Source organism: Citrobacter sp. wls716 (assembly GCF_005280975.1).
Lineage (GTDB): Bacteria > Pseudomonadota > Gammaproteobacteria > Enterobacterales > Enterobacteriaceae > Citrobacter > Citrobacter youngae.
This window is the reverse complement of sequence record NZ_SZWX01000025.1, coordinates 346030-443126: the sequence shown is the minus strand read 5'-3', so window position 1 is coordinate 443126 and position 97097 is coordinate 346030. Positions and strand designations below refer to the sequence as shown.

The window sequence follows — 97097 nt, the reverse complement described above, 5'->3', positions numbered from 1 at the left end:
TTTCAGGCTGACAAGGGGAAATTTAAAATAACTTTCCGAATGCGTGTTTTTTCACCAAAACCACCATTAACATGCCATAAAATAAGCAATTTGCCGTTTTTGCAGCCGCAATCACACTCCCTGATGGCATACTAATGAATAAGAAAAAGCGTAAGGAAGAACATTCATGCCTTTAAATGCCCAACAGATAGCTGCCCAAAAGAACCTTTCCTATGTTCTGGCAGAAAAGCTGGCTCAGAGAATATTAAAAGGTGAATACGCACCCGGCGCTATCCTGCCAGGTGAAATTGAGCTGGGCGATCAGTTTGGCGTAAGCCGAACTGCGGTAAGAGAGGCAGTTAAGACATTAACGGCTAAAGGTATGGTATTACCGCGCCCACGTATTGGTACACGCGTTATGCCGCAGGCAAACTGGAACTTCCTCGATCAGGAGCTGCTCACCTGGTGGATGACGGAAGATAATTTTCCACAGGTCATTAAACACTTTCTGGTGATGCGTATTAGCCTGGAGCCTCAAGCCTGTTCACTGGCGGCGACGATTGGTACGGCAGAGCAGAAAGCCCATCTCAATACATTAATGGAAGAGATGGTCGAGCTGAAAAGAAACTTCAGACGCGAACGTTGGATTGAAGTTGATATTGCCTGGCATGAGCACATTTATGAAATGAGCGCGAATCCATTCCTGATATCCTTCGCATCATTGTTCCATTCCGTTTATCAGACCTACTTTACGTCGATTACCTATAACGATGTGGTCAAGCTGGATTTGCACCAGGCCATTGTCGATGCAATAGAAGATAGCGATGGCGAACGCGCTTTTGCCGCCTGTCAGGCATTACTGATAGCACCGAACGAGCTCCCGGATAAATAATCTATGTCAGAAAAGAAATCGCGCAGTATGGCTGGATTGCCATGGATAGCCGCCATGGCCTTTTTTATGCAGGCATTAGATGCCACTATCCTCAACACGGCCTTACCCGCAATAGCACATAGTCTTAACCGCTCCCCGCTTGCTATGCAATCAGCCATTATCAGCTATACCCTGACAGTCGCTATGCTGATCCCGGTGAGTGGATGGTTGGCTGACAGATTCGGGACCCGGCGTGTATTTATGATTGCCGTTAGCCTGTTTACGTTGGGATCGTTGGCTTGTGCACTTTCCAGCTCATTAAGTGAACTGGTGGTTTTCCGCGTGATACAGGGTATCGGTGGCGCAATGATGATGCCTGTTGCCCGTCTGGCATTATTGCGTGCTTACCCGCGTAGCGAACTGCTCCCCGTACTTAATTTCGTGACCATGCCCGGTCTTGTTGGACCGATTTTAGGTCCGGTACTGGGTGGCGTGCTGGTAACGTGGGCCAGTTGGCACTGGATCTTCCTGATTAATATTCCCATCGGCATAGCCGGTATCTTCTATGCCCGCAAATATATGCCGAACTTCACCACACCACGCCGCGGCTTCGATATGACCGGTTTCTTTCTCTTTGGTCTAAGCCTGGTACTGTTTTCCAGCGGTGTTGAGTTGTTTGGCGAGAAACTTGTTGCCAGTTGGGTCGCACTTGGCATTATTCTCGCCAGCATTGTGCTACTGCTCGCCTACATTCGTCATGCGCGTCTCCATCCGACACCGTTGATTGCGCTTCCTATTTTTAAAACGCGAACCTTTTCTGTTGGCATCGCCGGAAACCTTGCTACTCGCCTGGGAACGGGATGCGTACCTTTCTTAATGCCACTGATGCTGCAGGTAGGCTTTGGATACCCGGCACTCATTGCCGGTTGCATGATGGCTCCGACAGCGCTGGGCTCAATTCTGGCGAAATCGATGGTGACGCAGGTACTGCGCCGGCTCGGCTACCGGACCACGCTGGTCGGTATTACAGTGTTTATCGGCCTGATGATTGCACAGTTTTCTTTGCAGTCTCCCGCCATGCCGGTCTGGATGCTAATTCTGCCACTGTTCATTTTAGGTATGGCGATGTCCACCCAGTTTACCTCAATGAATACCATTACTCTGGCCGATTTAACTGATGAGAATGCCAGCAGCGGCAACAGTGTTTTAGCCGTTACGCAGCAGCTGTCTATTAGTTTAGGGGTTGCCATTAGTGCCGCGGTTCTGCGTATCTACGAAGGTATGGAAGGAACCAATACGGTTGAACAGTTCCACTATACCTTTATTACAATGGGCGCGATCACCGTCGTATCGGCGCTGATGTTTATGCTGTTAAGAGCCAAAGATGGGCGCAATCTGATCAAAGATCGACATAAGCCTAAACCGACCCCCGCTCCATCAGAACAGGAGTAAGCTGCAAGCGCTGTTGCTGCAATGCGGGCTGTGCCATACGGTGGATTAACACATCAATGGCCAGTTCACCCAACTCATCTTTCGGTTGGTGAATAGTTGTCAGCGGCGGCGTCATATAACGCGCCAGTTCTATATCATCATAACCGACTACCGCCATATCCTGCGGGATACGCAATCCAGACTGATATAAAGCCTGATATGCTCCAACCGCCATCGCGTCATTGCCGGTAAAAACAGCCTGTGGGCGGTCTTTATGCGACAACAGCGTTTGCATAGCTTCAAACCCACCGCCAAACTCGAAGTCACCGGTGATCTCGTAACCGTCCGGGATAGCCAGCCCTGCACGCTTCATTGCCGCGCGATACCCTTCCAGGCGCAGACGCGCCGGTGTTTTATCCAGAGGGCCCGTGATGCAGGCAATGCGCGTAAACCCTTTTTCGATCAGATGTTGAGTGGCTAAATCCCCACCTAACAGGGAGTTATCCTGAATCAGATCGCTTTCACCATCAAAAGGCGACCAGTCCATCATCACGGTCGGTATAGAAGGGTAACGCTGCATGATTTCTCTGGAAGGCTGATGTGTTTCCGTGCAGAGCAGCAGCAAGCCGTCTACCCGCTTTTGCATCAACGTTTCCAGATTACGGTTCATACGCTGCTCGTCACCTTCGGTGTTGCACAGCACCAGGCTGTAACCGCGCTCAAAGCAGCTACGTTCAACACCACGAACCAGCTCAGAGTAAAAGGGATTAGTACTGGCTGTAATTAACATGCCAATAGTGCGGGTCTGATTCAGTTTGAGACTACGCGCCAACGCGGAAGGCGCATAGTTAAGCTCTTTGATTGCCGCATCAACTTTGTCAGTGATAGCCTCACTGACAAAGCGATCTTTATTAATGACGTGAGAAACCGTCGACGTGGAAACACCCGCCAGGCGGGCAACGTCCTTCATTGTAGCCAAGCGTTACCTCTGTTGACTTAAAAACGCTTCGATTTCTTCACGCCATGGAACGGAAGGCTGTGCACCTTTACGTGTGACCGCAATCGCGGCGGCAGCATGTGCAAAACGGATGGCTTCCGATAGCGGAGTCTCTTCCAGTAACGCTGTGATTAACGCACCGTTAAAGGTATCTCCGGCAGCGATAGTATCAACCGCGTCAACTTTAAAACCCGGTACTCGCTGACCTTCACCGTTTACACTGGCCCACACACCGCGACTCCCTATGGTAATCAGTACAGTATGGATCCCTTTCGCGTGCAATGCCTGCGCCGCTTTAGCTGCATCTTCATCGTTTTCTACCCGGATCCCCGTCAGCTTTTCAGCCTCGGTTTCATTCGGGGTAATAATATCCACCAGCGCCAGCAGCTCATCGGATAGTTCACGTGCCGGAGCTGGGTTAAGGGCGACCAGAGTCTTATTCTGATGCGCAATCTTTGCCGCAGCCAGAACGCTTTCGATCGGTGATTCTAATTGCATCAGTAACGCAGACGCCTGAGCAATACGGTCACGCTGTGCTTCTACCAACGCCGGAGAAAGAGCAGCATTCGCGCCGGCATGAATACCGATAACGTTCTCACCTTCGGCATTCACAAAAATCAGCGCCACACCGGTCGATTCACCCGAAATAACGCTAATCGGGGCAATATCAATATTATCGCGAGCTAACTGTTTACGAACACTTTCGCCAATATCGTCATCACCCGTACAGGCAATGAACGCGATATTCGCGCCACTACGCCCTGCAGCAACCGCCTGATTCGCGCCTTTACCGCCAAACGCCACCTGATATTGACTACCGGTTACGGTTTCACCCGGTGTCGGGAAAGAGTTAAGGTTGAGGATGTGATCGGCATTAATGCTGCCAAGAACAACGAGGTTGCCTGCGGTTTTCATGTTAGGTATTCCAAGTCAAAGTGCGCCACCGGGTTAGGGTGGCGCGTGCCCTGCTTTTCTTTTTACGCTTTCATCCTCAGAACAAGATCCAGGGATGGCGTATTTATGTCTCCATCAGGTCGCGAGCGGCCTGAATCGGTATTACTGCTTGATAACCAGCTTCAGGTCAACCGGATATTTAGCCTGAACCTTCTCGCCTTTCAGGACTTTATCCGCAGTCTCAACGCCTTTCGCGCCGATCTGATCCGGCAACTGAGCAATGGTCGCAGCCAGTTTGCCATCATTTACTGCTTTTTCGCCATCTGGAGTGCCGTCAAATCCAACCACCATCACATCAGATTTACCCGCCGTTTGCAGCGCACGCAGCGCACCCAGCGCCATTTCATCGTTCTGGGCAAATACGGCCTGCACGTCAGGATGCGCGGTCAGCAGGTTCTGCATAACGTTCAGACCTTTAGTGCGGTCGAAGTCTGCCGGCTGGCTGGCCAGTACGTTAAATTTGTGTGCCGCAACGGCCTGCTGGAAACCTTCGCCACGCTCACGCGCCGCAGACGTTCCGGCAATGCCCTGCAGTTCGATAACTTTCGCGCCTTCACCGGCTTTTTTCGCGATGTAATCACCCGCAATTTTTCCGCCCAGCACGTTATCAGACGCAATATGGCTTACCACTTCACCTTTAGACGCTACGCGGTCAAGGGTGATAACCGGAATCTTCGCCTGGTTAGCCATCTTCACGGCGTTACCCACGGCATCGGAGTCAGTTGGGTTGATCAGCAGGATTTTAGTCCCGCGAACCGTTAAGTCCTGAACGTTAGCCAGCTCTTTCGCCGGGTTGTTCTGCGAGTCCAGAATCACCAGGTTGTAACCCAGCTTATCTGCCTCTTTTTGCGCCCCATCCTTCAGGGAGACAAAGAACGGGTTATTAAGCGTGGAGACCACCAGCGCAATGGTATCTTTCGCCATCGCATTCGCGCTCACGGTGGCGCTCAGCGCAACAGCAGAAACCAGGGTAGCCAGTTTTTTCATGTTCATATTTAAGATGTCCTGTAATCGTTGTTACTGCTTTTTGTTGTCTACCAGTACCGCCAGCAAAATCACCACCGCTTTGACGATCATCTGGTAATAGGAGGATACACCTAACAAATTCAAACCATTATTGAGGAAACCAAGAATCAATGCGCCGATCAGCGTCCCAACAATGCGTCCTTTACCACCCGACAGGCTGGTACCACCTAATACCACCGCGGCGATAGCATCCAGCTCATAGCCTGTACCTGCCGTCGGTTGCGCAGAGGAAAGACGCGCCACTTCAATGATGCCCGCCAGCGAAGCCAGCAGCCCACAGAGTGAATAGACGATAATTTTGATTTTACTGACGCTGATTCCGGACAGACGCGTTGCCGCTTCGTTACCGCCCAGCGCATAGATATAACGACCCAGACGCGTGTGGTGCAGCATGTACCACGCCGCGAGGAAAACAATCCCCATAATCCACACCGGCGTAGGGATGCCTAATGGACGACCAATCCCGAACCAGCCAAACAGATCGGCATTATCAGTAAAACCGGTGTTTACCGGACTGCCGTTGGTGTAGACCATGGTCACACCGCGCAGCAGCAACATCATCACCAGGGTCGCGATAAACGCCTGTACGCGACCTTTCGCGACAATCACCCCGGTTACCGCGCCAATGGCTGCGCCGAGCGCCAGAGCCGCAGCAACAGCCACCAGCGCATTGACTTCAATCCCTACAATCGAAGCCGCAACCGCACCGGTCAGCGCCAGCAAGGAACCGACGGACAGATCGATACCCGACGTCAGGATAACCAGCGTCATGCCAACGGCCATGATGGCGTTCACCGACGTTTGCTGAAGAATGTTGAACAGGTTATTAACGGTAAAAAAGTTAGGGCTCATGGTGGAAACAATCGCGATCAGCACTAACAGAGCGATAAGCGACTTTTGCTCCAGAAGCCATGCTTTAGTGAAATAACGGCGACCAGAAACAGCCTGGGTAGTCATCTTTTTTACTCCTGATTCACGCGATTAAGCTTGCCCACAGCGGCAGCCATTAATACTTCCTGAGTGGCCTGCTCGCGAGTGAATTCACCGCCGAGATGCCCTTCATGCATAACGATAATTCGATCGCTCATGCCCAATACTTCTGGCATCTCAGAAGAGACCAGAATGATACTCAGCCCATCAGCCTTAAACTGGTTGATAAGCTGATAGATTTCTTTTTTCGCCCCAACGTCAACGCCGCGCGTCGGCTCATCGAGGATCAGGACTTTTGGACGGGTCATCAGACCGCGCGCAATCGCTACTTTCTGCTGGTTACCGCCGGAGAGCAGGCCGATAGCCTGTTCCATCGATGGCGTTTTAACATTGAACAGGCGAATAAAATCTCCCACCGCCTGCTGCTCATCTTTATGTTTAAGGCTTCCGCCTGCACGGCTGAAATAGCGCAGCGCGGTCAGTGACATGTTCTCTTTCACCGACATACCGAGCACTAAACCATCGCGTTTACGGTCTTCAGAAATATAGACGATGCCATTAGCCAGTCCATCCTGCGGCGAACGGGTGACAACTTCATGGCCATCAAGCGTGACGTAGCCGCTGGTGCGCGGCAATGCGCCGTACAAAACCTTCATCAGCTCGGTACGCCCAGCCCCCATCAACCCCGATACGCCAAGGATTTCGCCTTTACGCAGCGTGAATGACACATCGTTTACGCCAGGGCCGCACAAATTATCGACTTTCAGGCGAATATCACCCGGCGCTTTTTCCAGACGCGGGTACTGATCTTCCAGTTTACGTCCCACCATCATTTCAATCAGCGAGTCTTCGGTAAGCGATGCGACTTCACGCTCGGCAATAAACTGCCCGTCGCGAAAGACGGTTACGTCATCGCAAATCTCGAAGATCTCTTTCATACGGTGAGAAATATAGACAATGCCGCGTCCCTGGGATTTCAGTTCGCGAATGACGCGGAACAGGGATTCGGTTTCAGTATCGGTGAGGGCATCCGTCGGTTCATCCATAATGATGACCTTCGATTCAAAGCTCAGCACTTTGGCGATTTCAACCATCTGCTGATCGCCAATCGACAGCTCGCCGACCAGCCTGTCGCTTTTAAAGCGCAGATTGAGTTTGGCGAGCAGCAGATCGGCTTCGGCGTACATCTTCTTCCAGTCTATTTTGCCAAAGCGATTCACAAACTCGCGACCGAGAAAAATGTTCTCGGCAATAGTGAGTTGCGGGATCAGGTTCAGCTCCTGGTGGATGATACCGATTCCGGCTTCCTGGGAGGATTTCGGGCCGTTAAAGGTGGTCTCTTTACCCAGCCACAATAAGGAACCGGCATCACGGGTGTAGATTCCGGTCAGCACCTTCATCATGGTGGATTTGCCCGCGCCGTTTTCGCCCACCAGCGCCATTACGCGGCCTGGGTAGACATTCAGCGCGGCGCCGGATAGCGCTTTTACGCCCGGGAACGCTTTATCGATCCCTTTGAGTTGCAGTAATGCGTTCATGATGGCCTCAGAACGTGACGCCAGCACAGAGAATGATATTCGCATACGGAGAACATTCTCCGCTGCGAATTACCGCCTGACTGTCTGCGGTTTGTTTTTTGAATTGTTCATGCGTGGTGTAACGAATTTCTATGGTGTTTCCCTGGTGTTGTTGCAGTTGCTCAATGTGACTGAGCAACGTTTCGTGGAGTTGCGGATTATGTTGTTTAATTTCCGACGCGAGAATGGCCGCCTCGACCTGCATTTCACGTGTAACCACATCCAATACCTGCATAAAAGAAGGTACGCCCTGGGTTAATGCCATATCGATACGCGTTGTGCTGTTCGGGATGGGTAAACCTGCATCACACACCACCAGCGTATCGGTATGCCCCAGACGGGAGATCACCGATGAAATTTCAGAGTTGAGTACCGTGCCTTTCTTCATTTTCTTTCCCCACTAGCGAAACGTTTCGCTGAAGATAAGTGTAGTTCGAAGAGTGGACAGAAAACCACCGCGACGTTACGAAAATGTGATCACCATCGAAACGTTTCGCAAGGATTATCATGAGATGAAAAGAAAACTGAGAGGGGTCAAACAAAACGCCCCCTTTCACGATGAAAGAGGGCGTTAACAACATTAAATCTCGACCTGCGTACCGAGTTCAATAACCCGGTTCGGTGGGATTTCAAACTGGTCCGGCGCGCGCAGCGCATTGCGCTGTAGCAGCAGATACAGCTTGCCGCGCAGGCGCAGATACCATGGTCGTTTGCCGACAATCAACGACTCGTGCGACATGAAGAAGGAGGTTTCCATCATCCGACAGCTTAAGCCTTCCAGACCGCAGCGGTGGAACACTTCTTCAACGTTTGGCGTTTCACGCCAACCGTAGCTGGCCACCACGCGCCAGAAGGTAGGCGACAATTGCTCAATCTGCACTCTACGTACATTGTGTACATAGGGCGCGTCTTCCGTACGCAGCGTCAGCAGAATAACGCGTTCATGCAGCACCTTGTTATGTTTCAGGTTATGCAGCAGCGCAAACGGGATGACGTTCAACGCACGGGACATATACACCGCCGTTCCTGGCACGCGCACCGGTGGGGATTTCTCCAGCGACGCAATCATCGCCTCCAGAGAGTTACCGTGCTCATGCATGCGACGCAACAGACGGAAGCGTTCGCTTTTCCAGGTCGTCATAATAGTGAACATCACCAGACCCAGCGAGAGCGGCAACCAGCCGCCTGAAACGAGCTTATCGAGGTTTGCAGAGAACAACGGAACATCGATGCACAGGAACGCAACCAGGATCAGGAAGACAAAGTATTTATTCCAGTGCCAGTTTTGCCGCGCCACGGTCGTCGACAGAATGGACGTCAGTACCATCGTTCCCGTTACCGCAATACCGTACGCAGCAGCCAGATTACTGGAGTGCTCAAAGCTCACAATCACGATAACCACGGCGAAATAAAGCATCCAGTTTACGAAAGGAATATAGATCTGACCCGATTCCATTTCTGAAGTATGGATAATCCGCATCGGCGATAAATACCCCAGACGCACAGCCTGGCGCGTCAGTGAGAATACGCCGGAAATAACCGCCTGCGAAGCGATTACCGTCGCCAGCGCGGCAAGGATCAGCAGCGGAATCAGCGCCCAGTCCGGTGCCAGCAGGAAGAACGGGTTTTTGATCGCTTCGGGATGCTTTAACAGCAATGCACCCTGACCAAAATAGTTCAAAACCAGCGAAGGCAATACGACGGAGAACCATGCAAGGCGAATCGGTAACTTACCGAAGTGGCCCATATCCGCATACAGCGCTTCAACACCGGTAATCGACAGCACCACCGCGCCCAGCGCAATAAAGGACAGCGTTTTGAATTCCAGGAAGAAATGAACAGCCCAATACGGATTTAGGGCATGCAACACTTCCGGATTTGCAATAATGCTGCGTACACCCAGCACGGCAAGTACCAGGAACCATATCAGCATAATCGGCGCAAACAGCTTACCGACCATGCCGGTACCGTGTTTTTGAATCAAAAACAGCAGGGTAAGTACGATAATAGAGAGAGGAACAATCCAGGTGTCCAGTTGTGGAGCAATAATCTCCAGACCTTCAATCGCCGACATCACCGAAATGGCTGGCGTAATCACCACCTCGCCATAGAAAAAGCTGCCGCCAATCAATCCCATAATCACCAGCATCGAGGTCGTTCGCGCCGACGTATTACGCCCGGCCAACGACATCAGCGTCAGGATCCCGCCTTCCCCGGCGTTATCAGCACGCATAACAAATGACAGATATTTAACGGAAACAACCAGGATCAGCAGCCAGAAAATCAGCGAGAGAAAACCAAACACGGCATCACGTTCAACGCCAAAACCAAACTGCCCGGACAAACATTCACGAAGCGTATAAAGTGGGCTGGTACCAATATCACCGTAGACAACCCCAATGGCCGCGAGGGTAATCGCAGACAATGATTGCTTATTATCAGTGCTCATAGACTCGTCTTTCGTTTATACACATCATCGTTCAGGCTACCTCCGCGTTGGCTGCATTCGTTATTCCGCCCATCCCAGGGAATAACTCCATTGCCGCCTTGGTGCAGCTTGATTGATATGGTGTATATATAAGAAATGTGTGCGTCGTCCCTTGGCCCACAAAAAGGCGCACAGTATGCACGATTAATCGCAAAATCGTACCCCTAAATGAGACCAGATTAATCTGGCTCAAAGAAAAATAAACGCGCCTTCAGTCTATTACAGCCCAGGGGCTAAACATCTATACTCGCTGTTTAACGCGGTACATTTGGCGAAAGGACGCCACTTCATTATGGCTCACCCACATTTATTAGCGGAAAGAATTTCCCGTCTGAGCAATGCGCTGGAAAAGGGACTTTATGAACGTAGTCACGCCATTCGCCTTTGTCTGCTGGCCGCGCTCAGCGGCGAGAGCGTCTTCTTATTAGGCCCTCCAGGGATAGCGAAAAGCTTAATCGCTCGCCGACTGAAGTTTGCCTTTAAAAATGCCCGTGCTTTCGAATATCTGATGACGCGCTTCTCGACACCTGAAGAGGTCTTTGGCCCGCTATCCATTCAGGCGCTTAAAGACGAAGGTCGCTATGAGCGCTTAACAGCAGGCTATCTTCCTGAAGCCGAAATTGTTTTTCTCGATGAAATCTGGAAAGCAGGCCCGGCCATTCTCAACACCCTGCTAACCGCTATTAACGAACGCCACTTCCGCAACGGCGCACACGAGGAGAAAATCCCGATGCGCCTGCTGGTCGCGGCCTCCAACGAACTACCTGAAGCAGACAGCAGCCTGGAAGCATTGTACGACCGTATGCTGATTCGCCTGTGGCTGGATAAAGTACAGGACAAGGCCAACTTCCGGTCCATGCTGTTAAGCCAGCAGGATGAAAGTGACAACCCCGTTCCAACAACGTTACAAGTGACCGATGAAGAGTACTACCAGTGGCAAAAAGACATTGGCAAAATCACGCTTCCCGATCGTGTATTTGAATTGATTTTCACCCTGCGCCAGCAACTGGATGCGCTACCGAACGCCCCCTACGTGTCCGATCGTCGCTGGAAAAAAGCAATCCGCTTACTCCAGGCCAGCGCCTTCTTTAGCGGGCGCGATGCCGTTGCGCCTATCGACCTTATTCTGCTGAAAGATTGCCTGTGGTATGACGCGCAAAGCCTGAATCTGATGCAGCAACAAATCGAAATATTGATGACCGGGCACGCCTGGCAGCAGCAGGCAATGTTGACTCGCCTTGGGGCAATAATGCAGCGCCGCATCCAGCTACAGCAGCAGCAAAGTGATAAAACGGCCTTCACGGTAATTCGTCAGGGTGGAATGTTCAGCCGCCGTCCTCATTATGATTTACCGCCGGAAGCCAACACTTCCGTACTGACGCTGCTACTGCAAAAACCCCTAAAACTGCACGATATGGAGGTTATCCATATTGCCTTTGAACGCGGCGCTCTGGAGCAGTGGCTGACTAAAGGCGGTGAGATCCGCGGAAAATTAAACGGGATCGGATTTGCCCAGACGCTGAATATGGAAGTCGACAGCGCTCAGCACCTGGTCGTGCGCGACGTCAGTTTGCAAGGTTCTCGCCTGGCACTACCCGGCGCATCAGAAGAAAGCATGCCCAGTGAGATAAAGCAGCAACTTGAAGCGCTCGACAACGAATGGCACCAGCAGCACAGCGAATTTAGTGAACAGCAAAAATGTCTGTTTATTCATAGTGACTGGTTAGGCCGCATTGAAGCCAGCCTGCAGGACGTCGGTACACAGATCCGACAGGCACAACAATGCTGACCCTTGATACGCTAAATATCATGCTGGCGGTCGGCGAAGAGGGGATGATTGAAGAGATGATCATCGCACTGCTGGCTTCCCCGCAGATGGCGGTCTTTTTCAAAAAATTTCCCCGGCTAAAAAAAGCGATTACTGACGATGTTCCCCGCTGGCGCGAAGCGTTACGTAACCGCCTCAAAGATACCCACGTACCGCCGGAGCTCACAGAAGAGGTCATGTGCTATCAGCAAAGTCAGCTCCTCTCCACTCCGCAGTTTATCGTCCAGCTACCGCAAATCTTAGCGCTCCTGCACCGACTCCACTCGCCATGGGCTGGGCAAGCGCAGCAACTGGTTGATGACAACAGTACTTTTACGCCCGCACTGCATACACTCTTTCTCCAGCGCTGGCGCCTGAGCCTGGTGGTGCAAACCACCACGCTTAATCAGCAGCTACTGGAAGAAGAACGCGAACAGTTGCTCAGTGAAGTGCAGGAACGGATGACGCTCAGTGGCCAACTGGAACCTGTGCTGGCGGAAAATGACAACGCAGCGGGTCGTTTGTGGGATATGAGCGCGGGCCAAATCAAGCGCGGTGATTATCAGTTGATGGTGAAATACGGTGAATTTCTGACGCAACAACCCGAACTCCAGCGCCTGGCCGAGCAGTTAGGTCGTTCCAGAGAGGCGAAATCCGTGCCGCGTAAAGATGCGCCAATGGAAACCTTCCGTACCCTGGTGCGCGAACCGGCAACAGTCCCGGAGCAGGTGGATGGCATCCAGCAAAGTGACGATATCCTGCGCCTGCTACCGCCAGAACTGGCCACGTTGGGCATTACCGAACTGGAATACGAGTTCTACCGCCGGCTGGTGGAAAAGCAGCTCCTGACATACCGCCTGCATGGAGAAGCCTGGCGCGAGAAAGTCACGGAGCGGCCGGTTATCCACCAGGATTTTGACGAGCAGCCTCGTGGGCCCTTTATTGTCTGTGTCGATACCTCGGGTTCGATGGGCGGATTTAACGAACAGTGTGCGAAAGCCTTTTGCCTGGCGCTAATGCGCGTCGCCCTTGCCGATAACCGGCGCTGTTTCATTATGCTGTTTTCAACAGAAGTCGTGCGCTATGAGCTATCCGGTCCGGAGGGTATCGAACAGGCGATCCGTTTTTTAAGTCAGCGCTTTCGCGGCGGTACAGATATCGCCAGCTGTTTTCGCGCCATTATTGAACGCATGCAGGGTCGGGAATGGTTTGATGCCGATGCGGTGGTGATCTCAGATTTTATCGCTCAGCGATTACCTGATGAAGTTGTCAATAAAGTGGGGGAATTGCAGCGAGTGCACCAGCATCGTTTTCATGCTGTGGCGATGTCAGCACATGGCAAACCCGGCATCATGCGCATTTTCGATCATATCTGGCGCTTTGATACCGGGATGCGAAGCCGCCTGCTCAGACGCTGGCGGCGTTAATTTTTACAGCAGAGATGCGACGCTTTCACGGACCTGTGCAGGCCACACACCGCACTGAACCTGGCCAATGTGCGGCAACTGCAGCAGCAGCATCGTCAGGCGTGACTGCCCAATACCGCCACCAATGGTCTGCGGCATTTCACCGCGCAGCAGTGCCTGGTGCCACTCCAGACTCAGGCGATCTTCATCTCCGGTCAGAGCAAGCTGGTGTTTCAGCGCATCGGCATCCACGCGGATCCCCATAGAAGACAGTTCAAACGCATCTTCCAGTACCGGGTTCCAGACCAGAATATCACCGTTCAAACCGGCATGACCCAGTTCGGACGCTGAACTCCAGTCATCATAATCCGGAGCACGAACGTCATGACGGTGGCCGTCACTAAGTTTGCCGCCGATCCCGACCAGGAACACCGCGCCCAGCTCTTTTGCAATCGCACGTTCACGACCTTTTGCGTCAAGATCCGGATAACGAGATAACAGCTCCTGGCTATGCACAAAGTGGATCTGCTCTGGCAGGAACGGTGCCAGACCAAATTCTTTGCTTACCGCAGCTTCGGTGGCCTTAATTCCCGCCCAGATAGCCTCTACCGTGCTTTTCAGAGTGGAAAATTGACGCTCACCGTCGCCCATCACGCGCTCCCAGTCCCACTGATCAACATACACTGAGTGCAGCGGGGAGAGGCGATCTTCATCGGGACGCAGGGCCTTCATGTGCGTGTACAGCCCTTCGCCTGCGCTAAAGTCGTGTTGTCCTAACGTTTGACGCTTCCACTTCGCCAGGGAATGAACCACTTCGAATTGAGCGTCCGGCAATGCTTTAACCTTCACCTGCACCGCTTTTTCACAGCCCGACAAGTTATCCTGCGTGCCATCTCCTACGCGGCTGAGGATCGGTGCCTGAACTTCGATCAGACCTAAACGCTCTTCCAGCTGGCGAGAAAAATGAGATTTTACGAAGCTAATTTGACGTTGTTTGGCAATGTAAGCGGTTTTCATTATGTGTACTCCTGTGTCCTGTTGCCTATGATTAAGCAACAGAATGGAGGTAATATTCAATAATCCACAAACAAAAAGCCGACTTCAATTTTGATTCGTTAAAAATAACGTCTAAAATAGAGTGAATCATTAATCTACATAAGAAAAACCTATGGAAAATTATCAGATCGACAATCTGGACCGCGGCATTCTTGACGCCCTGATGGAAAATGCCCGTACCGCCTACGCTGAATTAGCTAAACAGTTCGGCGTCAGCCCGGGGACAATTCACGTTCGTGTAGAAAAGATGAAGCAGGCTGGGATTATTACCGGCGCGCGAATTGATGTCAGTCCAAAACAACTGGGTTATGACGTCGGCTGCTTTATCGGCATTATCCTGAAAAGTGCAAAAGACTATCCGTCAGCGCTGGCCAGACTGGAAAGTCTCGATGAAGTGACCGAGGCGTATTACACCACCGGGCACTACAGCATCTTTATTAAGGTAATGTGTAAATCTATCGATGCCCTGCAACAGGTACTTATCAACAAGATCCAAACAATTGATGAAATTCAGTCCACTGAAACCTTGATCGTCTTGCAGAACCCGATCATGCGTACCATCAAGCCATGATCGCTTTTTTTAATCCCCTATTTTTCCACAGGTAGATCCCAACTCGCTCACAGCGTACAATGCTGCCTCTTCATCGAGGTAGCGATCAATGGCAGATATCACTCTTATCAGCGGCAGCACGCTTGGCAGTGCGGAATATGTAGCAGAACATCTGGCAGAAAAGCTGGATGACGCCGGTTTTTCCAGCGAAATACTGCATGGACCGATGCTCGACGAGGTTCCGACTCAAGGGGTTTGGCTGGTTATCAGCTCAACGCACGGTGCGGGAGACATTCCGGATAACCTGCAACCTTTATATGACGCATTGCGTGAGCAGAAACCGGATCTTTCGCAGGTACGCTTTGGTGCCATCGGCATTGGTAGCCGCGAATATGACACGTTCTGCGGTGCGATTGACAAGCTGGAAGCTGAACTGAAGGCCTGCGGGGCGAAACAGATCGGTGAAACGCTCAGGATCAACGTACTGGAACATGAGATTCCGGAAGATCCGGCAGAGATTTGGCTGGGATCCTGGCATCCATTGCTCAGAGATTTGTAAAGATCGTACTTTTTTATGTGGATAACTCTGGTTAAAAGCTTGGATCAACCGGTAGTTATCCAAAGAATAACTGTTGTTCAGTTTTTGAGTTGTGTATAACCCTTCATTCTGATCCCAGCTTATACGGACCAGGATCACCGATCATTCACAGCTAATGATCCTCAACAACCCGTTGATCTTATTCAAAGGATCGCCCTTATCCACAGATAGTTGCGATCCTAATAAGAGATCACAATAAAACAGATCTCTAAATAAAAAGATCTTCTTTTTAATACCCAGGATCCGAGGTCTTTCTCCATCGACTAAAGTTGAGTAGAATCCACGGCCCGGGCTTCAATCCATTTTCACACCGCGTTATGCGAGGCAATTACCATGTTTTATCAGGATCCTTTTGACGTCATCATCATTGGCGGGGGTCATGCAGGCACCGAGGCTGCAATGGCCGCGGCGCGAATGGGTCAACAGACCCTGCTGTTGACACACAATATCGACACTCTGGGACAGATGAGCTGTAACCCGGCGATTGGCGGCATTGGGAAGGGACACCTGGTAAAAGAAGTGGATGCACTTGGCGGCCTGATGGCAACCGCAATTGACCATGCTGGTATCCAGTTTAGAATACTAAACGCCAGCAAAGGCCCGGCAGTTCGCGCCACCCGTGCTCAGGCGGATCGCGTGCTCTATCGTCAGGCTGTACGTACTGCGTTGGAGAACCAGCCGAATCTGATGATCTTCCAGCAAGCGGTTGAAGATCTGATTGTTGAAAACGATCGTGTTGTCGGTGCAGTGACTCAGATGGGTCTGAAGTTCCGTGCCAAAGCGGTTGTATTAACCGTAGGGACTTTCCTCGACGGGAAAATTCACATTGGTCTGGACAACTACAGCGGTGGCCGTGCTGGCGATCCGCCGTCTATCCCACTGTCACGTCGCCTGCGTGAGCTACCGCTGCGCGTTAGCCGTCTGAAAACCGGCACACCGCCGCGTATAGATGCGCGTACCATCGATTTCAGCGTACTTGGCCAGCAAAACAGCGATAACCCAATGCCGGTCTTTTCGTTCCTTGGCGATGTTTCTCAACATCCGCGCCAGATGCCGTGCTACATCACGCATACTAACGAGAAAACCCATGATGTGATCCGTAATAACCTCGATCGTAGCCCGATGTATGCTGGCGTGATCGAAGGTATCGGCCCACGTTACTGCCCGTCGATCGAAGACAAAGTGATGCGCTTTGCCGATCGTAACCAGCACCAGATCTTCCTTGAACCGGAAGGACTGACGTCTAACGAAATTTACCCGAACGGTATTTCCACCAGCCTGCCGTTTGACGTGCAGATGCAAATTGTCCGCTCCATGCAGGGGATGGAAAATGCCAAAATTGTCCGTCCTGGCTATGCTATTGAGTATGATTTCTTCGATCCACGCGATCTGAAGCCAACCCTGGAAAGTAAGTTCATTCAAGGTCTGTTCTTTGCTGGTCAGATTAACGGTACAACCGGTTACGAAGAAGCCGCTGCGCAAGGTTTGCTGGCGGGTCTGAACGCCGCACGCTTGTCCGCTGACAAAGAGGGGTGGGCACCTGCGCGTTCTCAGGCCTATCTTGGTGTGCTGGTGGATGACCTGTGTACGCTGGGCACCAAAGAACCGTACCGCATGTTTACTTCGCGTGCAGAATACCGTTTGATGCTGCGCGAAGATAACGCCGATCTCCGTCTGACCGAAATTGGTCGTGAACTGGGTCTGGTGGGGGATGAACGCTGGGCGCGCTTCAATGAAAAACTGGAACGCATCGAACAAGAACGCCAGCGTCTGAAATCTACCTGGGTGAACCCGCTTGCCGAATCTGCAGCAGAAGTGAATGCTCACCTGGCTACGCCTCTGTCACGCGAGGCCAGTGGTGAAGATCTGCTGCGTCGTCCGGACATGACCTATGCACAGCTGACGTCATTGTCTGTATTTGCCCCCGCGCTTGATGATCCTCAGGCGGCTGAACAGGTTGAGATTCAGGTTAAGTACGAAGGTTATATTGCCCGTCAGCAGGATGAAATCGAAAGACAACAGCGTAACGAGAATACGTTGCTGCCTGCGACTCTGGATTATCGTCAGGTTTCCGGTTTGTCGAATGAAGTTATTGCCAAGCTGAACGATCACAAACCGGTGTCAATCGGCCAGGCATCGCGCATTTCAGGTGTCACGCCTGCCGCCATCTCCATTCTGCTGGTTTGGCTGAAAAAACAAGGTATGCTGCGCCGTAGCGCTTAATCACACTATTTGGGCGGGGGCGTTTCGCTTGCCCGCCCTGCAAATTTGTCGACCCGATACGCTATAGCTTATCGGGTCATTGATTATTAACAGGTAACGACCGTGCTCAACAAACTCTCTCGTCTGCTGGCTGATGCTGGTATTTCTCTTACCGATCACCAGAAAAATCAGCTGATTGCGTATGTCGATATGCTGCACAAATGGAATAAAGCGTACAACCTGACATCGGTGCGGGATCCCAACGAAATGCTGGTGCGCCATATTCTGGACAGCATTGTTGTCGCCCCCCATCTGCAAGGCGAGCGTTTTATTGATGTCGGCACGGGACCGGGCTTACCAGGAATTCCTCTTTCTATCGTGCGTCCTGAGGCGCATTTTACTCTGCTGGATAGTCTGGGAAAACGCGTACGTTTTCTGCGTCAGGTACAACATGAACTTAAACTGGATAACATCACTCCAGTGCAAAGCAGGGTAGAAGAATTCCCTTCCGAGCCGCCTTTTGATGGCGTGATAAGTCGTGCTTTTGCGTCTCTTAACGACATGCTGAGCTGGTGCCACCATTTACCTGGTCAAAACGGGCGTTTTTATGCTTTAAAAGGGCAATTACCGGAAGATGAGATCGCCACATTGCCTGCGGCGTTCAGCGTCGAATCAGTTGTAAAATTACGGGTTCCACAACTGGATGGTGAGCGTCATTTGGTGGTTATTAAGCCAAACAAAATTTAATTTTTATCAAAAAAAATAGAAAAAAAACGGCTCTTCAGGTGTTAAAAGTCATAGGGAATAGTGTGGTTAAATGTCGTTACATTTCACTAATGTCTTACGGTTTTGCATCATAACTATAACGTACCGTTTTTTGTTAAAAGTGAAACAAGTCAACTGTGAAAATATCAGCCTGCTAAAAATAGAATCAAAGAATCACCGCTTGTGTTAATTTTTTATTATAAATGTCAATGGGTGGTTTTTTTGTTGTTATTCGCTATTTTTAAAACAGTAACGGATTTTAGGCTTAAATATCAAAAAGTTGAAATGGCATCATTTGCCAAGTAAATAAATAGTGCAGGGGCGAATATGCTTAATATGTGATCTGGTGCACGCTTTGCAGCCAGTGTTTACGCGGCTTTTGCAGTTTTGCATGATCGTTCACAGTTTGCCGAAAAGTAATAAATGTGGCCTGGAGAAAAATATTTAAACATTTATTCACTTTTTAGCTACTTATTGTTTGAAATCACGAAGCCGCACCGTATAATTTGACCGCTTTTTGATGCTTGACTCTAAGCCATAAAGAACGTTTTATACGACACGCGGCATACCTCGAAGGGAGCAGGAGTAAAAACGTGATGTCTATGTCGCTCTTGAGTCGAAACGTTGCTCGTAAGCTTTTGCTCACACAGCTTCTGGCGGTAATAGCAAGTGGATTGCTGTTTAGCCTCAAAGACCCTTTCTGGGGCATCTCCGCATTGTGCGGGGGATTGGCAGTGTTACTGCCTAATATGTTGTTTATGATATTTGCCTGGCGTCACCAGGCACATACACCAGCAAAGGGCCGAGTGGCCTGGACGTTCGCTTTCGGCGAAGCCTTCAAGGTGTTAGCTATGCTGGTTTTGCTTGTGGTGGCGTTGGCGGTTTTGAAGGCGGTGTTCTTACCGCTGATCGTTACGTGGGTTTTGGTGCTGGTGGTTCAGATACTGGCACCGGCTGTAATTAACAACAAAGGGTAAAAGGCATCATGGCTTCTGAAAATATGACGCCGCAGGAATACATAGGGCACCATCTGAATAACCTTCAGTTGGACCTGCGTACTTTCTCGCTGGTAGATCCGCATAACCCCCCAGCCACCTTCTGGACGCTCAATATTGACTCCATGTTCTTCTCGGTGGTGCTGGGTCTGTTGTTCCTGCTTATGTTCCGTAGCGTTGCTAAAAAGGCAACCAGCGGCGTACCAGGGAAATTTCAGACCGCGATTGAGCTGGTAATCGGCTTTGTTCATGGCAGTGTCAAAGACATGTACCATGGCAAAAGCAAGGTTATCGCACCGCTTGCCCTGACGATCTTCGTTTGGGTCTTCCTGATGAACCTGATGGATTTACTGCCAATCGACCTGCTGCCGTATATTGCTGAGCATATACTGGGCCTGCCGGCGCTGCGCGTGGTTCCGTCTGCGGACGTAAACATCACCCTGTCGATGGCGCTGGGCGTGTTTATCCTGATTCTGTTCTACAGCATCAAAATGAAAGGCATCGGCGGCTTCGCGAAAGAGTTGACGCTGCAGCCGTTCAATCACTGGGCGTTCATTCCTGTCAACTTAATCCTTGAAGGGGTAAGCCTGCTGTCCAAACCAGTTTCTCTTGGTCTGCGACTGTTCGGCAACATGTACGCTGGTGAGCTGATTTTCATTCTGATTGCTGGTCTGTTGCCGTGGTGGTCACAGTGGATTCTGAATGTGCCGTGGGCCATTTTCCACATACTGATTATCACGCTGCAAGCCTTCATCTTCATGGTTCTGACGATTGTCTATCTGTCGATGGCGTCTGAAGAGCATTAATTTACCAACACTACTACGTTTTAACTGAAACAAACTGGAGACTGTCATGGAAAACCTGAATATGGATCTGCTGTACATGGCTGCCGCTGTGATGATGGGTCTGGCGGCAATCGGTGCTGCGATCGGTATCGGCATCCTCGGGGGTAAATTCCTGGAAGGCGCAGCGCGTCAACCTGATCTGATTCCTCTGCTGCGTACTCAGTTCTTTATCGTTATGGGTCTGGTGGATGCTATCCCGATGATCGCTGTAGGTCTGGGTCTGTACGTGATGTTCGCTGTCGCGTAGTAAGCGTTGCTTGAATTAAGAGCAATATCAGAACGTTAACTAGATAGAGGCATTGTGCTGTGAATCTTAACGCAACAATCCTCGGCCAGGCCATCGCGTTTGTCCTGTTCGTTCTGTTCTGCATGAAGTACGTATGGCCGCCATTAATGGCAGCCATCGAAAAACGTCAAAAAGAAATTGCTGACGGTCTTGCTTCTGCTGAACGAGCACATAAGGATCTTGACCTTGCAAAGGCCAGCGCGACTGACCAGCTGAAAAAAGCGAAGGCGGAAGCTCAGGTAATTATCGAGCAGGCAAACAAACGCCGCGCTCAGATCCTGGACGAAGCTAAAACTGAAGCAGAGCAGGAACGTACTAAAATCGTGGCACAAGCGCAGGCGGAAATTGACGCCGAGCGTAAACGTGCTCGCGAAGAGCTGCGTAAGCAAGTTGCTGTCCTGGCTGTTGCTGGCGCCGAGAAGATCATCGAACGTTCCGTGGATGAAGCTGCTAACAGCGACATCGTGGACAAACTTGTCGCTGAACTGTAAGGAGGGAGGGGCTGATGTCTGAATTTATTACGGTAGCTCGCCCCTACGCCAAAGCAGCTTTTGACTTTGCCGTTGAGCACCAAAGCGTTGACCGTTGGCAGGATATGCTGACGTTTGCCGCTGAGGTGACGAAGAACGAACAAATGGCAGAGCTTCTCTCTGGCGCGCTGGCGCCGGAAACGCTCGCTGAGTCGTTTATCGCAATCTGCGGTGAGCAGTTGGACGAAAATGGCCAGAACCTGATTAAGGTAATGGCTGAAAATAACCGTCTTAATGCGCTCCCGGATGTTCTTGAGCAGTTTATTCACCTGCGTGCAGCCAGTGAGGCTATCTCTGAGGTAGAAGTCACTTCTGCCAATGCACTGAGTGATGAACAGCTTACGAAGATTAGTGCAGCGATGGAAAAACGTCTGTCACGCAAAGTTAAGCTGAATTGCAAAATCGATAAGTCTGTAATGGCAGGCGTAATCATCCGTGCGGGTGATATGGTCATTGATGGCAGCGTACGCGGCCGTCTTGAGCGCCTTGCAGACGTCTTGCAGTCTTAAGGGGACTGGAGCATGCAACTGAATTCCACCGAAATCAGCGAACTGATCAAGCAGCGCATTGCTCAGTTCAGTGTTGTGAGTGAAGCTCACAACGAAGGTACTATTGTTTCTGTAAGTGACGGTGTTATCCGCATCCACGGTCTTGCTGACTGTATGCAGGGGGAAATGATCTCTCTGCCGGGTAACCGTTATGCTATCGCACTGAACCTGGAGCGCGACTCCGTAGGTGCAGTTGTGATGGGTCCATACGCTGACCTCGCCGAAGGCATGAAGGTTAAGTGTACGGGTCGTATTCTGGAAGTTCCGGTTGGCCGTGGCCTGCTGGGTCGTGTGGTGAACACTCTGGGTTCCCCGATTGACGGTAAAGGTCCGGTTGATAACGATGGCTTCTCGCCAATCGAAGTTATCGCACCAGGCGTAATCGAACGTCAGTCCGTAGATCAGCCGGTACAGACCGGTTATAAATCCGTTGATGCCATGATCCCAATCGGTCGTGGTCAGCGTGAGTTGATCATCGGTGACCGTCAGACCGGTAAAACCGCGATGGCAATCGATGCCATCATCAACCAGCGTGACTCCGGCATCAAATGTGTGTACGTGGCTATCGGCCAGAAAGCGTCCACCATTTCTAACGTGGTTCGTAAACTGGAAGAACACGGCGCACTGTCCAACACCATCGTTGTTGTGGCGACCGCGTCTGAATCTGCTGCACTGCAATATCTGGCACCTTATGCTGGTTGCGCAATGGGCGAATACTTCCGTGACCGCGGTGAAGATGCACTGATCGTTTATGATGACCTGTCCAAACAGGCTGTTGCTTACCGTCAGGTTTCCCTGCTGCTCCGTCGTCCACCAGGACGTGAAGCATTCCCGGGCGACGTATTTTACCTCCACTCCCGTCTGCTTGAACGTGCTTCCCGCGTTAACGCGGAATACGTTGAGAAATTCACCAATGGTGAAGTTAAAGGTAAAACTGGCTCCCTGACCGCTCTGCCGATTATCGAAACCCAGGCGGGTGACGTTTCCGCGTTCGTTCCGACCAACGTAATTTCCATTACCGATGGTCAGATCTTCCTGGAAACCAACCTGTTCAACTCCGGTATTCGTCCGGCAGTTAACCCGGGTATCTCCGTATCCCGTGTAGGTGGCGCAGCGCAGACCAAGATCATCAAGAAACTGTCCGGTGGTATCCGTACCGCGCTGGCACAGTATCGTGAACTGGCAGCGTTTTCTCAGTTCGCTTCCGACCTTGACGAAGCTACGCGTAAGCAGCTGAGCCACGGTCAGAAAGTAACTGAACTGCTGAAGCAGAAACAGTATGCCCCAATGTCTGTTGCACAGCAGGGCGTGGTGCTGTTTGCGGCTGAACGCGGTTACCTCGAAGATGTGGAACTGGCGAAAATCGGTAGCTTCGAAGCCGCTCTGCTGGCTTACGTTGACCGTGATCACGCTCCGCTGATGCAAGAGATTAACCAGTCCGGTGGCTATAACGATGAAATCGAAGGCAAGCTGAAAGCTATCCTCGATTCCTTCAAAGCAACCCAGTCCTGGTAACGTCTGGCGGTCTGTCTTAGGGCGGACCGCAAGGCATTGAGGAGAAGCTCATGGCCGGCGCAAAAGAGATACGTAGTAAGATCGCAAGCGTCCAGAACACGCAGAAGATCACTAAAGCGATGGAGATGGTCGCCGCTTCCAAAATGCGTAAATCGCAGGATCGCATGGCGGCCAGCCGTCCTTATGCAGAGACCATGCGCAAAGTGATTGGTCACCTTGCGAATGGTAATCTGGAATATAAGCACCCTTACCTGGAAGAACGCGACGTTAAGCGCGTGGGCTACCTGGTGGTGTCGACCGACCGTGGTCTGTGCGGTGGCTTGAACATTAACCTGTTCAAAAAGCTGCTGGCGGATATGAAAACATGGTCCGATAAAGGCGTTCAGTGCGACATCGCAATGATCGGCTCTAAGGGCGTGTCTTTCTTTAATTCCGTAGGCGGTAACGTGGTTGCTCAGGTAACCGGTATGGGGGATAACCCTTCCCTGTCCGAACTGATCGGCCCGGTTAAAGTGATGCTGCAGGCCTATGATGAAGGTCGTCTGGACAGACTGTACGTTGTCAGCAACAAATTTATTAACACCATGTCTCAGGTTCCTACTCTCACTCAACTGCTGCCTTTACCGGCTTCAGAAGATGAAGAGTTAAAACAAAAAGCCTGGGATTACCTGTATGAACCAGACCCGAAACCGCTGCTGGATACCCTGCTGCGTCGTTACGTTGAATCTCAGGTTTATCAGGGCGTGGTAGAAAACCTGGCCAGCGAGCAGGCCGCACGTATGGTGGCGATGAAAGCCGCGACCGACAATGGCGGCAGCCTGATTAAAGAGCTGCAGTTGGTATACAACAAAGCTCGTCAGGCCAGCATTACTCAGGAACTCACCGAAATCGTCGGTGGTGCATCCGCGGTATAACCAGGTTAATTCGTAGAGGATTCAAGATGGCTACTGGAAAAATTGTCCAGGTAATCGGCGCCGTGGTTGACGTCGAATTCCCTCAGGATGCCGTACCGCGCGTGTACGATGCTCTTGAGGTTATGAATGGTAAAGAGAGCCTGGTGCTGGAAGTTCAGCAGCAGCTCGGCGGCGGTATCGTACGTACCATCGCCATGGGTTCTTCCGACGGTCTGCGTCGTGGTCTGGAAGTTAAAGACCTCGAGCACCCGATCGAAGTCCCGGTAGGTAAAGCAACGCTGGGTCGTATCATGAACGTTCTGGGTCACCCGATCGACATGAAAGGCGATATCGGAGAAGAAGAGCGTTGGGCTATTCACCGCGCAGCACCTTCCTATGAAGAGCTGTCCAGCTCTCAGGAACTGCTGGAAACCGGCATCAAAGTTATCGACCTGATGTGTCCGTTCGCTAAGGGCGGTAAAGTTGGTCTGTTCGGTGGTGCGGGTGTAGGTAAAACCGTAAACATGATGGAGCTTATTCGTAACATCGCGATCGAGCACTCCGGTTACTCTGTGTTTGCGGGTGTAGGTGAACGTACTCGTGAGGGTAACGACTTCTACCACGAAATGACCGACTCCAACGTTCTGGATAAAGTATCCCTGGTTTATGGCCAGATGAACGAGCCGCCGGGAAACCGTCTGCGCGTTGCGCTGACCGGCCTGACCATGGCTGAGAAATTCCGTGACGAAGGTCGTGACGTACTGCTGTTCGTCGATAACATCTATCGTTATACCCTGGCCGGTACGGAAGTATCCGCACTGCTGGGTCGTATGCCATCAGCGGTAGGTTACCAGCCGACCCTGGCGGAAGAGATGGGTGTTCTGCAGGAACGTATCACTTCTACCAAAACCGGTTCTATCACCTCCGTTCAGGCGGTATACGTACCTGCGGATGACTTGACTGACCCATCCCCAGCAACCACCTTTGCTCACTTAGATGCAACCGTGGTACTGAGCCGTCAGATCGCATCTCTGGGTATCTACCCGGCAGTTGACCCGCTGGACTCCACCAGCCGTCAGCTGGATCCGCTGGTTGTTGGTCAGGAACACTACGACACCGCGCGTGGCGTACAGTCCCTGCTGCAGCGTTATCAGGAACTGAAAGACATCATCGCCATCCTGGGTATGGATGAACTGTCTGAAGAAGATAAACTGGTGGTAGCACGTGCGCGTAAAATTCAGCGCTTCCTGTCCCAGCCGTTCTTCGTTGCGGAAGTATTCACCGGTTCTCCGGGTAAATACGTTTCCCTGAAAGACACCATCCGTGGCTTTAAAGGCATCATGGAAGGCGAATACGACCACCTGCCAGAGCAGGCGTTCTACATGGTTGGTTCTATCGACGAAGCCGTAGAAAAAGCCAAAAAACTTTAACGCCTTAATCGGAGGGTGATATGGCAATGACTTACCACCTGGACGTCGTCAGCGCAGAGCAACAAATGTTCTCTGGTCTGGTCGAAAAAATCCAGGTAACGGGTAGTGAAGGTGAACTGGGTATTTTCCCGGGTCACGCACCGCTACTCACCGCCATTAAGCCTGGTATGATCCGCATCGTTAAACAGTTCGGTCATGAAGAGTTTATCTATCTGTCCGGCGGCATTCTTGAAGTGCAGCCTGGCAACGTGACCGTACTGGCTGATACCGCGATTCGCGGGCAGGATCTCGATGAAGCGAGAGCCCTGGAAGCGAAACGTAAGGCTGAAGAGCATATTAAGAGCTCTCATGGTGACGTGGATTACGCTCAGGCATCTGCGGAACTGGCCAAAGCGATCGCGAAACTGCGCGTTATCGAGTTGACCAAAAAAGCGATGTAACACCGGCTTGAAAAGCACAAAAGCCAGTCTGGTTTCCAGGCTGGCTTTTTTTGTTTTGTTGCATAAACATTTAAAGTGAAATCTGTTTTGTGATTTAGATCAAAAAAAGTTGATTGGTTAAAAAATGCGGCGTAGACTCTTTTTATGTGATGAATATCACATAATTAACTCAAATAAAAAGAGATGCCAACATGAAATTACTCAATAAAATCATCGCCATGTTCAGCAATATGAGCTTTTAGCTTTTACCTGCCCGTCCTGTGGCGCGATGCTTGATACGGTTTATCAGTCAGCGCCACTTGTTGTTATAGATCCCCTCTTCCTCCTCTTCTCCCTCAACTTTTTATTTTCGCGTACGCATTTTCGGTTTCTTACTGAATCACATAAATAAAATCGGACTTTGCATGTGTAACTCTTTATTCATGCGGTAAAAAAATAGCAAAAACATTAACCTAAGGCTTTAATAAGAGCATGCTCCTGGTTTTTGGGAGACAAAAGGCGCCGATATAGTCGAAAATAGTGAGTTAATAGTTAGGGATTTTCCCCTATTGAACGTTTTATCTTCGGCCCATTTCATGATGAAAAAAATGTAGTATTTTCAATATGAAAGGGTATAAATTCGTTCTCAAATGACAGTCAGGATGTGTATGTTGAATAATGCTATGAGCGTCGTGATCCTTGCCGCAGGCAAAGGTACACGTATGTATTCCGATCTTCCTAAAGTGCTGCACACTCTCGCAGGAAAAGCGATGGTGCAGCATGTTATTGATGCCGCTAATGAATTAGGCGCAACTCATGTACACCTGGTCTACGGGCACGGTGGTGATTTGCTCAAGCAGACGCTGAAAGATGGCAATCTGAACTGGGTTCTGCAGGCGGAACAGTTGGGTACCGGCCATGCAATGCAGCAGGCGGCGCCATTCTTTGGTGATGATGAAGACATTTTAATGCTCTATGGCGATGTGCCGCTGATCTCTACCGATACCTTACGTCGCCTGCGTGAAGCCAAACCGCAGGGCGGCATTGGCTTGCTAACGGTAAAACTTGATGACCCAACCGGTTATGGCCGAATTACCCGCGATAACGGCAATGTCACGGGTATCGTTGAGCATAAAGATGCCACCGACGAGCAGCGTCAAATCCAGGAAATAAACACTGGTATCCTGATTGCCAACGGCGCTGACATGAAGCGTTGGCTGTCTAAACTGACCAACAACAACGTGCAGGGTGAATACTACATCACCGATATCATCGCGATGGCGTATCAGGAAGGACGTGAAATTGCTGCAGTACATCCGGCACGTATTAGCGAAACCGAAGGGGTGAACAACCGCCTTCAGTTATCCCGTCTTGAACGTGTCTATCAGTCCGAACAAGCAGAGAAACTGCTGTTAGCTGGCGTTATGTTACGCGATCCAGCACGTTTTGATCTTCGCGGTTCGCTTATTCACGGGCGCGATGTTGAAATTGATACTAACGTTATCATTGAAGGTAACGTAACCCTTGGCGATCGCGTCAAGATTGGTACTGGCTGCATTATCAAAAATAGCGTAATTGGCGATGGCTGTGAGCTTAGCCCGTACAGCGTGGTGGAAGATGCCCATCTGGAAGCGGCCTGTACTATCGGGCCTTTTGCGCGTCTGCGTCCGGGTGCTGAGCTGCAGGAAGGCGCACACGTGGGCAACTTCGTCGAAATGAAAAAAGCGCGTCTGGGTAAAGGTTCTAAAGCCGGTCATCTGACCTATCTGGGCGATGCTGAAATTGGCGATAACGTGAACATCGGCGCGGGTACGATTACCTGCAATTACGATGGTGCTAATAAATTTAAAACCATTATTGGTGATGATGTGTTTGTGGGTTCGGATACTCAACTGGTGGCGCCTGTCACCGTGGGTAAAGGCGCGACGATCGCCGCTGGAACCACAGTGACGCGTAATATCGCTGATAACGAACTGGTATTAAGCCGTGTACCGCAGGTCCATAAACAAGGTTGGCAGCGCCCGGTGAAGAAAAAGTAAGTGATTTTTGCCGGATGGCGGCCTACGTGCGATGACGTTCTGTAGGCCTGATAAGCGTGAGTGCCATCAGGCAGACAAGAGATGAGGGGATAACATAATCCTCCGCTCAACAAGCAGTACCTATAAAAATAACCCCACTCTCTACAAGGCTCGGGGCGCCCGGAAAGGGCAAATACAGGTCAGCGACAACGACAGGCATAATGCCTAAATTCGGAATCAAAAAATATGTGTGGAATTGTTGGCGCTATCGCGCAGCGTGATGTAGCTGAAATCCTTCTCGAAGGTTTACGTCGTCTGGAATATCGTGGTTATGACTCAGCCGGTCTGGCCGTCGTCGATGCTGAAGGTAACATGACCCGTCTGCGTCGTCTGGGTAAAGTGCAGATGCTGACTGCTGCTGCGGAAGAACATCCGTTGCATGGTGGTACAGGTATCGCTCATACCCGTTGGGCGACACACGGTGAACCTTCAGAAGCGAACGCGCATCCGCATGTTTCTGAGCACATTGTGGTGGTTCATAACGGCATCATCGAAAACCATGAACCGCTGCGTGAAATGTTGAAAGCGCGTGGTTACATCTTTGTGTCTGAAACGGACACCGAAGTGATTGCTCACCTGGTACATTGGGAGCTGGAACAGGGCGGTACACTGCGTGAGGCGGTATTGCGTACTATTCCGCAGCTGCGCGGTGCCTACGGCACAGTGATCATGGATACCCGTAATCCAGAAACTCTGCTGGCGGCGCGTTCTGGTAGCCCGCTGGTTATCGGTCTGGGCATGGGTGAAAACTTTATCGCTTCCGACCAGCTGGCTCTGCTGCCGGTAACCCGTCGCTTTATCTTCCTGGAAGAGGGCGATATCGCCGAGGTAACGCGTCGTTCAGTCTCTATTTTTGACAAGACTGGCGCAGAAGTAAAACGTCAGGATATTGAATCTAATCTGCAATACGACGCGGGCGAAAAAGGTATCTATCGCCACTACATGCAGAAAGAGATCTATGAGCAACCGAACGCGATAAAAAATACGCTGACCGGGCGTATTAGTCATGGCGAAGTGGATTTAAGTGAGCTTGGCCCTAATGCCAACGCGTTGCTGTCTCAGGTCGAGCATATCCAGATTATTGCCTGCGGCACGTCATACAACTCAGGCATGGTATCCCGCTACTGGTTTGAGTCGCTGGCCGGCATTCCTTGTGATGTGGAAATTGCTTCTGAGTTCCGTTATCGCAAATCCGCTGTGCGTCGTAACAGTTTGATGATTACCCTGTCTCAGTCCGGTGAAACGGCGGATACCCTGGCGGGTCTGCGCTTATCTAAAGAGCTGGGCTATCTGGGGTCGCTGGCAATCTGTAACGTTCCAGGCTCTTCTCTGGTACGTGAATCTGACCTGGCGATGATGACCAATGCCGGGACCGAAATCGGCGTGGCCTCCACGAAAGCATTTACCACCCAACTGACTGTTCTGCTAATGCTGGTGGCGAAGCTGGCTCGTCTGAAAGGTCTGGATGCGACTATTGAACAAGAGATTGTTCACGGGTTACAGGCGCTGCCGAGCCGTATTGAGCAGATGCTGTCACAGGACAAGCGTATTGCCGCACTGGCGGAAGACTTCTCTGACAAACACCATGCACTGTTCCTTGGTCGTGGCGATCAGTACCCCATTGCGCTGGAAGGCGCCCTGAAGCTGAAAGAGATTTCTTATATTCACGCAGAAGCGTATGCCGCTGGTGAGCTGAAGCACGGTCCGCTGGCGCTGATTGACGCGGATATGCCGGTTATCGTGGTTGCACCGAACAACGAGTTGCTGGAAAAACTGAAATCCAACATTGAAGAAGTGCGTGCCCGTGGCGGCCAGTTGTACGTCTTCGCCGATCAGGATGCAGGATTTATCAGTAATGAAAATATGCATATCATCGAGATGCCGCATGTGGAAGAGGTGATTGCACCGATCTTCTATACCGTTCCGCTGCAACTGCTGGCGTATCATGTGGCGCTGATTAAAGGTACTGACGTGGACCAGCCGCGTAACCTGGCGAAGTCGGTTACCGTGGAATAAGCGATACCTCGCTGAACTGAAAATGCCCTGCTCAAAGCGGGGCATTTTTTTAAATGCGTTCTGTTTTTAATCAATTACCCCGCCTGTTTTATGTGACAAACCGTCATCTTCAGCTACTGTTTTCAGTGTCATAAAAAGAAAATTTTGCCGAAATATGATTGTCATATAATCTATTAACTTGCTGTTTTTATACAATTTTTAATTGTTCTTGGTGCGTTATTTTTCATTGTCATAAAACTGTCATATTTCGTACATTTAACTGTCACCTGTTTGTCCTATTTTGCTCACAGTAGCAACTCAAACAACAATTTACGAAAACCGTGCAGGAGACATTATGAAAGTTATGCGTACCACTGTCGCAACTGTTGTCGCCGCGACCTTATCTATGAGCGCGTTCTCTGCCTTTGCTGCAGCGAGCCTGACAGGTGCTGGTGCAACTTTTCCTGCGCCAGTGTATGCCAAATGGGCTGATACTTATCAGAAAGAGACCGGTAGCAAAGTAAACTACCAGGGTATCGGCTCCTCCGGTGGTGTAAAACAAATTACCGCAAATACCGTTGATTTCGGTGCATCTGATGCGCCGTTATCTGACGAGAAGCTGGCTCAGGAAGGTCTGTTCCAGTTCCCGACAGTGATCGGCGGTGTGGTGCTGGCGGTGAATATCCCTGGCCTGAAGTCCGGAGAGCTGGTGCTTGACGGTAAAACCCTGGGCGATATCTACCTCGGCAAAATTAAGAAGTGGGATGATGAAGCCATCACCAAACTGAACCCGGGTCTGAAGCTGCCTTCTCAGAACATTGCCGTTGTGCGTCGTGCAGATGGTTCCGGTACCTCCTTCGTCTTCACCAGCTACCTGGCGAAAGTGAACGAAGAGTGGAAATCTAAAATTGGCGCAGGCTCTACTGTGAACTGGCCGACCGGTCTGGGCGGTAAAGGTAACGACGGTATCGCTGCGTTCGTCCAGCGTCTGCCAGGCTCTATCGGCTACGTTGAGTACGCTTATGCTAAGCAGAACAACCTGGCATACACCAAACTGGTTACTGCTGATGGTAAGCCGGTAAGCCCGACAGAAGAAAACTTTGCTAATGCAGCTAAAGGCGCTGACTGGAGCAAAACCTTCGCTCAGGATCTGACTAACCAGAAAGGTGACAATGCGTGGCCAATCACTTCCACCACCTTCATCCTGGTTCACAAAGAGCAGAAGAAGCCTGAGCAGGGCGTTGAAGTGCTGAAGTTCTTTGACTGGGCGTACAAAAATGGCGGCAAACAGGCCAACGACCTGGATTACGCCAGCCTGCCGGACAGCGTGGTTGAGCAGATTCGTGCTGCATGGAAGACCAACGTGAAAGACAGCAGCGGTAAAGCGCTGTACTAAATACCCGTCATACTTCGAGCCGCAGCTGTGTTGGCTGCGCTTGTTCACTCCAGTTACATAGTAAATCTATGCTCCTGGGGATGAATGAGGGACATCCTTGTCCCTCACCGAAGGCAGCCTCCGGCTGTTCAAATTCGTTCCTGACGAATTTGTCACAAGCTTGCCGCCTTGCTGCAACTCGAATTATTTAGGGTATGGCATTACGTTAGCTGGGAAGCACGATAAAATGCGCGCTTCCTGGCCCAAACTTAAAGAGTGATTTATGGCTGCAACCAAGCCTGCTTTTAACCCACCGGGTAAAAAGGGTGACATGATCTTCAGCGCGCTGGTAAAACTGGCTGCGCTGATTGTGCTATTGATGTTGGGTGGCATTATTGTCTCTCTGATCATCTCCTCCTGGCCAAGCATCCAGAAATTTGGTTTCTCATTCCTTTGGACCAAAGACTGGGATGCGCCAAATGATATCTACGGCGCACTGGTACCGATTTACGGTACGCTGGTCACCTCACTTATCGCACTGCTGATCGCCGTTCCGGTGAGTTTCGGCATTGCTTTGTTCCTGACGGAACTTGCACCTGGCTGGCTGAGACGTCCGCTGGGTATCGCTATTGAACTGCTGGCGGCGATCCCGAGTATCGTTTACGGCATGTGGGGGCTGTTTATCTTTGCCCCGCTGTTTGCGACGTATTTCCAGGAGCCGGTCGGTAATATTCTTTCCAACATTCCGTTTGTTGGCGCACTGTTTGCTGGCCCGGCATTTGGTATCGGTATTCTGGCGGCTGGCGTGATCCTCGCCATCATGATCATCCCGTACATTGCGGCAGTTATGCGTGATGTGTTCGAACAAACGCCGGTGCTGATGAAAGAGTCAGCCTACGGTATTGGCTGTACTACCTGGGAAGTTATCTGGCGTATCGTTCTGCCGTTCACTAAAAATGGTGTCATTGGCGGCGTAATGCTGGGTCTGGGTCGCGCGCTGGGTGAAACCATGGCGGTGACCTTTATCATCGGTAACACCTACCAACTCGACAGCGCATCGCTGTATATGCCGGGCAACAGTATCACCTCTGCGCTGGCGAACGAATTTGCTGAAGCGGAATCGGGTTTGCATGTTGCTGCACTGATGGAACTGGGTCTGATTCTGTTTGTGATCACCTTCATCGTACTGGCTGCGTCTAAGTTCATGATCATGCGCCTTGCGAAAAATGAGGGGGCACGCTAATGGCTACGCTGGAAATGCAAAACACCACCGCACTGGCAGAATCACGCCGTAAAATGCAGGCGCGTCGCCGTCTGAAGAACCGCATCGCGCTGACGCTCTCAATGGCGACCATGGCATTTGGTCTGTTCTGGCTTATCTGGATCCTGATGTCCACGATTACCCGCGGTATTGACGGTATGTCGCTGGCGCTGTTCACCGAAATGACGCCGCCGCCGAATACGGCAGGTGGTGGTCTGGCGAACGCCCTGGCCGGTAGCGGTCTGTTGATTCTGTGGGCGACCGTGTTTGGTACCCCGCTCGGCATTATGGCGGGTATCTACCTGGCTGAGTATGGGCGTAAGTCCTGGCTGGCTGAGGTCATCCGCTTTATCAACGACATTCTGCTTTCTGCACCATCCATCGTGGTCGGTCTGTTCGTTTACACCATCGTGGTAGCAAAAATGGAACATTTCTCCGGCTGGGCGGGCGTGATTGCGCTGGCGTTGCTGCAGGTACCTATCGTTATTCGTACCACTGAGAACATGCTCAAACTGGTTCCGGATAGCCTGCGTGAAGCCGCCTATGCGCTGGGTACGCCGAAGTGGAAGATGATTTCTGCAATCACCCTGAAGGCGTCTGTATCGGGCATTATTACCGGTATTCTGCTGGCAATTGCCCGTATTGCAGGTGAAACGGCTCCGCTGCTGTTTACGTCGCTCTCCAACCAGTTCTGGAGCACTGACATGATGCAGCCTATCGCCAACCTGCCGGTCACGATCTTTAAGTTTGCGATGAGCCCATTTGCTGAATGGCAACAACTGGCCTGGGCTGGGGTACTGATTATTACCCTGTGCGTACTGCTGCTGAACATTCTGGCGCGCGTCATTTTCGCGAAGAAGAAACACGGTTAAGTTTATTGCCTTGCCGGATGGCGGCGTAAACGCCTTATCCGGCCTACGAATGACATAGATGTAGGCCTGAAAGCTGCGCGCCATCAGGCATGATGAGGAAGAGATTGAAATGAGTATGGTTGATACTGCCCCGGGTAAAATTCAGGTTCGTGATTTGAACTTCTACTATGGCAAATTCCATGCCCTGAAGAACATCAACCTGGATATCGCGAAAAACCAGGTCACGGCGTTTATCGGGCCGTCAGGCTGTGGTAAATCGACGCTGCTGCGTACCTTCAACAAAATGTTTGAACTGTACCCGGAGCAGCGTGCGGAAGGTGAAATCCTGCTGGATGGTGACAATATTCTCACCAACACCCAGGACATCGCGCTGCTGCGTGCCAAAGTCGGCATGGTGTTCCAGAAGCCAACGCCGTTCCCAATGTCTATCTACGACAACATCGCGTTTGGCGTACGTTTGTTTGAGAAACTCTCGCGTGCGGATATGGACGAACGTGTGCAGTGGGCATTGACCAAGGCCGCACTGTGGAATGAAACCAAAGATAAATTACACCAGAGCGGGTACTCTCTCTCCGGTGGTCAGCAGCAGCGTCTGTGTATTGCGCGTGGTATCGCCATTCGCCCGGAAGTGCTACTGCTTGATGAGCCATGTTCAGCGCTCGACCCGATTTCTACCGGGCGTATTGAAGAGCTGATCACTGAGCTGAAAGAAGATTACACCGTTGTTATCGTTACCCACAACATGCAACAGGCAGCGCGTTGTTCCGATCACACGGCATTTATGTACCTGGGCGAGTTGATTGAGTTCAGCAACACGGACGATCTGTTCACCAAGCCCGCGAAGAAACAAACTGAAGACTACATCACCGGTCGTTACGGCTGATTCAGGAGCTTGTTGTGGATAACCTTAATCTTAATAAACATATTTCCGGCCAGTTCAATGCAGAGCTGGAAAGCATCCGTACCCAGGTGATGACCATGGGTGGCATGGTAGAGCAGCAGCTTTCTGATGCGATTACCGCCATGCACAATCAGGACAGCGAACTGGCGAAGCGCGTCATTGAAGGCGATAAAAACGTCAACATGATGGAAGTAGCGATCGATGAAGCCTGCGTGCGTATCATCGCCAAGCGTCAACCTACCGCCAGCGACCTGCGTCTGGTGATGGCGATTATCAAAACTATCGCTGAGCTGGAGCGTATTGGTGATGTGGCGGACAAAATTTGCCGCACCGCGCTGGAGAAGTTCTCGCAACAGCACCAGCCGCTGCTGGTAAGTCTGGAGTCGCTGGGTCGTCACACCGTGCAGATGCTGCACGACGTGTTGGATGCGTTTGCGCGTATGGATCTCGACGAAGCGGTACGTATTTATCGCGAAGATAAGAAAGTCGACCAGGAGTATGAAGGCATCGTGCGTCAGCTGATGACTTATATGATGGAAGACCCACGTACCATTCCAAGCGTGCTGACCGCGCTGTTCTGCGCACGTTCAATCGAGCGTATTGGTGACCGCTGCCAGAATATCTGCGAATACATCTTCTATTTCGTGAAGGGACAGGACTTCCGTCACGTGGGCGGCGATGAACTGGATAAGCTGCTGGCGGGCAAAGATCCTAAAGAGTGAAAAAACGTAGAAAGTAGGCCGCAATTGCCCGGTGGCGCAAGCTTACCGGGCCTACAAAAAATTACCGGGTAATATCCCAACCCCGCGCCTTCCACAATTCCGGCAACTGTGCCAGATCGGTAAAGGTCGTGACTTTTGGATGATCGATCGGTTTGTTATGCGGATCGGCGCAGAAGTAGAACACTTCCATCCCGGCGGCAATTCCCGCCTGCGCGCCCGCGCTGGAATCATCAACCAGAATGCAGTTCTCAACGTTAACGTCCATTGCTTTTGCCGCATGGAACATCAGGGCAGGATCGGGCTTCCAGCGTTGGATATCGTAGCCGCTGAACAGTAAATCAGGAAAATGGTGCAACATGCCCAGCTTGCCCAGCGAATGCTGCATTTTGCTGACCGGACCGTTTGAGACCACGCACATTGGCACTGTCATGCTGTCCAGCAGAGCATTTGCCCCAGCGATAACCTCCAGTTCCGAGTCGAACAGGCGTGCGACCTCTGCGCGGTAAACGGGCTCTAAATCGGCTTTCGCCAGCGTAACGCCGTGCTCTTCGTTGATGATATCGATGATTTCGTAGAGTTTTACGCCTTTAAAGCGTTTAAACACCTCTTCGAGATCGAGTTTGATACCAAACTCCTGGAACATGGCGACATACGCCCGGGAACAGATCACTTCACTATCGACCAGCGTACCGTCGCAGTCAAAAAATACCGCTTCTATCTGGGACATGCCTTCCTCTTATCGCTAGTTTAACGTTTACGTCATGCTTATTTACGCCACGCAATCGTTGCCGTATAAGCAAAATCAATGAAAAAAGTTGCTCATAACCCAACCCTATTGTCGCATTTTGGTATAGGATAGCGACGAATTTTCCCTCCTTGTTCGGAAATTGATAATGAGTCAACAACACACAACCCAGGCTTCTGGCCAGGGGATGCTGGAACGCGTGTTCAAACTGCGCGAGCATGGCACAACGGCACGGACCGAAGTGATCGCCGGTTTAACCACCTTCCTGACGATGGTGTATATCGTTTTTGTTAACCCGCAAATTCTTGGCGTGGCTGGCATGGATACCAGCGCTGTCTTTGTTACCACCTGCCTTATTGCTGCCTTTGGTAGCATCCTGATGGGGCTATTTGCTAACCTGCCGGTCGCACTTGCGCCTGCTATGGGCCTGAACGCATTCTTTGCCTTCGTGGTCGTTGGCGCGATGGGCCTGTCATGGCAGATAGGTATGGGCGCAATCTTCTGGGGTGCGATAGGTCTGCTGCTGCTGACCATTTTCCGCGTACGTTACTGGATGATTGCCAATATCCCGGTGAGCCTGCGCGTGGGGATCACCAGCGGTATCGGTCTGTTCATCGGTATGATGGGGCTGAAAAACGCCGGCGTTATCGTCGCCAACAAAGACACGCTGGTATCTATCGGCAACCTGACGTCCCACAGCGTACTGCTCGGCATTCTGGGCTTCTTTATCATCGCGATTCTGGCGTCACGTAACATTCATGCGGCGGTGCTGATCTCTATCATCGTGACCACGCTGCTGGGTTGGATGCTGGGTGATGTCCATTACAGCGGGATCGTCTCCGCGCCGCCGAGCGTGATGTCGGTTATCGGGCATGTTGACCTGGCCGGTTCGTTTAACATTGGCCTTGCGGGCGTGATTTTCTCGTTCATGCTGGTGAACCTGTTTGACTCCTCCGGTACCCTGATTGGCGTGACGGATAAAGCCGGTCTGGCAGACGCGAAGGGCAAGTTCCCACGCATGAAGCAGGCGCTGTTTGTCGATAGCGTGTCGTCTGTTACCGGCGCGTTTATCGGTACCTCTTCCGTTACCGCCTATATTGAGTCTTCTTCCGGGGTTTCTGTTGGTGGGCGTACCGGCCTGACCGCGGTCGTTGTCGGTCTGTTGTTCCTGCTGGTTATCTTCCTGTCGCCGTTGGCGGGAATGGTGCCGGGATATGCCGCCGCAGGTGCGCTGATTTACGTTGGCGTCCTGATGACATCAAGCCTGTCGCGCGTGAAGTGGGATGACCTGACTGAAGCGGTTCCAGCGTTTATTACCGCCGTGATGATGCCGTTTAGCTTCTCGATCACCGAAGGTATTGCGCTGGGCTTTATCTCTTACTGCTTGATGAAAATCGGTACCGGACGTTTCCGCGATCTCAGCCCGTGCGTCATCGTTGTCGCGCTGCTGTTTGTACTGAAGATTGTGTTTATCGACGCGCACTAAAATATCGGTCTGGACAACGGCCCGCCAGGCATCGTTGCTGGCGGGCTTTTTCTTTAGGCTTTTACACGTTGAATATAGTCGCCAAATGCGGTCAGCTGACCGGTCAGATGGTCCAGCGTGCTTTGGTCGATCACTTCACCCGCCTGCGGGTCCACTTTATTCTGAATCACGCCGCCCATAAATTCCGGCTTGTTCATTACCATCGCGTCGAGGAACACCAGGATTTGACGCAGATGATACTGGCAGCGCGCGCCGCCAATGGCACCCATGGAGCTGGTCTGGATCAGCACCGGTTTGCCGGATAATGGTTGATCGGGCAGGCGGGATAGCCAGTCGATGGCATTTTTCAGCCCGCCAGGAACAGAATAGTTGTATTCCGGTGTGACGATAACGACGCCGTCAGCCTTCCTGATTTGTTTCGCCAGCGCTTCTACACTTGCCGGAAAACCCTCTTCCTGCTGGAGGTCGGCATCGTACAGAGGAATATCCCCAATCGACGGTAATGCATTCACTTCCATCCCCGCGGGGGCAATTTTTGGCAGCGTACGGGCAACCATTCCATTAAACGAACCCTTGCGCAGGCTCCCCAGTAACGTAACAACATTCAATGTTTCAGACATGGTTACTCCTGTTTCATCATGAAGGTTAAATCAAAGCGTATGGCTCTTCGCTGCGCATAATTGCGAGAACCGGATCAGGCGACCCGTTGGCTCATTGGCGCGTGTCTGGATATCAGGCAAGCTTTTCCAGTCCTGTTTACCATCAAACTCCCAAACGTTGAGTTTTTCAATGGTTGGCGTGACCGCGACCGACCACACCAGCACATCTTCGGCATCGCAAATGGCTTCTATCTGCGTAACGTGAGCACATCTCAGACGGCCCGCACCCGGTAACAGCTGGAGTTCACGTGGATCGTCATTGCACACGTCGCCAGTGAGCTTGAGAACGCTCTGGCGTAACGTTATGAGCTGCGCACGCGCTTCATTGGGGTCGTTTTGATTATTGATCCACAGGTTTTCGTTACTGGAAAAGCGGTAGGAATCTGTGGCATTCGGGGTATGGAACCCGCGAGTTGCCCGCTGAAGCTCCATATCCAGACCGCATGAACCTTCTGTGGTAAGCGCGACGCCGACAATATTCCCGGCATAGGAAATCGAAAAGCCAGGCAGGTTTTTATCGCGAAAAACGGGCTTACCTTTCGCCTCGGTAACAATCTCGGGCAATGTGCTGGTGCCGTAAAGCATAAACATCAGTTCAGCGAGAAGACTTCGGGAGGCCAGAAAGCGTGTTCGGCGGTGAGTGGGTAGATTTCTTACTTCAAAATGACATGGAGTAGGGAGACGAACTGAAACCAGGTGTCCCTCCGTAAGAATCCCTCTGGCAAAATGTGTCGCCATTTTTCGCTCCGTGATTAATGGTCCGTGATTATTATCAGAGTAACATTTACGCGGCTTCCAGGCAGGCTTTACTGCCCAAAAAGTAAACGGAATCGGGATATATTACGCGACATTTACATTTCCAGCGCCAGGGAGGTTAATAAAACAACAATATAGCAAAGGATCTTCATGACATCTCGCGATAGAGTGCCTTGATCGTCTCTTTCAGCCATACGATCTTAGGATTGTGGCTGTTGCGTTTATGCCAAAGTAGGGTGAACGGGACGCGCATTTTTTCCAGTTGCGCTGCATCAAAAGGCATTGGACGTGCCACGAGCGGAAGCTGGTGGAGTTGATTGTAACGCTGACAATAGACCGGGGCGGTGGCTATCAATGCGTGATCGGGCTGCGCGGCCATAAACAGCGACTGCTCAAAGCCTGGCAGACACAATGCGATGTTACGCGCACGCCCCATCTCCTGAAGCACATCGTCCAGCGCCCAGGTGTCGCTCTGCTCCCAGCTAATGCTGATATGGGGATAGCGCAGGAATGTTTCCAGATTCCACTCTTCCTGCAATGCCGGGTGGTCTTCACGCAACCAGACGCAGGGGAGATCGGAAAACAGGACCTCGTGGTCGATCGATAACGGTAGCAGACTCAGCAATTCACGCGAGCGCGGGTGACTTTCACGTCCGGTAAAGCCGATATCCACCTCGCCACGGATAATGGCATCCAGCGAATCGTAATCCCAGTTGTGCACTTTGATCGTTGCCTGTGGATAACGTTGGTAGATCTGTTGGGAGAGCGCGTTAAACATGATCATCACCAGCGGCGTTTCAGCCACTAAATCAAACTTCAGCCCACGTGGTGCTTCATGGTGTGGCTTATCGAGCAATTGATTGCCCATCTGCATCCACTCCGCCAGGCTCTGTTCCATGTTGAGCATCAGCGGCGTTGGCGTTAGCCCCAGCGGGGTGTTAACAAACAAGGGATCGTCAAACCAGGCTCTCAGCTTCGACAGCGATTTGCTGACCGCCGACGGCGTGACGTTCATCCGTTTGGCGGTTTTAGTGACGCTGCGTTCCTGCATCAGGAGTTGCAGGCAGAGCAGTAAATTAAGATCGAGACTGCTGAGGGATTTCTTCATGAGTTGGTGTGGGCCGGTTTGGTGCAACAGTGATAATCAGCATGATACTCACTATGCTACAGCCAATCAGAATCCCGATCAGCATATTCAGTGCGTCGAGACCGAGGATGGCAGCCAACCAAATCCATAGAGATGAACCGCAAACCTGGGCAATGCCTAATGCCGAGCTGGCGACGCCTGCGCGCAGCGAGAACGGCCCCAGCGCCTGGCTCATGGCAACGCCGAAACCGACCGAGAATCCGGCGCAGATTAAGGTTAACCCGAACAACGTTACCGCGTGCGTACTGGCAAGGATTAACACGATGCCCGCAGCCAGGAACAAGACCTGTGAAGTCAGCATCAGGATGCGGGGTTTAAAAATACTCAGTGCGAATGGCGTAGAGAAAGAGACCGCCATACTGATGCCTGCGGTCATGGCCATGGTAGTGGCGTACTCGCCGCGGTCGAAGCCCATCACTTCCATCAGCAGCACCGGAGACGTATTCACGAAGGTCAGGATCACCGACACGCTGAGGGTGGTAATGGCCAGACGGCTTAAGAAAAAACGGTTTACCAGCGACTCTGCGCGATGATCGCTCTGCGTAGAGGTCGAGAGCGTCGCTGGGCGCGATTCTCGCAGGATAAACACCGACAGCAGGCAAACAACCCCGCCCATGCCCATCATCGTGTAGAACAGGCTCTGCCACGGGTATTTGAGCATGATCAGATGCCCCATCACCGGAGCCAGCACCGGCACGATACAGGTAATACCGTTCAACAACGACAGTACCTTCGCCCGGCGGCGATCGTCGAGCGTATCGCGCAGAATAGCGAAAGCCACCACATAACAGCAGCCGGCGCCCACACCCTGAATAAAGCGGCCTACCAGGAACGGCGTACCGCTCTCGGCAAATGAACACAGCGCAGAGGCGAAAATAAAGATGAGTGCGCCGACAATGGCGACTGGTTTACGTCCTGACTGGTCGGCAACTTTTCCGGCGAAAAGCATCGCCGTCGCCATTCCCGCCAGATAAACCGAAAACGCGATATGCAGTTGCGCCTCGCTGGCCTGTAAATCGGCCGCAATACGGGGCAGCCCCACCAGATACATATCAATACCGGCAGGATAAAGCAGAACCAGGGCGAAACTGCAGATTAGAAAGCGTGTCATAGCGACCTCATGAGAAATGTGGCGCTAAGCATACGGGGAGAGGGTTGTCTGTGCGAGTTGCCATTTGGACAACAGTGATTTCCGCATGGGAAATTGTTGTTGCCGGATGGCGGTGTAAACGCCTTATCCGGCCTACGGGGCCTGTGGGCCCGGTAAGCATCGCGCCACCGGGCAATACAACATTATTTGCCAATACAGAAGCTGGAGAAAATCCGTCCCAGCAGATCGTCGGAGGTAAATTCCCCGGTGATCTCACTGAGGTTCTGCTGCGCCAGACGCAACTCCTCTGCCAGCAATTCTCCGGCCCATGCGCCAAGCAGTTGGGCTTTACCCTGCTCGAGATGCTCCGCCGCTTCTGCCAGCGCCTGCAGGTGACGACGACGCGCCAGGAAGCCACCTTCCATATTGGTTTCAAAGCCCATGCTCTGTTTGAGATGGTTACGCAGTACGTCAACACCTTCACCGGTACGTGCGGAGAGGCGAACCAGTGAGTGGCCATTTACTTCGCTAAGGCCCAGCGTCTCACCGGTAATATCCGCTTTGTTACGTACCACGGTAATTGGCAGTTTGGCTGGCAGACGGGCAATAAAGTCTGGCCAGATGTCAGCCGGGTCCACGGCGTCGGTGGTGGTGCCATCCACCATAAACAGCACACGGTCGGCTTGTTCGATTTCCTGCCACGCACGTTCGATACCAATGCGTTCAACTTCATCGCTGGCATCGCGCAAACCAGCAGTGTCGATGATGTGCAGCGGCATACCGTCGATATGAATATGCTCACGCAGCACGTCGCGAGTCGTCCCCGCAATATCGGTCACAATAGCCGCCTCACGGCCAGCCAGCGCGTTCAGCAGGCTCGATTTCCCGGCGTTAGGGCGACCGGCAATGACTACCTTCATCCCTTCGCGCAGCAGGCTGCCCTGACGCGCTTCGGCACGAACGGCATCAAGATCGCTGATAACGCTATTGAGCTGGGCTTCAATCTTGCCGTCAGACAGGAAGTCGATTTCTTCATCCGGGAAGTCGATTGCCGCTTCGACATAGATGCGCAGGTGAGTGAGCGCTTCCACAAGATGATTTACCCGTGTGGAAAATGCGCCCTGCAACGAATTCAGCGCCGAGCGAGCGGCTTGCTCCGAGCTGGCATCGATCAGGTCGGCAATCGCCTCTGCCTGGGCTAAATCGAGCTTATCATTGAGAAAAGCTCGCTCGGAGAATTCACCCGGTCTGGCAATGCGCAGCCCGGGAATGGTCAGAATACGTTTGAGCAGCAGGTCAAGAATCACCGGACCTCCGTGGCCCTGAAGCTCTAAAACGTCTTCGCCGGTAAAGGAGTTCGGGCCGGGGAACCACAGGGCAATCCCCTGATCCAGCGTGCTGCCATCCGCGTCTTTAAACGGCAGATAATCGGCGTAACGCGGTTTGGGTAGTTTCCCCAGTACGGTTTCTGCGACCTCACGCGCCTTCAGGCCGGAGATACGCAGGATACCCACGCCACCACGTCCCGGTGGGGTGGCCTGAGCGACGATGGTGTCGTTATGGCTCATGGTTTGTCTCTTCTTAATGCAATAAAAAAGGCGGTCTAATGACCGCCCTTTACTTTATGTTCCGTTTGCCGGATGGCGGCTTCGCCTAATCCGGCCTACACCGAATCAGGAGTTTTTCTTCTCGCGGCTATGCAGGCCACGCTTCTCCAGACCACGGTAAATCAGCTGCTGCTGAATAATGGTTACCAGGTTGCTGACGATATAGTACAGCACCAGACCTGACGGGAACCACAGGAAGAACACGGTGAAGATGACCGGCATAAAGGTCATGATCTTCTGCTGCATCGGGTCGGTCACGGTGGTCGGAGACATCTTCTGAATGAAGAACATCGTCACGCCCATCAGAATCGGCAGAATGTAGTACGGGTCCTGTGCGGACAGGTCATGGATCCACAGCGCGAACGGCGCATGACGCAGTTCAATGGAGCCCATCAGCATGTAGTACAACGCCAGGAAGATTGGCATCTGGATGATCAGCGGGAAGCAGCCGCCCAGCGGGTTAACCTTCTCAGCTTTGTACAGGGCCATCATTTCCTGGCTCTGACGCTGTTTGTCATCGCCCAGACGCTCACGCATTGCCTGAATCTTCGGCTGCAGCATACGCATCTTCGCCATGGAGGTGTACTGCGCTTTGGTCAGCGGGTACATGATGCCACGAACGATAAAGGTGATAACGATGATGGAGAAGCCCCAGTTACCCAGGAAGCTATGGATCCATTTCAGCAGTTTGAACAGCGGCTGAGAAATGAACCACAACCAGCCGTAATCCACGGTCAGATCCAGGTGCGGTGCAACGGCCGCCATTTTATCCTGAATTTCCGGGCCGACCCACAGGGTGCTGGTCATCGCGCCAGTCTGACCAGGCTGTACCAATACCGGCTGTGATTTATAGCCGATAGCGGCAATGCCGTTACCCAGGTTAGCGGTATAGAAGTTGTTGGTGCCGTCGTTACGCGGAACCCATGCCGTGGCGAAATACTGTTGCAGCATTGCAACCCAACCGTCTTTAGCATTGACGTTCAGGTTTTCGTTGTCAGCAATGGTGTCGAATTTGTATTTCTCATACTTCTCATCTGGCGTGGAGTACGCCGCGCCACGGAAGGTGTGCAGCGCAAAGTTGCTGCTACCGGTGTCACGATGAGATGGCAGATTGATGGATTGCTTCAGCTGACCAAAGGTGGAGACTTCCAGCGGTTTTTCGCCGGCGTTCTGCACGCTGTAGTTAACGTTGACAGCATATTCACCACGCTTGAGTACAAACGTTTTAGTGAATGTGTTACCCGCTGCGTCAGTATAGGTCATCGGGATCTGCAGTTCGTTCTGACCGTCAGCCAGTACAAACGCGTCTTTTTCGACGTTGTACAGCGGACGCGGGCCGTTAGCCGGGTTATCCGGGCCGTCACGACCTGTCAGGCCACTTTGTGCCTGGTAGATGAACTGTGGCGTGGTTTCCAGTAACTGGAACGGTTCGGTAGAACCCAGTTCTTTCGGGTAAGCTGGCAGTGAAGCCTGTTCCACATCACCACCACGGGTGTTGATGGTCAGATCAAGCACGTCAGTTTTAACCGTAATCAGTTTCCCCTGGCCACTGGCCGGTACGCCCTGGTCTGCGGCGCTACCCGCTGCGGTGGTCGTTGTCTGCGTGGTCTGTTGGGCCTGAGGTTGCGGATTTTTATCCTGCTCCCAGGCTTGCCAGATCATGAAAGACACGAACAGCAAAGCGATGACTAAAAGATTGCGTTGCGAATCCATCGTTAGTGTTCTCTGGTATCAAATGGTCCGGGCGGGACGGGATCGTCACCACCAGGGTGTAAAGGGTGGCATTTTAATACGCGTTTCACCGTCAACCAACTGCCTTTTATCACTCCAAACCTGCGCAATGCCTCAATTCCGTAGCTCGAACAGGTTGGAGTGAAACGGCAATGCGGCCCAAGCAGCGGACTGATCAGGCGTTGATAGACCCGAATGAGGGCTATCAGGACCCGCGAGCCAGGCGACAATGGCGACGCCATAATTTTTCCAACGCTTCCGAGAGAGCACGGTTATCGAGGTCAGCAACCCCTTTTTTCGCCACCACCACGAAATCCATTGCTGGAAGCTCGTGCTGACGTAAACGGAAGCTTTCACGCGTCAGACGTTTAATCCGATTACGTTCATGCGCACGTTTAACATTTTTCTTGGCGACGGTAAGACCGATACGGGGATGCCCCAGCGAATTCAGGCGGCCGAGGATGGTGATTTGCGGCGTGCCAGCCCGTTGTGGCTGCTGGAAGACGAATGTGAAATGAGTGGGAGTTAACAAACGTAACTCCCTGGGAAATGCGAGCTTAACCACTCAGGGGCTAGCTTTTATTACTTAGAAACGGTCAGACGAGAACGGCCTTTAGCACGACGACGTGCCAGAACCTGACGACCATTTTTATTTGCCATACGAGCACGGAAGCCGTGAGAACGGTTGCGCTTCAGTACAGACGGTTGAAAAGTGCGTTTCATGGCGATTTCTACCTAAACTTGAATAAATTCACTGACTTTTGCGTATACCCGAACGAATTTCGAACGACTTACGCCACAGTGTGGGTGATTAAAGAGGCCGGATTGTAATAATTGTACACTCCGGAGTCAATTCTCTTTCCTTATATCCCGTTTTTTTTCACGTGGTTTTGTGTAAAAAACAGGCAGCGTTGACGCCGTAAGGCGACCGTTACTCGCTGGGGGTAAGAATTATACGGGCTGGTGGATAAAGCGCAAGGATCGCACGGGATCTTTATTAGATCGTTTAAGCAGTAAAGCATCTTTACTCATTAATTTTTTCAATATGCGCGCGAAAACCTGCAGCACTTCTCCAGGATCGTTTACACTTAGCCGATTCTGGATCATCCTGTGGATAAATCGGGAAGAATCTGTGAGAAACAGAAGATCTCTTTCTCAGTTTACGCTATGATCCGCGGTCCCGATCGTTTCAATGGATCCTGATCGGGTAAAAATTGCAGATAGCAATTCGCACGTCACCCTTTGCATAGGGTCTTGTCGATGTGCGTCAACAATCATGAATGTTTCAGCCTTTGTCATTTATCGACTTTTGTTCGAGTGGAGTCCGCCGTGTCACTTTCGCTTTGGCAGCAGTGTCTTGCCCGATTGCAGGATGAGTTACCAGCCACAGAATTCAGTATGTGGATACGCCCGTTGCAGGCGGAACTGAGCGATAACACGCTGGCTTTGTATGCGCCAAACCGTTTCGTGCTCGATTGGGTAAGGGATAAATACCTTAATAATATTAATGGATTACTCAATAATTTTTGCGGAGCGGATGCCCCACAGCTGCGTTTTGAGGTTGGCACTAAACCCGTTACGCAAACGCTGAAAACGCCGGTCAACAACGTTGTGGCGCCCGCCCACGTGGCTCAGCAAGTGCAACCGCAACGTACCGTACCGGCAGCGCGCCCTGGCTGGGATAACGTCCCGGCTCCGGCTGAACCTACCTATCGCTCTAACGTCAACGTCAAACATACGTTTGATAACTTCGTTGAAGGTAAATCTAACCAACTGGCGCGCGCGGCGGCACGTCAGGTGGCGGACAATCCAGGCGGCGCCTACAATCCGTTATTCCTTTATGGCGGTACGGGTCTGGGTAAAACCCACCTGCTGCACGCTGTCGGTAACGGCATTATGGCGCGTAAGCCGAACGCAAAAGTGGTGTATATGCACTCCGAGCGTTTTGTGCAGGACATGGTTAAAGCCCTGCAAAACAATGCGATCGAAGAGTTTAAACGCTATTACCGTTCCGTTGATGCGCTGCTGATTGACGATATTCAATTCTTTGCTAATAAAGAACGTTCACAGGAAGAATTTTTCCACACCTTTAATGCCCTGCTGGAAGGTAATCAGCAGATCATCCTGACCTCGGATCGCTATCCGAAGGAGATCAACGGCGTTGAAGATCGTCTGAAATCTCGCTTCGGCTGGGGACTGACTGTCGCGATCGAGCCGCCTGAGCTGGAAACACGCGTCGCGATCCTGATGAAAAAGGCTGACGAAAACGACATTCGTCTGCCGGGTGAAGTGGCGTTCTTTATCGCCAAGCGTCTACGCTCTAACGTGCGTGAACTGGAAGGCGCACTGAACCGCGTGATCGCTAACGCCAATTTTACCGGCCGGGCAATTACTATCGATTTCGTGCGTGAAGCGCTGCGCGATTTGCTGGCTTTGCAGGAAAAGCTGGTCACCATCGACAATATTCAAAAGACGGTGGCAGAGTATTACAAAATCAAAATTGCGGATCTGCTTTCTAAGCGTCGATCTCGTTCGGTAGCACGTCCGCGTCAGATGGCGATGGCGCTGGCAAAAGAGCTCACTAACCACAGTCTGCCGGAAATTGGCGATGCGTTTGGTGGGCGCGATCATACTACCGTGCTTCATGCCTGCCGTAAGATTGAGCAGTTGCGTGAAGAAAGCCATGATATTAAAGAAGATTTCTCCAATTTAATCAGAACATTATCTTCGTGACGCTATGAAATTTACCGTTGAACGTGAACATTTATTAAAACCGCTTCAGCAGGTCAGCGGCCCGCTGGGTGGACGTCCTACACTGCCGATCCTCGGAAACCTGCTGCTGCAGGTTGCTGACGGTGCGCTTTCTCTGACCGGTACCGATCTCGAAATGGAGATGGTGGCGCGCGTGGCGCTGATCCAGCCGCATGAACCTGGTGCGACCACCGTTCCGGCGCGTAAATTCTTCGATATTTGCCGCGGGTTGCCGGAAGGCGCAGAAATTGCCGTTCAACTGGAAGGCGACCGTATGCTGGTGCGTTCTGGCCGCAGCCGTTTCTCGCTGTCCACGCTGCCTGCCGCCGACTTCCCGAATCTGGACGACTGGCAGAGCGAAGTCGAATTCACGCTAGCGCAGGCGACGATGAAGCGTCTGATTGAAGCCACGCAGTTTTCAATGGCGCATCAGGACGTGCGTTACTATTTAAACGGCATGCTGTTTGAAACCGAAGGGGAAGAGCTGCGTACCGTGGCGACCGACGGTCACCGCCTGGCGGTCTGTTCAATGCCTGTCGGTCAGCCGTTGCCCAGCCATTCGGTGATCGTACCGCGTAAAGGCGTGATTGAACTGATGCGTATGCTCGACGGCGGCGATAACCCGCTGCGCGTGCAGATTGGCAGCAACAACATTCGTGCGCACGTGGGTGATTTCATCTTTACCTCCAAGCTGGTTGACGGTCGTTTCCCGGATTATCGCCGCGTACTGCCGAAGAATCCGGACAAACATCTGGAAGCAGGTTGCGATATCCTCAAACAGGCGTTTGCCCGTGCGGCGATCCTTTCTAACGAGAAATTCCGCGGCGTGCGTCTGTATGTCAGTGAAAACCAGCTGAAAATCACCGCTAATAACCCGGAGCAGGAAGAAGCCGAAGAAATTCTGGATGTCTCCTATCCTGGTACAGAACTGGAAATCGGCTTTAACGTTAGCTACGTACTGGACGTTCTGAACGCGCTGAAGTGCGAAAACGTGCGTATTCTGCTGACCGATTCCGTCTCCAGCGTACAAATTGAAGATGCAGCCAGCCAGAGCGCGGCTTACGTTGTTATGCCAATGAGACTGTAATGTCGCTGACCCGCCTGTTGATCCGCGATTTTCGTAATATCGAAAACGCGGATCTCGCTTTATCTCCCGGCTTTAACTTCCTGGTAGGCGCTAACGGCAGCGGCAAAACCAGCGTGCTGGAAGCTATCTATACGCTCGGCCACGGTCGGGCGTTTCGCAGTTTGCAAATTGGCCGCGTGATTCGCCACGAGCAGGAATCGTTTGTTTTACACGGGCGTTTGCAGGGTGATGAGCGTGAGACGTCGATTGGCCTGACGAAAGACAAACTGGGCGACAGTAAAGTGCGCATTGACGGCACTGACGGGCACAAGGTCGCGGAACTGGCGCACCTGATGCCGATGCAGCTGATCACGCCCGAGGGGTTTACTTTACTCAATGGCGGCCCCAAATACAGAAGAGCATTCCTTGACTGGGGATGCTTTCACAATGAAGCCGGATTTTTCACCGCCTGGAGCAACCTGAAGCGCCTGCTCAAACAGCGCAATGCAGCACTGCGCCAGGTAAGTCGTTATGAACAACTCCGCCCGTGGGATAAAGAACTGATCCCACTGGCGGAACAAATCAGCACCTGGCGCGCGGAGTACAGCGCCGGTATCGCGCAGGATATGGCGGATACCTGCCAGCAGTTTCTTCCCGAGTTTTCTCTCTCCTTCTCTTTCCAGCGCGGCTGGGAGAAAGAGACAGATTACGCCGAAGTGCTGGAACGCAGTTTTGAACGCGATCGCATGTTGACCTACACCGCGCACGGTCCGCATAAGGCGGATTTCCGCATTCGCGCCGATGGTGCGCCGGTGGAAGATACGTTGTCGCGTGGGCAGCTCAAGCTGCTGATGTGCGCCTTACGTCTGGCGCAAGGGGAGTTTCTGACCCGTGAAAGCGGGCGGCGCTGCCTGTACCTGATAGATGATTTTGCCTCTGAACTGGATGACGCGCGTCGCGGACTGCTGGCCAGCCGCTTAAAAGCCACGCAATCTCAGGTCTTTGTCAGCGCAATCAGCGCTGAACACGTTATAGACATGTCCGATGAAAATTCGAAGATGTTTACCGTGGAAAAGGGTAAAATAACGGATTAACCCAAGATAAAATGAGCGAGAAACGTTGATGTCGAATTCTTATGACTCCTCCAGTATCAAAGTCCTGAAAGGACTGGATGCGGTGCGTAAGCGCCCGGGTATGTATATCGGCGACACGGATGACGGCACCGGTCTGCACCACATGGTATTCGAGGTGGTAGATAACGCTATCGACGAAGCGCTCGCGGGTCACTGTAAAGATATCGTGGTAACGATTCACGCTGACAACTCCGTGTCCGTTACCGATGATGGCCGTGGTATCCCAACCGGTATCCACCCGGAAGAGGGCGTTTCGGCAGCGGAAGTTATCATGACCGTTTTGCACGCAGGCGGTAAATTCGATGATAACTCCTATAAAGTTTCCGGTGGTCTGCACGGCGTAGGTGTTTCCGTCGTTAACGCCCTGTCACAGAAGCTGGAACTGGTGATTCGTCGTGAAGGCAAAGTGCATCAGCAAACTTACGTGCACGGTGTGCCGCAGGCGCCGCTGGCAGTAACTGGCGAAACAGAAATGACGGGGACTCAGGTCCGTTTCTGGCCAAGCCACGAAACCTTTACCAACGTCGTTGAGTTCGAATACGACATTCTGGCTAAGCGTCTGCGCGAGCTGTCATTCCTGAACTCCGGCGTGTCTATTCGTCTGCGCGATAAGCGCGATGGCAAAGAAGATCATTTCCACTACGAAGGCGGCATCAAGGCGTTTGTTGAATACCTCAACAAAAACAAAACGCCGATCCACCCGAATATCTTCTACTTCTCCACCGAAAAAGACGGTATTGGCGTTGAAGTTGCGCTGCAGTGGAACGATGGTTTCCAGGAAAACATCTACTGCTTCACCAACAACATTCCGCAGCGTGACGGCGGTACTCACCTTGCAGGCTTCCGTGCGGCGATGACCCGTACCCTGAACGCCTACATGGACAAAGAAGGCTACAGCAAAAAAGCGAAAGTCAGCGCTACCGGTGACGATGCCCGTGAAGGCCTGATTGCCGTTGTTTCCGTGAAGGTACCGGATCCGAAATTCTCCTCCCAGACCAAAGACAAGCTGGTCTCTTCTGAGGTGAAATCGGCGGTAGAACAGCAGATGAACGAACTGCTGAGCGAATACCTGCTGGAAAACCCGTCTGACGCGAAAATCGTCGTCGGCAAAATTATTGATGCGGCGCGTGCTCGTGAAGCCGCACGCCGCGCGCGTGAAATGACCCGCCGTAAAGGTGCGCTGGACTTAGCGGGTCTGCCGGGCAAACTGGCGGACTGTCAGGAACGCGACCCGGCTCACTCTGAACTGTACCTGGTGGAAGGGGACTCAGCGGGCGGCTCTGCGAAGCAGGGACGTAACCGTAAAAACCAGGCGATTCTGCCGCTGAAGGGTAAAATTCTTAACGTTGAGAAGGCGCGCTTCGACAAGATGCTCTCTTCTCAGGAAGTGGCGACGCTGATCACCGCGCTGGGCTGCGGCATCGGTCGCGACGAGTACAACCCGGACAAACTGCGTTATCACAGCATCATCATCATGACCGATGCGGACGTCGATGGCTCGCACATCCGTACGCTGCTGTTGACCTTCTTCTATCGTCAGATGCCGGAAATCGTTGAGCGCGGCCACGTCTACATTGCGCAGCCGCCGCTGTACAAAGTGAAGAAAGGCAAGCAGGAACAGTACATCAAAGACGATGAAGCGATGGATCAGTACCAGATCTCTATCGCCCTTGATGGTGCTACGCTGCACACCAATGCCCACGCGCCGGCGCTGGCGGGTGATGCGCTGGAAAAACTGGTTTCTGAATACAACGCCACGCAGAAAATGATTGGCCGTATGGAACGCCGTTTCCCGAAAGCGCTGTTGAAAGAACTGGTTTATCAACCGACGCTGGCTGAAGCCGATCTCTCTGATGAAGCGAAAGTCACTGCCTGGGTTTCCCAGCTGGTTAACGTGCTGAATGAAAACGAAATGCACGGCAGCACCTGGAACAGCTTTGTGCGTAAAGACGCTGAACTGAACCTGTTCGAGCCGGTGATCCGCGTGCGTACCCACGGTGTTGATACCGACTATCCGCTGGATCACGAGTTTGTGACCGGCGGCGAATACCGTCGTATCTGCGCGCTGGGTGAGAAACTACGTGGCCTGATCGAAGACGATGCGTTTATCGAACGTGGCGAGCGTCGTCAGCCGGTTGCCAGCTTCGAGCAGGCGCTGGACTGGCTGGTGAAAGAGTCCCGTCGTGGCCTCGCGATTCAGCGCTATAAAGGTCTGGGCGAGATGAACCCGGAACAGCTGTGGGAAACTACCATGGATCCGGAAAGCCGCCGTATGCTGCGCGTTACCGTGAAGGATGCGATTGCCGCTGACCAGTTGTTCACCACGCTGATGGGTGATGCTGTTGAACCGCGTCGTGCATTTATCGAAGAAAACGCCCTGAAAGCGGCGAATATCGATATCTAACATGTACCTCAGGCCTGCTCCTGTAGGCCTGATAAGCGAAGCGCCATCAGGCAGTTCGTCTGCGTTTGCCGGATGGCGGCTCAGGCCCTATCCGCCCTACCATCGATTGTCAAAAGGGGAATCCCGATTCCCCTTTCCATCCCCCTTTTCGTAGCTGTTTTTTGAGCGGAATCGCGTTAGCATGAGGATGGACTCATTTAATCCGGGGAACTCATGGCTATCAAACTTATTGCTATCGACATGGATGGCACACTTCTGCTGCCCGATCACACCATTTCACCAGCGGTCAAAACGGCGATTGCCGCGGCACGCGCGCGAGGTGTGAATGTGGTGCTGACCACGGGGCGCCCGTATGCTGGCGTCCACAGCTATCTGAAAGAACTGCATATGGAACAACCCGGTGACTACTGTATTACCTACAACGGTGCGCTGGTGCAGAAAGCCGGAGATGGAAGCACCGTCGCGCAAACCGCGCTGAGCTATGATGATTACCGCTTCCTGGAACAACTCTCCAGGACGGTCGGCTCGCATTTCCACGCACTCGATCGCAATACTCTGTATACCGCCAACCGTGATATCAGTTACTACACGGTGCATGAGTCTTTTGTCGCGACCATCCCGCTGGTGTTCTGTGAAGCAGAGAAAATGGACCCGGCGACCCAGTTCCTGAAAGTGATGATGATTGATGAACCAGAAATCCTCGATCAAGCCATCTCGCGTATTCCAGCAGAGGTAAAAGAGAAGTACACCGTGCTGAAAAGTGCGCCATATTTCCTCGAAATTCTGGATAAACGCGTCAATAAAGGCACTGGCGTGAAATCGCTGGCCGATGCGTTAGGAATTAAAGCCGAAGAGGTGATGGCGATTGGCGATCAGGAAAATGATATCGCGATGATCGAATACGCAGGCGTAGGCGTTGCAATGGATAATGCTATTTCGTCGGTGAAAGAAGTGGCTAACTTCGTGACGAAATCCAATCTTGAAGACGGCGTAGCCTGGGCGATTGAGAAATACGTTCTCTCCTGATACACGTATGCCTGGCTTCGGCCAGGCATAAAACATTAAGAATGTTATAAAAATCATGTTTGTATTATCAGATGTGAAATCGCACATTAATCCCCCCATTTAGCACGTAACTTCTATACTCTCCCCCCTTCTTTTATATTCGGGCGATTCCTGCCTGCAACTATGTTTCCTTATGACTAACACACGCATCCGCCTGGTGTTGATGACGTCTTCCTGTTTGGCTTTTCAGGCCTGGGCTGCGACGGATTCTGGCTCAACATTGACACCGCTGTATGACTATCAGGACGATGGTCAGGCTACTTCTTTGCCGACAAAACCCGCGGTTAAACCAACCACAAGCCACTCTGTTTTGCCGTTTTTAGGTGAGGAGGCACGTAAACGTGGCTACGACCTGCCTGAGCCGTTTGGCGTGAATATTAACTACATGAATATCAGGCAAAACATTAATGTAGACAGCATCAATTTCAACGGTCTTTCCCTGCGCGGTCACTCGTTGAATAACGCGTTTAAAATCAACGTCGGCAACACCCGAGAGAGAAGTAAAACCGAAACCTTAAAACTGGATGCCTGGCTGCTGCCCTTTATGAACGTCTATGGTCTGATTGGCTATACCGACGGACACTCTGTTTCGCAGATAGGTGTAGGAATCAAAGGACCACGTAAATACCGTACACCAGCCAATTTGCAGAATCTGGCATTTCAGCTCGACTTTAAAGGCACAACCTACGGTGTAGGAACGACTCTGGTTGGTGGAGTGGGCTACTGGTTTACGGCTTTTGATGCCAACTATACGCAAACACAGTTCGATATCCTTGATGGCAGTATTAATGCCTTTACCATCTCTCCGCGTGTAGGTTATCGCTTTACCACTCCCGGCATGGAGACCCTGCACATGCCATCCGGTAAGTTAAATCTGTGGGTGGGCAGCATGTATCAGGATGTGCAGCAAGAATTTAGCGGCAGCCTGAACGATCTCACGATGCCTTCTGCGGCGCTGCAAAAAATGGTGGATATTGCGAACAAGGATAGCAATGGTCGCTTCGATGTTAAACAACACCTGCAATCCCCCTGGAACGTGCTGGTAGGCGCGCAATATGAGTTGACCCGCAACGTTAATATCACCACCGAAATTGGCTTCGCCGACCGTAATAGCTTCTTTGCTGCGGGAGAGTATCGTTTTTGACGCGCATCGGCCTGCTTCTGTTTTTCTGCCTGTTTGCCGGATACGTTCAGTCGGCGCTGCCGACCCGCAATGAGATTGACGGCTGGCTGAATAAACTGGGCGCCAGCGATAACTTTAACGCCACTAAAGGTATCGACTGGGGAGTGATGCCTGGGCCGTTTTATACCCCAGAACTGGGGCTGGGGATCGGGACGGCGGTGGTGGGGATGTATCGACCCGATCCGAACGATACGGTGAGTCAAAACTCGACGCTGACGTTGAGCGGCTACTTTAGCTCAACGGGGGCCTTTGGCATCACGATGCAAAATTATGCTTTTTTCGCCGACGATCGCTGGCGTTTCTTTCTTAATGGCGCATTAACAGATACCCCAACCTACTACTGGGGGCAGGGTTTTAGCGCCGGAGATAAAGATAGCCAAAAACAGCAATATACCGCTCAGGTCCTGGATTTGCGTCCAACGCTATACCGGCGGTTAGCGCCTAACATCTATCTGGGGGTCGGCTGGTCGCTGAATACCCAGCATGCTGCGCAAATGGACGACAACGATCCGCCGAAAATTGAAACTACGCCGCAGGGGGCATCGGTTCTCAGTTCCGGGAGTAGCGTGGAACTGAGCTGGGACGATCGTGATTTCGTACCCAATCCGCGTAAAGGGCAGTATGCCGATGTGCGCTACACCCGCTTTACTCCTGAGGTGGGGAGCGATACCCGGTTTGATGAATACCAGTTGCATTACAGCCGTTACCACTCGCTGGACGATAAAAACGTGCTGGCATGGGAGGCGGATGGCACGTTTACCCAGGGAGCAGTGCCATGGAGCATGATGCCGCTGCTCGGTAGCAATCAACGCATGCGCGGTTATTACGAAGGGCGCTATCGGGACAAGAATGTCGTCAGCGGGCAACTTGAGTATCGCCGCAAGCTCGATTGGCGGCACGGCGTGGTCGGTTGGCTGGGTGCAGGGACTATGGGGCCATCATTTAGTGCGCTGGACGACGGACGACTCCTGCCCTCGGCAGGAGTCGGTTATCGCTTTGAATTCAAGCCGCGCGTCAACGTACGCCTGGATTACGGCATCGGCAAAGGCAGCAGCGGTTTCTATTTTCAGGTCGGAGAGGCATTTTGAGCAGGTTGCTGAAAACTATGTCGTTACTGGCATCACTTCTCGCAGGCAGCGCTGGAGCGGCACTACCAGTGGCATTAGATCTGTCTCCGCAGGTAACAACGAGAGCGACCACCGCGTGGCCTGCTATGCCGCCACAGCCACTGCCTAAAGGGTTACGTCCTTGCTGTGCATTTGGCTACAACTTGCATGCGGAATTGCTGGGCATGCCGGTACCGTTTTATCAGCTGGATAACGTGGTCCCGGCGAGCCACCTTGGATTGCATCAGTACAACGATAGCATGCTGGCCGGGCTGGAAAACCTGACCGGCTTAAGCCGTGAAAATAACGGCATTCTCTACACCACGCACGGTGGCTTTATTGATACCGCCCACGTGCGTGATACCGCTGATATGACGGTCTATATCTTTAGTCAGATCCTGCCGAAACTGGGACAGGCTTTTACGCTCGATCTGGATAGCGAACTGGCCCAGCGTCGGTTAGTGTTTAATGCCTTTACACCACCAACCGATCCTGTCGCGCGTTACACGCTGGCAGCCTGGCTGGCCGCTCATCTGGCGTTTCAGGTCGCGGAGTGGCATGAAATTGCGCAATGGTACGGTTTTGAGTCTGTTCCCGGATTTTCTGAAGGTGTTTCTGCATTTTCGCCAGAGGATCTTTACTCCAATCTGCTTGGTGCCCGCCTGGCGGTGTCGCTGATTCTGGAGGGGCAAACAGTTTCTCAGGGGGTTTACGAGGTGGCGATGGGGACGGCACTTCGCCAGGCACTTGTCCATCTTGGCGCTCAGTCGCCGGAACTCACCCGTTTCCATTTCGATATGCTGGACGGCCGCTGGTGGAACAGTCGGCGTCGGGTGCCGGAAAAGTATCTGGTGCTGCGGCGTAACTATCAGATGGGGGATAATCGTTTGCCGACACGCGTGCCTGGCGAGCGGGCTGTTCTGCAGCGACTGGCGCTGCCGCACCACTGGCAGGGCGTTGATCTCAATGCTGTCGGAGAGTTGCAACTGTGGCCGGGTACAGCAATGGAGCAGTTACCGCCACCCATTCGTTACTATACGTTCGAGGACTTCCCCGCTTTGGCTGTGAACGCTCAGCAAGCTGATGCGCTTGCGGCCCGCTAAAGGCTTATGGGATACGCGCTGTGCGTGGTAAAAAGGAGCGGTATTTTTCGTCCGGGACACCACCATGAAACAAATCACCTTTGCAGCGCGTAATCATCAGCTTACCAATATCAACACCTGGACACCGGACAGCCAGTGGCTGGTCTTTGATGTGCGTCCTTCCGGTGCATCGTTTACCGGAGAGACGATTGAACGCGTCAATATTCACACCGGTGAGGTGGCGGTGATTTACCGTGCTACGCAAGGCGCACACGTCGGCGTGGTGACCGTTCATCCAAAAGCTGAAAAATATGTGTTCATTCATGGACCAGAAAACCCTGATGAAACATGGTATTACGATTTTCATCATCGCCGTGGAGTGATTGCTACGCAGGCAGATGTGGGGAATCTGGATGCGATGGATATTACTGCGCCGTATACCCCAGGCGCGCTGCGCGGTGGTAGTCATGTGCATGTTTTTAGCCCAAACGGCGAGTTTGTCAGTTTTACCTATAACGATCACGTGCTACATGAGCGCTCACCGGCGCTGGATTTACGCAATGTCGGCGTTGCTGCGCCGTATGGGCCGGTGAAGGTCTCCGCGCAGCATCCCCGTGAATACAGCGGGAACTCTTGGTGCGTGCTGGTGAGCCAGACGACACCAACGCCAAAACCGGGGAGCGATGAGATTAACCGCGCTTATGAAGAAGGCTGGGTGGGGGATCATACGCTGGCCTTTATCGGCGACACGTTGTCTGTCAGTGGCGAAAAAGTACCGGAACTGTTTATCGTTGATTTGCCACGCCATGAATGTGGCTGGAAACAGCCTGGCGAGGCACCTCTGGAAGGAACGGAAGCAACAATGCCTGCGCCACCAGCCGGCATAGTCCAGCGCCGCCTGACGTTTACTCATGATCGCGCCTTCCCGGGGCTGGTGAATCAACCGCGGCATTGGGTGCGCAGTAATCCAACGGCAGCCGAAATTGCGTTTCTGATGCGTGATGACAACGGTATCGTGCAGTTATGGTTGATTTCCCCACAGGGAGGAGAACCGCGTCAGCTTACCCGCTGTGACACGGATATTCAGTCAGCATTCAACTGGCATCCGTCGGGAAAATGGTTGGGATTTGTACTGCAGAACAGAATCGCTTGTTGTGATGCGCAGACGGGAGAGATTGAATTTTTAACGACCAGCCATGGCAACCCACCTTCAGCAGATGCGATCGTCTTCTCTCCTGATGGCCGACAGGTTGCATGGATGGAAGACGTCGACGGTTTCCGCCAGCTATGGGTGACAGAAACCGGACGTTAACTTAAGGCGCAGGCATTTGAGCGGGGGGGATAACGGCGTTGGTGGCTTGCGTTCTCTCCTCGCTCTTTTCTACGCGAGATCGAACCGAGTTATCTTTGCGAAAGAGATCCCACGGAAGCAGTACCGTATCCAGAACCGCGGTAAAAGGCATATCCAGAATCGCCAGCGACTTTGTTCCCCAGTTTGTATCACTTTCGCTAATCATTGTGGCGCTGGCGCGCGTGCCAGGATATATCCCTTCTTTCCCTCCGGTATGTGACATCACGCTGGAACAGCCGCTGATAAAAACCATCCCGCTGCACATCATCAGTGTTAACACTATTTTTTTTATCATCATTATTTCATCTGCTAATCATCGTGTTTGCAGGGTGAGTTAAAGCGATCCGTTGCGAAAATAACATCACCATCTTGTCGCACTGTGGCGGCAATCGCGATTTAACGATAACGACTGCTCCCCCCAGTGTATGCAATAGACAACAAACTGCAAAAAAAGTCAGAGGAGTACGCTTGAAAAGTTTGTATTAAGACCCATTTTTAGGGTGTAGACAAATGAAGGGCATGCCTGATGGGTGTCCTGGCTACCTGACCTGTCCAAGATGGAAGGTCCAACATTCTCGCTGATTTCAGGAGCTATTGATTATGCGTAACTTTGATTTATCCCCGCTATACCGTTCTGCTATTGGATTTGATCGTCTGTTTAACCTGCTGGAAAACAACCAGGGCCAAAGCAATGGTGGCTACCCTCCGTACAACGTTGAGCTGGTAGACGAAAACCACTACCGCATTGCGATTGCCGTTGCGGGCTTTGCTGAAAGCGAGCTGGAAATTACCGCCCAGGATAATTTGCTGGTGGTGAAAGGCGCGCATGCGGACGAGCAAAAAGAACGTACTTACCTGTACCAGGGTATTGCCGAACGCAACTTCGAACGCAAGTTCCAGTTAGCGGAGAACATCCACGTTCGCGGCGCAAACCTGGTAAACGGTCTGCTGTATATCGAGCTTGAGCGCGTGATTCCTGAAGCGAACAAACCGCGCCGCATCGAAATCAACTAATTTATCTGTCGGGCCGCTTGCGCGGCCCTGCTAAGCACAGGCTTGCCGTCAGGGAGCCGAAAGGTACTTACTCGCTTCTTAGAAGGAGAATATTATGCGTAACTACGATTTATCCCCACTGCTGCGTCAATGGATCGGTTTTGACAAACTGGCCAATGCATTACAAAACGCTGGTGAAAGCCAAAGCTTCCCACCCTATAACATCGAAAAGAGCGATGATAACCACTACCGCATTACCCTTGCGTTAGCCGGTTTCCGTCAGGAAGATTTGGATATTCAACTGGAAGGCACGCGTCTGACCGTAAAAGGTACGCCGCAGCAGCCGGAAAAAGAGACCAAATGGTTGCATCAGGGGCTGGTCACTCAATCATTCAGTCTGAGCTTTACGTTGGCTGAAAATATGGAAGTCTCCGGCGCAAGCTTCACCAATGGCTTACTGCATATTGATTTGACCCGTAATGAACCTGAAACCATTGCTCCACAACGTATCGCCATCAGCGAACGTCCCGCATTAAATAGCTAAATAGCTCCAGGCCTTTGCCCCGCCAGAAATGACGGGGCTTTTTTGTGCTTTACCCCCCATACATTGCGCTTGTACTCTGCGAGAATCCATTTACTTAATGATGTTATTCACAGGGAACAGAAGAATGAGTGATATAGCATTGACGGTCAGCGTTCTGGCATTGGTGGCGGTTGTCGGGTTATGGATCGGCAACATTAAAGTACGGGGCGTTGGTTTTGGCATCGGAGGCGTACTGTTCGGCGGTATCATCGTCGGACACTTTGTCGATCAGGCAGGGATGACCCTGAGCGGCGATATGTTGCATTTTATTCAGGAATTTGGCCTGATACTCTTCGTCTATACCATCGGCATCCAGGTAGGGCCGGGTTTCTTTGCCTCACTGCGTGTTTCGGGACTGCGTCTGAACCTGTTTGCAGTGCTGATCGTGATTATCGGGGGGCTGGTTACCGCGCTTCTGCATAAGATCTTCGCTATTCCGCTGCCTGTGGTGCTGGGGATCTTCTCCGGCGCGGTCACCAATACGCCCGCACTGGGTGCCGGGCAGCAAATTCTGCGCGATCTGGGTACGCCGGGGGATGTGGTCGATCAGATGGGGATGAGCTATGCCATGGCTTATCCTTTCGGTATTTGCGGTATTTTGCTCACAATGTGGCTGATGCGCCTCATTTTCCGCGTGAACGTTGAGTCCGAAGCTCAGCAGCATGAATCAACGCTGACCAACGGTCATACGCTGATTCAGACGATGAACATTCGTGTTGAAAACCCGAACCTCAATAATATGGCGATTCAGGATGTCCCCATTCTGAACAGCGACAAAATCATCTGTTCACGCCTGAAGCGAGATGAAACGTTGATGGTGCCGTCGCCGGGGACGATTATCCAGATGGGCGATCTGCTTCACCTGGTCGGACAGCCTGGCGATCTGCATAATGCGAAGGTGGTGATTGGGCAGGAAGTGGACACTTCGCTGTCAACGCGGGGTACGGATTTGCGTGTTGAACGTGTCGTTGTGACCAACGAACAGGTGCTTGGCAAGCGGATCCGTGACCTGCACTTTAAAGAACGTTACGACGTGGTGATTTCCCGTCTGAACCGCGCGGGCGTTGAGCTGGTCGCCAGCAGCGATGCCAGCCTGCAATTTGGCGATATCCTCAATCTGGTGGGGCGTCCTTCGTCGATTGATGCCGTTGCCAATGTTGTGGGTAACGCACAGCAAAAACTGCAGCAGGTGCAGATGTTGCCGGTGTTTATTGGGATCGGGCTGGGGGTGTTGTTGGGTTCAATCCCGCTGTTTATCCCCGGTTTCCCGGTGGCATTAAAACTGGGGCTGGCCGGTGGACCACTGATTATGGCGCTGATTTTGGGGCGTATTGGCAGTATCGGTAAGCTGTACTGGTTTATGCCTCCCAGCGCGAACCTGGCGTTGCGAGAGTTGGGTATCGTACTGTTTCTCGCGGTGGTTGGTCTGAAGTCAGGCGGTGATTTTGTTCATACCCTGACGCAGGGCGACGGTCTGAGCTGGGTGGGCTACGGTATTTTTATCACCGCAATCCCGCTGATTACCGTCGGTCTGCTGGCGCGCCTTCTCACCAAAATGAACTACCTGACGCTGTGTGGCATGTTGGCTGGCTCAATGACCGATCCTCCTGCGCTGGCGTTTGCTAACAACCTGCATGCCACCAGCGGGGCGGCAGCGCTCTCCTACGCCACCGTTTATCCGCTGGTCATGTTCCTGAGGATTATCACCCCACAACTGTTGGCGGTGCTCTTCTGGGGATTAGGTTAAAACTGACCTATCCAGTCAGCATATCCAGGAATGCCTGATGCGCTGCGCTTATCCGACCTACATCGTTCACTGTAGGCCGGATAAGGCGCCAGTCGCCATCCGGCATTTCAAAGCACATCTCTCTTTTCCATTGTCTCATCACATTACACTCCCTTTCGTTTGCGAATCAGGTTCATACTCTTTCACTGTTCCGGTATAACGACCAGACTACAATATTGAAGGAGTCGCCATGAAGATTTCCCGCCTTGGAGAAGCGCCGGATTACCGCTTCTCGCTGGCAAATGAGCGTACGTTTCTGGCGTGGATCCGCACTGCGCTGGGTTTTCTGGCGGCGGGCGTTGGTCTTGATCAACTGGCCCCGGACTTTGCTACGCCAGTCATCCGTGAGGCACTTGCCTTGCTGCTGTGTCTGTTTGCGGGTGGTCTGGCGATCTACGGTTATCTGCGCTGGTTGCGAAATGAAAAGGCGATGCGTCTGAAAGAGGACATGCCGTACACCAACAGCCTGCTGATTATCAGCGTCATGCTGACGCTTGTGGCGGTGATTGTTATGGCGCTGGTGCTGTATGCCGGGTAGTCGTAAGGCCCGTCGCCAGTCCGATCCTGGTCTACAACCGGAACGGACATCGCTGGCCTGGTTTCGCACGTTGCTAGGCTATGGCGCACTGATGGCGCTGGCGATTAAGCATAACTGGCATCAGGCGGGAGCGTTATTCTGGGTTTCAATAGCGGTGCTGGCAATTGTGGCGATTATTCTCTGGCGCTACACCCGCAGCCGTAACCTGATGGATGTTACGCATAGCGATTTTTCTGAATCTCGTGCGGTGCGTGACAAATTTATGATCTCCCTCGCGGTGTTATCCCTTGCAATACTGTTTGCTGTAACACACGTTCGCCAACTTATCGTATATATCGGGAATTTTGCATGACAGTATGTGAGGACATGGATGTTAGTGAGGGTATTTTAAAGGTGGTGATTGATCACCAGAAGAGTTTGCAACCTATTGAACTGTACCGTGATTTACGACAAGGCGATGTTCGTCTCGTACAGTTTATCCCTCTGATTAAGCGCGATGAAGCAGGCAACCTGACGGCTGAATCTGTCACACCAGAAGGGTGGGGGCAGTTTTTAAATACGATATTTGATATCTGGGTTCGTGAAGATATTAATCGGGTATCTATTCAGCTTTTTGATAAAACTCTGCGTCGATGGTGTGGTCTGGCGGTTCAAATTGAACGGCAATCGACCTCACAGCAGAGCGTGCGTTGTCGGTCATGTTCCTTATCGCAATTTTACCGTGGTGATTGCCCGGTGCATGGGGATACTCACGGGGAAAATGTGCTGTGTGCGGGATATCAGGCCTTCTTTGAACACTCATCACCCCATATGCGCGTCATGCGCGATCTGATTAAACAGCATCGCTCACCGATGGAGCTGATGGCGATGCTGCGTTGAGATCAGAGGGGGTTAGCGCCCTTTCGCCAGGTATTGCGCCATCTCGGTTTCCGGCACCATGCCGCCGCCGGTCGCCCACACCAGGTGCGTGGCGTTATTGAGCTGATCCGCGCTCAATCCTTGCATCTGCTGGTAATCCGTGGAGGCGCAAACGTGCTGAGGACCAGCCATGCCCGCCAGCGCCGATGGCTCAAGGCGAATACCTTCTTCCTGCGCCAGCCAGCCCAGCATATCGTACATAGTCTGATCGTCCAGGGTGTACAGTCCGTCGAGCAGGCGTTCCATCGCCCGGCCAACAAAGCCCGAGGCGCGACCGACTGCCAGCCCATCTGCCGCTGTCAGATTATCGATGCCGATATCCTGCACGGAAATGGTATCGTGCAGCCCGGTGTAAATCCCCAGCAGCATGCACGGGGAGTGGGTGGGTTCTGCGAAGAAGCAATGAACGTTGTCACCGAATGCCAGCTTCAGGCCAAACGCCACGCCGCCAGGGCCACCACCCACACCGCATGGCAGGTAAACAAACAACGGATGATCGGCATCCACCACGCGCCCCTGCTGGGCAAACTGCGCTTTCAGACGCTGACCGGCGACCGCATAGCCTAAGAACAGCGTGCGGGAATTTTCATCATCGATAAAGAAACAGTTCGGATCGGACTGTGCCGCTTTGCGGCCCTGTTCAACCGCCACTCCGTAATCTTCTTCGTACTCCACCACCGTCACGCCGTGGCTGCGCAGCCTGGATTTTTTCCACGCGCGGGCATCGGCAGACATATGGACCGTAACGTTAAAGCCGATTCGGGCGCTCATGATGCCGATAGACATCCCCAGGTTGCCAGTTGAACCTACTGCGATGCTGTACTGGCTGAAGAACTGTTTGAACTCAGGAGAAAGCAGAATGCTGTAATCATCATTTGTCGTTAGCAGACCCGCTTTCAACGCCAGTTTTTCCGCGTGGGTCAGGACTTCATAAATGCCGCCACGCGCTTTGATTGAGCCAGAAATTGGCAGGTGGCTGTCTTTTTTCAGCAGCAGTTCGCCGTGGATAGGCTGCCCGAACTCTTTTTCCAGCCGTTTTTGCATGGCCGGGATGGCGGCCAGCTCAGATTCGATAATGCCCCCAGTAGCGGCAGTTTCCGGGAAGGCCTGCGCCAGATACGGTGCGAAGCGCGTCAGACGCGCGTGGGCATCCTCAACGTCGTGTGCTGTCAGGCCAACATAGGGTAAACCTTCCGCAAGAGAGGTGGTGCCAGGGTTAAACCAGGTTGTCTCTTTCAGAGCCACCAGATCTTCCACTAAAGGATGCTGGGCGATAAGTGTTTGAATGTTTTCCATAGTCAGTCTCTTCGCGCTTAGATAATAAAGGAAAGCAGGAATGTGCAAGCCAGTGCAATAACGGACGCAATAAATGTCGCGGTCGTATAGTATTTGAACGTTTCATTCAGGGTGGCGCCGCAATACTGCTTCACCAGCCAGAACAGGGAATCGGTGACGATCGTGCAGCCAATAGCGCCGGAACCGATGGCAATGGCGATGATCTCCGGGCTAACGTTGGGATACAGCGGTAGCATCGGGGCAACGATTGCCGTTGCGCCCATCATCGCTACCGTGGCAGAACCCACCGCGGCATGCAGAATCAGTGCGACCAGCCATGCCAGCAGAATCGGGTGCATATGCATGTTTGAGAGGATCAGCGCCAGGGTATCCGCCAGCCCACTGCTCTTGAGGATAGCGTTGAATGCGCCGCCTGCACCGATAATCAGCAGAATGTTAGCAATCGAGCCAAAACCGTTTTCGGTGTGGGTCAGCAATGCCCCCATACCAATGTGCTGACGCAGACCGAGAATGTAATAGGCCACGAAAACGGCAATAAACATCGCGGTGATCGGGTTACCGATAAACTCCAGCAGCGTATACAGCGTACCGCCTTTCGCCATGTTCAGTTCCGCGACGGTTTTGACCAGCATCAGGCCAATTGGCAGCAGCACGGTAAACAGCGTGGCGCTCAGCGACGGCAGCGTACTTTCATCGCGTACCTTGAGATCGGAAAACTCAGCCGGTACCGGTTTAAATGGCAGACGGTTGCCGAGGAATTTCAGATACAACGGCCCGCCGATTAGCGATGCCATCAAGCCCACCAGTAAGCCGTAGACAATCACGGTGCCAATGTCTGCGCCCAGCTTGTTGGCCACGAACAGCGCCGCCGGATGCGGCGGCACCACGCAGTGTACCGCCATCAGCGCCGTACACAGCGGGATCGCCAGCTTCAGTAATGAGGTATTGGTTTTTTTAGCAATCGAAAAGGCCAATGGAATCAACAGCACCACGCCGACCTCAACGAACAGCGTGATCCCGCAAATCAGCCCGACCAGCACCATAATGACGTCGGCGGAAAGCCAGCGGCAGCGCTGCAGCGTCAGACCGATGCGTTCGGCTGCGCCGGACACTTCCATCATTTTGCCCAGAATGGTCCCAAGGCCGATAACCGCCGCGAGGAAGCCCAGCGTACCGCCGATGCCACTCTCAATGGCATTGACCATATCCAGCGGCCCCATCCCCATCATCGTACCCACGAAGAAACTGGCTAACAGCAGCGCCAGAAACGGGTGGAATTTGAACTTCACGATGGTCAAAACGATTAACACGATGCTTATCAGCAGCGTGCTCACAACCCAGATTTGAGAGTGCATAGCTCACCTTGCCCTGTGATTAATATAAGGTTATTGGACAAAAATAAGGCACCGTCTGACAAACGATATAAATCTCCTTTCACATGAGCCAGATTGCATCAAATGAGTGATTTACGTCTAATTACGCTGCATTTATGCGATATGATTCACCTTGATTCATCTTTGTGCTGATTTTTACAGCGAACTTTTTTACACTCCGGCGCATGAATCAGGAGGACTGGAGGTGAGTTTGGATCCCCTACGCGAGGGCCGAAACCGGCTGCTCAATGGCTGGCAGCTGTCAAAGCTGTATACCTTTGAAGTGGCGGCCCGGCATCAGTCGTTTGCGCTGGCGGCAGATGAGCTGTCGTTAAGCCCCAGCGCCGTCAGCCATCGCATTAATCAGCTGGAAGATGAGCTGGGCATTCAGCTGTTTGTCCGTTCACACCGTAAAGTGGAACTCACCCACGAGGGTAAGCGGGTGTTCTGGGCGCTGAAATCGTCGCTGGATACGCTGAATCAGGAAATCCTCGATATTAAAAACCAGGAGCTGTCCGGGACGCTTACCGTCTACTCACGGCCTTCTATCGCCCAGTGCTGGCTGGTTCCGGCGCTCGGTGACTTTACCCGTCGCTACCCGTCAATTTCACTGACCATCCTGACCGGCAACGACAACGTCAATTTACAGCGTGCCGGGGTCGATTTGGCTATCTATTTTGACGATGCGCCCTCCGCGCAGCTTACGCACCACTTCCTGATGGATGAAGAGATCCTGCCGGTATGCAGCCCGGACTACGCTCGCCGCCATGACCTTACCGGTTCGCTGGTGAATTTGCCGCACTGCACCTTGCTGCATGACAGACAGGCATGGAGTAACGACTCAGGAACCGATGAATGGCACAGTTGGGCGCAGCATTTTGCCGTGAATTTGCCGACATCATCGGGTATCGGCTTTGATCGTTCTGATTTAGCGGTAATTGCCGCCATGAACCATATCGGCGTGGCGATGGGCCGAAAGCGGCTGGTGCAGAAACGTCTCGACAGCGGGGAACTGGTCGCGCCTTTCGGTGATATGGCGCTGAAATGCCATCAACACTATTACATCACCACGCTGCCCGGCAGGCAGTGGCCAAAAATCGAGGCATTTATTGGCTGGCTGCAGGAGCAGGTTAAATAAGCGGGCCGCGAATATTTTTTACGCTTTCTCTCTACACGGAAAGTGAAAAAGCATGCTAAATACGTGATATCACTCCTGATGATTTGCGTAAGGACGACCGTGTTAAAGCCGATTGTTTCCCTTTTACTGTTAGCCAGCGCCACCGTGTATGCCGCGCCCCCTGTGCTGACGGCGGCGCTGTATGCGCAGCAGCTTGGCGTTGGAATGGACGTAGACTGGGCTCGCACAGATCGCGGTATCCGCGAGTTCGATCCGCTGGTGGTACGGGATTTCAAGGCGAAGGGGATCTCTCATGTGCGTATTCGTGTGGCTGGTGAGCCAACAGAAGCCAGGCTCATCCATTTGCGCAAGCTGGTAGAGGCTTGCGAGCAATACGGCGTGATCCCGATCATTGCCTATCAGGCTGACGAATATAAAAAAGACCCCAGCGCCGGTAACGAAAAAGAGGTTGTTAACTGGTGGGTGGCGGTGGCGCATTACTTTGGTCAAGGCTCGCCGTTGCTGGGTTTCGACCTGATATATGAGCCTGCCGATAAGCTTAATCACAATCAGACTTCGCTCAATCGGGTGTACGACAAAACGATTCGCACAATCCACGCCATTTCACCGCAGCGGATGATTTTCATTGCTCCGCGACTGCGCGCGGCACCGGAAGATTTGCCTAATCTGAAATTACCGCCGCAAAGTCAGAATACCGTTCTGGCTGAATGGCATATCTTCCCGTGGGGGCCGCTAAAAAATAACGGTAAGTATCCCTGGACGTCGGGGACTGCGGCAGAAAAAGCCGCCATTCGCGCCCGTATTAATACAGCCATTCACTGGCAACAGAAAACGGGTCATCTCAGTTGGGTGGGGGGCTGGTCGCCGGGAGAGACCATCAAAAACGCGCCTTCTGCCGCGCAAACTGCATTTGCACGGTTTATGGCATGTGAACTGCGCAAGGCGAAAATCCCCTATGCTATCAATGCGGATACGCAGTTCTATGATGGCGAAGAAGGGGCCTGGCGTCCGGCGCTGGAGCCGTTGCTGACGACGATGATCGCGCCAGAATGCGAAAAGCCCGGCGATAAGCCGGGCCATCATACGCTTAAACCGCCTGTCCCTGATGCGACACGCGTGATGCCAGCGGAAGCCAGCAAACAAAAATCAACAGCCCCATAAGGGTCATCAGCAGGCCCAGACTGGCTTGCCCGGTCTGCGGCAGCATGGCAGAAAACCATGCCAGCACGCCGGAACCAATGTTCTGTAATCCCCCAACCAGCGCGCCAGCCGTGCCTGCCAGGAACGGGAAAGGCTCCATTGCACCGCTGGTTGCCAGCGGAAACAACATTCCGGCACCGAAGAAAAACAGTGCGGCAGGAACCAGCAGCGTCCAGACGTTCATCACGTCAAACAGCCCTGGGATCCACATCATTAAACCCGCTACCAGACAGCAGGTCACCGACTGCCACATTAGCGTCGAGAAACGCTTATTAGGGCGACCGGCGAACCATGCGCCGAAAAACGCCGCCGGAATAGGCAGAATAAACAGGATGCTGACCGCCATGCTGCTTAGACCGAGCCGTGCGCCCAATAATACTCCGGAGCAGGCTTCAAAGACCGCAACGCCCGCCAGACCGCCGATCAACATCAGCACGTAACAGGTGAAAGAGCTATTACCAAACAGGGTTTTGTAGCTGGCGATCAGCCGTGGACGCGGCGCACCCGCAGGCCGTGTTTCCGGCATCCAGCGCGCCATGCTAAACGTCACACCCGCACACAGAATCAGCAGGAAAATATAGCAGGCGCGCCAGTTCCACACTGTATCCAGCATGCCGCCAATCAGCGGAGCTAACAGCGGACTGACCAGAATCCCCATGTTTAACAGACTATTGGCGTGGCGCAGTTGCGTGCCTTCGTACAGATCGCGCGGTAAGGTTCGCGCCATCACACCGCCGACGCCCGTTCCCATCCCCTGGATGGCACTGGCGATAATCAGTACCGTCAGGCTATGGGTGGTAATGGCGACCAGCGTGGCCAGCATAAAAATAGACATCCCGGCGAGGATCACCGGGCGGCGCCCTACGCGGTCTGAAAGGGGACCGTAAACCAGTTGCGACACGCCGTAGGTCAGCAGGTAGGCAGCCATTACGCTTTGCACCGCGCCTTCGCGAACGTTCAGTTCACGCGCCATATCAGCAATCGCGGGGATATAAATGGTTTGCGCCATCTGACCTACCGCCACCAGTAATACCAACATCAACAACAAATTGACGCTTCTATGCCTTTTCATTTCGCTGATTACTTTTAAAAAAGAGAAAAAAGAAGAATAAGGTGCTGCACTTTCCCGTAAATGCGCGTGGAATCTACCACAACAGAAAAAGAAGGCCAGATAGTGGGCTGGAATGTTTATGTGCTGGACGGCAGGAAATGTAAACAAAAAGCGGCAACAAATGTTGCCGGATTACATCGGGTTTACAACGCGATCATGATAAGCGGAGTAAAACTGCGCCGGCGGCAATACCTGCAGCCGCGACAAGACGTATTCCGGCAACCTTTTCTTTCAGCAGCAGCCATGCGAGCAGTGCGCCAAACAGAATGGATGTTTCACGCAGTGCAGCGACCACCGCCAGCGGGGCCTGAGTCATCGCCCACAGTGCCAGGCCGTAAGACCCCATCGTACCAATCCCGCCAAGAATACCTTTTTTCCACTGCTGTACCAGATAACGTGACGCTTCCCGGCGTCGGGCGATCATCGCCCAACCCAGCAGGCAGGAGCCGTTCAGAAAGAAGGTCCACAGCGTGTAGCCCAGCGCGGTTTCTGAAAGCCGAACACCGGTGCCATCAACCAGCGTATAACCGGCGATAAAACAGGCATTAATGAGTGCCAGGATAATCCCACGTTGCGAGCCGCAGCGTCCGTTAAATGCCATCCCGAGAATAGCCAGACAGATGGTGGCAATCCCCACCCAGGCGAGTAGCGAGAGGCTATCGCCAAGAAACAGGACGCTGATAATCGCGACCAGCAGCGGCGCTGTGCCGCGCATCAGAGGATAGGTCTGGCTCATATCCGAAACCTGATAGGTTTTAGCGACCAGGACGGTATAGACCACCTGTAATGCGGTTGAGACAGCTAAAAACGGCAGGCTGGCGGCAGAGGGTTGCGGCGCAAAGGGTAAACAAATCAGCGCCATAATCGCAGCGGTTCCGCTGACGCTTATAGCCGAGTACAACTTGTCGTTTCCCGCTTTTACGATGGCATTCCAGCTGGCATGCAGCAGTGCGGCGAACAGCAAAATGCAGAAAACAGAAAGCGTCATGGCGGAATTCTTCCCTGAGGATGTCATAAAAACGTAACACATTGGCACGACACAAGCACCAGGGAGAAGGTGAAAGGGGAGCGGAGTGTTACCCGCCCCCCTTAGGTGCGACTTGAATCTGAATTACTTAACGTATTTCAGAACGGCATCAAGGAGTTGCAGTGCTGCAACAATGAGTTTGAGGATAAGAATAGCGATATCCACGAGGCTCATACGCTCTCCTTTTGGTACAAGGAGCACGGTGCTGGCGTACCTCGCCGCTGCCTGTTGCCAGCACCTTTGTTGACGTAACACAGTGTGCTCACTTAGGGGGTTAAGGCGCTGACGGCACCACCCGTTTCAGCCAGGACTTTGATGCGCCGGTAAAACAGCGGCCCCCTCGCGCACTGCGAACATTTACAGTATAGATAAATACTGTATGTATGAACAGTATTTTATGGACAAAATCCGCAAAGCGATCCATACTCAGAAACGTCAAAATCCGTGCCTTAAATTGCGCGTTCGTTCCCGATCGCGTATACTTCTTGCGTTGACGTAACACAGTGTGTTCTGCGGTTACCAGCCGCAAACCCTGAAAAAAACCTCGCCCCGGCGGGGTTTTTTGTTTTTACATTGCGTACAGATAAACGTGATCTTTGGCGCATTTTTGCGCAGATGAAAAATTTTCCATTGTCACGCTGAAAAACCTGTGTTTGTATAAATCCTGTTAACCAACAAACAGACAAGGCCCCTAATGAACCCTTCCATGCTGACTGCGACCCTACTAAAAACTGCGCCATCTCGCGCAGCGGTCGTCGTGCGTGTGGTGGTGGTCGTCGGCAATGCGCCGTAGGGTCCGGAACAACACACGATTCCAAAACCCCGCCGGCGCAAACCGGGCGGGGTTTTTCGTTTCAGAGACCTGCCCGGAGCAAAGGCCCAGAATAAAAGGACTGGAGCATGGCAAGTTCGGGCATAACATCCAAGCGTACGCGTTTTACGGGCGCAGAATTCATCGTTCATTTCCTGGAACGTCAGGGAATTAAAGTGGTCACCGGTATTCCTGGCGGCTCAATTCTTCCCGTCTACGACGCCTTGAGCCAAAGCACGAAAATCCGTCATATCCTGGCGCGCCACGAGCAGGGTGCGGGGTTTATCGCCCAGGGGATGGCACGAACCGAGGGTAAACCCGCCGTCTGTATGGCCTGTAGCGGACCGGGCGCAACCAACCTGGTGACCGCTATTGCCGATGCGCGCCTGGATTCCATCCCGTTGGTGTGTATCACCGGTCAGGTTCCGGCCTCGATGATCGGCACCGACGCCTTCCAGGAAGTCGACACCTACGGCATCTCTATCCCCATCACCAAACACAATTATCTGGTTCGCCATATCAATGAATTACCGCAGGTCATGAGCGATGCCTTCCGCATTGCGCAGTCAGGACGCCCAGGCCCGGTGTGGATAGACATACCTAAGGACATTCAAACAGCCGTATTTGAAATTGAAGAGATGCCGGAGCCTGCAGAAAAAGCCCCTGCGCCAACCTTTAGCGCGGACAGCGTTCGCGATGCTGCCGCTATGATTAATGCGGCACAACGTCCGGTGTTGTACCTCGGCGGCGGCGTGATTAACGCGCCGGAGCGCGTTCGTGAGCTGGCCGAAAAAGCAAAACTGCCTACCACCATGACGTTGATGGCGCTGGGCATGCTGCCAAAAGCGCATCCGCTGTCGTTAGGCATGTTGGGTATGCATGGCGCGCGCAGCACCAACTTTATTCTGCAAGAGGCTGATTTACTGATTGTTCTTGGCGCACGTTTTGATGACCGGGCGATTGGTAAAACCGAACAGTTCTGCCCGAATGCCAAAATCATCCACGTGGATATTGACCGCGCGGAGCTGGGTAAAATCAAACAGCCGCACGTGGCCATTCAGGCAGATGTCGATGAGGTGCTGGAACAGCTGATCCCATTGATTGAGGCACAACCGCGGGACGCGTGGCATCAGATGGTGGTCGATTTACAACGCGAATTCCCTTGTACTATTCCACAGGAAAGCGATCCGCTCAGCCATTATGGGCTGATTAACGCCGTTGCCGCCTGCGTGGACGACAGCGCGATTATCACTACCGACGTCGGCCAGCACCAGATGTGGGCGGCACAGGCTTACCCGCTGAACCGTCCGCGCCAGTGGCTGACCTCCGGCGGTCTGGGAACCATGGGCTTTGGCCTGCCTGCGGCGATTGGTGCGGCGCTGGCGAACCCGGACAAGAAAGTGTTGTGCTTCTCCGGCGACGGCAGCCTGATGATGAATATTCAGGAAATGGCGACTGCCAGCGAAAATCAGCTGGATATTAAAATTATCCTGATGAATAACGAAGCACTGGGTCTGGTGTATCAGCAGCAGAGCCTGTTCTATAAGCAAGGCGTGTTTGCTGCGACCTATCCGGGGATGATTAACTTTATGCAGATTGCCGCTGGTTTTGGTCTCGAAACCTGTGATCTGAATAACGAAGCGGACCCACAGGCGGCGCTGCAGGAGATAATCAATCGTCCAGGACCCGCGCTGATCCACGTACGTATTGATGCAGAAGAAAAAGTGTATCCGATGGTACCGCCGGGTGCGGCAAACACTGAAATGGTGGGGGAATAAGCCATGCAACAGCAGACTCATGACAACGTAATCCTGGAACTCACCGTACGCAACCACCCGGGTGTAATGACCCACGTTTGTGGGCTGTTTGCCCGCCGTGCGTTCAACGTGGAAGGTATCCTCTGTCTACCGATTCAGGACAGTGATAAGAGCCGTATCTGGCTATTGGTGAATGATGACCAGCGTCTGGAGCAGATGATAAGCCAGATCGACAAACTGGAAGATGTGGTGAAAGTGGCGCGCAACCAGTCCGACCCGTCGATGTTTAACAAAATCGCCGTCTTCTTTGAGTAGTTCGCTCAAGGCTTGAACGGTAGAGCGCTTATCGTTAAGGTAAGCGCTTTTGCCGGATGGCGGCATAAATGCCTTATCCGGCCTACAGCGGCACCCGCCCGTAGGCCTGATAAGCGCAGCGCCATCAGGCGTTTTCCAGCACCAGGACATAACCCATGATTACCGTTGCCCTTATCGACGACCACCTTATCGTCCGTTCCGGGTTTGCCCAACTGTTGGGGCTGGAACCCGATTTGCAGGTTGTGGCTGAGTTTGGCTCAGGTAGCGAGGCGCTGGCAGGATTGCCGGGGCGCGGCGTGCAGGTCTGTATCTGTGACATCTCCATGCCTGACATTTCCGGCCTCGAACTGTTAAGCCAGTTGCCAAAAGGCATGGCGATTATCATGCTCTCCGTCCACGACAGCCCGGCGCTGGTGGAGCAGGCGCTCAACGCGGGCGCGCGTGGTTTCCTTTCTAAACGCTGTAGCCCGGATGAGCTGATCGCAGCGGTGCATACCGTGGCGACTGGCGGCTGTTACCTGACGCCGGACATCGCCGTCAAACTGGCGGCCGGGCGTCAGGACCCGCTCACCAAACGTGAACGTCAGGTGGCAGAAAAACTGGCGCAAGGGATGGCAGTCAAAGAGATTGCGGCTGAACTGGGCTTGTCACCAAAAACGGTACACGTGCACCGCGCCAACCTGATGGAAAAGTTGGGCGTAAGCAACGATGTTGAACTGGCTCGGCGGATGTTTGACGGCTGGCAATGAACACGTTCTTTTCCCGGTTAGTCACCATTGTTGCCTGCTTTTTTATCTTCTCTGCCGCATGGTTTTGCCTGTGGAGCATCAGCCTGCATCTGGTTGAACGCCCGGAGCTGGCAGTGCTGCTGTTTCCATTCGGCCTGCGCCTGGGCTTAATGCTGCAATGTCCGCGCGGCTACTGGCCGGTACTGTTGGGTGCGGAATGGCTGCTTCTGTTCTGGCTGGCGCAGGAAGTGGCGCTGGCCCATTTGCCACTTTTGATGATCGGCAGCTTCCTCACGTTACTCCCGGTGATGCTGATATCGCGATACCGCCACCAGCGTGACTGGCGTACGCTGCTGTTGCAGGGCGCGGCGCTTACGGCGGCGGCATTGCTGCAATCGCTGCCCTGGCTTGGGCAGGGTGAAGAGGCATGGAACGCGCTACTGCTGACCCTCACCGGCGGATTAACGCTGGCGCCGATCTGCCTGGTATTCTGGCACTATCTGACCAGCACCACCTGGCTGCCGCTGGGACCGGCGGTGGTTTCTCAACCTGTGAACTGGCGCGGACGACATCTGGTCTGGTACCTGCTGTTGTTCAGTGTCAGCCTGTGGTTGCAGTTGGGTCTGCCGAATGAATTGTCGCGCTTTACGCCGTTTTGCCTCGCGCTACCGATTATTGCACTTGCCTGGCACTATGGCTGGCAGGGGGCGCTGATCGCAACGCTAATGAATGCCATCGCGCTGATTGCCAGCCAGACCTGGCACGACCATCCCGTCGACCTGTTGCTCTCGCTGCTGGTGCAAAGCCTGACCGGGTTGCTGCTCGGCGCGGGTATTCAGCGCCTGCGTGAACTCAACCAGTCGCTGCAAAACGAGCTGGCACGTAATCATCGGCTGGCCGAGCGTTTGTTGGAAACCGAAGAAAGCGTGCGCCGCGACGTGGCGCGTGAACTGCACGATGATATCGGCCAAACCATCACCGCCATTCGTACCCAGGCGGGTATTGTCCAGCGCCTGGCGCCGGAAAACGCAGGGGTGAAGCGTAGCGGGGCACACATCGAACAACTTTCTCTCGGCGTGTACGATTCGGTGCGTCGCCTGTTAGGCCGCCTGCGACCACGCCAGTTGGACGATCTCACGCTGGAGCAGGCCATCCGCTCATTGATGCGTGAAATGGAGCTGGAAAGCCGCGGCATCGTCAGCCATCTCGACTGGCGAATTGACGAATCTGCACTCAGCGAAAGCCAGCGGGTGACGCTGTTTCGCGTCTGCCAGGAAGGGCTGAACAACATCGTTAAGCACGCCAACGCCAGCGCGGTGACACTTCAGGGCTGGCAACAGGATGAACGACTGATGCTGGTGATTGAGGACGACGGCAGCGGCCTGCCGCCGGGTTCGAATAAGCAGGGATTTGGCCTCACCGGGATGCGTGAGCGCATTACGGCCCTCGGCGGTAAGCTTTCGATATCCTGTACGCACGGTACGCGGGTCAGCGTCTCTTTGCCTCAGCGTTATGTGTAAGGAATGGCAATGTTTCAGTTTCTAAAAGCCCCGGCTAATGCGCCACACATTACCAATAAAAGTGAGGTAGATGCCCGTTATCGCTACTGGCGGCGGCATATTCTGACCACCATCTGGCTTGGCTACGCGCTGTTCTATTTCACGCGCAAAAGCTTCAACGCTGCGGTGCCGGATATCCTCACCAGCGGTGTGCTGACCCGCAGCGACATTGGCCTGTTGGCAACGCTGTTTTACATCACTTACGGCCTGTCGAAGTTTGTCTCTGGTATTGTCAGCGATCGTTCCAACGCCCGCTATTTTATGGGCATTGGTTTGATTGCAACCGGCGTGGTAAACATCCTGTTCGGTTTCTCGACCTCGCTTTGGGCCTTTGCGCTACTGTGGGCACTGAATGCGTTCTTCCAGGGCTGGGGGTCGCCGGTCTGTGCGCGTTTATTGACCGCATGGTATTCGCGTACCGAACGCGGTGGCTGGTGGGCGCTATGGAACACCGCGCATAACGTCGGCGGGGCGCTGATCCCGATGGTGATGGCGGCGACGGCGCTGCATTATGGCTGGCGTGCAGGAATGATGATTGCCGGAATACTGGCGATTGTGGTCGGATTTTTCCTGTGCTGGCGGTTGCGCGACAGGCCGCAGGCGATTGGCTTACCTCCGGTTGGCGACTGGCGACATGATGAGTTAGAAATTGCCCAGCAGCAGGAGGGCGCAGGCTTAACCCGCAAAGAAATTCTCACTCGCTATGTGTTGCTGAATCCCTACATCTGGCTGCTGTCGTTGTGTTATGTGCTGGTGTACGTGGTACGTGCGGCGATCAATGACTGGGGTAATCTGTACATGTCAGAAACGCTGGGGGTCGATCTGGTGACCGCCAACACCGCGGTGACCATGTTTGAACTGGGCGGGTTTATTGGGGCTCTGGTGGCGGGTTGGGGGTCAGATAAGCTGTTCAACGGCAATCGTGGGCCAATGAACCTGATTTTTGCCGCCGGGATTTTGCTTTCCGTCGGTTCGCTGTGGCTGATGCCGTTCGCCAGCTACGTGATGCAGGCAGCGTGCTTCTTCACCACCGGATTTTTCGTTTTTGGCCCGCAAATGCTGATTGGTATGGCGGCGGCGGAGTGCTCGCACAAAGAGGCGGCTGGGGCGGCGACCGGGTTTGTCGGGCTGTTTGCTTACCTGGGCGCTTCGCTCTCCGGTTGGCCGCTGGCGAAGGTAATGGAAGTCTGGCACTGGACCGGATTCTTTGTGGTTATCGCCATCGCCGCGGGGATCTCCGCGCTGTTGCTGTTGCCGTTTTTGAATGCCCAGGCGCCGCGTGAGCCTGGTGAAGCGTGATGTACCTCACCTTTTTGCCCCGAGTGGGGTAAAACTAAGAAATTTTCCCGGTTTCACCTGGACGCTGTCTCAGGCGTGATCCCCGGCTGATTTTTACAATGCCTGCTATTCGCAGGTATAAAAATTAGCTCGGAGAGTCCTATGCTGGCCTTCTTAAACCAGGTGCGCAAGCCAACCCTGGATCTGCCGCTCGATGTGCGGCGCAAAATGTGGTTCAAACCGTTCATGCAGTCTTATCTGGTAGTTTTCATCGGCTACCTGACCATGTACCTGATCCGCAAAAACTTCAACATCGCGCAGAACGACATGATCTCCACCTACGGGCTGAGCATGACGCAACTGGGGATGATTGGCCTGGGCTTTTCCATCACCTACGGCGTGGGTAAAACGCTGGTTTCTTATTACGCGGATGGCAAAAACACCAAGCAGTTCCTGCCGTTTATGCTGATTCTCTCCGCCATCTGTATGCTCGGTTTTAGCGCCAGCATGGGGGCTGGTTCGACCAGCCTGTTTCTGATGATCGCCTTTTACGCGCTGAGCGGCTTCTTCCAGAGTACCGGCGGCTCGTGTAGTTATTCCACCATCACCAAATGGACGCCGCGTCGTAAGCGTGGATCGTATCTCGGTATGTGGAACATCTCCCACAACCTCGGCGGTGCCGGTGCGGCAGGTGTGGCGTTGTTTGGCGCCAACTACCTGTTCGACGGTCACGTCATCGGTATGTTTATCTTCCCGTCGATTATCGCCCTGATTGTTGGCTTTATCGGCCTGCGCTATGGCAGCGACTCCCCGGAATCGTATGGCCTCGGTAAAGCCGAAGAGTTGTTCGGTGAGGAGATCAGCGAAGAAGACAAAGAGACCGAAGAAAACGAGATGACCAAATGGCAGATCTTTGTTGAGTACGTGCTGAAAAACAAAGTGATCTGGCTGCTGTGTTTCTCGAACATCTTCCTGTACGTGGTGCGTATCGGTATTGACCAGTGGTCCACCGTCTACGCTTTCCAGGAGCTGAAGCTCTCCAAAGAAGTGGCGATTCAGGGCTTTACTCTCTTTGAAGTGGGCGCGCTGGTCGGCACGCTGCTGTGGGGCTGGCTCTCCGATCTGGCGAATGGTCGCCGGGCGCTGGTGGCCTGCGTGGCGCTGGCATTAATCATTGCGACACTGGGCGTTTATCAGCACGCCAGCAACCAGTACGTTTATCTGGCTTCGCTGTTTGCGCTGGGCTTCCTGGTGTTTGGTCCGCAGCTGTTAATCGGCGTTGCGGCAGTCGGATTTGTGCCGAAAAAAGCGATCGGCGCAGCCGATGGGATTAAAGGGACATTCGCCTATCTGATTGGTGACAGCTTCGCCAAGCTGGGTCTGGGGATGATTGCTGATGGTACGCCGGTCTTCGGCCTCACCGGCTGGGCAGGAACCTTCGCCGCGCTGGACACCGCCGCCATCGGTTGTATCTGCCTGATGGCCATCGTGGCCGTGTTTGAAGAACGTAAAATTCGTCGCGAGAAAAAGATTCAACAATTGAAAGTCGCTTAAGTTAAGTGTGCATTGGTAACTTTTGCCCGCCTTAATGGCGGGCTTTTTTATGCCTCATTATGCTGACAGTAGCTGTTATAAGCCTCAACAAATAACTTCGCATTTGTTGCAGTTTGGTGGACAGATTGCCCAATGCGATAAAGATCGCTGCCTAATCCGGCACTGTAACAACCTGCATTCAGGTAATGAGACAGATTGTCAGGGCGAATTCCGCCTACGGCATATAAAGGTGTTTGAGGAGGTAAAACCGCTTTTAATGCCCGGATGTAATTCGGTCCCAGTTCTCCCGCAGGGAAAATTTTCAGTCCATCTGCGCCGTGCCTGAGTGCAAGAAATGCTTCGCTGGCTGTGTGGCAACCGATGCAGGTTTTCATTTGGGCCGCTTTGGCGGCATCAATTAATTCCGGATCGGTGTTGGGTGTAAGGATAAATGCGCATCCAAGTGAAGAGAGAGTGCTGATATCCGCGACATGAGTAACCGTCCCTGCACCGATTTTTATCGTCTGGCCATAATGCTCCACGGCCAAAGCAATACTGCTTTTCCAGTCTGGAGAATTCAGCGGTATTTCTATTGTGCTGAAGCCAGCTGTGATCAGCGCGTCAATATGAGCCAGCACCTCATCAGGCTTCACCCCGCGCAGAATGGCGACCAAAGGGTTACGGCTATTCATGTAAAAGTCTCCTGATACCATTAATAAATGCTTTTTCACCATTGCACAGACGACAGCGATAACCGAAATGATGAAACAAACTTTGATAGCGGCTGAGCAAATCTTCATTGCCTACCAAAACGACTTCTTCCCCGGTGTTAATGGCGTAATGCTGTAGCATTTGCGCGATTTCGTGGCCAATCAGTAATCCTGAGAGAGATTCGTATAGCGTGTCGGGTGGCAAGGAATGGCTGAGTATTCGAGCTCTGAGGTCAAATACGCTGCGGGATAAACACGTTTCATTCCAGCCACGTTCGGCTCCGTCTAAAAAAGCCTGAATGTTCGTGTTTTGTTCCCCGGCATTTTTTCCCACTATGGAATAGTGGGAGAGCAAATGAAAAAACTCGCCGGTCATGATAGTTTGAAAATCGCAGACGATACCCTCTTGCACCTGAACCCATTTGCTGTGTGTCCCAGGGAAGACGTACCAGAGGTCATCAGTCAGGGCGCCAAAAAGTTGCGTTTCCTCTCCACGCATGACGTTGTAGGTTTTCGGTCCGGCAATTTGCAGACCCGGTACGATGAAAGTGGGAAAAGGACCCGCATCCTCAACCGCTGTCAGATGCTGCGATAATGCGCTTAACGGGGTTGGGCAACGCAAATAGTGGCTATCTACCCAACCGATATTACTGCCCACCATACCGCTCATTATGACGGTTGTATCTTTGCTTAATGGCTGCGGACACAAACTTAGCAGTGTTAGCCAGGTATCTTTGAATGCGTCAGGATTATGCTTGAGTACACCATTCTGATCGGCGTGTTGCCAGACACATTGATTCTGTTGATAGACCCAAATACGCAGGTTGCTGGAGCCCCAATCCACGGCAATAAAATTCTCTGAATTGAACATACATCATTCCTGATACGAAAAGATGGCCCTAAGCGGGCCATATTCAGGGGATTACTCGTCGGCAATAACCATTTTTTTATCAAAATTGATCAGCAGCGAGCAGATGAGATAACCCACAGCAGCCAGTGCAAAGAACATCATGGCGGCGTAATAATTTCCGGTGGATTGCACCAGGAAACCGATAAAAATTGGCAGGATAGCGGCGAATAAGTTACTGGTGAAGTTCATGGTCCCACAGATGGTACCCGCAACAGATTGCGCGCCTAGCAGCCCTGGTATTGACCAGTAAACACTGGCCCACCGCAGTGGGAAAAGGGCAATGGTGAGCAGGGTTATCGCAACGGCTGGTGTAGAACTTTGTGCGCAAAGGAAAATACCAACGCCAGCGGTAGTGGCAGAAATAGCCAACATTGTATGCATCACACGGCTTGTTTTTGCCCCTTTGCTGCGCCATTTATCCATAATGTAGCCGCCGGTCAGTTGGCCGACAAAACACAGCAAGAAGATCAGCGCCATTGCTCCACCCATCGATTTGATATCGAAACCGTAGGTGGCCTGAAAGTAGAGCGGCAGCCAGGTCATCAGGCCGTAGAACACAAAGCTGTAGCAAACCCAACCACCGATGAGCGCAATCACATTCCGTTGTTTTAGATAAGGTTTGATGTCGGCCAGACGGTATTTCTTGCTGCTGGTTTCAGCACCGTTTGCAGCGGTAATATGGTCCAGTTCTGCTTTATTAATGCTGGGATGTTCTGATGGATAAGTGCGGATGTACCACCAGGCCAGTAAGCCGACCACCATTGTTCCCACACCTGCCACCACAAATGCCATACGCCAGGAGTCGAAAAAAGCAATAAGTCCTGCGATGATCACCGCCCCTAATGCCGTCCCCAACGGCGCGCCGCCATCAAGTAGCATCGAACCACGCCCGCGTTCTGTTGGTGTTAACCATGTCCCCATTAACTTTGCGCCAGCGGGCATAATTGGAGATTCAGTAACGCCTAACCCCAGTCGAGAAAGTGAGAGAGTAAAAATGGAGTGGCACAGCGCCGCGACGGCCTGAAATGCTCCCCATAAGATAGTGGCCAACGCTATGATATTTCTCGCTTTAAATTTATCAGCAATAACTCCACTGGGAATTTGCATCAAAGCATAAGCCCAGAAAAAGGCACTATGAATAACCCCAACAACGCGTGTGTCAGTAATGCCAAATTCATCCGTAATATATGGCATGGCAATGGAAAGAGATGTGCGGTCAATATAATTAATGGCGCCTAATAAAAGCATGATGATAAATATCCGCCATCTTACAGTTGTTGCCTTTAATTTTTCTTCTTCAGTATTTGCATTAACAAGAGACATAAGGGCTCCTTGCCATACTCATAATAATATGAGTATGGCGGTACGAGGTATTATTATATTGTGAAGTGTTACATTATGGAGCCAATAGTCCATGGGACGAATTCTTGACTGCCATAGCCAAATTCCTCACTCTTTGTTTTTTTACCGGATGCCATCTCAAGAATCATCTGGTAAATACGTTCACCGACTTCCGCAATTGTTTCTTCCCCCTCTACAATAGTTCCGCAATTTATATCCATATCCTCCTGCTGACGTTCCCAAAGTGCGTTATTGGTAGCCAGCTTCAGACTTGGGGTTGGTTTGGATCCAAACGCCGAACCGCGGCCTGTTGTGAAGCAGAGAAGATTTGCCCCACCGGCGATTTGCCCCGTGACGGCAATAGGGTCATACCCTGGTGTATCCATAAAGACAAAACCTTTCGCGGTAACTGGTTCCGCGTACTCATACACTTCTGTCAGATTTGTTGTGCCTGCTTTAGCAATACCACCGAGTGATTTTTCCAGTATTGTCGTCAGCCCTCCGACTTTGTTACCCGCAGAGGGATTATTGTTCATTTCACTTCCAGTGCGGCGACAGTATTCTTCCCACCAGTGAATACGGGCGATAAGTTTTTCCCCGACTTCACGGGAAACGGCGCGGCGAGTAAGAAGATGCTCAGCGCCATAAATTTCGGAGGTTTCAGATAATATCGCTGTTCCACCTTGTTGGATCAACTTATCTGCCGCATAACCCAGCGCTGGATTGGCTGAAATCCCGGAATAACTGTCGGAACCGCCACATTCCAATGCGAGAATGATTTCTGATACAGGGATTGGTTGACGTGTTACCCGGTTAGCAACAGGCAGCATTTGGTTAACCAGGTTAATTCCTTTTTCAATGGCATGACGTGTGCCGCCCACCTCCTGAATGGTATAGCTGTGCATCATTGGGCCATCAGCTAACCCATGGGCGTTCATCATATCTTTAATTTGGCTGGATTCGCATCCCAGCCCAACGATGATTACTCCGGCAAAGTTTGCATGGGTGGCATAACCGGCCATCGTACGTCTCATGACATCCATTGATTCACTTTTAGATCCGATGGCACAGCCAAAACTTTGTGGCAACGACACCACGCCATCAACATTTGGGTAGTCTGCAAGACCATGCAGACGAAAGTGATCCTCAATCGCTCTGACGACCGTAGCACTACAGTTTACGGAGCTTAAAATGCCGATGTAGTTGCGTGTAGCAGCGCGGCCGTCAGCCCGGCGGATACCCAAAAAAGTATCCTGTTGAGGAACCGAAGAGGGAGAATGGCAGTCTTCACCCCAGGCATAATCTCGTTCAAAATCGCCCATACCTAAATTATGCATGTGGACGTGTTCGCCGGGCTTAATTGGCTGAGTTGCGAAGCCAATAATCTGCCCATAACGTTTGACCGCATCACCTACGTTACACGCATGCAGGGCGATTTTATGCCCTGCTGGAATTTCACTTAGCACCGTAATTTGTTCTTCTTCAAGCCAGGTGCCCACGGGGACCGTCTGTCTTGCGATAACCACATCATCTTTGGGATTCAATTTTAGTACAGGGTTGATGTTCATTATCATTGCTCTCATGCTGGTTTACACCGAAATACGGGATAGAATATTTTTAACCTGCGCTATTTTTTCTTCATTCAACGGTAATGCAGGAGGGACAACTGCGGTTGATATGTCCACACCACTTAATTTTATGGCTGTCTTTATAACGCCAAAGAACGGTTGTTCTAATGCATATAAAGGTGATAATCCTGACAGTTGTTGTTGAAGTGCTTTAGCCGTGGCGAGATCGTTCTGCTGAACAGCCTGATAAATTCCGCGCGTAATATTAGGTGCAAAGTTAAATGTTGCCGGAATTCCACCATGCCCCCCCAACATTAATGTATCAAGTAAATATTCGTCATAGCCGCTGAAAATGATAAAATCTGGGCGGAAACAGTGAACCTGATTGATGATTTCCCTGGTGTGGCTAATATTATCAATAGTGTCTTTAATTCCGACAATATTGGGTACTTCGCGGGCAAGGCGAGTGATGACGTTTAAACCAATATCCTGGCCGGTTAGTTCTGGAAAGTTATATAGGAAGACTGGAACGTTTAACGCTTCAGCAATTCTTTTGTAATGCGTAAAGCGGGCTTCTTCGCTGAGTTTTGCATAATAAGGATTGACTACCAGTACTCCTTGCGCGCCCGCTTTTTCGGCATGCTTTCCAAGCTGGATAGTTTCTGCTGTGCTAGCGCAGGCGATACCGATAAGTACGGGGACCCTGCCGGCAACATGCTGCAGACTAAATTCTGCAATCTGTTTTCTTTGTTCAGAAGAGAAATGTGAAAATTCGCCGCCGCTGCCCAGAATTAGCATTCCGTCGGCACCATTGCTAATCACATGATCAATCATTACCGCCATTCCTGCGCGATCCAATTCACCGTTATCGTCAACGATGGTCGGTACTGGCGGGAAGATGCCCTTAAAAACGTTCAACATGCTCACTCCTTGTTGTTCTGTATATGGAACTTATGTTCTGTATGTTGAAGTTAGTACAGCAAATATCCAAATCGTTCGTCAATGCTTTTTGCAGAACAAATGAACAACTGTGAGGTGGATCGGGTTTGCGGATGTAAGATTTAGGCAACAGAGCGCAGTTTGCATATGTGCAAAAAAGCCGCATACCTGGGAAAAGTGATTGCGGTATACTGTGCAGAGTCTATGAATAAAAAAGATTAATTGCGCATGAACCAAGACATCACGACTTCTGTTCCCGCTCTGGATAAGACGGTAAAAATCTGTAATTACCTTTTTAATTCTCCTGGAGCAACATTCAGTCAGATCCAGCAGGATCTGGCATTACCAAAAAGCAGCACGTCTTCTCTGCTAAATGCGCTGGTTGAGCATCATCTTTTGCGTCTGGAAAAGGGGCGTTTCTTTTTAGGATTGAAGCTGTACGAATGGGGAAATCGTTCATTGGAGCAGTTTGATATCCGTAATGCAGCGCTTCCTGTTTTGGAAAAATTGCGTCAACAAACGGACCTGACCTGTCACTTGGGCATATTGGATGAAGTCGCGCCAATTTATCTTATGAAGCTGGAAAACACCCAGCCGATTGGCATTCGTACCTGGGTCGGTAAAAAATTGCCGATGCACAGTTCCGGTGTAGGGAAAGCGCTGTGTGCCTGGCTGCCGCAGGATAAAATCGACGAACTGTTGCCGGATGAAGACCTGCCGAAATATACCGATACCACCATTACCAGCAAAAAAGCGTTGATGAAGGAATTTGCCAGAATCCGCGCGCAAGGCTGGGTATTTGATAATGCGGAAGACTCTCCTGGTATCTATTGCATTGCCGCACCGGTATTTAACCGTAATAAAGATGTGATTGCAGCAATCAGCATCAGTGGCGTTGAACTACAAATGCCAAAAGATTGTATTCCACAATATTCTCAGTGGGTGCGCGAAGCCTGCCAGTCACTCTCGGCAAAATTAGTTTAAGTATGCAGGTGTCGTAGTTAATGATCTGGATAATGCTGGCCACCCTGGTGGTTGTTTTTGTGGTGGGATTTAGGGTGCTGACGTCCGGTTCACGACGCGCAATTCGCCGTTTGAGCGAGCGACTGAATATTGATGTCGTGCCGGTAGAGTCGATGATCGATCAGATGGGAAAAGTACAGGGTGAGGCGTTTTTACAGTACCTACACCGCCCGGATGAATCGCATCTGCAAAATGCCTCCCAGGTGTTGTTGATCTGGCAAATCGTGATTGTCGACGGCAGTGAGCAGAACCTGTTGCAATGGCACCGCTGGCTGCAAAAAGCCCGACTGGCTGCACCTATTACCGATGCGCAGGTACGTTTGGCGCTCGGTTTTCTGCGCGAGATGGAGCCGGATATGCAGGAACTTAATGCGTTTCAGATGCGCTATAACGCCTTTTTCCAGCCCGAAGATGGCGTGCATTGGTTGCATTGATAGTCATGCCTGATGGCGTTACGGCTCTCAGGTCGACAAAAGGGCCCTGCCGTAGATGGAATAAGCCACATCGCCATTCAGCGGTGAAAGTTGTTGAAACGTTAAATAGGTCACAAATTTAATGTTACACTGCGTAACTTTTCTACAATAACCCCACGCAGGTAACAAAATGAGTGAAGCTGTTGAACAAAAATCCCGCGCTGAGGCAAATTCCCGACCTAACTGGTCGGCGGTATTTGCCGTGGCGTTCTGTGTTGCCTGCCTGATAACTGTTGAGTTTCTGCCCGTTAGCCTGTTAACGCCGATGGCGCAGGATCTGGGTATTTCGGAAGGTGTTGCCGGGCAATCGGTGACCGTGACGGCATTTGTCGCCATGTTCGCCAGCCTCTTTGTGACGCAAATTATTCAGGCGACCGATCGTCGCTACGTGGTGATCCTGTTTTCGGTGCTGCTGACGCTTTCCTGTCTGCTGGTTTCCTTTGCCAATTCTTTTTCGCTGCTGCTCGTTGGCCGCGCCTGCCTCGGTCTGGCGCTTGGTGGCTTCTGGGCGATGTCGGCGTCGCTGACCATGCGTCTGGTTCCCGCACGTACGGTGCCGAAAGCGCTGTCGGTTATTTTTGGTGCAGTCTCCATCGCGCTGGTGATTGCCGCACCGCTGGGAAGCTTTTTGGGCGGTATTATCGGCTGGCGTAATGTGTTTAATGCGGCGGCGGTGATGGGCGTGCTGTGCACAATTTGGGTGGTGAGAGCGTTGCCTTCCCTGCCTGGCGAGCCTTCGCATCAGAAACAAAACATGTTCAGCCTGTTGCAGCGACCGGGGGTGATGGCCGGGATGATTGCCATCTTCATGTCCTTTGCCGGGCAGTTCGCCTTCTTTACCTATATTCGTCCAATCTATATGAATCTGGCGGGCTTTGACGTTGATGGCCTGACGCTGGTGCTGCTGAGCTTCGGTATTGCCAGCTTTGTTGGTACGTCGCTTTCGTCGATGATTTTGAAGCGTTCGGTCAAACTGGCGTTAGCCGGTGCGCCACTGGTGCTGGCGCTCAGTGCGCTGGTCCTGATTCTGTGGGGCAGTGACAAAGTGGTGGCGGCGGGTATTGCGATTATTTGGGGACTGTTGTTTGCGCTGGTACCGGTCGGCTGGTCAACGTGGATCACGCGCTCGCTTGCCGATCAGGCAGAAAAAGCCGGATCCATCCAGGTCGCCGTGATCCAGCTTGCCAATACCTGCGGGGCCGCGGTGGGAGGCTATGCGCTCGATACTCTCGGACTGCTGTCACCCCTGATGATTTCCGGCAGCCTGATGCTGCTGACGGCGCTTCTGGTGGCAGCAAAAGTTCGCATAAAGGGTATGCAATAAACTAAAGCTCGGTATGCCGGATCGCTATCCGGCATCCTGGTTATTTTTAATTAAAACCATTGTTTTCGGCTGTATGGGCAAACCATTCGCCGCTCTTTTTCACCGTACGTTTTTGCGTTGCTAAATCTAACTGAACAAAACCGTAGCGGTTTTTATATCCGTTGAGCCAGGACCAGTTATCAATAAAAGTCCACATATGGTAGCCAAGACAATTACAACCTTCGCTGATGCCTTTATGTAGCCATTTAAGATGCTCAGAAACAAATTCAATACGATAGCTGTCGTTGATCTGGTCATGCTCAACGAAACGCTGCTCATTTTCCACACCCATACCGTTTTCAGAAATAAAGCAGCGCGGGTTGCCGTAATTATCACGAAGATTAGTAATAATATCGTAAATACCAGGTTCATAAATTTCCCAGCCACGGTACGGGTTCATTTTACGCCCCGGCATTTCGTAATAATCAAACAGCCACTCCGGCATAAACGGCGCGTTTGGATTGACGGCAGTATCACGACATTTCACGCGGCGCGGCTGATAATAATTGATGCCGAGCAGGTCGATTTTCCCCTCAGCGATGAGCTGACAGTCGCCTGGCTGACAGGCTGGTAGCTGATCGTACTCTTTCAGCAGTTTGACCAGATCCGCCGGATATTCCCCTTTTAGTACCGGATCAAGAAAGCTGCGGTTAAACAGCAGATCCGCATGGTGCGCGGCTTTTACATCCGCCGGGTGCTGCGAGCGTGGGTAAGAGGGCGTCAGATTCAGGATCACACCGATTTCACCGCCGTAGTTTCCGGCGCGATACGCCCGCACCGCCGTGGAATGCGCCAGTACAGTGTGATACGCCACGGTGGCCGCACGTTTGAAATCCACCACGTTTGGGTAATGGAAGTCATACAGATAGCCGCCTTCTACCGGAACAATCGGTTCGTTAAAGGTGAACCAGTGCTTCACCCGGTTGCCGAACAATGTAAAACATGTCTGTGCGTAGCGGCCAAACGCCTCAACCACCTCACGGTTTTCCCAGCCGCCTTTCTCGTGCATCACCATCGGCATGTCGAAGTGAAACAGGGTGATAAACGGTGTAATGCCTTGCGAAAGCAGCTCGTCGATGACGTTGTTATAGAAATCGACGGCCTCAGGATTCACCTCGCCAGTACCGTCCGGAATCAGTCGTGACCAACTGATTGAGGTGCGGAAGCTGTTGTGTTTCAGCTGTTTGAGCAGTGCGATGTCCTGTTTCCAGTGCTGATAAAACGTGGATGTGTTCGCCGGGCCAACCCCCTGGTGGAAACGCCCTGGCTGGCGATCGAACCACACGTCCCATGTTGTCTGGCTTTTGCCGCCATTCAGGCTATCCCCTTCGGTTTGCAGCGCCGAGCAGGCACTGCCCCACCAGAAGTTTTCTGGAAAACGGTATCGCATTATCTTGCTCCTTGATGTATTTCACTTCCCTACACAATAGGCGATTTTGCTAAACAGAAACCGGTTACAGCGCTCGTTTTTCAATACGATAGTTACAAATCCGGGCATTCAACTTTGCCCAACGCTTCCCAGTAGTTGTTCTGGTTATTTCTTTGTATTGCCAGAATAGCCTCGCGGATATGCTGCTGATTACGTGTATCAGACATAATCGTTTTTTCCCACACGTCATCGGAGGGTGATCCCTGTGGGGTACAAATCTTGCGTAAGTCCTTCAATACAGTATTTTTTTCATGAACGGACTGTAGAGAGCCGTAAGCCGAATCGGCCTGCGCTAAACCCGACAGCGTGAAAAGAATGGCAATAAGCGGTAAAGCGGCTCGTTTCATGATAATAATCCTTGTTGTCGATGCGCATCATCTCAAGAGTAAGTGTAGACGGCATGCGCCTCACTCATCAGCCTGTGTTAATTTCTAAACAAATAATCAGCCAGAAGTTGTAGTTTTTCAGGAGGATAGGATGCAAATACAGATTACAGATACCATTACTGAAGACGATCAAAATGCCCTGCTTGCCGGATTGCGCGCCTACAACCGTCAGTTCCTGAGAACCACCAATTTTGGCGACCTGGCGGTGTACTGGCGCGATGAAAGCAATGAAATTCTGGGCGGGCTGATTGGCAAAATCAAAGGCGAATGGCTGTGTATTGATTTCCTGTGGATGCATGATTCGCTGCGCAAAGGCGGTTACGGCACAAAATTGATGCAGGCTGCCGAGCAGACAGCGCGTGAGAGAGGATGCCTGCATGCGCTGGTGGATACCATGAGTTTCCAGGCGCTGCCGTTTTATCAGAAAAACGGCTATCAGCTGCAAATGACCCTCGATAACTTTCCGGAAACCGGCTCCGCGCGGCATTATTTGTCGAAAACGTTTTGATGACCGAAAGGTCTGGACGCCGCCTCACTTTCTTGCGCAGCAGAATAGTGTATGTTCTGAACAATCATTTATTTCTTAAGCGGTAAAGAGATGAGACGGATTGAGATAATACTGGGGGAGCTGGAACGGCTGACGCGAGGACTGAATCTTGCCCATCTGGCGCAGGAAACGGCGTTCACAGCGGAAGCTATCGGCTTTAACCTCGGACTGGCGCGCAACTCGGTCAGTAAAGATCTCAATCAGCTCTGGAACGACGGCCTGGCGATTAAAAGCCGCGGACGCCCGGTATTCTTTCTGCATCGTCAGGCGATTGAAACGCTGCTGGGGCGCAAACTCGATGAGTCCGAGCGCGAAGTGCAAACCGTTGCCGACCTGTTGCCTGTTCAGGAAAACCAGGCGACAGAGGATCCCTTTTCTGGCCTGATTGGTTACGATCGCAGCCTGCGCGACGCGGTGGAAAAAGGCCGCGCGGCGGTGCTGTATCCCCACGGACTGCACGTTCTGCTGACCGGTCCCTCCGGCGTCGGCAAAACCTTTTTTGCCGAACTGATGCACCGTTTCGCCTGCGAACGCGCAGTGGGAGCGTCGCCGCCGCTGGTTTACTTTAACTGCGCGGAATACGCCCATAACCCGGAGCTGCTTTCTTCGCACCTGTTTGGTCATCGACAGGGGGCATTTACCGGCGCAAATGAAAATAAACCCGGTCTGGTCGAACAGGCTGATGGCGGCTATCTCCTGCTCGATGAAGTGCATCGTCTACCGTATGAAGGTCAGGAAAAGCTGTTTTCTATTCTCGACAAAGGTGAGTATCGCCCGCTGGGCTCAAGCGCCGTGGCGCGGTCAATCTCGGTTCGCCTGATTTGCGCCACCACCGAGCCGGTGAGTTCAGCATTGCTGCGCACTTTCCAGCGACGTATTCAGGTATGTATCGATTTGCCCGGCATCCGCCAGCGTTCGGTGGAAGAGCAGGTTGAACTGATCGTTGGCTTCTTACAGCGTGAGAGCCGCAAAATCGAGCGTACGATAAGCATCGACCGTACCTTGCTGCTCTGGCTGTTGAACAAGCCGCTGGAAGGCAATATTGGTCAGCTCAAGAGCGATATTCAGTTTCTCTGCGCCCAGGCCTGGGCTTCGGGAATGACGGAGCACAGCGATACGCTACAGTTGGATAAACGTCTGACCGAGATCCCCTTTAACGCCACGCCGGAACAACGTCTGCTGGTTGGCGCACTGTTCGAAGGCAAAGAGCATTTAAGCATCGATGCCCGCACGCTGCCCGCGCTGAAAAACTCGCTGGCGACCGGAGCCGAAATTGAAGAGAGCGATCTCTTCTACAGCTTCCTGACCCGCGAATATATCAACCTGCGTAACAGCAACGTGCCGCCAGCCGAAACGCTGGCAATCCTCAAAAACAAGCTCAGTTCGATATTTGAATATGGTCTCTATAGCCGCGACAGCGTGGCGCATCCTCCGCGCTATGGCGATCAGATTGAAGAGCGCGTCACGCTGCTGATCGGCTGCGTTGAACAGGTGCTTGGTTTTACGCTGCCGGAAAATCTGATTAACCCGCTGCGCAAACACTTCCTGGCGCTGATTGGCTATGTGCAGCGCGGCCTTATTCCTCAGCTCTATTCTTCCAGCCTGATCCTCGATCGCTGCAAAGATGAATATGACAACGCCACGCTGCTATGCCGGAAAATCAATGAACTGCTGCATATTCAGTGCCCGGCGACGGAGGTGGTCTGGCTGTGCCTGTTCCTCAAAGAGTGTCGCCATTACCGCCAACGGATTGACGCCAGTCCGGACTGCGGGGTGATTTTGATTGCCCACGGTGCGACGACGGCTACAAGTCAGGCGCAGTACGTGAATCGCGTGCTGGAGCGCGAGGTGTTCAGCGCTATCGATATGCCTTTCGAGCAGTCGGTGCATGACACGCTGGAAGCTTTGACACAGATGATCCAGACCCGAAAATATCGCCGGTTGATCCTGATGGTGGATATTGGCTCGCTGGTCCATTTTGGCAGTACGATCAGCAAATTATTTCAGATAGACGTTCTGCTGATGCCCAATATCACGCTCACCAGCCTGCTGGAAATCGGGCTGGATTTAAGCTACGAAACCAGCGACTTGCCGCAGCTGGCGGCGTTGATGCAGAGCAAAAATATTCCCTGTCAGCTCTGTACGCCGCAGCAGGAAAACAGCGGTAAAGTGCTGGTTATCTCCTGCATCACCGGGATGGGAACGGCAGAAAAAATCAAAAAGGTGCTGGAAGAGAGCTTCGGTGAGTTGATGTCGCAGGATACGCGGATGGTGATCCTCGATTACAACGAAGTCCGCAGTCTGGAGCGCGTGCAGCAGGCGATTAACGCCAGTGAACGCCTGGCGGGAATAGTGGGCACTTTCCAGCCAGGACTGCCGGATATTCCGTTTATCTCGCTTGAGGAGCTGTTCTCTGAACAAGGCCCCGAGCTGGTACTCAGCCTGCTGACGCCAGATCTCTCCAGCAGCGAACGCCGTCTGGAGATGGAGCGCAGCGCGATGCGCTTTATCAGCGCGTTGACCATGGAGAGCATCATTAACCATATTTCGGTGCTCAACCCGCAGCGTATTCTCAAAGAGATGGAAGGCGTGTTGAATCATCTGACCACCGCGCTTTCGCTCAAACCGAGCCGTCAGGTGACACTGCGCTTCCTGATCCACTGCTGCTGTATGGTCGAGCGTATCGTGATTAACCGCAAACCGTTACAGATGGCGCTGGAGAACAAGCCGGATCTGGATAATCGCGCGTTTAGTGTCATTAAATCCGCTTTCCTGCCGATCGAAGAGGCCTATGCCATTCGCTTATCGGACGCGGAATATTTTTATATCTACGAACTGCTGTATAGCTAATCCCTTTGCTGGCGCGGCTTTCTGCCCCGTCAGCACTCCTCTCTTCCCTGCGTGACACAAATTCTGGCACAGCCTTTGCTCTGTTTACTTATGTCTATGTAATCGAGCCAGGAGGCCATTTTGACTACCACTGAATCCTTGCCCCAGATCCTGCTGCTGACCCATGGCGGCTGGGGGCAACAGCTTTGCAACAGCCTGCGCATGGTGATGGGTGAAATCAAAGGCGTGACGGAAATTGCGCTGATGCCCGTTGATACGCTCGGCGAGTTTTACCAGCGCGTTGAAGCTGTGGTGAAAACCATGCCGGAAGGTTCACTGATCCTGACTGATTTTATTGGCGGCACCACCTCTAACGTGGCGGCGCGGCTGAGTGCCGATTACCCGGTGGCAGTGATTTCCGGGCTCAATGCCTCTTTGCTGCTGGAGGCGCTCGACAAACGCGAGCATGGCCAGTTGACCACCTGCGTGGCTGAACTGGTCGAGGCCGGGCGTAGCAGTTGCCTGGACGTTGTCGCCCACGTGCGTCAATTACAACAATCACAATAAGGAATAAACATCATGGCAAACATCGTCTTATGTCGTATCGATAGCCGTCTGATTCATGGACAAGTGGTGACTAAATGGGTTGGACAATCTCAGGCCAACCGGATTGCGGTGGTCAGCGATGAGCTGGATGCCGATCCGTTTATGAAAAACATCTACCTGATGGCCGCGCCGCCAAACATCAAAGTGGATTGTTTCGGTAACCAAAGTTTTGCGGCAGCCTGGAAAGAAAACCAGCTTGGTGACGGCAAAGTGCTGGTGCTGTTCCCTTCTCTGGCGGCGGTTCAGGAAGCGGTCCAGTTGGGGTTTGACGTCACTACCATTCAGGTCGGTGGACTGGGCGGCGGGCCAAACCGCAAAGCGGTATTCCAGAACATTACGCTGGATGAAAAAGACGTCGGCATTCTGAGCGACCTGAAAAATCGTGGGATTCAGGTGTTCTTCCAGACTATCCCGGAAGATAAGCCGCAGTCGCTGGACGATATCCTGAAAAAATTCTAATTCTTTGATAACAGGGTACTTAACTATGGATACTTTAGTCTTTGCAAGCCTGATGGGGTTGTATTACTGGTTTGCCCGATTACGCCTTGGCTACACCTTCTCCGCCATGCTGCTACAGCCCGTCGTGATTGCCGTATTCGTTGGCCTGCTGTTAGGCAACATGGAAACGGCGATGATCATCGGTGCAGGCATGCAGCTGGTTTATCTCGGCGTGACCTCTACGCCAGGCGGTAACGTGCCCTCTGATCCAGCGCTGGCCGCCTGTATTTCAATTCCTATCGCCGTGAAGGCCGGAATGGACCCGAACCTGGCTATCGCACTGGCAATCCCGTTTGGCGTCATCGGCGTGTTCCTCGACCAGTTGCGCCGCACGTTAAACGCAGCGTGGGTGCATATGGCCGACAAGCATGCGGAAACGGCCAACATGGCGGGCATTATGCGCTGTGCATTCCTCTACCCGGCGTTGCTTGGCCTTGTACTGCGTTTCCCGGTGGTTTTCGCCGCCAACTATTTTGGTCAGGACGTGGTGGAAAGCTTCCTCAAGCTGATGCCGCACTGGCTGACGCACTCCTTTGAAATTATGGGCGGCATTCTGCCAGCGCTGGGCTTTGCCATCACCATTATGGTGATCGGTAAAAAGAGCCTGCTGCCGTGGTTTATCGGCGGATTCTTTGCGGTGCTGTACCTGAAGGTAGACATCATGGCGATGGCAATCTTTGGTACCTGCGTGGCCTTCCTGATTAAAGGTCTGGCGAAAAATGAAGGAGCAGCATGATGAGCAGCGACGTAATGCAACATGAACTGGTGGAGCGTGCGCGTGAAAGCGGTACGCTGACCAAAGCAGACATCACCAAAGCCTGGTTTATCTACTGGCTGGGCGCGGAAGTTTCCAGCTCCTATGAGCGTTTGCAAAGCCTGATTTTCTGCGCCTCGATGACGCCGATCATCAAAAAGCTCTACCCGCAAAAAGAGGAACAGGTAGAAGCGCTGAAACGCCATCTGAACTTCTTCAACTCAGAGCAGACGTTCGGGGCGGTAATTCAGGGGATCTCCATTGCGATGGAGGAGCAAAAAACGCGCGGTGAGCCGATCAGCGATGCCTCAATTACCGGGATTAAAACCGGGCTAATGGGGCCGCTGGCGGGGATGGGGGACTCGATCATCTGGGCCGCAGTGATGCCGCTGTTAATTGCTATTTTCATCCCATTCGCCGCCAATGGCAGCGCGATGGGCGGAATTGTACCGTTAATCCTCTACCCGGCCATTACGCTGGCAATCAGCTATGGCATGGTGCACAAAGGCTATACGCTGGGACGTGACTCGATAATTGGTCTGCTGCAGGGAGGGCGAATTAAGGAACTGATCTACGGCGCGAACGTGTTGGGCCTGATCATGATGGGCGCGCTGTCGGCAAGCTACGTCAAGATCACCACGCCGTTAAAACTCAGCGCCCTGAAAGGCTCTGAAGTGGTGGTCCAGCAAATCCTCGACTCTATTGCCCCCGGCCTGCTGCCGCTGGCGGCGGTGTTCGCCATCTACTTCTATCTGGTGAAGAAAGGACCGCGTTACACCACGATTTTGCTGTCGATTGTCGCGCTCAGCGTGGTCTGTTCGCTGCTGGGAGTGTTGTAAGCCATGACACAGAATATCTATCAACAACTGGGGCTAAAACAGGTGATTAACGCCTGCGGCAAAATGACGATTCTGGGCGTTTCCAGCGTCGCGCCGGAAGTGATGCAGGCCACCGCGCGGGCAGCTTCGGCCTTTGTTGAAATTGACCGGCTGGTGGACCGTACCGGTGAATTGGTTTCCCGCTACACCGGCGCGGAGGACAGCTATGTTACTTCGTGCGCCTCGGCGGGTATTGCGATTGCCGTTGCCGCGGCCATTACCCGCGGTGACCAGGCGCGAGTCACGTTGATGCCGGATAGCGCGGGTATGGCTAATGAAGTGGTCATGCTGCGCGGGCATAACGTTGACTACGGTGCGCCCATCACCAGCGCGATCCGCTTAGGGGGTGGACGCGTGGTGGAGGTTGGCTCAAGTAATCTGGCGGCCTGCTGGCAGCTGGAGAGCGCGATTACCGACAACACTGCCGCGCTGCTGTATGTGAAATCGCACCACTGCGTGCAGAAAGGCATGTTGAGCATTGCAGACTTCGTACAGGTTGCGCAGGTTCATAACCTGCCGCTGATTGTCGATGCCGCCGCCGAGGAGGATTTACACGCCTGGGTGGCGAGCGGGGCGGATATGGTGGTCTACAGCGGGGCAAAAGCCTTTAACGCGCCGACCTCCGGGTTTATCACCGGAAAGAAAAAGTGGATTGCCGCGTGTAAAGCGCAGCACCACGGAATTGCCCGGGCGATGAAGATCGGCAAAGAGAATATGGTCGGGCTGGTGTATGCCCTGGAAAACTATCATCAGGGGCAAACCGTGGTCACCGCCGAAGAGCTTCGCCCCGTGGCGCAGGCGATTTCAGCGATTCGCGGACTGAAGGCGGATATTGAGCAGGACGAAGCCGGGCGCGCCATCTGGCGGATTCGTATTCGGGTGAATGCACAAGAGCTGGGGATGGATGCTTACGCCGTAGAAGCGCAGCTGCGAGAGGGTGATATCGCGATTTACGCGCGTCGTTATAACCTTCATCAGGGCGTCTTTAGTCTCGATCCGCGTACGGTCGCAGAAGGGGAAATGGCGCTGATCGTGGCGCGACTAAAGGAGATTGCAGAGCATGCAGCGCATTAATTTTTATCGCAATAAAGTGGCTATTAACGTGCTGGCGAAGGATATCGCCAACGCCCGGGAAATCTATGACGCTGCCGAAGGTCACGCGGTGATCGGCATCCTTTCCGCACAGTTTGCCTCGGTTGAGGAAGGGGTTAAGGAAGTAAAACGCTGGATGGCCGACGTGCCGTCGATTTCCGTGGGGTTGGGGGCCGGTGACCCGGCGCAGTATTATAAAGCGGCGATGATTGCCTCACGGGTCCATCCGGCACACGTCAACCAGACCTTTACCGGTTGTGGTTTTGCGGCAGGCGCGCTGGCCGCAACGGGCGGTGAGCAGACCCATATCAACGCGTTAGTCAGTCCGACTGGAATGCCTGGAGAGGTGTTGATCTCCACCGGCGTCAGCAGCAGCCAGGGCACGCCAGCCCGCGTTTCCTGTGATGCAGCGGTACGTATGATGCTGGACTCTGGCGCGCATGCGGCGAAGTTCTTCCCGATGGGCGGTGAGAAATCGTTGCCTGAGCTGTACGCGCTGGCGACGACAGCGGCGCGCAACGGCATGACGTTGATTGAGCCGACCGGCGGTATCGATCTCGATAACTTCGGCATTATCCTGCAATCCTGTCTGGAAGCAGGAGTACCGCGCGTCATGCCGCATGTGTACAGCTCGATTATCGACTCGCAAACCGGCAATACCCGGCCTGAAGATGTCGCCAGGTTGATGGAGATAGTCAAAACCCTGGTGTGATGCCGCCATCGTTGGAGAGAGAAAAGAGAATGCCCGGAGGTGCTCACGCCTACCGGGCATTTTTGCGAACATCATTCATGGAAAATGAATGCATTGCAGCAGCATCTATTTATCCTCGAAAACGCCTCGCAAAGGGGTAATTTCCCTGATGTCGTCTGTAGCACTGGCGAGTAATGTCCCGTCATCTTGTTCTTCTGGTGACGGATCGCCATGCAAAAACCAACAACCTCTACGCCGCATGATGCGGTATTTAAAAAGTTCCTGGGCCATCCAGATACGGCACGGGATTTTCTTGATACCTATCTTCCGGCGTCATTACATGAGCTTTGCGATCTGGACACACTGAAGCTGGAACCCGGGAGTTTTATTGAAGAAGATTTGCGAGCGTGTTATTCCGATGTGCTGTGGTCGCTGAAAACGACATCGGGTAAAGGCTATATCTATGCGTTGATTGAGCACCAAAGCTCGCCAGATGCTCATATGGCATTCCGGATGATGCGTTATGCCATTGCTGCGATGCAGAAGCATCTTGATGCAGGACACAAAACGCTGCCGCTGGTGGTGCCGATACTTTTTTATCATGGCGTTGATAGCCCGTATCCATACTCGCTGTGTTGGCTGGATGAATTTGACGATCCACAAACTGCGCGGCAGCTTTATGGTTCTGCCTTCCCGCTGGTAGACATCACGGCGGTGTCTGATGATGAGATTATGCAGCATCGGCGGATGGCGCTACTTGAGCTTGTCCAGAAGCATATACGTGAACGTGACCTGATGGTGCTGGTGGATAACCTGGTTGCTCTGCTGGTTAAGGGATACGCTAATGACAGCCAGGTAGAAACGCTATTTAATTATCTGATGCAGTCTGGCAGCGCACCGCGTTTCGAGGCGTTTATTCGCGAGGTGGCTTTACGCGTTCCCCAACACAAGGAGAGATTAATGACGATTGCAGAATGTTTACGTGAATCAGGGCGAAGAACGGGTCATTACAGTGGCTTACAAGAGGGATTACAAAAGGGCAAGATTGAAGGCAAACAAGACGAAGCGTTGCGGATAGCCCATGCCATGCTGGAGAAGGGGATCGATCGTGAACTGGTGCTAATTATCACCGGGCTTTCAAGTGATGAACTAACGGCATCTTCCGACTAATGTATCTTTTTCCCGTTATGCTTTTTTCTTCTTGCTGATGCTTTTTCGTTTTTTAAACCGCAGCGGCCTTGCCGCTATAGTCATTTCATTACTCATCAGGCGGTTATTACAAAAGGATAAAACGTGAAACTGAAGATACCTCATTTCGGGGCCGGGGCGGCAGTATTGCTGGCGGGATTATTGCTGGCAGGATGCGATCAGCAGAGCAGCGATGCAAAGCATATCAAAGTCGGCGTGATTAACGGCGCAGAGCAGGATGTGGCGGAAGTCGCGAAGAAAGTG

General features: G+C 52.5%; 93 protein-coding genes, 1 pseudogene and 1 other annotated feature (1 of these 95 running past the window's edge). Of the genes and pseudogenes, 62 read left to right on the top strand and 32 right to left on the bottom strand.

The window, feature by feature from the left end:
• The first annotated feature begins 166 nt into the window (after positions 1-166).
• Together FDX24_RS09995 and mdtD are read left to right on the top strand one after the other, a co-directional pair.
• A complete protein-coding gene (locus FDX24_RS09995) occupies positions 167-871 on the top strand; it encodes a FadR/GntR family transcriptional regulator (protein WP_048213796.1) in 705 nt (234 codons plus the stop codon).
• A 3-nt stretch (positions 872-874) separates the two neighbouring features.
• Positions 875-2302, top strand: a complete 1428-nt coding sequence (gene mdtD, locus FDX24_RS09990) for a multidrug transporter subunit MdtD (RefSeq protein WP_101742140.1) — start codon at positions 875-877, stop codon at positions 2300-2302.
• Here the strand turns inward: mdtD and rbsR are convergent.
• The 7 genes from rbsR to kup form a co-directional block, all read right to left on the bottom strand.
• On the bottom strand, positions 2268-3260 hold the full coding sequence (gene rbsR, locus FDX24_RS09985; protein WP_086523518.1) for a ribose operon transcriptional repressor RbsR: 993 nt from the start codon (positions 3258-3260) through the stop codon (positions 2268-2270). The two genes, mdtD and rbsR, sit on opposite strands and share 35 nt — an antisense overlap.
• A 3-nt stretch (positions 3261-3263) precedes the next feature.
• Positions 3264-4193 (bottom strand): ribokinase, encoded by a 930-nt coding sequence (gene rbsK / locus FDX24_RS09980; protein ID WP_137364212.1) that lies wholly within the window; start codon positions 4191-4193, stop codon positions 3264-3266.
• A 141-nt stretch (positions 4194-4334) separates the two neighbouring features.
• Complete coding sequence (rbsB, locus tag FDX24_RS09975; RefSeq protein WP_003023760.1) at positions 4335-5225, bottom strand: ribose ABC transporter substrate-binding protein RbsB; 891 nt, start codon at positions 5223-5225, stop codon at positions 4335-4337.
• Positions 5226-5249: 24 nt separating this feature from the next.
• Positions 5250-6215 carry a ribose ABC transporter permease gene (gene rbsC, locus FDX24_RS09970; protein ID WP_137364211.1) on the bottom strand — a complete coding sequence of 322 codons (966 nt, stop codon included), beginning with the start codon at positions 6213-6215 and terminating at the stop codon, positions 5250-5252.
• A gap of 5 nt (positions 6216-6220) precedes the next feature.
• On the bottom strand, positions 6221-7726 hold the full coding sequence (gene rbsA, locus FDX24_RS09965; RefSeq protein ID WP_003023764.1) for a ribose ABC transporter ATP-binding protein RbsA: 1506 nt from the start codon (positions 7724-7726) through the stop codon (positions 6221-6223).
• A 7-nt stretch (positions 7727-7733) separates the two neighbouring features.
• On the bottom strand, positions 7734-8153 hold the full coding sequence (gene rbsD, locus FDX24_RS09960; protein ID WP_003023766.1) for a D-ribose pyranase: 420 nt from the start codon (positions 8151-8153) through the stop codon (positions 7734-7736).
• 192 nt (positions 8154-8345) lie between these two features.
• Positions 8346-10214, bottom strand: coding sequence for a low affinity potassium transporter Kup (gene kup, locus FDX24_RS09955; protein WP_048213793.1), 1869 nt, complete (start codon positions 10212-10214; stop codon positions 8346-8348).
• Between the two features lie 331 nt (positions 10215-10545).
• On the opposite strand from kup, the gene ravA reads away from it, so the two are divergent.
• Together ravA and viaA are read left to right on the top strand one after the other, a co-directional pair.
• Positions 10546-12042: an ATPase RavA gene (gene ravA, locus FDX24_RS09950; RefSeq protein ID WP_048213792.1), complete on the top strand. Its 1497-nt coding sequence runs from the start codon at positions 10546-10548 to the stop codon at positions 12040-12042.
• Positions 12036-13487, top strand: coding sequence for an ATPase RavA stimulator ViaA (gene viaA, locus FDX24_RS09945; RefSeq protein ID WP_048213791.1), 1452 nt, complete (start codon positions 12036-12038; stop codon positions 13485-13487). The genes ravA and viaA overlap by 7 nt, the downstream gene beginning before the upstream one ends.
• 3 nt (positions 13488-13490) lie before the next feature.
• On the opposite strand, the gene asnA is transcribed toward viaA, so the two are convergent.
• Entirely contained in the window at positions 13491-14483 is a 993-nt protein-coding gene (gene asnA / locus FDX24_RS09940) for an aspartate--ammonia ligase (RefSeq protein ID WP_005121446.1), read from the bottom strand.
• Positions 14484-14634: 151 nt separating this feature from the next.
• Between asnA and asnC the strand changes: the two genes are divergently transcribed.
• The 20 genes from asnC (at position 14635) to phoU (ending at position 35302) form a co-directional block, all read left to right on the top strand.
• Positions 14635-15093 carry a transcriptional regulator AsnC gene (gene asnC, locus FDX24_RS09935; protein ID WP_003023780.1) on the top strand — a complete coding sequence of 153 codons (459 nt, stop codon included), beginning with the start codon at positions 14635-14637 and terminating at the stop codon, positions 15091-15093.
• A gap of 88 nt (positions 15094-15181) precedes the next feature.
• Entirely contained in the window at positions 15182-15631 is a 450-nt protein-coding gene (gene mioC, locus FDX24_RS09930; RefSeq protein ID WP_048213790.1) for an FMN-binding protein MioC, read from the top strand.
• A 372-nt stretch (positions 15632-16003) separates the two neighbouring features.
• The gene (mnmG, locus tag FDX24_RS09925; RefSeq protein WP_061066899.1) at positions 16004-17893 is read left to right on the top strand and encodes a tRNA uridine-5-carboxymethylaminomethyl(34) synthesis enzyme MnmG; all 1890 of its coding nucleotides are present in this window, start codon (positions 16004-16006) and stop codon (positions 17891-17893) included.
• Positions 17894-17995: 102 nt separating this feature from the next.
• A complete protein-coding gene (gene rsmG / locus FDX24_RS09920; protein ID WP_048213788.1) occupies positions 17996-18619 on the top strand; it encodes a 16S rRNA (guanine(527)-N(7))-methyltransferase RsmG in 624 nt (207 codons plus the stop codon).
• Positions 18620-19233: 614 nt separating this feature from the next.
• Positions 19234-19614, top strand: a complete 381-nt coding sequence (gene atpI / locus FDX24_RS09915; RefSeq protein WP_048213787.1) for a F0F1 ATP synthase subunit I — start codon at positions 19234-19236, stop codon at positions 19612-19614.
• A gap of 8 nt (positions 19615-19622) precedes the next feature.
• Entirely contained in the window at positions 19623-20438 is an 816-nt protein-coding gene (gene atpB / locus FDX24_RS09910) for a F0F1 ATP synthase subunit A (RefSeq protein ID WP_005121454.1), read from the top strand.
• A 46-nt stretch (positions 20439-20484) separates the two neighbouring features.
• Positions 20485-20724 carry a F0F1 ATP synthase subunit C gene (gene atpE / locus FDX24_RS09905; RefSeq protein WP_000429386.1) on the top strand — a complete coding sequence of 80 codons (240 nt, stop codon included), beginning with the start codon at positions 20485-20487 and terminating at the stop codon, positions 20722-20724.
• 59 nt (positions 20725-20783) lie between these two features.
• A complete protein-coding gene (gene atpF, locus FDX24_RS09900; RefSeq protein WP_040232304.1) occupies positions 20784-21254 on the top strand; it encodes a F0F1 ATP synthase subunit B in 471 nt (156 codons plus the stop codon).
• A gap of 14 nt (positions 21255-21268) precedes the next feature.
• Positions 21269-21802: a F0F1 ATP synthase subunit delta gene (atpH, locus tag FDX24_RS09895; protein WP_048213786.1), complete on the top strand. Its 534-nt coding sequence runs from the start codon at positions 21269-21271 to the stop codon at positions 21800-21802.
• Between the two features lie 12 nt (positions 21803-21814).
• Entirely contained in the window at positions 21815-23356 is a 1542-nt protein-coding gene (gene atpA / locus FDX24_RS09890; protein ID WP_003827026.1) for a F0F1 ATP synthase subunit alpha, read from the top strand.
• 50 nt (positions 23357-23406) lie between these two features.
• Positions 23407-24270, top strand: coding sequence for a F0F1 ATP synthase subunit gamma (gene atpG, locus FDX24_RS09885; RefSeq protein WP_005121458.1), 864 nt, complete (start codon positions 23407-23409; stop codon positions 24268-24270).
• A 26-nt stretch (positions 24271-24296) separates the two neighbouring features.
• Entirely contained in the window at positions 24297-25679 is a 1383-nt protein-coding gene (gene atpD / locus FDX24_RS09880; RefSeq protein WP_003023806.1) for a F0F1 ATP synthase subunit beta, read from the top strand.
• Positions 25680-25699: 20 nt separating this feature from the next.
• A complete protein-coding gene (locus tag FDX24_RS09875; protein WP_005121460.1) occupies positions 25700-26119 on the top strand; it encodes a F0F1 ATP synthase subunit epsilon in 420 nt (139 codons plus the stop codon).
• A 647-nt stretch (positions 26120-26766) separates the two neighbouring features.
• The gene (gene glmU / locus FDX24_RS09870; RefSeq protein ID WP_137364210.1) at positions 26767-28137 is read left to right on the top strand and encodes a bifunctional UDP-N-acetylglucosamine diphosphorylase/glucosamine-1-phosphate N-acetyltransferase GlmU; all 1371 of its coding nucleotides are present in this window, start codon (positions 26767-26769) and stop codon (positions 28135-28137) included.
• A gap of 225 nt (positions 28138-28362) precedes the next feature.
• Positions 28363-30192, top strand: a complete 1830-nt coding sequence (gene glmS, locus FDX24_RS09865) for a glutamine--fructose-6-phosphate transaminase (isomerizing) (protein WP_061066898.1) — start codon at positions 28363-28365, stop codon at positions 30190-30192.
• Positions 30193-30526: 334 nt separating this feature from the next.
• Positions 30527-31567, top strand: a complete 1041-nt coding sequence (pstS, locus tag FDX24_RS09860; RefSeq protein ID WP_048213783.1) for a phosphate ABC transporter substrate-binding protein PstS — start codon at positions 30527-30529, stop codon at positions 31565-31567.
• 262 nt (positions 31568-31829) lie between these two features.
• Complete coding sequence (gene pstC, locus FDX24_RS09855) at positions 31830-32789, top strand: phosphate ABC transporter permease PstC (protein WP_048213782.1); 960 nt, start codon at positions 31830-31832, stop codon at positions 32787-32789.
• The gene (gene pstA / locus FDX24_RS09850; RefSeq protein ID WP_048213781.1) at positions 32789-33679 is read left to right on the top strand and encodes a phosphate ABC transporter permease PstA; all 891 of its coding nucleotides are present in this window, start codon (positions 32789-32791) and stop codon (positions 33677-33679) included. The genes pstC and pstA overlap by 1 nt, the downstream gene beginning before the upstream one ends.
• Before the next feature lie 109 nt (positions 33680-33788).
• Entirely contained in the window at positions 33789-34562 is a 774-nt protein-coding gene (gene pstB / locus FDX24_RS09845) for a phosphate ABC transporter ATP-binding protein PstB (RefSeq protein ID WP_003023821.1), read from the top strand.
• A 14-nt stretch (positions 34563-34576) separates the two neighbouring features.
• A complete protein-coding gene (gene phoU / locus FDX24_RS09840) occupies positions 34577-35302 on the top strand; it encodes a phosphate signaling complex protein PhoU (protein WP_003023824.1) in 726 nt (241 codons plus the stop codon).
• Between the two features lie 61 nt (positions 35303-35363).
• On the opposite strand, the gene yieH is transcribed toward phoU, so the two are convergent.
• The gene (gene yieH / locus FDX24_RS09835; protein WP_061066897.1) at positions 35364-36029 is read right to left on the bottom strand and encodes a 6-phosphogluconate phosphatase; all 666 of its coding nucleotides are present in this window, start codon (positions 36027-36029) and stop codon (positions 35364-35366) included.
• Between the two features lie 166 nt (positions 36030-36195).
• Between yieH and FDX24_RS09830 the strand changes: the two genes are divergently transcribed.
• Complete coding sequence (locus tag FDX24_RS09830; protein ID WP_124021882.1) at positions 36196-37533, top strand: NCS2 family permease; 1338 nt, start codon at positions 36196-36198, stop codon at positions 37531-37533.
• 53 nt (positions 37534-37586) lie between these two features.
• Here FDX24_RS09830 and FDX24_RS09825 read toward each other — a convergent pair whose 3' ends face one another.
• The 9 genes from FDX24_RS09825 to rpmH form a co-directional block, all read right to left on the bottom strand.
• On the bottom strand, positions 37587-38153 hold the full coding sequence (locus tag FDX24_RS09825) for an NADPH-dependent FMN reductase (RefSeq protein ID WP_137364209.1): 567 nt from the start codon (positions 38151-38153) through the stop codon (positions 37587-37589).
• A gap of 30 nt (positions 38154-38183) precedes the next feature.
• Entirely contained in the window at positions 38184-38930 is a 747-nt protein-coding gene (locus FDX24_RS09820; protein ID WP_048213777.1) for a 4'-phosphopantetheinyl transferase superfamily protein, read from the bottom strand.
• 166 nt (positions 38931-39096) lie between these two features.
• Positions 39097-40056: an HTH-type transcriptional regulator YidZ gene (gene yidZ, locus FDX24_RS09815; RefSeq protein ID WP_048213776.1), complete on the bottom strand. Its 960-nt coding sequence runs from the start codon at positions 40054-40056 to the stop codon at positions 39097-39099.
• Positions 40025-41206 carry an MFS transporter gene (locus FDX24_RS09810; protein ID WP_137364208.1) on the bottom strand — a complete coding sequence of 394 codons (1182 nt, stop codon included), beginning with the start codon at positions 41204-41206 and terminating at the stop codon, positions 40025-40027. Before FDX24_RS09810 ends, yidZ begins: the two co-directional genes overlap by 32 nt.
• A gap of 182 nt (positions 41207-41388) precedes the next feature.
• On the bottom strand, positions 41389-42753 hold the full coding sequence (mnmE, locus tag FDX24_RS09805) for a tRNA uridine-5-carboxymethylaminomethyl(34) synthesis GTPase MnmE (protein WP_061066894.1): 1365 nt from the start codon (positions 42751-42753) through the stop codon (positions 41389-41391).
• 105 nt (positions 42754-42858) lie between these two features.
• Positions 42859-44505, bottom strand: coding sequence for a membrane protein insertase YidC (yidC, locus tag FDX24_RS09800; protein ID WP_048213774.1), 1647 nt, complete (start codon positions 44503-44505; stop codon positions 42859-42861).
• Positions 44506-44507: 2 nt separating this feature from the next.
• The gene (gene yidD, locus FDX24_RS09795; RefSeq protein ID WP_003023846.1) at positions 44508-44765 is read right to left on the bottom strand and encodes a membrane protein insertion efficiency factor YidD; all 258 of its coding nucleotides are present in this window, start codon (positions 44763-44765) and stop codon (positions 44508-44510) included.
• The gene (gene rnpA, locus FDX24_RS09790) at positions 44729-45088 is read right to left on the bottom strand and encodes a ribonuclease P protein component (RefSeq protein ID WP_003844432.1); all 360 of its coding nucleotides are present in this window, start codon (positions 45086-45088) and stop codon (positions 44729-44731) included. Before rnpA ends, yidD begins: the two co-directional genes overlap by 37 nt.
• A gap of 17 nt (positions 45089-45105) precedes the next feature.
• Complete coding sequence (gene rpmH / locus FDX24_RS09785) at positions 45106-45246, bottom strand: 50S ribosomal protein L34 (RefSeq protein WP_003023858.1); 141 nt, start codon at positions 45244-45246, stop codon at positions 45106-45108.
• Between the two features lie 606 nt (positions 45247-45852).
• Here rpmH and dnaA point away from each other — a divergent pair.
• The 9 genes from dnaA (at position 45853) to FDX24_RS09740 (ending at position 57625) form a co-directional block, all read left to right on the top strand.
• Positions 45853-47256 carry a chromosomal replication initiator protein DnaA gene (gene dnaA, locus FDX24_RS09780; RefSeq protein WP_061066893.1) on the top strand — a complete coding sequence of 468 codons (1404 nt, stop codon included), beginning with the start codon at positions 45853-45855 and terminating at the stop codon, positions 47254-47256.
• Between the two features lie 4 nt (positions 47257-47260).
• On the top strand, positions 47261-48361 hold the full coding sequence (gene dnaN / locus FDX24_RS09775; protein WP_137364207.1) for a DNA polymerase III subunit beta: 1101 nt from the start codon (positions 47261-47263) through the stop codon (positions 48359-48361).
• A complete protein-coding gene (recF, locus tag FDX24_RS09770) occupies positions 48361-49434 on the top strand; it encodes a DNA replication/repair protein RecF (RefSeq protein WP_048213772.1) in 1074 nt (357 codons plus the stop codon). Before dnaN ends, recF begins: the two co-directional genes overlap by 1 nt.
• A 28-nt stretch (positions 49435-49462) precedes the next feature.
• On the top strand, positions 49463-51877 hold the full coding sequence (gene gyrB / locus FDX24_RS09765; RefSeq protein WP_137364206.1) for a DNA topoisomerase (ATP-hydrolyzing) subunit B: 2415 nt from the start codon (positions 49463-49465) through the stop codon (positions 51875-51877).
• A gap of 213 nt (positions 51878-52090) precedes the next feature.
• Entirely contained in the window at positions 52091-52903 is an 813-nt protein-coding gene (gene yidA / locus FDX24_RS09760; RefSeq protein WP_048213770.1) for a sugar-phosphatase, read from the top strand.
• Positions 52904-53075: 172 nt separating this feature from the next.
• Positions 53076-54086, top strand: coding sequence for a hypothetical protein (locus FDX24_RS09755; protein ID WP_137364205.1), 1011 nt, complete (start codon positions 53076-53078; stop codon positions 54084-54086).
• Between the two features lie 5 nt (positions 54087-54091).
• Complete coding sequence (locus FDX24_RS09750) at positions 54092-55213, top strand: BamA/TamA family outer membrane protein (RefSeq protein ID WP_086523819.1); 1122 nt, start codon at positions 54092-54094, stop codon at positions 55211-55213.
• Positions 55210-56334 (top strand): DUF4056 domain-containing protein, encoded by a 1125-nt coding sequence (locus FDX24_RS09745; RefSeq protein ID WP_370529569.1) that lies wholly within the window; start codon positions 55210-55212, stop codon positions 56332-56334. Before FDX24_RS09750 ends, FDX24_RS09745 begins: the two co-directional genes overlap by 4 nt.
• Positions 56335-56398: 64 nt before the next feature.
• On the top strand, positions 56399-57625 hold the full coding sequence (locus FDX24_RS09740) for a DUF3748 domain-containing protein (protein ID WP_137364204.1): 1227 nt from the start codon (positions 56399-56401) through the stop codon (positions 57623-57625).
• Between the two features lies 1 nt (position 57626).
• Here FDX24_RS09740 and FDX24_RS09735 read toward each other — a convergent pair whose 3' ends face one another.
• Entirely contained in the window at positions 57627-57959 is a 333-nt protein-coding gene (locus FDX24_RS09735; protein ID WP_162873168.1) for a YceK/YidQ family lipoprotein, read from the bottom strand.
• Between the two features lie 239 nt (positions 57960-58198).
• Positions 58199-58271 (top strand) — a sequence feature (ROSE (Repression Of Heat Shock gene Expression) occurs in the 5'-region of heat shock genes and acts as an RNA thermometer to modulate expression.).
• Between FDX24_RS09735 and ibpA the strand changes: the two genes are divergently transcribed.
• The 6 genes from ibpA (at position 58265) to FDX24_RS09705 (ending at position 62443) form a co-directional block, all read left to right on the top strand.
• Positions 58265-58678 (top strand): small heat shock chaperone IbpA, encoded by a 414-nt coding sequence (gene ibpA / locus FDX24_RS09730; RefSeq protein ID WP_040231504.1) that lies wholly within the window; start codon positions 58265-58267, stop codon positions 58676-58678. It overlaps the preceding feature by 7 nt.
• A 94-nt stretch (positions 58679-58772) precedes the next feature.
• Complete coding sequence (gene ibpB, locus FDX24_RS09725) at positions 58773-59201, top strand: small heat shock chaperone IbpB (RefSeq protein ID WP_005121488.1); 429 nt, start codon at positions 58773-58775, stop codon at positions 59199-59201.
• A gap of 124 nt (positions 59202-59325) precedes the next feature.
• Complete coding sequence (locus FDX24_RS09720; RefSeq protein ID WP_048213765.1) at positions 59326-60987, top strand: putative transporter; 1662 nt, start codon at positions 59326-59328, stop codon at positions 60985-60987.
• Between the two features lie 229 nt (positions 60988-61216).
• Positions 61217-61564: a YidH family protein gene (locus FDX24_RS09715; protein ID WP_005121491.1), complete on the top strand. Its 348-nt coding sequence runs from the start codon at positions 61217-61219 to the stop codon at positions 61562-61564.
• Positions 61554-61916 (top strand): DUF202 domain-containing protein, encoded by a 363-nt coding sequence (locus FDX24_RS09710; RefSeq protein WP_048213764.1) that lies wholly within the window; start codon positions 61554-61556, stop codon positions 61914-61916. Before FDX24_RS09715 ends, FDX24_RS09710 begins: the two co-directional genes overlap by 11 nt.
• The gene (locus FDX24_RS09705) at positions 61913-62443 is read left to right on the top strand and encodes a radical SAM protein (protein WP_048213763.1); all 531 of its coding nucleotides are present in this window, start codon (positions 61913-61915) and stop codon (positions 62441-62443) included. The genes FDX24_RS09710 and FDX24_RS09705 overlap by 4 nt, the downstream gene beginning before the upstream one ends.
• A 12-nt stretch (positions 62444-62455) precedes the next feature.
• Here the strand turns inward: FDX24_RS09705 and dsdA are convergent, their stop codons facing one another.
• Positions 62456-63778, bottom strand: a complete 1323-nt coding sequence (dsdA, locus tag FDX24_RS09700; protein WP_121585241.1) for a D-serine ammonia-lyase — start codon at positions 63776-63778, stop codon at positions 62456-62458.
• Between the two features lie 17 nt (positions 63779-63795).
• Positions 63796-65133 carry a D-serine transporter DsdX gene (dsdX, locus tag FDX24_RS09695; RefSeq protein ID WP_115601261.1) on the bottom strand — a complete coding sequence of 446 codons (1338 nt, stop codon included), beginning with the start codon at positions 65131-65133 and terminating at the stop codon, positions 63796-63798.
• A gap of 229 nt (positions 65134-65362) precedes the next feature.
• On the opposite strand from dsdX, the gene dsdC reads away from it, so the two are divergent.
• Complete coding sequence (dsdC, locus tag FDX24_RS09690) at positions 65363-66289, top strand: DNA-binding transcriptional regulator DsdC (RefSeq protein WP_061068784.1); 927 nt, start codon at positions 65363-65365, stop codon at positions 66287-66289.
• 78 nt (positions 66290-66367) lie between these two features.
• On the top strand, positions 66368-67450 hold the full coding sequence (locus tag FDX24_RS09685; RefSeq protein ID WP_137364217.1) for a cellulase family glycosylhydrolase: 1083 nt from the start codon (positions 66368-66370) through the stop codon (positions 67448-67450).
• Here the strand turns inward: FDX24_RS09685 and emrD are convergent.
• The 3 genes from emrD to tisB all read right to left on the bottom strand — a co-directional run bounded on the left by emrD (position 67377) and on the right by tisB (position 69801).
• Positions 67377-68561 (bottom strand): multidrug efflux MFS transporter EmrD, encoded by a 1185-nt coding sequence (emrD, locus tag FDX24_RS09680; protein ID WP_048213759.1) that lies wholly within the window; start codon positions 68559-68561, stop codon positions 67377-67379. The two genes, FDX24_RS09685 and emrD, sit on opposite strands and share 74 nt — an antisense overlap.
• Positions 68562-68754: 193 nt before the next feature.
• Positions 68755-69588, bottom strand: a complete 834-nt coding sequence (locus FDX24_RS09675) for a DMT family transporter (RefSeq protein ID WP_115601262.1) — start codon at positions 69586-69588, stop codon at positions 68755-68757.
• A 123-nt stretch (positions 69589-69711) separates the two neighbouring features.
• Complete coding sequence (gene tisB / locus FDX24_RS09670; RefSeq protein ID WP_003023909.1) at positions 69712-69801, bottom strand: type I toxin-antitoxin system toxin TisB; 90 nt, start codon at positions 69799-69801, stop codon at positions 69712-69714.
• 520 nt (positions 69802-70321) lie between these two features.
• Here tisB and ivbL point away from each other — a divergent pair.
• From ivbL to ilvN, 3 genes are all read left to right on the top strand, one after another.
• Positions 70322-70420, top strand: a complete 99-nt coding sequence (gene ivbL / locus FDX24_RS09665) for an ilvB operon leader peptide IvbL (protein ID WP_003827118.1) — start codon at positions 70322-70324, stop codon at positions 70418-70420.
• A 107-nt stretch (positions 70421-70527) separates the two neighbouring features.
• On the top strand, positions 70528-72216 hold the full coding sequence (gene ilvB / locus FDX24_RS09660) for an acetolactate synthase large subunit (protein ID WP_137364203.1): 1689 nt from the start codon (positions 70528-70530) through the stop codon (positions 72214-72216).
• 3 nt (positions 72217-72219) lie between these two features.
• On the top strand, positions 72220-72510 hold the full coding sequence (gene ilvN / locus FDX24_RS09655) for an acetolactate synthase small subunit (RefSeq protein ID WP_137364202.1): 291 nt from the start codon (positions 72220-72222) through the stop codon (positions 72508-72510).
• Positions 72511-72546: 36 nt separating this feature from the next.
• On the opposite strand, the pseudogene FDX24_RS23835 reads toward ilvN, so the two are convergent.
• A pseudogene (locus FDX24_RS23835) lies at positions 72547-72639 on the bottom strand (hypothetical protein); the annotation flags it as partial.
• Positions 72640-72665: 26 nt separating this feature from the next.
• Here FDX24_RS23835 and uhpA point away from each other — a divergent pair.
• The 4 genes from uhpA to uhpT all read left to right on the top strand — a co-directional run bounded on the left by uhpA (position 72666) and on the right by uhpT (position 77629).
• Positions 72666-73259, top strand: a complete 594-nt coding sequence (gene uhpA, locus FDX24_RS09650) for a transcriptional regulator UhpA (protein WP_003023923.1) — start codon at positions 72666-72668, stop codon at positions 73257-73259.
• Positions 73256-74758 (top strand): signal transduction histidine-protein kinase/phosphatase UhpB, encoded by a 1503-nt coding sequence (uhpB, locus tag FDX24_RS09645; RefSeq protein WP_137364201.1) that lies wholly within the window; start codon positions 73256-73258, stop codon positions 74756-74758. The genes uhpA and uhpB overlap by 4 nt, the downstream gene beginning before the upstream one ends.
• A 9-nt stretch (positions 74759-74767) precedes the next feature.
• On the top strand, positions 74768-76096 hold the full coding sequence (locus FDX24_RS09640; protein ID WP_048213754.1) for an MFS transporter: 1329 nt from the start codon (positions 74768-74770) through the stop codon (positions 76094-76096).
• Between the two features lie 141 nt (positions 76097-76237).
• Positions 76238-77629: a hexose-6-phosphate:phosphate antiporter gene (uhpT, locus tag FDX24_RS09635; protein ID WP_115642655.1), complete on the top strand. Its 1392-nt coding sequence runs from the start codon at positions 76238-76240 to the stop codon at positions 77627-77629.
• A gap of 47 nt (positions 77630-77676) precedes the next feature.
• Here uhpT and FDX24_RS09630 read toward each other — a convergent pair whose 3' ends face one another.
• From FDX24_RS09630 to FDX24_RS09610, 5 genes are all read right to left on the bottom strand, one after another.
• Positions 77677-78300, bottom strand: a complete 624-nt coding sequence (locus FDX24_RS09630) for a 2-dehydro-3-deoxy-6-phosphogalactonate aldolase (protein ID WP_061066884.1) — start codon at positions 78298-78300, stop codon at positions 77677-77679.
• Complete coding sequence (locus FDX24_RS09625; RefSeq protein ID WP_061066883.1) at positions 78293-79189, bottom strand: 2-dehydro-3-deoxygalactonokinase; 897 nt, start codon at positions 79187-79189, stop codon at positions 78293-78295. The genes FDX24_RS09630 and FDX24_RS09625 overlap by 8 nt, the downstream gene beginning before the upstream one ends.
• Positions 79190-79240: 51 nt before the next feature.
• Positions 79241-80551: an MFS transporter gene (locus tag FDX24_RS09620; RefSeq protein WP_005121510.1), complete on the bottom strand. Its 1311-nt coding sequence runs from the start codon at positions 80549-80551 to the stop codon at positions 79241-79243.
• 68 nt (positions 80552-80619) lie between these two features.
• Positions 80620-82143: a UxaA family hydrolase gene (locus FDX24_RS09615; RefSeq protein ID WP_082759558.1), complete on the bottom strand. Its 1524-nt coding sequence runs from the start codon at positions 82141-82143 to the stop codon at positions 80620-80622.
• 15 nt (positions 82144-82158) lie between these two features.
• Positions 82159-83058, bottom strand: a complete 900-nt coding sequence (locus FDX24_RS09610) for a dihydrodipicolinate synthase family protein (protein WP_115642656.1) — start codon at positions 83056-83058, stop codon at positions 82159-82161.
• A 246-nt stretch (positions 83059-83304) separates the two neighbouring features.
• On the opposite strand from FDX24_RS09610, the gene FDX24_RS09600 reads away from it, so the two are divergent.
• The 3 genes from FDX24_RS09600 to nepI all read left to right on the top strand — a co-directional run bounded on the left by FDX24_RS09600 (position 83305) and on the right by nepI (position 85896).
• Positions 83305-84060 carry an IclR family transcriptional regulator gene (locus tag FDX24_RS09600; protein WP_005121514.1) on the top strand — a complete coding sequence of 252 codons (756 nt, stop codon included), beginning with the start codon at positions 83305-83307 and terminating at the stop codon, positions 84058-84060.
• 20 nt (positions 84061-84080) lie between these two features.
• On the top strand, positions 84081-84533 hold the full coding sequence (locus FDX24_RS09595; RefSeq protein ID WP_115601269.1) for a DUF1198 family protein: 453 nt from the start codon (positions 84081-84083) through the stop codon (positions 84531-84533).
• Between the two features lie 169 nt (positions 84534-84702).
• Entirely contained in the window at positions 84703-85896 is a 1194-nt protein-coding gene (nepI, locus tag FDX24_RS09590; RefSeq protein ID WP_116360319.1) for a purine ribonucleoside efflux pump NepI, read from the top strand.
• Between the two features lie 46 nt (positions 85897-85942).
• On the opposite strand, the gene FDX24_RS09585 is transcribed toward nepI, so the two are convergent.
• Together FDX24_RS09585 and FDX24_RS09580 are read right to left on the bottom strand one after the other, a co-directional pair.
• The gene (locus FDX24_RS09585; RefSeq protein ID WP_137364200.1) at positions 85943-87325 is read right to left on the bottom strand and encodes a glycoside hydrolase family 1 protein; all 1383 of its coding nucleotides are present in this window, start codon (positions 87323-87325) and stop codon (positions 85943-85945) included.
• Between the two features lie 92 nt (positions 87326-87417).
• On the bottom strand, positions 87418-87711 hold the full coding sequence (locus FDX24_RS09580; protein WP_008323809.1) for a YicS family protein: 294 nt from the start codon (positions 87709-87711) through the stop codon (positions 87418-87420).
• Positions 87712-87841: 130 nt separating this feature from the next.
• Between FDX24_RS09580 and FDX24_RS09575 the strand changes: the two genes are divergently transcribed.
• The 10 genes from FDX24_RS09575 to nlpA all read left to right on the top strand — a co-directional run.
• Positions 87842-88258, top strand: a complete 417-nt coding sequence (locus tag FDX24_RS09575) for a GNAT family N-acetyltransferase (protein ID WP_003023951.1) — start codon at positions 87842-87844, stop codon at positions 88256-88258.
• Between the two features lie 90 nt (positions 88259-88348).
• Positions 88349-91147 (top strand): transcriptional regulator DagR, encoded by a 2799-nt coding sequence (gene dagR / locus FDX24_RS09570; RefSeq protein WP_086523517.1) that lies wholly within the window; start codon positions 88349-88351, stop codon positions 91145-91147.
• A 120-nt stretch (positions 91148-91267) separates the two neighbouring features.
• On the top strand, positions 91268-91693 hold the full coding sequence (locus tag FDX24_RS09565; protein WP_040231533.1) for a PTS sugar transporter subunit IIA: 426 nt from the start codon (positions 91268-91270) through the stop codon (positions 91691-91693).
• A 12-nt stretch (positions 91694-91705) separates the two neighbouring features.
• Positions 91706-92191, top strand: a complete 486-nt coding sequence (locus FDX24_RS09560; RefSeq protein ID WP_003023959.1) for a PTS system mannose/fructose/N-acetylgalactosamine-transporter subunit IIB — start codon at positions 91706-91708, stop codon at positions 92189-92191.
• 25 nt (positions 92192-92216) lie between these two features.
• The gene (locus FDX24_RS09555) at positions 92217-92966 is read left to right on the top strand and encodes a PTS sugar transporter subunit IIC (protein ID WP_003023960.1); all 750 of its coding nucleotides are present in this window, start codon (positions 92217-92219) and stop codon (positions 92964-92966) included.
• Positions 92963-93823, top strand: coding sequence for a PTS system mannose/fructose/sorbose family transporter subunit IID (locus tag FDX24_RS09550; protein WP_005121522.1), 861 nt, complete (start codon positions 92963-92965; stop codon positions 93821-93823). The genes FDX24_RS09555 and FDX24_RS09550 overlap by 4 nt, the downstream gene beginning before the upstream one ends.
• Positions 93824-93826: 3 nt before the next feature.
• Complete coding sequence (gene dgaE / locus FDX24_RS09545; RefSeq protein ID WP_116360322.1) at positions 93827-94936, top strand: D-glucosaminate-6-phosphate ammonia lyase; 1110 nt, start codon at positions 93827-93829, stop codon at positions 94934-94936.
• Positions 94923-95666, top strand: coding sequence for a 2-dehydro-3-deoxy-phosphogluconate aldolase (locus tag FDX24_RS09540; RefSeq protein ID WP_137364199.1), 744 nt, complete (start codon positions 94923-94925; stop codon positions 95664-95666). The genes dgaE and FDX24_RS09540 overlap by 14 nt, the downstream gene beginning before the upstream one ends.
• A gap of 210 nt (positions 95667-95876) precedes the next feature.
• The gene (locus FDX24_RS09535) at positions 95877-96815 is read left to right on the top strand and encodes an Rpn family recombination-promoting nuclease/putative transposase (protein WP_137364198.1); all 939 of its coding nucleotides are present in this window, start codon (positions 95877-95879) and stop codon (positions 96813-96815) included.
• A gap of 123 nt (positions 96816-96938) precedes the next feature.
• Positions 96939-97097, top strand: partial view of a lipoprotein NlpA gene (gene nlpA / locus FDX24_RS09530; protein ID WP_061066874.1) — the start only. The gene runs 660 nt beyond the window's last position; the window shows 159 of its 819 coding nt (coding positions 1-159); it begins with the start codon at positions 96939-96941; its stop codon lies beyond the right edge, outside the window.

Bases quoted from the DNA above. Each gene is read 5' to 3' on its own strand.
- FDX24_RS09995 (WP_048213796.1), top strand. From the start codon at position 167: ATGCCTTTAAATGCCCAACAGATAGCTGCCCAAAAGAACCTTTCCTAT.
- mdtD (WP_101742140.1), top strand. From the start codon at position 875: ATGTCAGAAAAGAAATCGCGCAGTATGGCTGGATTGCCATGGATAGCC.
- rbsK (WP_137364212.1), bottom strand. From the start codon at position 4,193: ATGAAAACCGCAGGCAACCTCGTTGTTCTTGGCAGCATTAATGCCGAT.
- rbsB (WP_003023760.1), bottom strand. From the start codon at position 5,225: ATGAACATGAAAAAACTGGCTACCCTGGTTTCTGCTGTTGCGCTGAGC.
- rbsC (WP_137364211.1), bottom strand. From the start codon at position 6,215: ATGACTACCCAGGCTGTTTCTGGTCGCCGTTATTTCACTAAAGCATGG.
- rbsA (WP_003023764.1), bottom strand. From the start codon at position 7,726: ATGAACGCATTACTGCAACTCAAAGGGATCGATAAAGCGTTCCCGGGC.
- rbsD (WP_003023766.1), bottom strand. From the start codon at position 8,153: ATGAAGAAAGGCACGGTACTCAACTCTGAAATTTCATCGGTGATCTCC.
- kup (WP_048213793.1), bottom strand. From the start codon at position 10,214: ATGAGCACTGATAATAAGCAATCATTGTCTGCGATTACCCTCGCGGCC.
- ravA (WP_048213792.1), top strand. From the start codon at position 10,546: ATGGCTCACCCACATTTATTAGCGGAAAGAATTTCCCGTCTGAGCAAT.
- viaA (WP_048213791.1), top strand. From the start codon at position 12,036: ATGCTGACCCTTGATACGCTAAATATCATGCTGGCGGTCGGCGAAGAG.
- asnA (WP_005121446.1), bottom strand. From the start codon at position 14,483: ATGAAAACCGCTTACATTGCCAAACAACGTCAAATTAGCTTCGTAAAA.
- asnC (WP_003023780.1), top strand. From the start codon at position 14,635: ATGGAAAATTATCAGATCGACAATCTGGACCGCGGCATTCTTGACGCC.
- mioC (WP_048213790.1), top strand. From the start codon at position 15,182: ATGGCAGATATCACTCTTATCAGCGGCAGCACGCTTGGCAGTGCGGAA.
- mnmG (WP_061066899.1), top strand. From the start codon at position 16,004: ATGTTTTATCAGGATCCTTTTGACGTCATCATCATTGGCGGGGGTCAT.
- atpI (WP_048213787.1), top strand. From the start codon at position 19,234: ATGTCTATGTCGCTCTTGAGTCGAAACGTTGCTCGTAAGCTTTTGCTC.
- atpB (WP_005121454.1), top strand. From the start codon at position 19,623: ATGGCTTCTGAAAATATGACGCCGCAGGAATACATAGGGCACCATCTG.
- atpE (WP_000429386.1), top strand. From the start codon at position 20,485: ATGGAAAACCTGAATATGGATCTGCTGTACATGGCTGCCGCTGTGATG.
- atpH (WP_048213786.1), top strand. From the start codon at position 21,269: ATGTCTGAATTTATTACGGTAGCTCGCCCCTACGCCAAAGCAGCTTTT.
- atpA (WP_003827026.1), top strand. From the start codon at position 21,815: ATGCAACTGAATTCCACCGAAATCAGCGAACTGATCAAGCAGCGCATT.
- atpG (WP_005121458.1), top strand. From the start codon at position 23,407: ATGGCCGGCGCAAAAGAGATACGTAGTAAGATCGCAAGCGTCCAGAAC.
- atpD (WP_003023806.1), top strand. From the start codon at position 24,297: ATGGCTACTGGAAAAATTGTCCAGGTAATCGGCGCCGTGGTTGACGTC.
- FDX24_RS09875 (WP_005121460.1), top strand. From the start codon at position 25,700: ATGGCAATGACTTACCACCTGGACGTCGTCAGCGCAGAGCAACAAATG.
- glmU (WP_137364210.1), top strand. From the start codon at position 26,767: ATGTTGAATAATGCTATGAGCGTCGTGATCCTTGCCGCAGGCAAAGGT.
- glmS (WP_061066898.1), top strand. From the start codon at position 28,363: ATGTGTGGAATTGTTGGCGCTATCGCGCAGCGTGATGTAGCTGAAATC.
- pstS (WP_048213783.1), top strand. From the start codon at position 30,527: ATGAAAGTTATGCGTACCACTGTCGCAACTGTTGTCGCCGCGACCTTA.
- pstC (WP_048213782.1), top strand. From the start codon at position 31,830: ATGGCTGCAACCAAGCCTGCTTTTAACCCACCGGGTAAAAAGGGTGAC.
- pstA (WP_048213781.1), top strand. From the start codon at position 32,789: ATGGCTACGCTGGAAATGCAAAACACCACCGCACTGGCAGAATCACGC.
- pstB (WP_003023821.1), top strand. From the start codon at position 33,789: ATGAGTATGGTTGATACTGCCCCGGGTAAAATTCAGGTTCGTGATTTG.
- yieH (WP_061066897.1), bottom strand. From the start codon at position 36,029: ATGTCCCAGATAGAAGCGGTATTTTTTGACTGCGACGGTACGCTGGTC.
- FDX24_RS09830 (WP_124021882.1), top strand. From the start codon at position 36,196: ATGAGTCAACAACACACAACCCAGGCTTCTGGCCAGGGGATGCTGGAA.
- FDX24_RS09825 (WP_137364209.1), bottom strand. From the start codon at position 38,153: ATGTCTGAAACATTGAATGTTGTTACGTTACTGGGGAGCCTGCGCAAG.
- FDX24_RS09820 (WP_048213777.1), bottom strand. From the start codon at position 38,930: ATGGCGACACATTTTGCCAGAGGGATTCTTACGGAGGGACACCTGGTT.
- yidZ (WP_048213776.1), bottom strand. From the start codon at position 40,056: ATGAAGAAATCCCTCAGCAGTCTCGATCTTAATTTACTGCTCTGCCTG.
- FDX24_RS09810 (WP_137364208.1), bottom strand. From the start codon at position 41,206: ATGACACGCTTTCTAATCTGCAGTTTCGCCCTGGTTCTGCTTTATCCT.
- mnmE (WP_061066894.1), bottom strand. From the start codon at position 42,753: ATGAGCCATAACGACACCATCGTCGCTCAGGCCACCCCACCGGGACGT.
- yidC (WP_048213774.1), bottom strand. From the start codon at position 44,505: ATGGATTCGCAACGCAATCTTTTAGTCATCGCTTTGCTGTTCGTGTCT.
- yidD (WP_003023846.1), bottom strand. From the start codon at position 44,765: ATGGCGTCGCCATTGTCGCCTGGCTCGCGGGTCCTGATAGCCCTCATT.
- rpmH (WP_003023858.1), bottom strand. From the start codon at position 45,246: ATGAAACGCACTTTTCAACCGTCTGTACTGAAGCGCAACCGTTCTCAC.
- dnaN (WP_137364207.1), top strand. From the start codon at position 47,261: ATGAAATTTACCGTTGAACGTGAACATTTATTAAAACCGCTTCAGCAG.
- recF (WP_048213772.1), top strand. From the start codon at position 48,361: ATGTCGCTGACCCGCCTGTTGATCCGCGATTTTCGTAATATCGAAAAC.
- gyrB (WP_137364206.1), top strand. From the start codon at position 49,463: ATGTCGAATTCTTATGACTCCTCCAGTATCAAAGTCCTGAAAGGACTG.
- yidA (WP_048213770.1), top strand. From the start codon at position 52,091: ATGGCTATCAAACTTATTGCTATCGACATGGATGGCACACTTCTGCTG.
- FDX24_RS09755 (WP_137364205.1), top strand. From the start codon at position 53,076: ATGACTAACACACGCATCCGCCTGGTGTTGATGACGTCTTCCTGTTTG.
- FDX24_RS09740 (WP_137364204.1), top strand. From the start codon at position 56,399: ATGAAACAAATCACCTTTGCAGCGCGTAATCATCAGCTTACCAATATC.
- FDX24_RS09735 (WP_162873168.1), bottom strand. From the start codon at position 57,959: ATGATAAAAAAAATAGTGTTAACACTGATGATGTGCAGCGGGATGGTT.
- ibpA (WP_040231504.1), top strand. From the start codon at position 58,265: ATGCGTAACTTTGATTTATCCCCGCTATACCGTTCTGCTATTGGATTT.
- ibpB (WP_005121488.1), top strand. From the start codon at position 58,773: ATGCGTAACTACGATTTATCCCCACTGCTGCGTCAATGGATCGGTTTT.
- FDX24_RS09720 (WP_048213765.1), top strand. From the start codon at position 59,326: ATGAGTGATATAGCATTGACGGTCAGCGTTCTGGCATTGGTGGCGGTT.
- FDX24_RS09715 (WP_005121491.1), top strand. From the start codon at position 61,217: ATGAAGATTTCCCGCCTTGGAGAAGCGCCGGATTACCGCTTCTCGCTG.
- FDX24_RS09710 (WP_048213764.1), top strand. From the start codon at position 61,554: ATGCCGGGTAGTCGTAAGGCCCGTCGCCAGTCCGATCCTGGTCTACAA.
- FDX24_RS09705 (WP_048213763.1), top strand. From the start codon at position 61,913: ATGACAGTATGTGAGGACATGGATGTTAGTGAGGGTATTTTAAAGGTG.
- dsdA (WP_121585241.1), bottom strand. From the start codon at position 63,778: ATGGAAAACATTCAAACACTTATCGCCCAGCATCCTTTAGTGGAAGAT.
- dsdX (WP_115601261.1), bottom strand. From the start codon at position 65,133: ATGCACTCTCAAATCTGGGTTGTGAGCACGCTGCTGATAAGCATCGTG.
- FDX24_RS09685 (WP_137364217.1), top strand. From the start codon at position 66,368: ATGATTTGCGTAAGGACGACCGTGTTAAAGCCGATTGTTTCCCTTTTA.
- emrD (WP_048213759.1), bottom strand. From the start codon at position 68,561: ATGAAAAGGCATAGAAGCGTCAATTTGTTGTTGATGTTGGTATTACTG.
- FDX24_RS09675 (WP_115601262.1), bottom strand. From the start codon at position 69,588: ATGACGCTTTCTGTTTTCTGCATTTTGCTGTTCGCCGCACTGCTGCAT.
- tisB (WP_003023909.1), bottom strand. From the start codon at position 69,801: ATGAGCCTCGTGGATATCGCTATTCTTATCCTCAAACTCATTGTTGCA.
- ivbL (WP_003827118.1), top strand. From the start codon at position 70,322: ATGAACCCTTCCATGCTGACTGCGACCCTACTAAAAACTGCGCCATCT.
- ilvB (WP_137364203.1), top strand. From the start codon at position 70,528: ATGGCAAGTTCGGGCATAACATCCAAGCGTACGCGTTTTACGGGCGCA.
- ilvN (WP_137364202.1), top strand. From the start codon at position 72,220: ATGCAACAGCAGACTCATGACAACGTAATCCTGGAACTCACCGTACGC.
- uhpA (WP_003023923.1), top strand. From the start codon at position 72,666: ATGATTACCGTTGCCCTTATCGACGACCACCTTATCGTCCGTTCCGGG.
- uhpB (WP_137364201.1), top strand. From the start codon at position 73,256: ATGAACACGTTCTTTTCCCGGTTAGTCACCATTGTTGCCTGCTTTTTT.
- FDX24_RS09640 (WP_048213754.1), top strand. From the start codon at position 74,768: ATGTTTCAGTTTCTAAAAGCCCCGGCTAATGCGCCACACATTACCAAT.
- uhpT (WP_115642655.1), top strand. From the start codon at position 76,238: ATGCTGGCCTTCTTAAACCAGGTGCGCAAGCCAACCCTGGATCTGCCG.
- FDX24_RS09630 (WP_061066884.1), bottom strand. From the start codon at position 78,300: ATGAATAGCCGTAACCCTTTGGTCGCCATTCTGCGCGGGGTGAAGCCT.
- FDX24_RS09625 (WP_061066883.1), bottom strand. From the start codon at position 79,189: ATGTTCAATTCAGAGAATTTTATTGCCGTGGATTGGGGCTCCAGCAAC.
- FDX24_RS09620 (WP_005121510.1), bottom strand. From the start codon at position 80,551: ATGTCTCTTGTTAATGCAAATACTGAAGAAGAAAAATTAAAGGCAACA.
- FDX24_RS09615 (WP_082759558.1), bottom strand. From the start codon at position 82,143: ATGATAATGAACATCAACCCTGTACTAAAATTGAATCCCAAAGATGAT.
- FDX24_RS09610 (WP_115642656.1), bottom strand. From the start codon at position 83,058: ATGTTGAACGTTTTTAAGGGCATCTTCCCGCCAGTACCGACCATCGTT.
- FDX24_RS09600 (WP_005121514.1), top strand. From the start codon at position 83,305: ATGAACCAAGACATCACGACTTCTGTTCCCGCTCTGGATAAGACGGTA.
- FDX24_RS09595 (WP_115601269.1), top strand. From the start codon at position 84,081: ATGATCTGGATAATGCTGGCCACCCTGGTGGTTGTTTTTGTGGTGGGA.
- nepI (WP_116360319.1), top strand. From the start codon at position 84,703: ATGAGTGAAGCTGTTGAACAAAAATCCCGCGCTGAGGCAAATTCCCGA.
- FDX24_RS09585 (WP_137364200.1), bottom strand. From the start codon at position 87,325: ATGCGATACCGTTTTCCAGAAAACTTCTGGTGGGGCAGTGCCTGCTCG.
- FDX24_RS09580 (WP_008323809.1), bottom strand. From the start codon at position 87,711: ATGAAACGAGCCGCTTTACCGCTTATTGCCATTCTTTTCACGCTGTCG.
- FDX24_RS09575 (WP_003023951.1), top strand. From the start codon at position 87,842: ATGCAAATACAGATTACAGATACCATTACTGAAGACGATCAAAATGCC.
- dagR (WP_086523517.1), top strand. From the start codon at position 88,349: ATGAGACGGATTGAGATAATACTGGGGGAGCTGGAACGGCTGACGCGA.
- FDX24_RS09560 (WP_003023959.1), top strand. From the start codon at position 91,706: ATGGCAAACATCGTCTTATGTCGTATCGATAGCCGTCTGATTCATGGA.
- FDX24_RS09555 (WP_003023960.1), top strand. From the start codon at position 92,217: ATGGATACTTTAGTCTTTGCAAGCCTGATGGGGTTGTATTACTGGTTT.
- FDX24_RS09550 (WP_005121522.1), top strand. From the start codon at position 92,963: ATGATGAGCAGCGACGTAATGCAACATGAACTGGTGGAGCGTGCGCGT.
- dgaE (WP_116360322.1), top strand. From the start codon at position 93,827: ATGACACAGAATATCTATCAACAACTGGGGCTAAAACAGGTGATTAAC.
- FDX24_RS09540 (WP_137364199.1), top strand. From the start codon at position 94,923: ATGCAGCGCATTAATTTTTATCGCAATAAAGTGGCTATTAACGTGCTG.
- FDX24_RS09535 (WP_137364198.1), top strand. From the start codon at position 95,877: ATGCAAAAACCAACAACCTCTACGCCGCATGATGCGGTATTTAAAAAG.